The sequence below is a fragment of the Aeromonas sp. QDB25 genome (assembly GCF_027707725.1).
In the GTDB taxonomy this organism is placed as follows: Bacteria; Pseudomonadota; Gammaproteobacteria; order Enterobacterales; family Aeromonadaceae; genus Aeromonas; species Aeromonas caviae.
Window position 1 is genome coordinate 1 of record NZ_JAPCIZ010000009.1, and the last position, 97,286, is coordinate 97,286.

Here is a 97,286-nt window from a genome sequence, read left to right on the forward strand (position 1 = left end):
GAACAACAAGATCAAAGTGATAAAGCGCATGGCATATGGATTTAGGGACTCAGAATACTTTTTTCTGAAAATCAAGGCGGCCTTCCCCGGAAAGCCGCGATGAACCTTTTTTTATCTCCCACCTGCAACCGTCACACTCAGCGGCCGATGGGCTGATATCCCTGCCATTGCGGCCTGAAGGGGCTCCCTTCGGAGTCGGGAACAAGGTGCACGTACAGACCGCTCACCGTCTCCAGCAGCAGGCAGTCGTCCACCTCTTTCAGGTTGTCCTTGTGCTGGTGCCTGATCCCCTTTAGCAAGGATGCGAGCCCCCTGGCTTTTGCTTCCTTTGCATCCTTTGCCACAAAGAAATCGAAGGCATGCAGCTCCGCGAGGGAGTCTGGGTGATAGCCACCCATGTTCACAAAGTAGAGGCGGGGAGCCTCTTTTTCAGGAGGCGTCTCCCGCAGATGCACCGAATAGCCATCCGCCCAGAGCAGCCTGGCGTAACCGTCGATATGCACCTTGTCGGGATCGCCGAACCAGGCCTCCCGCAGTGCAGGCCAGGCCCCCTCGGGGGTCTGCGCCGCCACAAACTGGATGTCGTGGACCTCGATATTGGATTTGCCGGCGTTGCCGCCCAGATAGAACACGAATAGAAACATGTCTGACTCCCTTGTCTCACCCCTGGTCACGCCAGCATCAGGGTGACTTTCACCCCATTGTACAGAACCCCGAACAGTGAAACTGCGAGCAAAAACAAAGATGAAATCAATGCGATATGCTGGCTGTGCCGGGTCGGCATCCAACGCTTCACCAGCAGGACATAGAGACTCAGCACCAGCAGATCGAAGAAGATCCACACCATGGAGAGAGTCAGAATGCTGGTGCCAAAGTGCGGTGTCACCGCGATGAACTGCGGGAAGAAGGCGACGAAGAAGAGAATGTCCTTGGGATTGGCCACGCCGGTCATGAAGCCCTGCGTAAAGCCACCACCTGCAAGGACAGGCGCACCGGACCCGGTATCCCGGCTCACCCCTGCCATCAAACCGCCCACGGCCGCATAACCGATATAGAGTGACCCCGCCCCGCCCAGCAGATAGAGCCACAAGGGTGGCAGAGAGATCACGCCGGCCAGGATCAGGGTCGCCATCAGGATCAGCACCAGGGAGGCCCCATTGGTGCCGAGCAGGGTCATCCAGGCCTGGCGATAACCATGACGAACCGCCGTGCCGGTGACGAGTGCCACGACGGGCCCCGGAGTCAACAACAGGAGCACGACCGACAAGGTGTAGGCCCCCAACAACATCATGTTCATTCCGTCTTTCCTCCTTCGTTGATACCGCCATGTCCGCCTTTAGCCAGGACTGGCATGATGAGTCATGCTCAACCAGCCCAAGGGTTGGCTGCATTATTCAACGGGACTCAGCCCTTGAAAAACGGATAAAACTCCCATTGAATGTGAGTAAAGCTCACATTGATATCGAACGATGACCCTTCCTCCTCTCTACGCGCTGCGTGCGTTTGAAGCCGCGGCCCGGCTCGGCTCCTTCAGCAAGGCGGCAGCCTCCCTGCACGTGACGCCGGGCGCCGTCAGTCGCCATGTCCAGACCCTGGAGGCCTGGTTCGAGTGCGAACTCTTTCACCGTCATGGCCCCAGGGTCGAGGTGACGGAAGCTGGCCGCGCCCTGGCGGAACAGTTGACGGAGGGGTTCCAGAGCCTGGCGATGGCGTGTCAGACCTTTCGCCGCAACGGCCAGGAGCTGCGACTCAAGGCGCCCTCGACCCTGACCATGCGCTGGCTGCTGGATGTGCTCGGCACGTTCCGTGAACATCACCCCACTCCCAGGATCCTGGCCTCAAGCGTCTGGATGGACATAGACGGCGTCGATTTTCACCGCGAGCCCTATGACTGCGCCATCTTGCTGGGGAACGGCCATTTCGGGGATGACACCGAATGTCACCTGCTGTTCGAAGAGTGGCTGATCCCCCTCTGTGCCCCGGCCCTGGTGGAAACCGCCCGCACGGATTTGGCGGCGTGCGAACTGATCCACCCCTCGCCGGATCGCCGTGACTGGCGGCGGTGGCTCAAGGGAACCGCCGCCAGGCCAGGGCTCAATCTGGCCAGTGGCAAGGTGTTCGACACCCTGGAGCAGGGCAACATGGCCGCCATCAGCGGCCACGGCGTCTCGGTCGGGGATCTGCTGCTGAGCCAGGAGGCCATCGCAAACGGGCTGCTGGCACTGCCCTTTCACCAAGCCGTCGCCACCACGGATGGATACTACCTGGTGTGGCCCAGACACAGCACCCGGCGCAAGCATATCGACAGCCTGCGCCGCTGGCTGACCGACGCCGTGCCACACAACAGGCTGGCGCACATTGAATGGGTCGGGTGACATGCCGCAACAGGACACAGGATCCCCCTGACGGGTTGCGAACGCCCATAAAAAAACGCAGGCACGAGGCCTGCGTTTTTCATCGACAATCCCATTACTGGGTCATGGTGAGGCCGTTGCTGTCGGCCCCCAGCCGCAGTGTCTTGCCCGGGATGACCCGACCGCTGAGCAGGGCCTGGGCCAGCGGGTTCTCCACCTTCTGCTGGATCGCCCGCTTGAGGGGGCGCGCCCCGTAGACGGGATCGAACCCGGCATGAACCAGCTTGGTCAGCAGCTCCTCGCTCACCTCCACCTCGAAGCCCTGGGACTCCAGACGGCTCATCAGGCTCTTGAGCTGGATACGGGCGATGGACTTGATGTGCTCCTCACCGAGCGGGTGGAACACCACGGTCTCGTCGATCCGGTTGATGAATTCCGGCCGGAAGCTGCGGGTCAGCACCTCCATCAACATGGCCTTCATCTCGTCGTAATCCTTCTCGGAGTGGTGCTCCTGGATGAGATCCGACCCGAGGTTGGAGGTCATGATGACGACCGTGTTGCGGAAGTCCACGGTACGCCCCTGACCGTCGGTCAGGCGGCCATCGTCCAGCACCTGCAACAGGATGTTGAAGACATCGGGATGCGCCTTCTCCACCTCGTCCAACAGGATCACCGAGTAGGGGCGACGGCGCACCGCCTCGGTGAGATAGCCCCCTTCCTCGTACCCCACGTATCCCGGAGGCGCCCCCACCAGACGGGCCACGCTGTGTTTCTCCATGAACTCGGACATGTCGATCCGCACCATGGCGTCCTGGGTATCGAACAGGAACTCCGCCAGCGCCTTGCACAGCTCGGTCTTGCCCACCCCGGTGGGGCCGAGGAAGAGGAAGGAGCCGATGGGGCGGTTCGGGTCGGACAGCCCGGCACGAGAGCGGCGAATGGCGTTGGAGACTGCGTCCACCGCCTCTTCCTGGCCGATCACCCGGCTGTGCAGCTGATCCTCCATCCGCAGCAGCTTCTCCCGTTCCCCTTCCAGCATGCGGGCCACCGGAATGCCGGTCCAACGGGCCAGGACGTCGGCGATCTCCACGTCGGTGACCCGGTTGCGCAGCAGGCTGGTCTCCTGCATCTCGGCCTGGGTGGCGAGATCCAGCTGTTTCTCCAGCTCCGGGATGCGGCCGTACTGCAACTCGGACATGCGGCCCAAGTCCCCTGCGCGGCGCGCCACCTCGAGATCCTGACGGGCCTGCTCCAGTGCCGCCTTGATGTGCTGAGTCCCGGCGAGGGCAGCCTTCTCGGCCTTCCACACCTCTTCCAGCTCGTTGTATTCCCGCTCTTTTTCCGTCAGCTCCTGATTGAGCAGATCGAGGCGCTTGCGGCTGGCGTCATCGCCCTCCTTCATCAGCGCCTGCTGCTCCAGCTTGAGCTGAATGATGCGCCGCTCGAGCCGGTCCAGGGATTCCGGCTTGGAGTCGATCTGGAGCCGGATGCTGGCCGCCGCCTCGTCGATAAGGTCGATGGCCTTGTCAGGCAGCTGGCGATCCGCGATGTAGCGGTGGGAGAGCTGGGCCGCCGCGACGATGGCGGGGTCGGTGATCTGCACATGGTGGTGCAGCTCGTAGCGCTCCTTCAGGCCACGCAGGATGGCGATGGTGTCCTCCACCGAGGGCTCCTCCACCAGCACCTTCTGGAAACGGCGCTCCAGCGCGGCATCCTTCTCCACGTACTGCCTGTACTCATCGAGGGTGGTGGCCCCGACGCAGTGCAGCTCGCCGCGGGCCAGGGCGGGCTTGAGCATGTTGCCCGCATCCATGGCACCCTCGCCCTTGCCGGCACCGACCATGGTGTGCAGCTCGTCCACGAAGAGGATGACGCTGCCCTCCTCCTTGGCCAGATCGTTCAGAACCGCCTTGAGCCGCTCCTCGAACTCGCCGCGATACTTGGCTCCGGCCACCAGGGCCCCCATGTCGAGCGACAGCACCCGCTTGTTCTTGAGCCCTTCCGGCACTTCGCCATTGATGATGCGCTGGGCCAACCCCTCGACGATGGCGGTCTTGCCGACGCCGGGTGCGCCGATCAGCACCGGGTTGTTCTTGGTGCGGCGTTGCAGCACCTGGATGGTGCGGCGAATCTCGTCATCCCGGCCGATCACCGGGTCGAGCTTGCCGAGTTCGGCCCGCTCGGTGAGATCGATGGTGTACTTCTCCAGCGCCTGGCGATTCTCCTCGGCGTTGGCATCCTCCACCTTCTTGCCGCCACGGACCTTGTCGATGGCTGCCTCGAGTTTTTCCTTGGTCAGCCCCTGGGCACGCAGCAGCTCGCCCAGCGTCCCCTTTTCATCCAGGGCCGCCAGCACGAACAGCTCGGACGAGATGAACTGATCCTTGCGCTGCTGGGCCAGCTTGTCGCAGACGTTGAGCAGGCGGCCGAGGCCGTTGGAGAGCTGTACGTCCCCTTCCACCCCGCTGACGCGGGGCAGGCGATCCAGCTCCTCGCCGAGGCGCGAGCGCAGGGTATTGATGTCGAGCCCGGTCAAGGTGAGCAGAGGACGAATGGATCCGCCGTCCTGATTGAGCAAGGCGCTCATCAGATGGACGGGTTCGATGAATTGGTGGTCACGACCCAGTGCAAGAGACTGGGCATCGGAAATGGCAATCTGGAATTTGCTGGTCAGGCGATCGAGGCGCATTGCACTCCCCCTTCAAGACAGACGCCGCATGCGCGGCAACAACATCGCTTTCTGACAAGGAAGATGTGGTCTTGAAGGGCAATTTCAAGGGGTGGCTGTTTATTTTTTCCTCAATAGTGGTGACCGGGGGAAAACGACCTCGCAATGGCAGCCTGCACCCTGAGCCTGCTCGGCACATGGTCGCGGAGGGCCATCACCAGAGAGTGAGGAGGCGCTTGCGGCCACTCGCGAGCGCCTCTTCGGCTATTTTTCCAGCCACACAAGGGAGGCCATGCGACCCGTCTGTCCATCGCGGCGATAGGAGTAGAAGCGCTCGCTGTCGCTGAAGGTGCAGTATTCGCCGCCATAGATGGCGGTGACGCCGGCGCGGGCGAGGCGCAGTCGGGCCAGCTGGTAGATATCCGCCAGCCATTTCCCTTCGTTGAGGGATGGCACGAATGCAGTCGCCGCTTCCGCCTGCTCCGTCATGAAGGCCTCACGCACTTCGCCACCCACTTCGAACGCGGCGGGACCGATGGCCGGGCCCAGCCAGGCCAGGATCTCGCCAGGCTCGCAGCCCATGGCGGCGATGCTTGCCTCCAATACACCCCCCTGCAGTCCGCGCCAACCGGCATGGGCCGCCGCCACTACGGTGCCTGCCCGATCGCAGAACAGCACCGGCAGGCAGTCGGCAGTCATCACGATGCAGGCCTGCCCCGCCTCATGAGCACAGGCGGCATCGGCATCCGGTACGCGCTCATAACGGTCGCTCACCGGATGGACGGCGATGCCATGTACCTGGTTGAGCCAGTTGAGAGTGCCGGGGATCCCCGCCACCTGCTGCAGCCGGGCGCGGTTGGCCTCGACCCTGGCCGGTTCATCGCCCACATGGGCCCCGAGGTTCAGACCAGCAAAGACCCCTTCGCTGATGCCGCCGTCCCGGGTGGTCGAGAGAGCCCTGACATTGCCCGGTGCGGGCCAGTCGGGTGCGATCCAGTTCATCTGTGGCTCCTTTCGTTCATATGAAAACGGGGCCCCTTGGCTGCAACCAGTCAAGGGGCCCCGCATCAGATCATGGAGGGCAGGTTACGGCAGGAATCGTCGCAAGGCCGCCCCCGGGATCAGTTCCAGACCAGATCGTCCGGATTGGCCAGGGTATCCGCCCGCAGCACTTCCATCAGCGCCACCATGTCCTGCGGCGTGGGGGAGTGCCACTCCATCACTTCACCCGTGATGGGGTGCGCCAGCTTCAGCATGGTGGCGTGCAGCGCCTGACGGTGGAAACCTCGCAGGGCCTCGGTCAGTTCGGGGGTGGCGTTGCGCAGCAGACGCAGACGACCGCCGTAGGCGGGATCCCCCACCAGCGGATGCTTGATGTGGGCCATGTGGACACGGATCTGGTGCGTACGGCCGGTTTCCAGGCGCAACCGCAGACGGGTGTGACCACGGAACTTCTCGTGCACCCGGTAGTGGGTGACGGACTCGCGCCCGTTGGGCACCACAGCCATGTGGGTACGCTGGGTCGGGTGACGACCGATGGGGGCATCGACGGTGCCTCCGGCGGTCATGTGACCGATGGCAATCGCCTCGTACTCACGGGTGATCTGGCGTGCCTGCAGGGCTTCCACCAGGTGGGTCTGGGCGGGAATGGTCTTGGCCACCACCATCAACCCCGTGGTGTCTTTGTCCAGACGGTGCACGATACCGGCACGGGGGACCTCGGCGATGCCGGGGTAGCGGTGCAGCAGGGCGTTGAGCACGGTGCCGTCCGGCGTACCGGCGCCCGGGTGAACCACCAGGCCGGCCGGCTTGTCGATCACCAGGATGTGTTCATCTTCATAAACGATGTTCAGCTCGATGTTCTGGGCATCCCAGCGGGTGTCGTCTGCCAGCTCCACATTCACATGTACCTGCTGCCCGGCCACCACTTTCTCGCGCGGGGTATTGGCAACCTGACCGTCCAGGGTCACTCTGTCCTGTAAAATCCACTCCTTGATGCGGGTCCGGGAGTAGTCGGGAAACAATTCGGCCAGGGCCTGGTCGAGTCGTTGCCCGAATTGGTGATCCTGAAATTCGCCTGTCAGTTCAATATGCTGGCTCATGTATGGTCTCTTGAGCGGGGGTATCAATTCGAAATAATCCGGGTATTCTAGCTTTTCTTTTAGCCAAGCATAACGGATACTTTGCCAATTTCGTGGAAATGGACCGGATGTTGTTGATGGGAAAGAAGTCTCACCTGCTGATGTCGCTCGCCTTGGTCGCTACCCTGATCACTGGCTGTTCCAGCACCAAACCCAAGGTTCCCGACGAACCGCCGGAAGTTCTGTACCAGAAAGCCCGCATCAAACTGGATACCGGCAACTACCTCAATGCCATCGAACTGCTGGAAGCGCTGGACTCTCGTTACCCGTTCGGTGCCTACTCCAACCAGGTTCAGCTCGATCTCATCTATGCCTACTACAAGCAGGATGATACCGCCCAGGCGATCGCCAACATCGACCGTTTTATCCGCCTGAACCCGGCGCACAAGAACATCGATTACGTCTTCTATATGCGCGGCCTGACCAACATGGCGGCGGATTACAACTTCTTCCAGGATTTCCTCGGCATCAATCGGGATGACAAGGACCCCTCCTACGCCCGTCAGGCCTTCCAGGACTTCAAGACCCTGCTGCAGAACTACCCCAACAGCAGCTATGCAGCCGATGCCCGTGCCCGCATGATCGGCCTGAAGAACCGTCTTGCCCGCTATGACCTGGGGGTAGCCGAGTACTACGTCAAGCGTGACGCCCTGATCGCCGCCGCCAACCGCGCCAAGCTGATCGTCGAGACCTATCCCGACACGATGGAAACCGAGAAGGCACTGGAAATCATGGTCAACGCCTATGACACCCTGAAGATGCCGACCCTGGCCCAGCATGCCCGCGAAGTGCTGGCCAAGAACTACCCGGACAACCGTCTCGGTCGCGGCTGAGTAGCGAACGAACAATGAAGAACCGGAGCCACTGGCTCCGGTTTTTTTATGGCCGACGGCGGCACTCCGGGGTCACTGGTGCTTACCCTGCTGCTTGGCCCGCATGATGTTGATGATCTCGATGTCGGTATCCAGCATCCCCTCCCTGGAGAGGCGACCCAGGTTGGCGATGGTCTGGTCCACATCGTCCGAGACGATCCCCTCGCTCTGGGGCACGCGCAGGTTGTTGATGGCCATCAGCGAGGATTTCACCGCCGCCGAGGTGGAGGTGGAGACCTTCATGGAGCAGGCGCTGCCGGCGCCGTCGCAGATGATGCCGGAAACATCCCCAATCATGTTGTTGATGCAGTGGCTGATCTGCTCGAACTGGCCCCCCAGCAGCCAGGTGATGGCGGCCCCCGATCCCATGGCGGCGGTACTGGCGGCACACAGGGCGGAGAGCTTGTTCTGGTAGGCCTTGATGTAGATGGCCACCAGGTGGCTCATCACCAGGGCACGGGCCAGCTGCTCGTCATCGGCCTTGAGGAAGCGGGCGGCGGCGACCACCGGCATGGTGGCGGCAATGCCCTGGTTGCCGGAACCGGAGTTGGACATGGCGGGCAGCATGGCGCCATCCATCCGCGCATCGGAGGCGGCAGACGACAGGCGCATGGCCAGGGTCATCAGATCGTCGGAAAGCAGCTTGCGCTCCACCTGATCGGTGAGGATCTTGCCGATGCGCAGGCCATAGCCCTGCAGCCCTTCGTCCGCCAGCGCCTGGTTCATGGTGGCCGCCTCGCGGATGAAGTCGATCTCGACCAGCGGCACCTCCAGGGCGAAGGCCACGATCTCCTTCAGGGTCATGGTGGGCTTGTCGGCCTTGGCTGGCTGGATCTGCACCCCGGGGGCGCTGTCCTGCACCATCAGCACCTCGCCATCCTTCTCCATCAGCACGATGCGGGTGTGGTCGGTACAGATCACCACCCGGGCGCTGTGCCCCTCCACTTCGGCCAGCACCTCGGCGTAGAGCACGTCGGGCACATCCTTCACATCCACCTCTATGGTGGGCAGCAGCCCCTTGGCCGCCTCGACCTGATCCGGCGTGAGGCTCTTGAGCACCTCCAGCCCGGCATCCGGGTTGCCACCGGTGATGCCGACGGCGGCGGCCACCGGCAGGCCGATCATGCCGGTGCCGGGCACACCGACCCCCATGCCGTTCTTGAACAGATTGCCGCTGACCCAGACGCGGGTGCGGGTCGGTACCTGGCCCAGCAGCTTGCGGCAGTTGGCCGCCGCCAGGGCGACCGACATGGGCTCGGTGCAGCCGAGGGCCGGCACCACTTCACGCTTGAGCAGGGTAATAAAGTCGGTCCATTGTGCGTTCATTGCGATGTGTCTCATGTTCATGACGCCCGCGTGCGGGCTCGTCATTGTTGTTCGGCCAGTTCCGCCTTGTGATTGCGGATATGCAGGTAAACGGTATGGCGGGAGATGCCGAGCAGCTCGGCCACCAGTTGGGCTGCATCCTTGATCTCGAAGATGCCCATGTCGTAGAGCCGGTGCACGATCGCCTTGTTGCGCACGCTGCTGCCCAGCCCGGGATCCCTGTCCACCTTGGCGATCACCTGCGCCACCAGATCATCCACCGAGCTGGCGAAGGTCTCGGTGCCGTGGGCAGGGGGCACTGCGGGCGGGGCAAAGGTGTCGAGCAGGCTGCCAAGGGGCGTGTCCAGGCTGAAATTCACGCACAGCATACCGATGGGTTTGCCCTCGCGGTTGCTGATGGTGATGGACGAAGACTTCAGCAGGGAGCCCTCCCGGGTGCGGGAGAAATAGCTGCTCCACTGGCTGCCGGCGGCACTGTGCAACTTGTCGAGCGCGAAGTCGGTGACCGGCGCTCCCTCCTGGCGGCCGGTAATGTGGCCGTTGGCAATCTTGATGACGGAGGCGTGCAGGCTGTCAAAGGCGTGCAGCACCACCTCGCAACCCGGGCCAAACAGGGCGGACAGCGCCGCCACCGCAGGCTCGAAGCTGGCGATCAGATGGCGCTCTTCATCGGTCAGTGTGCTGGCGTCGCGCAAGGGGGCTACCTCGGTCATGGGGTCATCCGGTCAACGTTGGGTAAGGATATTCGAAGCGGACTCAAATAAAATTGAGCAAATCCGCTTTTTGCGCGGGCATTATGCCCGACTGGTGAGACAACACCACAAAATGTGAGCAAAATCACGACTGAAATGACAAAAAGGCCTCATGAGAGGCCTTCAAGGTGGTTTTTTGGTGCTTTTGCTCAACTTTAATTGAGCCAGGGCTCGCCAGTCAGTCCGGACAGGCAGGCACCACCGCCTGTCTGTTCCCTGCCACGGTCACCCACTCTGGTCATAGAAAAAGGGGGCCGAAGCCCCCTTTTTGTCTCATCCGGTCAACGCTTACAGCGCCTTCAGGATGGCCTCGACGCTGGCCTTGGCATCGCCAAACAGCATCTGGGTGTTCTCCTTGAAGAACAGCGGGTTCTGGACACCGGCGTAGCCAGTGTTCATGGAGCGCTTGAAGCCGATGACATTCTGCGCCTTCCACACTTCCAGCACCGGCATGCCGGCGATGGGGCTGCCCGGATCTTCCATGGCGGCCGGGTTGACGGTGTCGTTGGCACCGATCACCAGCACCACGTCGGTGTCGGCGAAGTCATCGTTGATCTCGTCCATTTCCAGCACGATGTCATAGGGGACTTTCGCTTCCGCCAGCAGCACGTTCATGTGACCAGGCAGACGACCGGCCACCGGGTGGATGCCGAAGCGCACCTTGACGCCGCGATCACGCAGCTTCTGGGTGATCTCGGCCACCGGGTACTGGGCCTGCGCCACCGCCATGCCGTAGCCCGGGGTGATGATGACGGAGCTGGCGTTTTTCAGCATGTCGGCCACGTCTTCGGCGTTGGTCTCGCGGTATTCGCCCAGCTCCTGCTCGGCGGTGGAGGCCACGCCGTCGGAGCCAAAGCCTCCTGCGATCACGGAGATGAAGGAGCGGTTCATCGCCTTGCACATGATGTAGGAGAGGATGGCACCGGAGGAACCCACCAGGGCACCGGTGACGATCAGCAGGTCATTGGAAAGCATGAAGCCCGCCGCCGCCGCCGCCCAACCGGAGTAGGAGTTCAGCATGGAGACCACCACCGGCATGTCCGCACCACCGATGGAGGCGACCAGGTGCCAGCCGAAGGCGAAGGCGATCAGGGTCATCACCAGCAGGGCGAAGGTGGAGCCACCGGCGTTGACGAAGTGGATCATCAGCGCGATGGAGACCACCACGGCCAGCAGGTTCAGCTTGTGGCGGTGCGGCAGCATCAGCGGCTTGGAAGAGATGAGGCCACGCAGCTTGCCGAACGCCACCACGGAACCGGTGAAGGTCACGGCACCGATGAAGACGCCCAGAAACACTTCCACCAGGTGGATGTTCAGCATGGCGCCGGAGAGGTGCTCGACCTGGGCGACGCTTGCCGCCTGCTCGAACGCCGCCCGGGCGGCTGCCAGGGTCGCATCCAGGTTGGAACCGACGGAGACCACCACTTCAGCGGGGGCGGAGGGGTGCAGATCGATGAAGCTGTTGAAGCCCACCAGCACCGCTGCCATGCCCACGAAGCTGTGCAGCACGGCCACCAGCTCGGGCATCTCGGTCATCTCGACCTTGAGGGCCAGACGCACGCCGATGGCGCCACCGATGGCCATGGCCAGGATGATCCAGTGGACGCCACTGGTTTCCGGGTTGAAGACGGTGGCGAGCAGGGCGATGGCCATCCCCGCGATACCGAACAGGTTGCCATGCTTGGCCGTTTCTTGCTTCGACAGTCCCGCGAGACTGAGGATGAAGAGCACGGCGGCAACGATATAGGATGCTGTTACCAGTCCTTGAGACACGTTAAACCCCCTTAATCCTTACGGAACATCTTCAGCATGCGCTGAGTGACGGTGAAGCCACCGAAGATGTTGATACTGGCAATCAGCACGGCGACAAAGGCCAGCACGGTGACCAGGGTCGACCCTTGTCCAATCTGCAACAGCGCACCGACCACGATGATGCCGGAGATGGCATTGGTGACCGACATCAGCGGCGTGTGCAGGGCGTGAGAGACGTTCCACACCACGTAGTAACCGACCACGCAGGCCAGGATGAAGACGGTGAAGTGGGAGAGGAAGGCGGCAGGCGCCACGGCGGCCACCCAACCGAAGGCGGCGATGCCGAGGGCACCGAACACGAACTTCTTGTTGGAGGGCTTGGCCTCTTCCTTCTTGGCGGCCGGTTTGGCGGCAGCGGGTTTCTGCGGGGCGGCAGAGACGGAGATGGCGGGGGGCGGGAAGGTCACTTCACCGGCCTGGACCACCGTCATGTTGCGCTGCACCACGTCTTCGAAGTCGATGGCGACGTTGCCGTCCTTCTCCTTGCACATCAGCTTCATCAGGTTCACCAGGTTGGTGCCGTAGAGCTGGGAGGATTGGGCGGGCAGGCGGCCCGGCAGATCGGTGTAACCGATCACCTTGACGCCGTTGTCAGTGACATGCAGTTCACCCGGTACCGTGTATTCGCAGTTGCCGCCGGCCTGGGCCGCCATGTCCACGATGACGGAGCCCGGCTTCATGCTGTCCACCATTTCCTTGGTGATGAGCTTGGGTGCCGGTTTGCCCGGGATCAGGGCAGTAGTGATGATGATGTCCACTTCCTTGGCCTGCTGGGCGAACAGCTCCATCTCGGCCTTGATGAACTCTTCGCTCATCACCTTGGCGTAACCGTCGCTGGAAGCGCCATCTTCGCCGCCGAAGTCCAGCTTGAGGAATTCCCCACCCATGGACTCGATCTGCTCGGCCACTTCCAGACGGGTATCGAAGGCACGCACGATGGCACCGAGGGAACCGGCGGTCCCGATGGCGGCCAGACCGGCCACACCGGCACCGATGACCAGCACCTTGGCGGGCGGTACTTTACCGGCGGCGGTGATCTGGCCGGTGAAGAAGCGACCGAACTGGTGCGCGGCTTCCACGACGGCGCGATAGCCACCGATGTTGGCCATGGAAGAGAGGGCGTCGAGGGACTGGGCACGGGAGATCCGCGGCACCATGTCCATCGCCATCACATTGATGTTGCGCTCGGAAAGCTTCTTGACCAGCTCGGGGTTCTGGGCGGGCCAGATGAAGCTCACCAGGGTGGCACCATCCTTAATTTGTGCGATTTCGGCCTCGGTCGGCGCGTTGACCTTGAAGACAAGGTCGGCTTGCCAGACGTTCGGTACCACGCTGGCACCGGCAGCCTCGAAGGCGGCATCATCGAAGCTGGCTCGCAGGCCGGCACCGGCCTCGATGGCAACCTCGAAGCCGAGCTTTTTCAGCTGCTCGACAGTGGCCGGGGTCGCTGCGACCCGGGTCTCACCGGCGAGACTCTCTCTCGGTATTCCAATCTGCATGACTATTCCCTGATGGTTAATAAACAATCATCGCCAAGTCTCTCATGTCTGAGGGGACAAGGCATGATCAAAGTGCAGGTCACGGGCCCTTTGTTATGAAAATCAGCAGGCTTCACCTCGACCTCCTGTCACGGTCAGGCCCCCGCTTTTCAGGCGCGAGGGTGATTAGTATCAAATTTTGGAGTTTTATTACAACCACGGCCCCGGGCGGGCGGGTACAGAATTCAGCCCATCCCGGACCATGATTAAAAAAAACAAACCAAATTAGGGGCTTATAACAGCAAAAAGCGCTGAAAAAAGTGATCCAACCAGTCAAAAAAAATGTTTAACCCGGCCTCTACCTTAGCGTTTTTTGTTCTTACGAAATCTGCCGTTGGCTCATCTGATGAGATGAAAAGGGAAAAAGTAACCATTTTGCAACGTTCAGGGGGCCGCGTCCCCGCCTGCTGGCGGGTTCGGGCCCCCTGGTGCAACCGGGCCTTGGGCCCGTTTCAGGCGCGCTCTGCTTACCAGGCCGCCTCATAAATATGCCGGCTCTGGGCCAGGTCGATGTCGCCGTGCTCACCCAGGGCGGTCATGCCGTGCTCTTCGAGCTTGGCCAGCAGGGCGTCGATCCGGGCGTCGGCCACGTAATCCCGCAGCCGGGTCTTGATCCCCATCCGCTCGAAGAAGTCGCGGGTGGCGGCGATGGCACCGTCGATACGCGCCTCGTCACTGCCGCTGCGCAGATCCCAGACCCGCTCGGCGTATTGCAGCAGCTTGGCGCGCTTCTGCTCGCGCTTGGCCTGAAGCAGGGCGGGCAGCACCACCGCCAGGGTCTGGGCGTGGTCCAGACCGTGCAGGGCGGTGATCTCGTGGCCCAGCATGTGGGTGGCCCAGTCCTGGGGTACACCGGCTCCGATCAGGCCGTTCAGTGCCAGGGTGGCACTCCACATGATGTTGGCACGCACGTCGTAGTTTTCCGGCTCCACCAGCGCCTTGGGCCCCTCTTCCGCCAGGGTCAGCAGCAGCCCTTCTGCGAAGCGATCCTGCACCTTGGCATCCACCGGGTAGGTGAGGTACTGCTCCAGGGTGTGGATGAAGGCATCCACCACCCCATTGGCCACCTGACGGGCGGGCAGGGTGTAGGTGAGCACGGGGTCGAGCACGGCGAAGCGCGGCATCACGAAGGGAGAGAAGAAGTGCTGCTTGTCCCCAGTGCTCTTGCGGGTGATGACGGCGCCCATGTTCATCTCGGAACCGGTGGCCGGCAGGGTCAGCACGCTGCCCAGGGGAATGGCGGAGGCCACCTCCCCCCCGACGGTCTCGAGGATGTGCCAGGGATCCCTGGCCGGATCGTAGTGCGCGGCCGCGGCGATGAACTTGGAGCCGTCCAGCACGGAGCCGCCGCCCACTGCCAGCAGGAAGTCGACCTTCTCGGCGCGGGCCAGTTCGACGGCGCCCATCAGGGTCTCGTAGGTGGGGTTGGGCTCGATGCCGCCAAATTCAAACAGGGTCAGGCCGGCCAGCTCGCGGCGGATCTGGTCCAGCAGGCCGCTGCGCACCACGCTGCCACCGCCGTAGGTGACGAGGATGCGGGCGTCGCTGGGGATCTGGCCGCGCAGCTGGGCCACCTGGCCCTTGCCGAACAGCACCTTGGTGGGGGTGTGCAGGATGAAGTTGTTCATGGGATCTCCCGGGGTGGTCGTAGTCGGTAAGGTATGGGTTGCATTTTTCTCTTATAACCCCTTACCATCAAGGGAGCTTTCTGCCGATTTCTTGCCTATTTCTACTGAGCATGGATAAATGAGTACAAATCAGCCCATCGCGGCGACCCACCAGTCCGCCCTCGCCAGCCGGCTCGCCGCCCTGGCACCCCACCCGGGGATCACCGCCGCCCCCGTGCCCGGCGTGCACCTCATCTACACCACGGAGCATCACGACCGCATCCCGGTGCTCTACCGCCCGCGCATGATCATCATCCTGCAGGGGCACAAGGTGGGCTATCTCTCGGACTTCACCTTCCGCTACGACCCCGAGCACTACCTGATGATGACCCTGCCGCTGCCCTGCGAGTGCGAGTGCTTCGCCTCCCCCGAATCCCCTCTGGTGGGGCTCTCGGTGGAGATCGACGTGGCGGCGCTGCAGGCCCTGCTGCTGGAGATGGGGGACGCGGCCCCCGCCCCGGCGGAACCGGGTCGCGGCGTCGTCTCCGTGCCCCTCTCCGAGACCATGCTCTGCGCGGTGGAGCGCCTCATCGACGTGATGGACAAGCCGCTCCACGCCCGGGTGCTGGGGCCCCAGATCGTGCGCGAGATCCTGTTCCACGCCCTGCACGAAGGGGGGGCCCCCGCCCTGCTGGCCATGGCCAGCCGTCACAGCCAGGTGAGCCAGATAGCCCGGGTGCTGCGTATCATGGAGCAGCGCTTTACCGAGAACCTGACGGTGGAGGAGCTGGCCCGGGAGGCGAACATGAGCGTCTCGGCCTTCCACCACCACTTCAAGGCGGCCACCGCCACCTCGCCCCTGCAGTACATCAAGACCCTGCGCCTGCACCGGGCGCGGCTGATGATGCTGCACGACGGCCTCAAGGCCGGGGTGGCGGCGGACAAGGTAGGCTACGAGAGCGGCTCCCAGTTCAGCCGCGAATACAAACGCTTCTTTGGCAACACCCCGAGCGAACACGCGGCACGCTTCCGCTCGGGACAACTGCGTATCGTGGAGGGATGACATGCGCACACTGATCCTGCTCGTTCTGACCCTGCTGGCCACCGCCTGCACCGGCATTCCACCGGGACACCAGGTGGTCAAGCCCTTCCAGCTCGACCGCTACTTGGGCACCTGGTACGAGGTGGCCCGCCTCGATCACGGTTTCGAGCGCGGCCTGAACCGGGTCACCGCCACCTACAGCCTGCGGGATGACGGCGGTGTCAGGGTGATCAACCGGGGGCAGGACGAACAGGGGGAATGGCGCGAGGCCGAGGGGCGCGCCTACTTCGTGGGTGACAGCGACGAGGGGCGCCTCAAGGTGAGCTTCTTCGGCCCCTTCTACGGCAGCTACAACGTGCTGGCGACGGACTATGACCTCTCCCTCGTGAGCAGTTACAACCTCCAGTACCTCTGGATCCTCTCCCGCACGCCCCATCCCCCCAAAGAGAAGGTAGAGGCCCTGGTCGAGCGGGCCCGGGGGCTCGGCTTTGCCACCGACCGGCTGATCTGGGTCAGCCAGGATCCGGCGGGGAACGCCCCATGAGGATCTTCCAGGCCACCCCCGGGGACATTCCCCGGGTCACCCCCCTGTTCGTGGAATACCGGGCGTTCTACCGGCTGCCTGCCCGGCCCGAGGCCGCCGAAGCCTTCCTGCTGGAGCGCTGCACCGCCGGGGAGTCGGTGCTCTTCGTGGCCCAGAGCGAGGCGGGAGAGGTGCTGGGATTTGCCCACCTCTATCCCCTGTTCTGCTCCCTCGCCCTGAAGCCCATCTGGCTGCTGTACGATCTGTTCGTGGCGCCGGCGGCCCGCCAGCAGGGGGTGGCCCAGGCGCTGCTGGCGCGGGCCGATCGCCACGGCCAGGAGACGGGCGCCGCCTTCCTGATGCTGAGCACCGCCACCGACAACCGGCAGGCTCAGGCCCTCTACGAAGGGCACGGCTACCAGCGGGACAATGAGTTCTACAGCTACATCAAGCCTCTCTGAGCCTCTGCCTGCACCCGTTGCAGGGCCAGGACCCGGCATTATTCAGCGGGTGCATGGCGAAATAATATCCATACACAGAATGAATAAAGGCGACCCCGGGGTCGCCTTTGTCACATCCGGGTCGCAGCCTAGAGCCGGAAGCGCCCGATCTCCTGCTCCAGCCGCTCGGTGAGAGACTTGAGCTGGGCCGCCTGGGCGGCCTCTTCGCCGGCCTGGGCCGCCAGCGCCTGGGAGACGTGGCGGATATTCTCGGTGTTGCGGCTGATCTCGCCGGTCACCGAGGTCTGCTCCTCGGCCGCCGCCGCGATCTGGGTCGCCATGTCGCTGATGGCGCCGATGGCCTCGTTGATCCTGCCCAGGCTGAGATTCGCCGCTTCGGCGTCCTCCACGCTGGTGCCCGCCAGCTGGCGACTGGTCTCCATGCCGCCCACCGCCTTGCGGGTGGTCTGCTGCAGCGCCTCGATCATCTGCTGGATCTCGGCGGTGGAGTCGTGGGTGCGCCGCGACAGCACCCGCACCTCGTCCGCCACCACGGCAAAGCCGCGCCCCTGCTCCCCGGCCCGGGCCGCCTCGATGGCGGCGTTCAGGGCCAGCAGGTTGGTCTGCTCGGCGATGCCGCTGATGGTGGCCAGAATGCCGCTGATCTGCTGGGCGTGGCCATCCAGCTCGTGGATGGTCTGGCTGGCGTCGGAGACCTCCCCCGCCAGCCCCGTGATGCTGCGCTGGCTCTGGCCGACCTGGGACTGGCCGGCCACCGCGAGGCGCACCGCATCGCCGGCGGTGTTGGCGGCAAACTCGGCGTTGCCGGCGATCTCCTGGGTGGCGGAGGCCATCTCGGTCACCGCAGTCGCCACCATGACGATCTCGTCCTGCTGCTGGCGCACCCGCTGGCTGCGGGCCTCAGCCCCCGCCGCCTGGGTGCGGGACTGGGCCGCCAGCTCGACGGTGACGTCCCGCAACCGGCTGACGATGCCGTGCAGTCGCGCCACGAACTGGTTGAAGTTCTGGGCCAGCTGCCCCACCTCATCCTGGCTGCGGGTGGCGATCTGCACCGTGAGATCCCCCTCCCCGTGGGCGATGTCGGCGAGCGCCCTGGAGACCCGCCCCAGATCCGCGAACAGGTAGTTGAACATGGCGATGAGCAGGGCACCGAACACCAGCAGCAGCACCAGGGTCAGCCCCACCAGTTGCCACAGCAGGGAGGCGAGCGGCGCCTCCAGCACCTCCTTGTACATCACCATGGCGAGCAGCCAGTCGGTGCCGGGCACGCCTTGCACCGAGAGCAGCACCTCGCGCCCGTTCAGGTTGGCGCCGTGCAGTTCGCCGTCGCGGCTCCACGCATCCAGCGCCGCCCCGGTGAGACCGGGATCCAGCTCCGCCACCTGCTTGAGCGCCAGCTCCTTGTTTGGGTGGCCGACGATGAGGCCGGTGCGGTCGAGCAGCATGGCGTAGCCCTCCCCCTGCACCTTCATGGCCAGCACCTCGTCGATGAGGGCGTCGAGGGAGAGATCCGCCCCGGCCACCCCGATCACCCGGCCCTGGTGGCTCACCGGCTCGGCCAGGGTCACCACCATCTGCTGCATGGTCACGCTGACATAGGGCGGCGTGACGATGAGCTTGCCCGCCTTGTCGGCGTTCTGGTACCAGGGGCGGGCCCTGGGGTCATAGTTGGCGGTGTTGAGGGCGGGATCGTGGCGGGTCATCTCCCCCTGCGCCGAACCAAAATAGGTGAGGCCGAAACCGCCGGAGGTGCGGGTCTGCAGCAGGTGGGGCACCAGGGCCGTGTCGGGGTCGTGCGCAATGACGGCGGCCAGGGCGTCGACCGCGTGCTTGCGATCCGCCAGCCAGTTGCCGATGGCCACCGAGTGGGCGTGGCCGTAGTTGACCGCCTCGCTCTGGATGGCGTCAAGGGTGCGGGATTTGAGGGTGTGGAAGGCGACAATACCGAGCAGGGCTGCCATCAGCAGCACTACCCCCAGGCTGGCCGCGAGCAGCTTGCCGCGCAACGAGAGAGTCATGACAACGAATCCTTGTGGTAGCCGGGGGCCGGGAATACCCCCATCTTGGTAGTTCTATCGGCACAATGATGAACGGTCTTTAGTGAATCCTGATATTTTTTCATCTATCAACAACAGAACGCACTACCAGCAACAGACTGTTCACTATTCCATGCTGACACCCGCAGGCACCACAAGGCCGCCCTAAGGCGGCCATGAGGTCAGGTCGCGGATGACGAACAGCACCACCCGCTGACCTGTCTCTTGAGGGCGGTTTCAGGCGTCTGCAAAGAGGGTTGGCGGGCAGGGTTGAGCATCCATCTGGAACCGAGTTGGTGCTCCCCCTGTTGCCCCCTCTCGGCAACGTGGGCTGTGCTAGATTGGGTATCCCGTTTTCAAGGAGAACCCGCTGCCATGCCACGAAATATCGAGATCAAAGCCCGCATAGCCGGGGTCGATGACCTTACCCCCAAAGCTGCGGCCATCGCCGACAAGGGCCCCGTCGACATCGCCCAGGACGATACCTTCTTTCGCTGTGAATCGGGCCGCTTCAAATTGCGGACGCTCTCCCCGTCGGCAGGCCAGCTCATCTTCTACCGCAGGCCTGATCAACAGGGTCCGAAGGAGAGCTACTACCACATCACGCCAACGAACGAGCCGGACAAGCTGCGGGAAACGCTCACCCTGGCTTGCGGCCAGATTGGCAGAGTGCGAAAACAGCGGACCCTGTTTCTGGTGGGCAGAACCCGGATCCATCTCGACCGGGTTGAAGGGCTGGGTCACTTCCTCGAACTGGAAGTGGTGCTGGAAGATGACGAGCCGCGCGAGGTGGGGATGCAGGAAGCTCACGACATCATGGCGCGTCTCGGTATCGAGCCCTCCCGGTTGATCGAAGGCGCCTATCTGGATCTCCTGCTGCAACGACAACCCTGAGGGATTCACAACAGCGAGGCCGCCCGAAGGCGGCCTCGTACCATCAGGGAGCAGGGTTATGTCACCCGCGCCAGCGCCGTGTTGATCCTCAGGTTGGTCGCCTCCAGCCCCGGCTGCTGGCCGTAGAAGTCGAACGCCAGCTCGACCCCGGGGCGAAACAGCAGGCAGTGGGTGGAGCCGCCGAAGTGGAACATGCCGAGCTGCTCCCCCTTCGCGATCCGCTGCCCCGGCTGCACCGTCACCTCGCAACTCGACACCTCCGCCATGCCCACCGGCACCACGCACATCAGGCCGATCCTGGGGTTGTCCGCCTCGATGAAGATGAGTGCCCGGGTCGCCACCGCGGTGAGGAAGGGCTGGGACTGGTTCGGGGCGCTGGGGTCGGGCCCCGCCGGGCTGTCAAAACCCTGGTGGCGGTTGGCCAGGTAGTAGCTGCCGTTGACCACCTTGACCGAGCGCACCGTGCCGCTCACCGGGCTGTGCCAGCGGTGATAGCTGAGGGCGCAGAGGAAGGCCTGATAGAGGGTGCCTCCCTCGAACGCGGCGGCGCGCGGGTCGAAGTCCAGCAGGTTGTCCAGGGAATAGGGCTGCCCCTTGAGCCAGAAGGCGTCCTGCCGTCTTACCCCGGTCACCACCTGCAGCGGGGCCGACTCGCAGGCGTTGGCGATCACGCTGTCATCGTCCGGGGCCGTCACCGGCCGCACGCCGGGGCAGAAGCGGCGGGTGAAGAAGTCGTCCCAGCTGGCGAAGCCTTCGTATTCCTCTCCCGGCGCGGTGTGGAAGATCCCCTCGAAGCGCTCTGGGGTGGGGTTGTCGCCGGCCCCGAGCGCCCCCTGCGCCACCTTGACCATCTCCCGTTTCGCCACCTCCCCGAGCCAGGGGACGATCAGGGTCTGGCGATCCAGGGGGCTCACCGACTCCGTCAGCACATAACGGGACGCGGGACTTTGCAGGAAGTCGGCCCAGTAACCGAGGATCTTGCGCAGCTGCTGGTTCACCAGCGCGTTGGCAAAGAAGTCATACCCGGCGGCCGTCGCCATGGGCCAGTTAAGCAGGGCATTGATGGGGAATCCGATCAGCCCGGCGGGCTCCTGGGTCTGCACATCTTGATAGGCTTCCGGGGCCGTGGTCATGATGCCGTTGAGCAACTGCAGGAACTCATCGAAGCTGCGCACCTGGACCTGACCGAGCGGCGTGCTGTGCTCATGCTGCCACGCCTCGTCAAACATCCCCTGGGCCTGCTGATGCAGGAGAGGATCCTGCTCCACCAGCGCCTTCAATCCGGCGATCGGGGCCACCAGCGGGCGAGGCTGGCGGGTGACCGCCTGACGCAGCCGCTGTACCCAGCGCGCCACATGGGCCTGATCCCGGGGGACCCAGCCACCGGCATGGGCATGGGGGTGACGCGTATCCACTGCCTTGTTCATCGCTCTCTCCTTGTTGAAGCGCCTTGGGCCCGCCGGATGCGATGCGCCTGAGGGCGCCATCTGGCAGGAAGCAAGGTGTAGCACAGGGGAAAAGCGGCCTCCATTGGCAGAAATGGCAGCGGCGAAGCAGGGAAAAAGAGGCTAACGGAGACGGTGGCAAACGCCGGAAATGCGAAAGGCCAGCTCAATGAGCTGGCCTTTCTGAAAAATGGCAGGGGCGGCAGGACTCGAACCCGCAACCATCGGTTTTGGAGACCGCTGTTCTACCAATTGGAACTACGCCCCTGCAACAAACGAGGCGTAGTATACAAAGCAGAGGTCAAAGGTAAAGGCTTTTTTTCTCACTTTCGATGCGATCGAACAAATGACGAGCAGATCCCCGCAATTCCAACAAGGAGCGGGGGTAAGCTGCTGTATTTGCAGCCCCGACGGGGTAGGAATGGGACACAAATGGGGGTAGGGTGAAACCAGGCTCAGGGAGGCTGCCCATGCTCAATTACCGACTGCTGCAACAGCTTGCGCCCCTCAACTTCCGGGATGAGCGCAAGACGGAAACCCTGGCCGACTATCTGGACAGAGTCTCTCCCCTGGTGCCCTCCATTCCCTCCAATGTGCTCGCCCAGTGGATTTACCGTCATTGGCGCGGTTTTGAATCCAACTGGAGCTTTATCGATCTCGCCAGCCACCAGTTCGAGTGTGAGCACTGGCCCACCGCCCAGATTATCGAGCAGATAGACTCCCGCCACATGGAGGTGATCGATCGCTGGGGCGAGATGCTGCGCAGCAACCGCTACGTGCGCCGCTCCTGGCTCGGCGATGACATGCTGCACCGGGGCACCTGGTCCGAGCCTGTCATCGTCCTCGCCACCGCCCCGGGAGCCTGCTACCCGGACGGTCACCCCCTGCCCCATCCCTACTGCCTGCTGGAGGGGCACCACAGGCTCGGCTACCTGCGCAGCATGGCCGCCGATGGCGCCCCCTTGCAGGCGCAGCACGCACTCTGGATTTGTCGACCCGTTCGCGACACTTAAACGTTTTTCCGGCCAAATCCTGCCTCTGAAATAAATTTTTGACAATTCAAAAACCAGCCCTATAATCGGTGCGGTTTTGAAAAAGGTCGGGACAGGACAATGCCGTTTTTGATGAAAAAAGCAGCCTTGCAGACGGGTGGAGCGCACCAGAGCGGCCCCGTTGTTTCCGGTTCCCGTCCCACAGATCCCCCGTTTTTTTTGAAAAGAGCCCCTGTTTCAGGGGCTTTTTTTTGTGCCGGAAAAACCTTCATTGATGCCAAAGGGAATGCAGACGATGACCAATCCACTCTATAACAAACACGTCATCTCCATCTCGGATCTGACCCGGTCCGACATGGAACTGGTGGTCGCCACCGCACAGCGGTTGAAGGCCGAACCCGACAGCCGCCTGCTGAAAGACAAGCTGGTCGCCAGTTGCTTCTTCGAAGCCTCCACCCGCACCCGTCTCTCCTTCGAGACCGCAGTCCAGCGCCTGGGCGGCAACATCATCGGCTTCGCCGACGGCGGCAACACCAGCGCCAAGAAGGGCGAGACTCTGGCCGACTCCATCAAGATCATCAGCTCCTACACCGATGCGGTGGTGATGCGCCACCCGAAGGAAGGGGCAGCCCGTCTGGCCTCCGAGTTCTCCCGGGTGCCGGTCATCAACGGCGGTGACGGCTCCAACCAGCATCCCACCCAGACCCTGCTCGACCTCTTCTCCATCCACGAGACCCAAGGCAAGCTGGACGGCCTCAACGTCGCCTTCGTCGGTGACCTGAAGTACGGCCGCACCGTCCACTCCCTGGCCCAGGCCCTGAGCCTGTTCAACTGCCGCTTCTTCTTCATCTCCCCGGAGGCGCTGGCCATGCCGGACTACCTCTGCGAGGAGCTGGAAGAGAAGGGCATCCGCTTCAGCGTGTACGAGACCATGGAAGAGGTGATGCCGGAGCTCGACATCCTCTACATGACCCGCGTCCAGAAGGAGCGCTTCGACGAGACCGAGTACAAGCACATGGCCGCCAAGTTCGTGCTGGAGCTGGCGACCCTGGAAGGGGCCAAGCCCACCATGAAGGTCCTCCATCCCCTGCCCCGGGTTGACGAGATCGAGGTCGCCGTCGACAAGACCCCCCACGCCTACTACTTCCAGCAGGCGGAGAACGGGGTCTATGCCCGCCAGGCACTGCTGGCACTGGTACTGAACGAAACCGTCTAAGGGAAAGGGGAACATCATGTCCGAGAAGAACCAACTGCAAGTCGAAGCCATCCGTCACGGCTCCGTCATCGACCACGTCCCCGCCGGCCAGGGCATCAAGATCCTCAAGCTGTTCCAGCTGATCGAGACCCAGGAGCGGATCACCGTCGGCTTCAACCTCAAATCCGGCGCCCTCGGCAAGAAGGATCTCATCAAGATCGAGAACACCCGTCTGACCGAGCAGCAGGCCAACCAGCTCGCCCTGTTCGCCCCCAAGGCGACCGTCAACATCATCGAAGACTTCGTGGTGGTGAAGAAGCACCAGCTGGCGCTGCCGGAGTTCATCGAAGGGGTCTTCCACTGCCCCAACTCCAACTGCATCTCCCACAACGAACCGGTGGAGAGCTACTTCCGGGTGCGCGAGGTGAAAGGGGCGGTGCGGATGAAGTGCAAATACTGCGAGAAGTCCTTCACCCAGGACATCGTCAGCGAACGCTACTGATTTCCTGCCGACAAAGGATATCCATGTGGGCCCCATCGGGCCCATTTTTGAACCCTGTCACATCACTTATTCCCCCTTTGGTTATAATTTGCCATCCCGTAATGGATATACCTCGCTCATCCCCTGCTTGAGTGCTCCTCATTAGTGTTTTTCGCTATGAAAAGCCGGAACGACAGACTGGGCGAGACCGCCATCGCTCATCGCCAAAGGAAGTCGCCATGGTCAACACCCTCAGCCGCCCAGCAGAACCAGAGTCCGACCTGGCCCAGCTCGACGCCTGCCGCCAGATCATCGGCCAGCACTGTTACAGCACCCAGGAGGAGATCCGCCGCGAGCTCTCCGCCCGCGGTTTTGCGGACATCAGCCAGTCCACCATCTCCCGCCTGCTGCGCCGTCTCGGGGTCGCCAAGGCCCAGAACGCCAACGGCAAGAAGGTCTACACCCTGGTGGACGAGCAGCTGGAGCCCGCCGGCAGCACCCGCTCCATCCACGACATGGTGCGCGCCGTGGTCCACAACCAGCAGATGGTGCTGGTGCATACCACCCCGGGGGCCGCTACCGTGGTGGCTCGCCTGCTGGATCGCAACGCCAATCCCGAGATCCTGGGGGCCGTGGCCGGCAACGACGTGGTACTGATCGCCCCGCGCCACATCAGCCGAACCCGCCAGGCTCACGCCGCCGTGGTGCGCACCCTGGAAAACGCCCGCTGACCCCTGCTGGATGCCAGAAGGCGACCCCGGGGTCGCCTTTTTGTTGCCCGCGCGGCAAGGAGCCAGACCACGGGAAAGCCCGGGCGCCCCACCTTGCCAGCCATAAAAAACGGGAGCCCCAGGCTCCCGTTGTTGTCCCTATGTCTGTCGGCATTCATGCCAGCACGGCGCCCAGGCTCAGGCAGAGCACGATCAGCACGGTCAGCATGCCGAGCAGCGGGGCCACCCACTTCAGCCAGCGCACATAGGGCACCTTGGCGATGGCCAGCCCCCCCATGACCACGGCGGAGGTCGGGGTCACCAGGTTCACCAGGCCGGAGGCGGACTGGTAGGCGGTGACCACCAGCTCGCGGCCCACGTTGGCGAAGTCGGCGAGCGGCGCCATGATCGGCATGGTCAGCACCGCCAGACCGGAGGAAGAGGGCACCAGGAAGGAGAGCACCACTTCCAGCACGAACATCACGTTGATGAACACTACGGTGGAGAGGCCGGTCACTATCCCCTCTGCACTGTGCAAGATGGTGTGGGTGATCATGCCGTTGTCCATCACCACCACGATACCGCGGGCGATACCGATGATGAGGGCCACGCCGAGCAGATCGCGGGCACCGTCGATGAAGTTGGAGGTCAGCTCCTCCTCGCTCATGCGGGAGATGACGCCGACGATGATGGCGGCAGCCAGGAAGACGCCGGAGATCTGCGCCATCCACCAGCCCAGCACGGCCACCCCGTAGATCATCACGGCGAAGGCGGCGACGAAGATACCCAGCACGATCTTGCGGGTGGTGGTGAACTCCAGCATCTGGTCGCTCTTGTTGCCGAGGAAGTGGGCACGGTTCTCTTCCCACTTGTCGGCCACCAGGGACTTGCTGGGATCGCTTCGCACCATCTTGGCGTAACGCATCACATAGGCCACGCAGATCAGCCAGCCGGCCACCAGCATGGCGACCCGCAACCAGATGCCGTCGGTGAAGGAGATGCCGGCCGCGTTGGCGGCGATCACGGTGGCGAACGGGTTGATGGTGGAACCGAGAGTACCGATACCGGCTCCCAGCAGCACGGTCGCGGCAGCCACGACAGGGTCGAAGCGGGCGGCCATCATCACCGGCACCAGCAGGGTGTAGAACGGCAGGGACTCTTCCGCCATGCCGTAGATGGTACCCCCTGCGGCGAACAGCGCCATCAGGATGGGGATCATCCACTCTTCACGGCCACGCAGGCGATCGGTGACGCGCTCGATACCGGCATCGATGGCACCTGTCTTGGTCACGATGCCAAGGAAGCCACCGATGATCAGGATGAAGAGGGAGACGTCGATGGCGCCAGCCTCATAGGTGTCGTGGTTGTAGAGACCGTCGATGGGTGCCAGCAGCACGTCGACGATCCCCTGGGGATTGGCATCCACCAGTTTGTAGGTACCGGCCACCGGCACTTCCTTGCCGAGGGCCTCGTTCATGGTCATCTCGTATTTGCCGGCCGGCACTATCCAGCTCAGGGCGGCCACCAGGGCGATCAGCACAAACAGTATCGTGTAGGCTGACGGGAACTTGAATTTGGTCATGGTCCAGCTTCCTTCTGTGGGTGTGGTATCCATGCAGGCTGCGGGTCGTAGGGTTGGAGGTATTATGCCGCTGTCACATGGTTGAAAAGCCGGGGGTCACCCCCCGGCACCACTGACGACGTCAGTCGCCCAGCGTAGCCACCATCACTGCCTTGATGGTGTGCATCCGGTTTTCCGCCTCGTCGAACACGATGCTGTGCTCGGATTCGAACACGTCCTCGGTCACTTCCAGGCCCTTCATGCCATATTTGTCGGCCACTTCCTTGCCCATGGTGGTCTCGTCGTTGTGGAACGCCGGCAGGCAGTGCATGAACTTCACATCCGGGTTCTTGGTCGCGTTGATGACATCCATGTTGACCTGATACGGGGTCATCAGCTTCACCCGTTGATCCCAGGCTTCCTTCGCTTCACCCATGGAGACCCAGACGTCGGTGTAGAGGAAGTCGGCACCCAGCACACCCTCTTTCACGTCTTCGGTCAGGTGGATGCGCGCACCGGTCTCTTCGGCGATGAGGCGGCAGGTGGCAACCAGCTCCTCTTCCGGCCAGAAGGCTTTCGGCGCCACCAGACGGATGTCCATGCCCATCTTGGCGGCACCCACCATCAGGGAGTTGCCCATGTTGTTGCGGGCATCACCCAGGTAGGCGAACTTGATCTGATCCAGACGTTTGCCCTTGCCGTGCTCCAGCATGGTCATGAAGTCCGCCAGGATCTGGGTCGGGTGGAATTCGTTGGTCAGGCCGTTCCAGACCGGCACACCGGCGTGGGCCCCCAGCTCTTCGACGATCTCCTGGCCGTAGCCGCGGTATTCGATGCCGTCATACATGCGGCCCAGCACCCGGGCGGTGTCCTTCATGGACTCCTTGTGACCGATTTGGGAACCGCTCGGGCCGAGGTAGGAGACCTGGGCGCCCTGGTCGAAGGCCGCCACTTCGAACGCACAGCGGGTGCGGGTGGAGGTCTTCTCGAAGATCAGGGCAATGTTCTTGCCGACCAGATGCTTGCGCTCATAGCCACCGTATTTGGCTTTCTTCAGGTCGATGGCCAGATCGATCATGTATTGGATTTCGCGCGGGGTGAAGTCCAGCAGTTTCAGGAAGTTACGGTTACGCAGATTAAAAGCCATGATGAGTTCTCTCTATATTTGTTCAGACCAATTTGGCAGTGTCATTGACTACGCAGTTGTTCAGACCAGAGCCTTGGCTCAGGCATTGACGGTATTGGTGGCGACGATGTTGGTGCCGGCTTCCCCCTTGAGGATGGCGAGGCCATCTTCCAGGGAGCCGATGCCGACCATGCCGCCGGTCGCCTTGACGAATTCACAGGAGGCTTCGACCTTGGGCCCCATGGAGCCGGCATCGAACTTGACCCCGGCCAGCTCGTCCGGGCTGGTGACCCGCAGCGGACGCTGGGTCGGTTTGCCCCAGTCCAGATACACTGCATCGGCGTCGGTCAGGATCAGCAGGGCGTCGGCCTTGATCTGCTTGGCCAGGTAGGCGGCAGACATGTCCTTGTCGATGACGGCCTCGATGCCGGTCAGGCTCTGGCCATCCCAGGTCACCGGGATGCCACCACCACCGGTACAGATGATGAGGTGACCCTGGGCAATCAGGGTTTCGATGGCGTCGCCTTCGACGATGCGCTGGGGCAGCGGGGACGGCACCACGCGGCGGAAGAACTTACCGTCGGCCTTGACCACCCAGTGCTTCTCGGCAGCCAGGGTGCGGGCTTCCGCCTCTTCGTAGACGGGACCGATGAACTTGGTCGGGTTGGCAAACGCCGGATCCTGGGGATCAACCTGCACCTGGGTCAGCAGCGCGGTGACGTTGCGGCTCGGCATCAGGTTCTTCAATTCCTGGATCAGCATGTAGCCGATCATGCCCTGGGACTCGGCACCCAGCACATCCAGGGGATAGGGGGAGACCTTGGTGTAGGCGCTGTTCTGCAGGGCCAGCAGGCCGACTTGCGGGCCGTTGCCGTGCACCAGCACCACGTTGTAATCCTCGGCGATGCGGGCGATGGTCTTGGCGGCGGTGGCGATGTTCTTGCGCTGGATGTCGGCTTCCAGAGGTTCACCGCGGCGGAGCAGGGCATTGCCCCCCAGGGCGACGACGACAGTTGGTTTTTTCATGGGTGTTACTCTCGAGTTCGGGTGTGTGTGGCGCCAGCCTCTGCCGGCGCCACGCCGTCTTGTCAGATGCCGTCACGTTCCATCGGGCAGCTCATGCAGCGGGCGCCGCCGCGACCACGTCCCAGCTCTTCACCCGGGATGGGCAGCACAGTGATGCCGGCCTTGTCGTACTTCTCGTTGGTGTAGGTGTTGCGCTCGTAACCCACCACCACGCCGGGGCGCACGGTCAGCACGTTGTTGGCGTCGTTCCACTGCTCCCGCTCGGCCTCGAAGCTGTCGCCGCCGGTGGTGATGAGCCTGAGCTGATCCACCCCCAGCGCCTTCTCGATGGCGGTCACGAAGTAACCCTCTTCCTTGATGTTCATCCCGGTGGCACCGCCCGGGGTCAGGCTCCAGCAGTTCACATCCTTGCGGATGACTTCCGGATAGACGGAGAAGGTGTCGACATCCATGTGGGTCATGACGGTGTCGAGGTGCATACAGCTGCGGTGTTTCGGCAGCTCCATGGCGATGACCTGCTTGGCCTGACCGTGCTTGAACAGGCTGCGGGCCAGATGCTCCACCCCTTGCGGCGTGGTGCGCTCGGACATGCCGATGAGCACGGCGCCACGGCCGATGACCAGGACGTCGCCCCCTTCGATGGTGGAGTTGTCGTAGTCGCGCTCCTCGTCACCGAAGTACTTGATGAACTCCTGACCGGCAAACTGCGGGTGCCAGCGGTAGATGGCCTTCACGTGGTTGGTCTCGCGACGACGGGCGGCCTTGGCCATGGGGTTGATGGAGACGCCGCCATAGACCCAGCAGGAGGTATCGCGGGTGAAGAGGTGGTTGGGCAGCGGTTCGATGATGAAATCGGTCGGGGCATGCATGCCGACCACCATGTTGACGCCGCTGTAGGGCATCTCGGAGTAGGTGAGGCCGCCGGAGAGGATGCGGGCCAGCTCGCGGTGAGGCATGTCCGCCAGGAAGCAGCGCACGTCGTTGGCCAGGGCAGTGCCGAGGCGATAGTCGGAGACCTGGTGTTGCAGCAGCCAGGCTTTGGCTTCCGGCACGTCCAGGGTTTCCGCCAGCAGATTGGTCAGGAGGAAGACTTCGACATTCTGATCGCGCAGTACCTGAGCGAATTTGTCGTGCTCCTGACCGGCACGTTCCACGGACAGGACGTCGTCAAACAGCAGATCCTGGCAGTTGGAAGGGGTCAGACGCTTCAGACTGAGGTTGGGGCGGTGCAACATGACACGGCGCAACTGGCCAACTTCAGAACCTACATAAAATTTGCTCATGATGATATTCCGTCTAGCAGTGGTCCCTGCGAGTGATTGAATAGATTCCTTCTATTCAGGCTCGTGGCTAAGGCGGGATATTCTTTATGTAGGGTACTCGGCTTGTGTTCTATCCTGCCCTTGCCTTTCGACGCAGAGATTAGGTCTGGCAACTCCACCAAACTTGGACATTGATCACATTCACCCGAGACTGCATAAATTCAGAAGTTAATTTATGATGGAGTTTACATATCTGACATTTCCCTCACCCTCCATCCGGCATAAATACGCAATAAAGCCCCAACATATTCCACAAAGAGCGCAATTTCATTCATCCATGATATCCAGAAATGGATAGCCACTAATAAAAAAATCAAATAAATCATTACATTAAAATCAAAATGCTCATTTTTTGAATAAAGCTCACCCAACTTTGAATTTATCCTCGCTTATCATCCCGTTTGCTCTCACATAAATAATCACCTGCTCCTTTATCGCTGAATAATCCATCTCTTGTCCCAGATCATGGCGGCCCGCCCGGGCCAGATGGCGAGCCTCATCGCCAAGTCGTGTGCACTATCTCTTTTATATGGATATGCATTTTGCACGCATCCTGATGGCGCCTTTTTCATCGACCGGTGTGCAACCGGGATTCAAAGTTTTTTCATTAGTTGAATTTTTTCAGTCACCTTGCGCCGATTTCGGGTTCGCCTTAACTCAAAAAGTGATGCTTGTCACATTCGTTCCCGTCACCAAGGAGATAACCATGAAGATCCCGTCGCTGTTTCTGCTCGTCGCCCTGGTCCTGCCCATGACACCGGCCTTGGTGCATGCCCAGGGAGCCCCCGCCATGCCGCTGGTGGTCTGTCACGTTGACCAGGCACCCCAGATGCTGGTACCCGCCTACCTATGCCAATGGCACGGTGGCAGCCAGCATCCCTGACCCTCTCGCCCAAGGGGAGGCGATCTCCTCTTGGGTCATCCCCGCTTTACCTCCTTTATCTCCTGAATGGGATCCGGACCACGCCACCTGCATCATGCCCGTTGCCCTCCTCCCCCCTAATCTGCGATCGACACTGACCGGCCTCCCCGGATTCTGAACCGCAGTTAAACGCCTTGTGAGACATTCGCCATAGACTGAGTAAGCAAAGTGCCAACAAAATTCTCGCCATAGTCGGAAGATGCGCGTGAAAAAACAGCACAACAGATCATTAAAGCCATGATTTTAAAAAAGATAACTTCATTATCCTTTCTCGGGAAACCAGTTTGAAAAAAACGTTTTTCAGCATGTCATTGTCGCCCTGCGCGAAATCCTTATAGTTACTCCTGCACGGACGCAATGAAGTCGGTCAGGAAGACTGGCTGCCAGGGTTGGGCAAATGGACTCACCACAGGATGTGGTAAAGGACACCTCCCAGGACGGAGAAAGTGCGACGGGAACGGATGACTCGTCAGGCCATGATGGCTAAAGGACACCCCAAAGGATTGGGAAGGGGAAACCTAAAGGAAGAGGTATAGTCAGGGATTGCAGGGAGCAACTTCGTTCAAGGATATGAGCGATAAGACTATCGGGGGCGACGCAAGTCGCCCCCATCTTTTTTTGGGTTTTTTTCACGTCTGCCCGCTGATGGGTTACCCCGGCCACGGCGTTGCTGGCCAGGATGCCCCGGATTCGCCCAGCCGGCGCTATTCCAGCCGGAAGTGCCCCACTATCTCCCGCAGCCTGTCATAGGTGCGCTGCATGGCGTTCGAGCTGTCCACGGTGCGCTCGCCATTCCCCTTGAGCTGGGTGATCACCTCGGCGATGGCACTCATGTTGCGATTGATCTCCTCGGCAACGGCACTCTGCTCCTCCGCGGCCGTGGCGATATGGCTGATGAGATCGTTGATCTCCACCACTTCTCCCGCCATCAGATCCAGCGACGCATTCACCTTGCTGGTGTTTTCCGCCGCATCCTGGCAGCTCTGCCGGGTGTTGCCCATGGCGGCCACCACGGTCTGGGTGCCCCGTTGCAGCCGGGTCAGCATGGTCTGGATCTCGGCAGTGCTCTTCTGGGTGCGTCCCGCCAGAGAGCGCACTTCGTCCGCCACCACCGCAAACCCCCGCCCCTGCTCACCAGCCCGGGCCGCCTCGATGGCGGCGTTGAGGGCCAGCAGGTTGGTCTGCTCTGCGATGCCACCGATGACCCCGAGAATCGAGCCTATCTGCTGCACATCCTGCTGCATGGCTTCGATGGAGTGTGCCGTGGTCTCCACCTCCGTCACCAGCGCAGTGACGCTGGCCATGGCCTGATCCACCACCTGACGCGACTGGTTGGCCAGTTGCTGGCTCTGGCCGGTCAGCTGGGCAGTATTGGCCGCGCTCTCCGATACCGAGACGGCAGTACGGCTCATCTCGTTGATGGCGGTGACCACCTGTTCGGTCTCCCGCACATGCTCCGCCAGCAGGCCCTGGGCTGACCCCGTCTGCCTCGCCAATGCCGATATCCCTTCATTGAGCTGGCCACTCGCTTGTCTCACCTCCCCCATCATGCCCTGCAACTGCTCGATGAAACGGTTGATGCCCGCCGAGATCTGGCCGAGATCATCCTTGCTGGTTACCGTGAGCCGGCGGGTCAGATCCCCATTGCCCTGGGAGAGCTCCTGCACCAGGTCGCGCAGGGAGAGGATGGGTCTATAGGCCAGGTTGAGGGCCACCATGGAGAGGGCCAGTACCAGCGCCGCCACCCCGAGCAGGGCCAGGGTGATCTTGCCGTTGAGCGCCTGGGTCATGGCCCGGATATAGTCGAGATCCACATAACCGGTCAGGGTCCACTCGCTGCCGCGAATATCCAGCTTGTTGGGGCGGCTCTCGCTCTCTCCCTGGGGCTTGCTGCTGTAGAGCACCTGTCCCTGACTGTCGGTGAGGGAGAAGTAACGCCCTTCCCCGCTTACCTTGGTCAGCAGCGTCTTGAACTCGCTCATGTCGAGGTAGTAGAGGTAGGCGGAGTCGGCACCGCGCGGCACTAGGATGGAGATGACGGGTTTGCCGTCCAGCTGCTCCAGCGGGCTGACGGTGATCTGGTTGTTGGCGGCGGGGATCAGCTTGCGCAGGGCGTCAACCCTGGCCTTGTCGTCGATGACCCCGTTCGCGTCGAATGCCATGTCGCCAATGAGCTTGACGATGTTGTGAAAGCCGGTCTCCTGCAGCGCCTTCTTGACGCTGGTCACCCCGAGGTTGAGGTTGGCGGCCAGCAGCACCTTCTGGTTGATGTCACCCGCCAGCTTCTCCCTGACCAGGGTGATCTGCTCGTTGATGTTCTGGGTGGCCTGGGTGCGGATGTAGCCGCTGATGAAGTGGTTGACGCTGAACCAGGCGGTACCGATGGTGACCAGAATGGCGAGCAGCAACAGCACGTTGATTTTGACTTTGAATGCCATGGTATGGGTCCCTCCAAAGAGAAAGGGCCGGGATGACCCGGCCCTCCCTGCCAATGCTTACTTCTTCTTGGCGTACTTCATGGAGTCCAGGGCTACCGCCAGGATGATGATGCCGCCCTTGATGATGAACTGCCAGTAAGGGCTGACACCGATGTAGGTCAAACCATAGTTGATCAGCGTGAAGATAAGTACGCCGGTGATCACACCCGCGACAGTTCCCACACCGCCGGCAAACGAAACGCCCCCCACCACGCAGGCCGCGATGGCATCCAGCTCGTACATGAAGCCGAGGTTGTTGGTGGCACTGCCGATCCGCCCCGCTTCCAGCATGCCGCCGAAGGCGTAGAAGACACCGGCCAGGGCATAGATGACCACCAGGTTGACGGCGACGTTGACGCCGGACACCTTGGCCGCTTCCGGGTTGCCACCGATGGCGAAGATGTTCTTGCCAAAGCGGGTCTTGTTCCACAGCACCCAGACGAAGACGCTGGCGATGGCCGCATAGAAGGTCAGGTACGAGAGTTTGAACCCGCCAATCCGGATGAAGCCCTGCGCAAAGTTGGAGAAGCGAGGATCAAACCCGGCTACAGGGGAAGCCCCCACGGAGTCGAAATAGAGGGAGTTGATGCCGTAGACGATGATCATGGTGCCCAGGGTGGTGATGAAGGGCGTCACGTTCAGGTAGGCGACGATAAGGCCGTTGACCAGACCAATCAGGGCCCCCACCACGCACACCAGGAGGATCACCGCCGGAATGGGCACCTCCCCCAGGGTGGGGAAGACCTTGTTGACGTTGGTCAGGGCCTGCAGCATGGTGGCCGCGATCAGCGCTGCCAGGCCGACCTGGCGACCGGCCGACAGGTCAGTACCCTGGGTGATGATGATGCCCGCCACCCCGAGGGCGATGATGACCCGTACCGAGGACTGGGTCAGGATGTTGCTGAGGTTGGTGAGGCTGAGGAAGGAGGGCTCCTTGATCACGATGATCATGAGCAACACCAGCAACACCACATAGATGCCGTTCTCTTTGAGCGCCTGCATCAGATTGAAATTTTTAGCCGACTCCATAATGTCTTCCTGTCTTTATAGGTACAGAGATGCCAGGCGCAGGATCTCGCTCTGGTCAGTTTCTTTGGTGTTGACGATCCCCGCGACCCGGCCATTGCTCATGACCATGATGCGGTCCGTGATGCCGAGCAGTTCCGGCATTTCGGAGGAGATGATGACGATGCCCTTGTCCTTCTTCGCCAGCTCCAGGATGAGCTGGTAGATCTCGAACTTGGCGCCGACGTCGATACCCCGGGTCGGTTCATCCAGCATCAGGATCTCGGGCTGGGTCAGCAGCCAGCGACCGATGATCACCTTCTGCTGGTTGCCACCTGAGAGGGAGCCGATCTGGGTCTGCTGGGTCGGTGTCTTGACCCGCATGGAGTCGATGACCCACTGGGTATCGCTCTTCATCTTGTTGTCGCTGAGCAGCCCCATGGATCCCTTGTAGTTGTCCATGTTGGCGATCAGGGAGTTGAAGGCGATGTCGAGGCGTGAATAGATCCCGGTGGAGCGGCGCTCCTCGGTCACCAGGGCGAAGCCGTTCTGGATCGCCTCGTGGGCGTTGTGGTTCGCCACCTCTTTGCCGTGCAGCTTGATGGTCCCTTCGCTGCGATCGCGGATGCCGAACAGGGTCTCCACGATGTCGGTGCGCTTGGCCCCCACCAGACCGGCGATGCCGAGGATCTCCCCCTTGTGCAGGTTGAAGGTCACGTCCTTGATGGAAGGCTGGTTCTTGGCCGTCAGGTGCTCGACCTCGAGGATCACCTCTTTGGGCTGGTTGGTTTTTTCCGGGAAGCGCTGGGTGAGCTCGCGGCCGACCATCATGCCGATGATCTGATCCATGGTCATGCCCTTGAGGGGCTGGGTCGCCACCCACTGGCCATCCCGCAATATGGTGATCTCGTCACAGAGCTGGAAGATCTCTTCCATCTTGTGGGAGATGTAGACGATGCCGCACCCCTTCTCCTTGAGCTTGTTGATGATCTTGAAGAGGTGGTTGACCTCTTTCTCGGTCAGGGAGGAGGTGGGTTCGTCCATGATGACGATCTTGGCGTCATAGGAGAATGCCTTGGCAATCTCGATCATCTGCATCTGGGAAACCGACAGGGTGCCGACCTTGACCCTGGGGTCGATGTCGATGTCCAGCTCCTCGAAGATATGCTTGGTGTCCTGATACATCTTGCCGTGGTCGACAAACAGTCCCTTGGTGGGATAGCGGCCGAGCCACATGTTGTCCATCACGGTGCGTTGCAGTACCAGGTTCAGCTCCTGGTGCACCATGGAAACGCCATTCTCCAGCGCCTCTTTGGACGAGGTGAAGTTGATCTCCTGTCCCTTGAAGAAGATCTTGCCCTGATCCTTCTCGTAGATGCCGAACAGGCACTTGAGCAGCGTGGACTTCCCTGCGCCATTCTCGCCCATCAACGCATGCACAGAATGAGGACGGACCCGTAAATTGACATTATCGAGTGCCTTGACGCCAGGAAAGCTCTTACTGACGTCAATCATCTCCAACAGCCATTCTGATTGTTGCCGTGTTGTCATATCAGCCATCACATCTGGTTGAAAAGAGGGCAAGGGGATCTCCCTTGCCCTGAGGGGAGGAATTACTCGAATTGGGACAGGTTGTCTTTGTCTACGCCCACGTAGGCAACGCGGACGACCTTGTTGTCGATCTTCCAGTTGGTGCCTTCACCGGCCGGCTTGCCTTCGGCCAGGTTCTTGGTCAGCTCGAAGGTGGCCTTGGCCTGGTTGGCCGCATCGTTCAGCACGGTACCGGCCATGGCACCGCTCTTGACCATGGCCAGGGCTTCCGGCAGGGCGTCAACACCGAACACCGGGATGGCTGTCTTGCCCTGGGCCTTCAGGGATTCCACTGCGCCCATCGCCATGCCGTCGTTGTTGGCGATGACCACTTCGATCTTGTTGGCGTTCGGACCGGAGATCCAGGCGTCCATCTTGTCCTTGGCCATGGCGGTATCCCACATACCGGTATCCATGTGCAGCTGCTCGGTCTTGATGCCGCCATCGTTCAGAGTCTTGACGACGTAGGTGGTGCGGGCTTCTGCATCCGGGTGGCCAGGCTCACCCTTGAGCAGCACGAACTGGATGACGCCATCCTTGTTCAGATCCCACTCGGGGTGCGCTTTCCAGTGCTTGGCGATCAGCTGGCCCTGGATGATGCCGGACTCCTTGGAGTCGGTGCCAACGTAGTAGGCCTTGTCATAGCTGGCCAGGTCGGCCGCGCTCGGTTCCTTGTTGTAGAAGACCACGGGGATCTCGTCCGCACGGGCTTTCTCAATCACGACAGGGGCCGCCGCCGGGTCAACCAGGTTGATGGCCAGGGCCTTCACGCCCTTGGCCAGCAGCACGTCGATCTGGTCGTTCTGCTTGGACTGGTCGTTCTGGGAGTCGTTCATCAGCAGTTCCACACCCGGGGTGGCCGCCGCTTCTTTCTCGATGGCCTTGCGCACCACGGCCATGAAGTTGTCGTCGTACTTGTAGACGGTGACCCCGATACGGGTATCGGCCTGGGCTTGGGCTCCCGCCATCAGTCCCATCAGCAAGGTGGCAACTGTCGTGAGTTTTTTCATTGTTATGCTCCGATCTCTATCTGTTTTTTGTAGGGAATGCTGTACACCGTTTGAGCTGGCGCCAGCCTAATGTAATCAGTTTGTTGTGAGGCGGTCTGTGATCCTGGCAACAAAATGAAAACGTTTACACTCTGTTACATAGCCGTAATATTGTTAAAAATCAAATAGTTACGTGAGAAACCGCCTTTGAGTCTCGCCATCTCGCGACGGCGGGTCCGGCTAGCTCAGACGGCAGTGCCAGTGATAACGCCCCGGCAACAGCCAGAACTCGGGCCGCACGCTCTGGCTCCAGGAGTCGTCGCCTCCCACCCCCATGTGGAAGCCATCGAGGCACAGGTGCGTGCCCCCCAGGGCCACCAGATCGGTCTGGTGACGGGCTTCGGCCAGCTGCTGCTGACTGTAGCGGCTGACGCTGAAGTGGAAGCGCCCCTCCACCGCCAGATCCCCCAGTTGCAGTGCGCGGGTATCGCAGCGCAGTCCGTTGTCGGTGGGGAAGACATAAGGGGTGTGCAACGCCTCGATGGGCAATTGCCAGCGACCGAGATCGGCTGCGAGCCGGCGATCCGGGTAATTCTCGTGGGGGCCAAGCCCCAGCCAGCTCACCGGGGCACCTTCGGCCGGTTCATCGGCCAGCCAGAGCCGGGCACCGATGCGCGGCAGGGAGGGCATGTCGGCGGCCACCTCCACCTCGATGGCGAGGTGCATGGCGCCCTCCCCGTCCACCCTGTGATGCCAGCGGGTCAGGATCTTCGGTTCGTCACCCACGAAGTAGCCGTGGTGCGCCGTGATGAGACCCAGCTCCGGACTCGCCTCCAGGCCGAGACAGCGGTGCTGCAGATCATTGAGCCCGGCCTCCTGCCAGCGGGCAATCCAGGCGTTGGGATCGGCGTGATCCGCCTCGCTGGTGCCGATATCGTTGTCGAGCGGCGCCCGATAGAAGTGATCGGCGATGGCGTCGCGCAGCCGCTCGCGGCCCTGCTTCTGCCAGCTGACGATGCGACCACTGGCCTTGTCGAGCTGCCACAGGGAATCTGCGGCGCCAAGCACCCAGTGATCGCGCTGCTCGGTCAGGCTGACCGCCGGGCATGCCGACGGCAGCGCCAGGGGCGAGGGCAACAGGCATTGCTGGCGAGCCACCTCGTGACCCGCTCCGGCCCAGGCCGTGGCGGTGGGCTGCACGATGGCGAGATCCAGCCAGACGAGCGCCCCCGGCGCAAAGGCCGGCAGTTGCTCCAGCAGGGTCAGCGTCACGCTCCCCCGGGGAGCCAGCTCGAGCGAGCATTCACCCTGGCTCACCACCACGCCGTCTTCACACAGACGCCACAGCAGGCGTTCGTTGTCCGTCTCGCGGAACAGATATTCGCTGCGGATCTCCACCGTCAGCGGCTGGCGACCCTGCAGGGTAAGAACAAAGGGCTGCTGGGCACGCCGGGCTTCAAACAGGGAGGGATGGGGGGTGCGATCGGGGGACAGCAGGCCGTTGCAGCAGAACTGGCGATCGTTGGGAGTGTCGCCGAAATCGCCACCATAGGCCCAGAAATGGCGGCCATCGTCGGTCTGCTTGTCCAGCCCCTGATCGACCCAATCCCAGACAAACCCACCCTGCAGCCGCGGATGATCGCGAAATGCCTGCCAGTAATGGGCATAGCCCCCCAGGCTGTTGCCCATGGCGTGGGCGTATTCGCACAGGATCAGCGGCCGGGTCTCTTCCGGCAGGCCGATCCACTTGGCCAGCGCCCACTTGGGCACCGCCGGGAAGGGTTGATCCTGGTGGGTACGGGCATACATGGGGCAGATGATGTCGGTGGCCGGGGTGTCGGCCCCGCCCCCTTCGTACTGCACCGGGCGGCTGGGATCCGCCCCCTTCACCCAGCGATACATGGCGTCGTGGGCCGGGCCATAACCTGATTCGTTCCCCAGGGACCAGATGATGATGCAGGGGTGGTTGAAGTCCCGGGCCACCATGCGGGTAACACGCTCCAGGAAGGCGTTGCTCCAGGCGGGATCCCGCGCCAGCCGCCCCATGGGGGTCATGCCGTGGGTCTCCAGGTTCGCCTCGTCCACCACATAGAGGCCGAGCCGGTCGCACAGGCGATAGAGCTCGGGGTGATTGGGATAGTGGGAGCAGCGCACCGCGTTGAAGTTGTGCCGCTTCATCAGCAGCAGATCCTGCTCCATGTCGGCCGGGGTCACCACGTGACCCGTGGCGGGATGGTGTTCATGGCGATTGGCACCACGAATCAGCAGGGGTTGGCCGTTGACCCGCAGCAGGCCGCCACGGATCTCCACCGCCCGAAAGCCCACGTCATGGGCCTCGCTCTCGAGGACGCTTCCTTGCTCGTCCAGCAGGGTCAGGGTCAGGCGATAGAGGTGCGGGGTCTCGGCGCTCCACTTGTGTGGCGCCGTTATCGTCAGCCACAGCTCGGCGCGATCGTCATACACCCCTTTCTCGTCGATGGCCTGGGTGCCGATCCGCTGGCGCAGGGTCGCGACCCGCTCGTCGCCATCATAGAGGTTGGCCTCCACCGACAGACCGGCTCCGTTGGCCGCCTGCAATTCAACCTTGAGGCGGGCATCCCGGTAGCAGGCGTCGAGCTCGGGCGTCACCCGGATATCCATCAGATGACGGGTCGGTTTGTGCAGCAGGCTGACGGAGCGGAAGATGCCGCTCATGCGCCACATGTCCTGATCTTCCAGATAGGAGCCGTCAGACCAGCGCAGCACCAGGACGGCGAGGCGGTTGGCCCCGGCCTGAAGGAAGGGGGTCAGATCGAATTCCGCCGGCAGCCGGCTGTCCTGGGAGTAACCGACCCAGCGGCCGTTGCAGAAGAGGTGAAACGCGCTGTCCACCCCGTCGAAGATGATCCGGGTCTGTCCCTCGGCCAGCCAGTCCGCAGCAACGGTGAACTCGCGGGAGTAGCAACCGGTGGGGTTCTCGGCAGGCACCCGGGGCGGGTCGCAGGGAAAGGGGTACTTGATGTTGGTGTAGATGGGCACATCCGTGACGGGCCGCGCCCCCGGGTAGGCCGCAGCCAGTTGCCAGTTGCCCGGCACCTTGATGGGGCAGGCATCCGGCAGATCCTCCACCAGCCACTGCTCCGGCACCCGCTCCGGGGCCTCGAACCAGGAGAACTGCCACTCGCCGTCCAGCAGCAGGCGGGAAGGTGACAACCCCCCCATCCTGGCTTCCCCTTCACTGCGCCAACTGGACAAGGGGGTATGGGCTGGCAACCGGTTCACGGCGGTGATCCCCTGAGTCTGCCAATCCTGACGGGCCACTATCTCCCTGAGCATGCTTCACTTCTCCCTGCATTCACGCTGAAAACCACTGCAGTGTAGGAGAGTTTTGCCCGGTGATCGGCGATCCCGCTCACACAGATGTAAACGATTACACTCATTTTGTTAAGTAAAACGGAGTAAAAATCGGATAAATCCGGGTAAATGACCCCACGGGGGAAAAAGCGGACCTTCGGAAGGGCAAAAGATGCCCGGGAGTGTGAAACCGGGAGGCAATGGCCGAGCCAGCGGAGCAAGCCATGGCAAAGACCCGACATCGCGCCCCCCTCGCCTCATCAGGTGCTGGAGCGCCTCAACCCGGTTCCGGGCACGCATGCAGCCCGGCCTCTCGAAGGAGTGTGCAGAGGCCACGAGCGCCCCTGCCCGGCGCAGAGAAAAGCCATGGCGAGCGTCTGGCAGGATCTGGCAAGAAGTGAGGCTCGGCAGGCCGGGGGCGAGGGGCTCGTGACAGACGAGCGGGAAGAGCTGGCGAGTTCGGCAGGCAGGGAGCGGGAGGGGACGGTTGTCACTCCTCAGACAGTCCTTTATGGTCTGCGCTAGCCATGCTCTGAGCTATCTATCGTCTGAGCTATCTATCGTCTGAGCTATGGGGGCGCTTTATATGCTGCAGTACGGGTTCGCCAGGTGCAGCGCTTACGCCGACGGGGCGCAAGCGCTGCGATCAGGACCTGACGGGAGCGACCGAATGGCGGTTGATCAGGGTGGGGGTATAGATGCGGCTCTGCACCGATTCGCTCTCCCCTGCGGCAAGTTGCAGCGCCAGCTTGGCCGCCTGGGCCGCCATCAGCTCGATGGGATAGCGCATGGTGGAGAGCTTGGGCCTCAGGTATCTGGCGTAGATGATGTCATCGAAGCCCACCACAGACACCTCTTCCGGCACCTTGAGGCCGTTGTCCGCCAGCACGGAGATGGCCCCTGCCGCCATGGCGTCGTTGTAGGCCACCACCGCCGTGATGGGCAACCCCTTGGCCAGCAGGTTGAGCATGGCGCGCTCACCCCCCTCTTCATTGGGCATGCCGCTCTCCACCAGCTCGGGATCGGCGAAGACCTCCGCCTCCGCCAGGGCATCCTGATAGCCCTGGTGGCGCAACAGCGCATCCTCGATGGCGTGATCCGAGCTCAGGAAGGCGATATGGCGGTGGCCGAGATCCAGCAGATGACGGGTGGCGGTCGCCGCACCCTGGCGGTTGTTGAGAGCGATGCAGCGCCCCCTCAGACTCGGAATGTCGCGGTTGATCAGCACCATGCCGGGGGCACGCAGGGCGTAGTCGACCAGCTCCTCGTCGCCGAGCGCCTTGCTGTGCACCACCAGTGCCTCGCAGCGTTTGCCGATGAGCAGCTCGATGGCCTCCCGCTCCTGCTGGGCGCGGTGAAAACCATTACCCATCAACAGGTGCAAGCCCTGCTCCACCGCCACCGCCGCGACCCCTTTGACCAGGGCGCCGAAGAAGGGATCCGCCACGTCCCCCACCACCACTCCCATGGTGTCACAGGTCTGGCTGACCAGGGCCCGCGCGTTGGCATTGGGGGTATAGCCCAGCTCGGCCATGGCCTTCAGCACCACCTCGCGGGAGGCGGCACTGGCCTTGGGTGAGTTGTTCATCACCCGTGAAACCGTTGCCACTGACACATTGGCCAAACGGGCGACATCCTTGATGGTGCTCATGCTGTTTTCACTTATTTCACGCTGCAACTGACCGCATTATACCGTTCAATGTCACTGATAACAGGGGGAAAAATCAGAACTTGCCACATTGGTCGATGAAAACAAGTGTAATCGTTTACAAATATTTGTTAAGCAGCTCACAGTTTGCCCGTCAGCCCCTCGGCTAGACTCCTGCTCAGGCTTTCCTGATGCGAGGAGTTGAGGGTGGAACAACGGATGAAAGTACTGGTCACCGGCGGTTGCGGCTACATCGGCAGCCACACCTGTCTGGCCTTGCAGGCCGCAAGCATGGAGCCCGTGGTGGTGGACAACCTCTGCAACAGCAAGGCGAGCGTCCTGACCCGTGTCGCCGCCATCAGCGGGCACGAGCCCCGCTTCTACGAGGGGGACATCCGTGACCCGGCCCTGCTGGATCGCATCTTCAGCGAGCAGCACATCGACGCCGTGATCCACTTCGCCGCCCTCAAGGCGGTCGGCGAGTCGACCCGCATCCCGCTGGACTACTACGAGAACAACCTGAACGGCACCCTGGTATTGCTGCAGGCGATGAAACGGGCCGGGGTACGCAATCTGGTGTTCAGCTCGTCGGCCACCGTCTACGGCGACCCCGCCAGCACCCCGATCCGGGAAGATTTCCCCCGCAGCGCCACCAACCCCTACGGCCGATCCAAGCTGATCATCGAGGAGATCCTCGAGGATCTGCAGCGAGCCGAGCCCCACTGGAGCATGACCCTGCTGCGCTATTTCAACCCCGTCGGCGCCCACGAGTCCGGCACTCTGGGGGAGGATCCCCAGGGCATCCCCAACAATCTGATGCCGTTTTTGACCCAGGTCGCCATCGGCCGGCGCGACTGCCTCTCGGTCTTTGGTAACGATTACCCAACCATCGACGGCACCGGGGTGCGCGACTACATCCATGTGATGGATCTCGCCGAAGGGCACGTCAAGGCTCTGGAACACTGCGCCGGACGGGGCGGTGTCCACGCCTACAACCTGGGCACGGGCCAGGGCCAGAGCGTGTTGCAGATGGTCGCGGCGTTAGAGGCCGCCTGCGGTCGGCCCCTTCCCTACCGGATCGAGCCACGGCGCCCCGGCGACATCGCCGAGTGCTGGGCCGATCCCGCCAAGGCCGCTCGGGAACTGGACTGGCACGCCAGCCGGGATCTCGCCGCCATGTGCGCCGACAGCTGGCGCTGGCAGTCCGCCAACCCCAATGGTTACGAGGCGTAGGCCCTGGCCTGCGCCTTCGGATGTATTCAACTCACACACTGGAGTGATGATGTTCAACCCCGTTGATCACCCCCACCGCCGCTTCAACCCGCTCACCGGCCAGTACGTGCTGGTCTCCCCTCACAGGGCCAAGCGCCCCTGGCAAGGCCAGGTCGAGAAGGTGAGCCTGGCGCCGAGCCAGGCCCATGATCCCGACTGCTTCCTCTGTGCGGGCAACACCCGGGTGACCGGCGATATCAACCCCGACTATCAGGGCACCTTCGTCTTTACCAACGACTTCGCCGCCCTGATGCAGGACACCCCGGCCGCTGACGCGGCGCCGGATCCCCTGCTGAAGCTGGAAGCCGCCCGGGGCACCAGCCGGGTCATCTGCTTCTCGCCGGATCACGGCAAGACCCTGCCCGAGCTGCCCCTGCCCGCCATCGAAGGGGTGATCACCACCTGGATGGACCAGGTGGCCGAGCTCTCTGACCAGTGGGAATGGGTCCAAGTCTTTGAAAACAAGGGCGCCGTCATGGGCTGCTCCAACCCGCACCCTCACGGCCAGCTCTGGGGCAGCGACTTCCTGCCCAACGAGATTGCCCGGGAAGAGGCGCACCAGCGCGCCTGGCTGGCCGAACACGGCCGCCCCCTGCTGCTGGACTATGTGGAGCGGGAGCTGGCGGATCGCTCCCGCATCGTGGTGGAGACCGCCCACTGGCTGGCGGTGGTGCCCTTCTGGGCGGCCTGGCCGTTCGAGACCCTGCTGCTGCCCAAGGCCCATGTCCCCTCCATGCTGGATCTCACCCGGGAACAGCAACAGGACCTGGCCATCGCGCTCAAGGAGCTCACCAGCCGCTACGACAACCTGTTCCAGTGCAGCTTCCCCTACTCCATGGGCTGGCACTTCGCCCCGCCCCGTTCCGACTGCCCCGAGGCGTGGCAACTGCACGCCCACTTCTATCCGCCCCTGCTGCGCTCCGCCACGGTGCGCAAATTCATGGTGGGCTTCGAGATGCTGGCCGAAACCCAGCGCGATCTCACCCCGGAACAGGCGGCGGAACGGCTGCGCGCCCTCAGTCCCATCCACTACAACGACCAGAACCAGTCCAACGAGGAGGCCCTATGACCCCGAGCCAGCGCGTCAGCGCCGTGTTTGCCGAGCAGTTTGAGCAACAACCCGACCTGCTGGTACGGGCTCCAGGCCGCGTCAACCTCATCGGCGAGCACACCGACTACAACGACGGCTTCGTGCTGCCCTGCGCCATCGACTACGAGACCTGCGTCGCCATCGGCCTGCGCGGCGACAACCTGGTCGAAGTGATCGCCGCCGACTACGACAACCAGCGCGACCGGTTCAGTCTCGATCAACCCATCGATCACCACCCCAGCCAGCGCTGGAGCGACTACATCCGCGGCGTGGTGAAACACCTGCAGGCACGGGGCCACGCCCTGCGCGGCCTCAATCTGGTGGTCTCCGGCAACGTGCCCCAGGGGACGGGTCTCTCCTCCTCCGCCTCCCTGGAGGTGGCCATCGGCCAGGCCTTCAAGGAGGCCCAGGGGCTGGCCATCAGCCAGGCGGAAATCGCCCTCAACGGCCAGCAGGCGGAGAACCAGTTCGTCGGCTGCAACTGCGGCATCATGGATCAGATGATCTCCGCGAGCGGCAAGCAGGATCACGCCCTGCTGCTCGATTGCCGTTCCCTGGAGACCCGGCTCATCCCCATGCCGACCGATCTGGCGGTGCTCATCGTCAACTCCAACGTGCGCCGCGGCCTGGTGGACAGCGAATACAACACCCGTCGCCAGCAGTGCGAAACCGCCGCCCGTCACTACGGGGTCAAGGCCCTGCGGGATCTTGACCTGGCCACGCTGGAAGCGGGCAAGGACGGTCTGGACGAAGCCTGCTATCGCCGTGCCCGCCACGTGGTCGGCGAGAACGCCCGCACTCTGGCGGCGGCCGATGCGCTGGCACAGGGCGATCTGGTGCGCCTCGGCGAGCTGATGGGCCAGTCCCACGCCGCCATGCGCGATGACTTCGAGATCACCGTGCCCCCCATCGACGGCCTGGTGGAGATCATCAAGGCCCGGCTCGGCAGCGAAGGCGGTGTGCGCATGACCGGCGGCGGTTTTGGTGGCTGCGTGGTCGCCCTGCTGCGCCCCGAGAAGGTGGCCGAGGTGATCGCCGTGGTGGAGGCGGAATACCCGGCCCGCTTCGGCCTCAAGGCGGACTGCTACGTCTGCCGTGCCAGCGCAGGGGCCGGCAGACTGTAACGCACGCCTGACAACGGGTGACGCCCCCTGCCCGGCACTCGCGACGCCGGCAGGGGGCGACGGGATCACGACGGGGAACCGCAAACCATGATGAGATTCGAGCTGGAAAACGAGGAGGGACTGCGGCTGCGCGGTCTCACATACGGGGCCACCCTCACCTCCCTCACCCTGCCGGTGGCGGGAGAGCGGCGGGAGGTGTTGCTGGGCTGCGCCGACGAGGCCTACCTCACCCAGCAGGTATGGCTGGGGGCCGTGGCGGGGCGCTTTGCCAACCGCATCGGCGGCGCCCGCCTTGAGCGGGAAGGCCAGTGCTGGACGCTGGACGCCAACCAGGGGGCCAACTGCCTGCACGGCGGGCGCGACGGGTTCCATCGCCGCACCTGGCAGATCAAGGAGCAGGAGGCGGACAGGGTCAAGCTGGCGCTCCTCTCCCGGGCGGGGGATCAGGGCTTTCCCGGCAATCTGAGGGTGAGCCTGGAGTATCGGCTGGAGCAGTGCGATCTGGTGGTCGACTTCTGCGCCAGCACGGATGCCCCCAGCCCGGTCAGCCTCACCAGCCACGCCTACTTCAACCTGGATGGCGGTGGCGACATCCGCCACCACACCATCAGCCTCGACGCCGACCGCTACCTGCCCACGGATGACCAGAGCCTGCCGCTGGCCATCGCCCCGGTGGAAGGCCCCTTCGATCTGCGCGCCCCCCGCCCCATCGGCCAGGCGTGGCTGGACCACCCCCAGCAGCAGTTGGCCAAGGGGTACGATCATGCATTTCTGCTCAACAATAGCGATTTTGAGCCTGTTGATGAGCCGTTTGATGGATCCAATCAGCCATGGGCCGCCCGGGTGATCTCGGGGGATGGCAAGCTGACGATGGCGGTCTACACCAACCAGCCCTCCCTGCAGTTCTACAGCGGCAACTGGCTGGCCGGCACACCGGATCGTCAGGGCCGACCCTACCGGGATTACGACGGCTTCTGCCTGGAGGCCCAGCAATTGCCCGACAGCCCGAACCGGCCCGCCCTCGGCGATCCCTGGTTGCTGCCGGGGCAGCGTTATCGCCACCAGACCCGTTATCGCTTTATTCCTGCCCCCTGACAGCCCCGCTCGGGCAGACGAAGGGGCCCGGGCGCGCCGCCACGTCATGGCGGCCCCGATGGCACCGCCGAATCAGCCGGGGTGAGGCCGGCCGCAGGGCCCGCCGCTCCTCATTGCACACCAGCCAAGGAACCGCACCGTGATGGATGACAACTACTTCGCCGCCCCCGACCGCTACCAGCGCCAGTCCTACCGACCGGCGGGCCGCCACGGCCTGCGCCTGCCCGGCATCGGTCTGGGCCTTTGGCACAACTTCGGCGCCGGGAGCGATCCCGCCACCGCGAAGGCCATGGTGCACCAGGCGTTCGATCTGGGGATCACCCACTTCGATCTCGCCAACAACTACGGGCCGCCGCCGGGATCTGCCGAATTGACCTTCGGCACGCTGCTCAAGAGGAGCCTGGCTCCCTATCGGGACGAGCTCATCATCGCCAGCAAGGCGGGCTACGTGATGTGGGACGGCCCTTACGGCGATGGCGGCAGCGCCAAGTACCTCTTCGCCAGCCTGCACCAGAGCCTGCGCCGTCTGGGCCTCGACTACGTGGACATCTTCTATCACCACAGGCCGGATCCCCGCACCCCGCTCGAGGAGACCTGCCAGGCCCTGGCCCTGATGGTGCGCCAGGGCAAGGCGCTCTACATCGGCCTCTCCAACTACCCGGCACCGCTCGCGGCCAAGGCTGCCGCTCGGCTGGCGGAGCTCGGCACCCCCTGCCTGGTCAACCAGCTCAAATACTCCCTGTTCCAGCGCGATATTGAGCCCGACACCCTGCCGGCCTGCCGGGAGCACGGCATGGGGGTGGTCGCCTTCTCGCCCCTGGCGGGGGGGCTGCTGAGCGATCGCTACCTGGCGGGCATTCCCGCGGATTCCCGCGCCGCCAGTGCCAGCCCCTTCCTCACGGCGGACCAGATCACCAAGGAGAAGCTCGCCACCGTCCGCGCCCTGCATGCACTGGCCCTGCAACGGGGTCAGTCCCTGTCGCAACTCGCACTGCAATGGGTGCTGCGCGACCCCGTGGTGAGCTGCGCCCTGATTGGCGCCAGCCATCCCCAACAGATAACGAGCGCCGTCGACGCCCTGGGGCAGCCCCCCCTGGACGATGATCTTCAACAGAAAATCCTGTCCATACTGGCCTGACAGCACAAAGAGATCATAAAGCAGATGTCAACAGGCGTGACTAACCTGTCAGAACGTGACGGGGCAGTCATGGCTTCTGACAGCATGCGGCAAGCCGCGCCCTGCATGGTCCGCCAGCGCCCTTTCCCGGCCGGAACAGGGCGCTGAAATCCCCAATATTCACTGGTTGCCCGCGCGATTTTCCGCCATCATTGGCCGCCCCGACCCGTTCGGGGTTGATTTTATCCAGACCCCATAACCAAGAGATCTGCACCATGACCGAATCCTACGCCCTGTTCGTCGCCTTTGTGCTGGGCATAGTGGAAGGCCTGACCGAGTTCCTCCCCGTCTCCTCCACCGGCCACATGATCATCGTCGGCCACCTCCTCGGGTTTGAAGGACCCAAGGCCGCCACCTTCGAGGTGGTGATCCAGCTCGGCTCCATCCTGGCAGTGGTCGTCATGTTCTGGCGCCGCCTGTTCGGACTCATCGGCATTCACTTCGGTCAGAAACCGACCCCGGGCCACGCGACCCTCTCCCTGGTGCATGTCATCCTCGGCATGCTGCCTGCCGTGGTCGTCGGGCTGGCTATCCACAGCTGGATCAAGGCCAATCTGTTCGGGCCGGAAACCGTGATGTATGCCCTGGTGGCCGGTGGCATCCTGCTCATCATCGCCGAAAAGTTCCGCCCCGCCGTGACCGCGGAGACCCTGGACGACATCAGCTACAAGCAGGCCTTCGGCATCGGCCTGTTCCAGTGCCTGGCACTCTGGCCCGGTTTCTCCCGCTCCGGTGCCACCATCAGTGGCGGCATGCTGATGGGCATCAGCCGCCACGCGGCAGCGGAATTCTCCTTCATCATGGCGGTGCCCATGATGATCGCGGCCAGCGGCCTGGATCTCTACAAGAGCCGCGATTTCCTCTCCATGGCGGACTTCCCCATGTTTGCGGTGGGCTTCGTCACCGCCTTCGTGGTGGCCATGGTCGCCATCAAGACCTTCCTGGCGCTGATCCGTCGTCTCGACTTCATCCCGTTCGCCATCTACCGCTTCCTGCTGGCCTTCGTCGTCTACCTGGTCTTCGTGGCCTGATGGGCTTCGCCGCCAAGCAACAAAAAAGGGACCCGAGGGTCCCTTTTTTCATGCCTTGATACCGCCTCAATCGCGCGGCAGCCCACGATCACCGGGCAGCCGTGACCCAACTCAATAGAGGTGCTGGCTGATGCCGTTGAGCAGCCGTGACAACCCCTTGGTGAACTGCACGGGGGCATCCTGCACCGTGTAACAGAGGCAGCCGTCCGGGGTACGGGGGCTGTGGGCGTGGCTGGCATCGCGCCAGATGAAATCCCCCGCCTGATAGCGGGTGTCGCCATCCTCGATGGTGCCCGCCAGCAGCAGGGTCAGCTCATATCCCTTGTGGGTGTGCTCCGGGATCCGGCCCCCCGCCTCGATGTGGAGCAGGTTGGCCCGCGCCCCCATCTCGTCCAGGGGCAGGCTGACCTGACGGATGGCCCCGAGATGACGCCACCTGGGGGCATGATGCCGTGCCAATGCCCTCGGCAGCCGGTAACTGTGACCCGCCACCCTGAGCTCTGGCCTCGGGCTCTCGGGAAGGGCGAGCGCCGCCTCCGTCGCCACCGGCTGTTGCAGTATGCCCGCCAGCATGGCATCGAATCCGGCGGGCAGCGCCTCGTCCGGCGCGTCAGGGGCGAGATGCTGGCACGCCAGCGCCTCTTCAAATTCCTTCACCCGGGCGGCGCACTCGGGGCAGAACTCGCAATGGGCGGAGACACCGACGGCCAGCGGCAGAGGCAGCTCGTCGGCAGCGAAGGCGCGCAGCATGGGTTCAGTCGGATGGGTCTTAATCATGGCCTTGCTCCACTTGTTCCTTCAGTTTCTGTAGTGCCAGCCGCAGCCGGGACTTGATGGTGCCAAGAGGCACGCCGAGCCGGTCGGCCAGCTCCTGCTGGGAGAGCTCCTGCAGGTAGATGCCGCGCACCACCTGCTGCTGCGGCTCCGGCAACGTGGCGACATAGTGGGCCATCTGGCGGGTCAGCACCGCGTCTTCACCGCCGCTCAGGTGCTCCTCTTCGGCCCGGAACTCCAGCAGCGGCCAGATCTCCTCGGCGCAGAGCTCCTCCTTGCTGGCGCGGCGGCGGCGCAGCATGTCAAAGCTCTGGTTGCGCATCACTGTGTAGATCCAGGTGGTGGCGGCGCCCTTGTCGGGGTGATAGAGCCGGGCCTTCTGCCAGACCAGCAGCATGGTCTCCTGCACCAGTTCCATGGCGTTGGCTTCGCTGCCGAGGTGGCGCAGCCCGTAGCTGCGGATGCGCGGCGCGAAGTGGTGGAACAGGGTGGCGAAGGCAGCCTTGTCGGCACGCTCGGCCACCCGGACCAGCAAAGATGTGAGGTCGCCGTCTGGGTTGTCCATGGGGGGCGATGTCCTGCGTGGAGCCGATTGTGGTTGGCCAGTATATGCCATTGCGCCATCCCTCGCGTGTGGTGTTCACCCCCAATACGGTGAGCGAGGAAAAAGGATCACCGGGAAGGGGAATTCAATGGCTCGCGACCAGCAGACCGCTCAGCAGGGAGAGGGTGGGCTGGTTGTCCTTGGCCGCCACCAGCCACTGTTTTTGCTCCACCGGGATGGGCAGCACCTCCAGCCAGCGCTGGGCGACCCAGCTCGCATCCTCCCAGTCCGGCTCCGGATAGAGGGCCGCGTACTCCGGATAGTCGTTGAACACGTCCTGCAACGCCTTGGCCAGGGAGTGCTGATCCGCCTGGAGCCTGCCGCTCTGCCAGGGGGGCAGGGGCTCCACCTCGCCGACCCGCAGACCGTCCTCTTCCTGCCAGAGATCCGTGATACGCACCCGCTCCACCCCGAGCACCGTGATGCCGAGCAAACCATCGGGCAGCAGATCGAAATCGATGATGCGCACCCGAGTGGCGATGGGGTACATGTTGCGCAGCGCGTCGGGCTGGCGGGGGTCCAGCATGCAGAGCGCGAACTCCCGCTCCCGGGACTCGGCGATCATGCGCTGGTATCTGGGCTCGAAGATGCGCAGCGGCATGATGCCGCCCGGCAGCAGGTGAGCGGAGAGTGGAAACAGTACCAGCGTCATGGGAATCATCCTCCAACGGCGTCCTCAAAGGATACGACCGCCACGGGAAGCGGGATCATTCAGATCGAATCGGTATAAATAACCCTGTCATAATCAGGGGAAAATAGCCTGGACAAGCCGTTTCGTTATGCAGTAGAAATGGATAACCACCACTTACCCAAATCAATATCCTGCAATGTGGTGGAAAACGCAGTGAAATATCCGCCACGCCCACGGGTGCGGGCCGTTCCTATAGTTTTCTCGGCCCGATGCGGGTAAAATTCACGCCCTTATCCAGTCAGTCACTTTTCGACGCGCAACCTCGGTGGTCAGTTATGAAAGAGCATATTCATCATCTACTTGAACAAACGGTAGCCAATCTCAAGTCCGCAGGCGCCCTGCCCGCCGACCTGGAAGCCCGGGTGCAAGTAGACCGATGCAAGGAGAAGGCTCACGGCGACCTGGCCACCAACCTGGCCATGCTGCTGGCCAAACCGGCCCGCAAGAATCCCCGCGAGCTGGCCGCTGCCATCATCGAGCACCTGCCTGCCTCCGATCTGATCGCCAAGGTCGAGATCGCCGGCCCCGGCTTCATCAACTTCTTCTTCGACCCGAGCTGGCTGGCCGGTCAGGTGGAAGCCATGGTGACCTCCGACAACGCCAACGTGAAGCTGCCAGCGCCGCAGACCGTGGTGGTGGACTACTCCGCCCCCAACGTGGCCAAGGAGATGGCGGTGCACCACATCCGCTCCACCGTGCTCGGTGACGTGGCCGCCCGCGCCCTCGAATTCCTGGGCCACAAGGTGGTGCGTGCCAACCACATCGGCGACTGGGGCACCCAGTTCGGCATGCTGATCGCCTATCTGGAGAAGATGGCCAACGAGCACGCCTCCGACATGGAGCTCAAGGACCTGGAAGCCTTCTACACCCAGGCCAAGCGTCACTACGACGAAGACGAAGCCTTCGCCGAGCGCGCCCGCAACTACGTGGTGAAACTGCAAGGTGGCGATGAGTACTGCCGCACCATGTGGAAGAAGCTGGTCGACATGACCATGGAGCAGAACCAGCGCAACTACGACCGTCTGAACATCTCCCTGTCCAACAAGGACATCATGGGCGAGTCCATGTACAACGACATGCTGCCGCAGATCGTTGCCGACCTGAAAGCCAAGGGGCTGGCAGTCGAGAGCGAAGGGGCCACCGTGGTCTTCCTGGACGAGTTCAAGAACAAGGATGGCGAGCCCATGGGCGTCATCATCCAGAAGAGCGACGGCGGTTTCCTCTACACCACCACCGACATCGCCTGCGCCAAATACCGTTACGAAAACCTGGGCGCCGACCGGGTCATGTACTTCATCGACTCCCGTCAGCACCAGCACCTGATGCAGGCCTGGACCATCACCCGCAAGGCGGGCTATGTGCCGGAATCCGTGCCCCTCGAGCACCACGCCTTCGGCATGATGCTGGGCAAGGACGGCCGTCCCTACAAGACCCGCTCCGGCGGCACCGTCAAGCTGGTTGACCTGCTGAACGAAGCGGAAGAGCGCGCCAGCGCCCTGCTGGAGAGCCGCAACAGCGACCTCTCTGCCGAAGAGAAGGCCCAGGTGGTGCACGCCATCGCCATGGGCGCGGTCAAGTATGCGGATCTCTCCAAGAACCGCACCACCGACTACATCTTCGACTGGGATCTGATGCTCTCCTTTGAAGGCAACACGGCGCCGTACCTGCAATACGCCTACACCCGTATCCAGTCCATCTTCCGCAAGGCCGGCGTCGATGCCGATACCCTGAGCGGCAAGGTGGTCCTGAGCGAAGACGCCGAAGAGACCCTGGCCCAGAAGCTGATCCAGTTCTCCGACGCGGTCAACGGCGTGGCGGACAAAGGGATGCCGCACCTGCTCTGTACCTATCTGTACGAGCTCTCCGGCAACTTCATGACCTTCTACGAAGCCTGCCCGATCAACAAGGACGGCGTGGACGAGGCGACCCGCCAGAGCCGTCTGCTGCTGTGCGCCGCCACCGCCAAGGTGCTCAATCTGGGCCTGGGCGTGCTGGGCATCCACACCCTGGAGCGCATGTAATAGATGGCGACCCGGGATTACGTCGGCAACAGCCCGAGACGACGGGCGGGTGGCCGTAACATCAAGAAAGCGGCCCCTCGCCGCTTTCCTGTTATCCCGGCACTGCTGGCCGGGGCCCTGGTCGTCGGTTTCGGCGCCTTCCTCTACCTCATCAACGGCAAGGGCGCCGATGCCCCCACCATCGAAGAGCAGGTGAAGGCCAACAAACCCAAGGCACAGGGCAATACCCTGCCCCAGGAAAAGTGGAGCTACATCGAGCGGCTGGAGAACAAGCAGGTGGACATCATAGAGCCGCCGCCCCAGCCGGGCGTGCTGCCGCCCCCGCCTGCCGAGACCATGACCCTGCAACCGGAGAAGCTGCCCAAGCCGGTCGCGACCGACATTCCCCAGCCGGGAACCCCCATCGGTCAGGTACAGCCCTACAAGCCGCAACCGGTGCAACCGGCCAAGCCGGCCACCGGTGCCCCGGTCGCCAGCGCCCGGGAGCAGGTGATCGACCAGAAGGCCGAGCGTGAGCGGATGGAGCGGGAGATCCGCGCCGAACTGGAGCGGGAGCGTGCCGAGGCCGCCAGGGCCAAGGCGGCGACCCAGACTACCCAGACCGCAGCCGCCGACGGCGGTCGCTACATGATGCAGTGTGCCGCCCTGCGCTCCCAGGATTCCGCAGAATCCCTCAAGGCGCGCATCGCCTTCACCGCCGGGCTCTCCTCCAGCCTGCAGGTGGTGAACGGGGCCGGTGGCGCCGTCTACAAGGTGATGGTGGGCCCCTTCAACGGCAAGGCCGCGGCCGACGCGGCCAACCGCAAGCTGCAGGGCTCGGGCATCAGCGGCTGCATCCCCAAGAAGGGGTGATCGCCGCGTTCATGCACAGGGCCGGGTGGCAACACCCGGCCCTGTTTCTTTTGGCGCCATCCCGCGCCCACCCGATCCCTCCCCCGCGATCCGTGCTCGGCACAGGCTTGAAAAGCCGTTTTGCCATCCCCATCTTTTCCTCCATGCACAGTCAGGCCGTCATTCGGCTCAAGCGAGGTAAGTAAAGTGACTACCATAGTTTCAGTTCGCCGCAACGGTCAGGTCGTCATCGGTGGCGATGGCCAGGTTTCTCTTGGCAACACCGTCATGAAGGGCAACGCCCGCAAGGTTCATCGCCTCTACAACGGCAAGGTACTGGCTGGTTTCGCCGGCGGCACCGCCGACGCCTTCACCCTGCTCGAGCGCTTCGAAGCCAAACTGCAGGCCCATCAGGGCAACCTGGAGCGCGCCGCCGTGGCGCTGGCCAAGGACTGGCGCACCGATCGCGCCCTGCGCCGCCTCGAAGCGCTGCTGGCCGTCGCCGACGAGCACAAATCCTTCATCATCACCGGCAACGGTGACGTGGTGCAGCCGGAGCACGATCTCATCGCCATCGGCAGCGGCGGCAACTTCGCCCAGTCCGCCGCTATCGCCCTGCTGGAGAACACCGAGCTCGACGCCAAGAGCATTGTCGAGAAGTCCCTCAAGATTGCGGGCGACATCTGCGTCTTCACCAACGGCAACCACACCATCGAAGTGCTGGATTATTCAGCTAAATAAGTCGGCGAAATAGGGCCGCCAAATAAGGCCGCCTTGCCAGACGCCCCATTTTCCAAGGGGTGGGCCCTGCCCGCCCCGGATACAGGAACGCCATCATGTCCGAGATGACCCCGAGAGAAATCGTCCACGAGCTGGACAGACACATCATTGGTCAGGCCGACGCCAAGCGCGCGGTCGCCGTCGCCCTGCGCAACCGCTGGCGCCGGATGCAGCTCTCCGAGGAGATGCGCCACGAGGTGACCCCGAAGAACATCCTGATGATCGGCCCGACCGGCGTCGGCAAGACCGAGATCGCCCGTCGCCTGGCCAAGCTGGCCAACGCCCCCTTCATCAAGGTGGAAGCGACCAAGTTCACCGAAGTGGGCTATGTGGGCAAGGAAGTGGACAGCATCATCCGCGATCTGACCGATGTCGCCATCAAGCTGGTGCGCGAGACCGAGATGGAGAAGATGAAATACCGCGCCGAGGAAGCCGCCGAAGAGCGCATCCTCGACGCCCTGCTGCCCAACCCGCGCAACAGCTGGGGTGAGGAAGAGAAAGCCGACAACTCCAACACCCGCCAGATTTTCCGCAAGAAACTGCGGGAAGGTCAGCTGGATGACAAGGAGATCGAGCTGGATCTGGCCGCCTCCCCCATGGGTGTCGAAATCATGACCCCGCCGGGCATGGAAGAGATGGCCAACCAGTTGCAGGGGCTGTTCCAGAACCTGGGCCAGAACCAGAAGAAGAAGCGCAAGATCAAGGTCAAGGAGGCCATGAAGGCGCTGATCGAAGAGGAAGCGGCCCGCCTGGTCAACCCGGAAGAGCTGAAGCAGAAGGCCATCGCCTCCGTCGAGAACAATGGCATCGTCTTCCTCGACGAGATCGACAAGATCTGCAAGCGCGGCGAGAGCTCGGGCCCGGACGTTTCCCGTGAAGGGGTTCAGCGCGACCTGCTGCCGCTGGTCGAGGGCTGCACCGTCAACACCAAGCACGGCATGGTCAAGACCGATCACATCCTGTTTGTCGCCTCCGGTGCCTTCCAGATCGCCAAGCCGTCCGACCTCATCCCCGAGCTGCAGGGTCGTCTGCCGATCCGGGTCGAGCTGACCGCCCTGACCACCGAAGACTTCGAGCGCATCCTGACCGAGCCGAACGCCTCCCTGACCGATCAGTACAAGGCGCTGATGGCCACCGAAGGGGTCAACATCGAGTTCACCCAGGATGGCATCCGCCGTCTGGCCGAAGCGGCCTGGCAGGTCAACGAGCGCACCGAGAACATCGGCGCCCGTCGTCTGCACACCGTGATGGAGCGGCTGATGGAAGACATCTCCTATGACGCCTCCGAGAAGTCAGGCGAGACCTTCGTCATCAACACCGACTACGTCAACGCCCACCTCGGCAAGCTGATTGAAGACGAGGATCTGAGCCGCTTCATTCTGTAACAGGTTGATCGATAACGAGGAGCTGAGCGGTTTACTATCCTGCTCAACCCCATAGCAAGACGCCTCCCCTGTGGAGGCGTCTTCGTTTTCAGCGTTCTCCCGACTCGCAGCCGTCCCGGGCCACATCACCCTGCACGGCACGCTCCTCCCTTCCCGCCAGCCAGAGCGCACTCATCAGCAGCAAGGCCGTCAGGGCGAAGGTGACCCGGGTGGCAAACGCCAGCTCGTCCGCCGTCGCGAGGGCGAGATCGGGCCGCCCTACCAGGGCGGCGAACAGGCCCCCCAGCCCCGCCGCCCCCGTGAGCTGGCCCAGGTTGCGCGACAGGGTCAGCAGCCCGGCAACGGCGCCACGGCTCGCTCCCTCCACCTCCCCCACCACGGCGCTGTTGTTGGCGGTCTGGAACAGGGCATAACCGGCGGTGAGCAGCAGGATGGGCAGCAGGTAGCCGAGAGGCCCGAGCGCCCTGTCCAGCAGGGCCAGCAAGACGGCGGCCACCACCATGAGTCCCAGGCCGAGGCGCACCACAGGGGTCGCCCCCACCCTGTCCACCAGCCAGCCAGCAGGCATGCCGGACAGCGCCGCCAGCAGCGGGCCCATGGAGATCATCAGCCCCACCGTCCCCATGTCGAGGGCAAAGGCGCCGTGCAGGTAGAAAGGACCGATCAGCAGCGTCGCCACCATGACGCTGGCCACCAGCGCACTGGCGATGATCCCGCCTCTTTGCCTGGACGCCCCCAGCAACGCCAGGGGCAGCAGGGGGCGACGGGCGCCCGAGTCGGCACGTACGAAGAGCGCCATGGCGACGAGCGCCCCTATCCCCGGCCAGGCTCCGAGCGGGCTGCCCCGGGTCAGTGCCAGCCCGTAGCAGAGCAGCGCCGTCACCAGCAGCAACAGACTGGTGAGCGGGAGGCTTCCCTCGGCAGAGTTCGCCTCATCCCGGGGCAGATCGCGCCAGGCACACCCCAGCGCCAGCAACGCCAGGGGGAGCAGCAGCAGGAAGGGTGCCTGCCAGCCAAATCCGCCGATCAACAGGCCGCCGAAGGAGGGGCCGAGCGCCGTGCCGCAGGCCGACAGGGTGCCGAGCAATCCCATGCTCCAGCCCCGTCGGGCTGGCGGCACCAGCTCTCCTGCCATGGCCAGCGAGAGCACCAGCATGCAGGCCGCACCCGCCCCTTGCAAGGTGCGAGCGGCAATGAGCCAGCCAATGGAAGGGGCCAGGGCGCACAGCAGGGAAGCCAGCGCAAAGACCCCGGTCCCCCAGAGCAGCAGGCGACGCCGCCCCAGACGATCGCCGAGCCGGCCCGCCACCACCGTCAGACTGGTGATCCCAAGCAGGTAGGCCACCAGCACCCATTGCAGGCTGGCGAAGGGCACGCCGAAGTCCTGCCCCAGGGCAGGCAGCACCAGGTTGGCCATGCTGCCCGCCAGCATGGGCAGCAGGGTGGTGAGCCCGAGCCCCGCGAGACCAAGACGGCGCGTCACGGGAGGGTAAACAAGAAGTGGTGTGGACATGGCAGTCTCTCCGGCAAGTGATGATGCACTCAGGCTAGCGGGGGAGATAACAAGGCGGAAGACGCACGGATTGCAGCTTATAGTTGCACCAGACGCCATATGAAGAGACGGCAACTCGCGTATCATGAAGGAGTCGGCCCGTCAGGCGCCGCCTGCGAGGAGACGACCATGACCCCGGATTTCAACCTGCTGATCACCCTGGATGCCCTGCTGGAAGAGGGCAGTGTGGCGGGCGCTGCCAAACGGCTAGGCCTGAGTGCTTCCGCCATGAGCCGGGCCCTGGCAAGGCTGCGGGAGACCACGGGGGATCCGCTGCTCGTGCGGGCGGGACGCGGCCTGATCCCCACCCCCCGGGCGCAGATCCTGCGGGATGAGGTCGCCCGCCTGGTTCAGGAGACCCGGGCCGTGCTGCGCCCCCAGCAGGAAGTAGACCCGGCGAGCCTGGAGCGCACCTTCCGCCTGCGATCCAGCGACGGCTTCGTGGAGGCGGTAGGCCCCGCCCTGCTGGCGCGCCTTGCCGTCGAGGCCCCAGGGGTGCGGCTGCACTTTCTGGCCAAACCCGACAAGGAGAGCGGCCCCCTGCGCCGTGGCGAGCTGGACTTCGAGACCGGAGTCATCGGCGCCACCACGGCCCCCGAGCTGCGCACCCAGGCCCTGTTCCAGGACCACTTCGTCGCCGTGGTGCACCCGGACCACCCCCTCTGCGACGGCACCCTGACCGTGGCGCGCTATGCCGCCGCACGCCACGTGCTGGTCTCCCGCCGGGGCCAGCCTCACAGCCCCATCGACGAGATCCTCGCAGGCCAGGGGAGGCGGCGCACCATCACCACCCTGGTCCCCGGGTTTGCGACGGCGCTGGCCCTGGTCAGGGAGAGCAATCTGGTGGCGACGGTGCCGCACCTGCACTGCGCCAGCCTGCTCGGCGATCTGGTCACCCTGCCCCTGCCCTTCGCTCTGCCAGGGATCCGGGTCGCCCTGCTCTGGCACCCCAGTCAGGATGCCGATCCGGGCCACCGCTGGCTGCGCGCCCTGATACGGGACACCTGCGCCCGGCCCCCCTATCACACCGGGGCCACCGACACCCCCTGATCCGGGTCAGGCAGCTCCCGGCTCCATCACAGGCCCCTTGTGGCCCGGGCGCCCGCACCCGGGACCTGAAGCGCCTGTCACCACCCCGTCACACCGACATGCCTGTGGCTTGGGCACAAGTGGTGGATCCTTCCCCCTGCCGGACGGGGATCACAGCCCCTCAGAGCGGGGCGGATCACATTGCGGGCAAAAAGATCCTGCCGCCCGCTTCCGCATTTTTTATACGGTCGTATAATTGCGTACAAAATGCATACACCAGGAGCGCCAGCCAGATGCACCCCCCCCGTCAGAAACTGCTCGATACCGGCCTCGCCATCGCCACCGAGAAAGGGCTGCGCGGCCTGACGGTGCGCGAGCTGGCGGCGGCGGCCGAGGTGAACCTCGGCTCCTTCGTCTACCACTTCGGCAACCGCGACGCCTTTATCGACGAGTTGGTGGAGCTCTGGTACGCCCCCCTCTATGACGAGCTCAAGGCCGTGGCAGCCAAAGGCTCCTACCCCTCTGCCATCGCCATGTTCGAGGCCACCATGGAGGCGCTGATCGGGCTGGTGGCGCGCCAGCGCGGCTTCATTAACCACCTGTTTGGCGATGCCCTGGCGGGTGAAGGGGCGGCCCAGCGCTTTCTGCTCAGTCTGCCGCGCCGTCACCCCCTGCTGCTGATCGAGCAGGTACGGATGGCACAGGCGGAAGGGTCGCTGGTCGCGGGTCACCCGCTCCAGCTGATGATCTTCATCATGGGGTCGGTCGGCCTGCCGCTGGTGATCGCCGGCAGCGGTCGCCAGCTCGGCTGGCTGCCCGAACAGGCCGCCCCCTTTCTCAGCCAGATAGACAACCCCGAGGCCGCCAGACAACGGCTGGTATGGGCCCTGCGCGGCCTGCGCCCCACCGACATGAAAGAAGGAGAAACGGCATGAAACAACGCATCGCGATGCTAGCTCTGCTGCTGGCCGTTCTCGGTGGTGACCTCTGGCTGCAGAGCCATCCTCAAGGAGAAGCAGCATGAAACAACGCATTGCAATCGTGGCCCTGCTGCTAACTGTTATCGGTGGCTACCTCTGGTGGCAGGGGCGCCCGGCCGACGGCTCCATCCTCTACGGCAACGTCGATATTCGCGACGTCAATCTGGCCTTTCGGGTCGGCGGCCGCGTCGATCAGGTGCTGGTAGACGAGGGGGATAGGGTAAAAACCGGTCAACTGCTGGCCCGCCTCGATCCGGTTCCCCTCACCCACAGCCGCGACAGCGCCCGCGCCAATCTGGCGGCGCTCACTGCTGCCAACGCCTTGATCCACAAAGGCTATCGCAGCGAAGAGACCGACCGGGCCCGGGCCGCACTGGCCGCCGCCGAAGCCGCCGCGCTGGAGGCCGACCAGCAGTGGCGCCGCCAGAGCGCATTGGCCGCCACCGGCGCTATCTCCCGCGGTCAGCTCGATACTGCCCGCTCCCAGCGGGATCAGACCCAGGCGCAGGTGCGCTCGGCCCGCGAACAGCTCGCCCAGCTCGAAACCGGCTACCGCCCGGAAGAGATTGCCCAGTCCGATGCCCAGCTGGAAGGGGCCAAAGCGGCGCTCGCCAGTGCCGAGCTGGCGCTGGCGGATGCCAGCCTGACCGCCCCCAGCGACGGCATCATCATCAGCCGCGCCATCGAGAACGGCAGCATGGTGCAGAGCGGAGCGACCGCCTTCAACCTCTCCCTGACCGCGCCGGTCTGGGTGCGCGCCTATGTGGAGGAGCCCTGGCTCGGCCACTTCCCGAGCGGCGCCAAGGTGACCCTCACCACCGACTCGCGGCCGGATCAGCCCTATCACGGAGTAGTGGGATTTGTCTCGCCCACCGCCGAGTTCACTCCGAAATCGGTGGAAACGCCGGATCTTCGCACCCACCTCGTCTACCGGCTGCGCATCGTGGTACAGGATCCCGACCCGGCCCTGCGCCAAGGGATGCCGGTCACCGTCAGGCTGGTCCCATGAGCTGCGCCATCTCCCTCGAGGGGCTCACCAAACGCTTTGGCGATCGGGTCGCCCTCAACGCCATCTCGGCCACCATTCCGGCTGGCGGCATCACCGGACTGGTCGGCCCCGACGGCGCGGGCAAGAGCACTTTGCTGCGCCTGCTGGCCGGTCTGCTGATCCCCGAAGCGGGCACCATCCGGGTGCTGGGGCTGGATCCGGTGAGCGAGGGAGACCTGCTGCGCCAGCACCTCGGCTACATGCCCCAGCAGTTCGGCCTCTACGAGGATCTCAGCGTGCTGGAGAACCTCACCCTCTACGCTGACTTGCGCGGCGTACTGGAGCCCGAACGCACGCCCACCTTCGCGCGGCTGCTCGCCTTCACCGATCTCGCCCGCTTCACCGCAAGGCCGGCAGGCAAGCTCTCTGGCGGGATGAAACAGAAGCTCGGGCTGGCCTGCGCCCTGCTCGGCACCCCGGATGTGCTGCTGCTCGACGAGCCGGGGGTCGGGGTCGATCCCATCTCTCGCCGCGCCCTCTGGCAGATGGTGCGCGAGCTGGCAAAAGGGGGGATGACGGTGCTCTGGAGTACCGCCTATCTCGATGAGGCGGAGCTGTGCGACCACGTGCTGCTGATGGCAGATGGCGAGGTGCGCACCAGCGGCACGCCAGCCGATCTGATGGGGGCCATGGCCAGCCGCTGCTGGCTGCTGGAGGCGGGGCAGCTGGATGGCCGCGAGCGACGCGCCCTGCTGCGCCGGGCACTGGCTCACCCGTCGGTGATGGATGGTGCGGTGGCGGGGGAGCGGGTTCGCCTGCTGCTGCACCCGGGCATGATGCCCCCACCGCTGGCGGAGCTGCAACTGACCAACGGCGCCTTTCAACCGGCCCAGCCCCGGCTGGAGGATGCCTTTATCGACCTGCTGGGGGGCAGCCCCGGCGGGGAGTCGAGTCTGGCAGCCGGGATGCGGGAAGCCGAACTGCCGCAGGGGGTCTCCCCCGAGGCGGTGATCGAGGCGCGCCACCTCACCAAGCGCTTCGGCGATTTTGCCGCCACCGATGATGTCAGCTTTGCGGTGCGCCGCGGCGAGATCTTCGGCCTGCTCGGCCCCAACGGGGCGGGCAAGTCCACCACCTTCAAGATGGAGTGCGGCCTGCTGCGCCCGAGCGAGGGACAGGCGCTGGTAACCGGTATCGATCTGGCTCACAGCCCCTCGGCAGCGCGCCAGCGCCTCGGCTACATGGCGCAGAAGTTCTCCCTCTACAAGCAGCTTACCGTGGCCCAGAACCTCTCCTTCTTCGCCGGTATCTACGGCCTGTTCGGCCGCCACCAGCAGACGCGGATCGACGCCATGGTGACTGCCTTTGCCCTCGCCCCCTGGCTCGATCAGAAGGCGGAATCCCTGCCCCTCGGCCTGCGCCAGCGCTTGTCGCTGGCCTGCGCCCTGCTGCACGAGCCGCCGCTGCTGTTCCTCGACGAGCCCACCTCCGGGGTCGATCCGGTGACCCGGCGCGAGTTCTGGTCGCACATCAACGCGCTGGCCGACCACGGCGTCACCGTGCTGGTCACCACCCACTTTATGGATGAGGCGGAGTATTGCGACCGCATTGCCCTCATCTATCGCGGCAAGCTGCTGGCGCTCGGCACCCCGGACGATCTCAAGGGGCTGGCCGCCAAAGAGGCGGCGACCTCTTTGCCAACCGGCTCCTTGCCGACCTGTTCTTTGCCAACAATGGAAGAGGCCTTTATCACCCTGGTCGAGCGGGCCAGCGAGGAGGACGCATGAGCATCAACCGTCGGCGACTGCTGGCCCTCTGCCGCAAGGAGACGCTGCAAATCGTCCGTGACCCGAGCAGCATCCTCATCGCCTTCATCATGCCGGTGGTACTGCTGGTGGTGATGGGTTACGCCATCAATCTGGATGTGGACCACCTGCGCCTCGGCATCTGGCGGGCCGACAGCGGTGCCCCGGCGGTGCGGCTGGAACAGGCCCTGCGCGGCTCTACCGCGCTGGAGATCCACAGCGGGCCGAGCAAGGAGTCCCTGCTCGCCAGTCTGGCCCGTGGCGAGATCCGCGGCCTGCTGGTGATCGATGACGGCTTCTCCCGCGCCATGGCCGGTCAGGGCAATGGTACGCCGCAGGCACTGCTGCTGACCGATGGCTCCGAGCCCAACACCGCCAACTTCGTCACCAACTATGTGCAGGGGATCTGGCAGGGGTGGCTCGCTGGCGAGGGGGTCGCCATGCCGGTGTCGATAGAGAGCCGCGCCTGGTTCAACCCGGCACTGGTGAGCCGCAACTTTCTGGTGCCGGGCTCCATTGCGGTGGTAATGACCATCATAGGGGCCCTGCTCACCTCGCTGGTGGTGGCGCGGGAGTGGGAGCGCGGCACCATGGAGGCGCTGCTCGCCACCCCGGTCACCAAGGGGGAGCTGCTGCTCTCCAAGCTGTTGCCCTACTATGGCCTCGGCATCATCGCCATGCTGCTCTGCCTGCTCTTCTCGGTGGCGGTGATGGGCGTGCCGTGGCGCGGCTCCCTGCTGCTGCTCTTTCTGGTCACCAGCGTCTTTCTCGGCAGCGCCCTCGGGCTCGGGCTGTTCCTCTCCACCGTGATGCGCAGCCAGTTCAACGCCGCGCAGGCAGCGCTGATCGCCGCGTTTCTGCCCGCGGTGATGCTGTCGGGCTTCGTGTTCGAAATCGCCAGCATGCCGCCTTGGCTTCGGGCCATCACCCACCTCATTCCGGCCCGCTACTTCGCCAGCTCCCTGCAGACCCTCTATCAGGCGGGTAGCGTCTTCTCGATCCTGCTGGTCAACGGTTTCTGTCTGCTGCTGCTGGCCGGTTTCTGGCTGGCCCTGACCGCCCGCAAGACGCGGCGCACTCTGGAGTAACCCATGCTGATCCGACTCTGGTGGCTGATCCGAAAAGAGCTGCAGGCCCTGATGGGCAATACCCAGGGGCGCTTTCTGCTCATCATGCCGGTGCTGCTGCAAACCGCCCTCTTCCCGTTCGCCGCCACTCTGGAGGTGACCGGCAACACGCTGGCCATCTACAACCAGGATGGCGGGGCCCAGAGCCGCGAGCTGCTGGAGCGCCTCACCCATATGCCCGCCTTTACCACCATCATCCCGGTGCAGGGCGAGGCGGGCATGACCGAGGCCATCACCGGGCAGCAGGCACTGCTCGGGCTGATTATTCCGGGGGATTTCTCGCGTCGGCTGGCGCGGGGCGAACCGGCCAGGGTGCAGCTGATTATCGATGGCCGCCGCTCCAACGGCGGTCAGGTGGCGGCTGGCTACATCAGTCAGGTGATCGCCCGCTGGCAAAGTGAGGGCAAGGGGCAACCCGAGCTGGCAGTCCGCAACCTCTACAACCCCAACGTCGAATTCCACTGGCATATCCTGCCGGCGCTGGTGGCCATCATCACCACCACCGGCTGCCTGATTGTCACCGCCCTCTCGGTCGCGCGGGAGCGGGAAGAAGGCACCTTCGATCAGCTGCTGGTCTCTCCCCTCACCGCAGGCTGGATCATGGCGGGCAAGGCGGTGCCCGGCATCATGGTGGCGGTGGGGCAAGGGTGCATAGTCGCGCTGGCCGCCCGTTTTGTCTTTCACCTCCCCTTTGCCGGCAGCCTCAGCCTGCTGATGGCGGGCATGGTCTGCTACGGGCTGGCACTGGCCGGGATCGGGCTCTTCATCTCGTCGTTCTGCTCGACCCAGCAGCAGGCCTTTCTCGGGGTCTTCTCCTTCACCGTCCCGGCGGTGATCCTCTCGGGCTACATCTCGCCGGTGGAGAACATGCCCCAGGTGTTCCAGTGGCTGGCGGCCATCGACCCCCTCACCCACTTCATCGTGCTGCTCAAGGGGGTCTTCCTCAAGGGGTTCGACTGGTCGGCCGCCTGGCCCCTGCTCTGGCCGCTGCTCGCCATCGCCGGCGTCACCCTGTCGCTGGCGCTCGCCATGTTCCGCCGCCATATCGCCTGACGCGCCACCTTGTTCAGCTGATGCCGGTCTCGCCCAGTGCGAGACCGGCCTTTTTCCGACATAAGTTTTCACTCCCCGGCAGTTGGTAAACCGAGCTTTCCCTCCACCATCCCTCACCCCGAGCCAGCCCAGAAATCATTAACTGGTATACCTATTTTTGTATAGTGTTGAATTTTCTCGAATTACCCCTGAGGAGATATATAAATAGACACTTGATTTGCATCAATCGCCCACCCCTGCCGACTGGGTAGCCTAGCCCCAGAATGATGTTTTATTACTCCAAACTTGAGGCAACTATGAGCAAAGTCAGACTGGTCGTTGTGGGCAACGGCATGGTGGGGCACCGCTTCATTGAAGAGCTGATCGAGCGGGCCGATCCGGGCCGCTACGAGATCACCGTCTTCGGTGCAGAACCCCGTCCCGCCTACGATCGCGTCCATCTCTCCTCCTACTTCTCCCATCACACCAGCGAAGATCTCTCCCTCGTCAAACCCGGCTTCTACGACAAGCACGGCATCCGCCTGCTGCTCGGCGAAGCGGTGAAAAAAATCGACAGGGCCAACCGCGAAGTGCACTCCAACAAGGGCACTGTGGTCGGGTACGACAAGCTGGTGCTGGCCACCGGCTCCTACCCCTGGGTGCCGCCCATTGCGGGCAGCCAGCACCACGAGTGCTTCGTCTATCGCACCATCGAGGATCTGAAAGCCATCCGCAGCGCCGCCAAGAGCGGCAAGAGCGGGGTGGTGATCGGGGGCGGCCTGCTTGGCCTCGAAGCCGCCGGCGCCCTCAAGGCGCTGGGTCTCGAAACCCACGTGGTGGAATTTGCCCCTGTGCTGATGGCCGAGCAGCTCGACGGTCAGGGCGGCCAGCTGCTGCGCCGCAAGATTGAATCCATGGGCGTGCAGGTACACACCAGCAAGAGCACCAGCGAGATCCTGATGCATGGCGGTGAGCAGGCGAAACACCGCCTCGCCTTTGCCGATGGCAGCCAGCTGGAAGTGGACGTGGTGGTCTTCTCCACCGGCATTCGCCCGCAAGATACCCTCGGCCGTTACGGTGATCTCGCCATCGCCGAGCGCGGCGGCATCGTCATCGACGATCACTGCCTCACCTCAGACCCCGACATCTATGCCATCGGCGAGTGCGCCGCCTGGCAGGGCCGCTTCTTCGGGCTGGTGGCACCGGGCTACAAGATGGCCCAGATCACCGTCGACCACCTGCTCGGCGGCGACAGCCGTTTTGAGGGGGCAGACATGAGCGCCAAGCTCAAGCTGCTCGGCGTCTCCGTCGGCTCCATCGGCGATGCTCACGGCCGCACCCCGGGCAGCCACAGCTATGTGTTCCAGGACGATCAGGCCGGCGTCTACAAGAAGATCGTGGTGAGCGAGGACAACAGCCGATTGCTCGGCGCCGTGCTGGTGGGTGACGTGGAAGATTACGGCAACCTGCTGCAGATGATGCTCAATGCCCTGCCGCTGCCGAGCCACCCGGACACCCTGATCCTGCCTGCCTACGCAGGTGCCAAGCCGACGCTGGGGGTGGATGCCCTGCCGGAGAGCGCCCAGATCTGCTCCTGCTTCGACGTCTCCAAGGGCGACATCGCCAAGGCGGTGGCCGAAGGTCACACCACGCTGGCCGCCATCAAGCAGCACACCAAGGCCGGTACCGGCTGCGGCGGCTGCGTGCCGCTCATCAGTCAGGTGCTCAACGCCGAACTGGTGAAGCAGGGCATCGAGGTCAACAACCACCTCTGCGCCCACTTCCCCCACTCCCGTCAAGAGCTGTTCCATCTGGTCAAGGTGGAGGGGATCAAGAGCTTCGACGAGCTGCTGGCCAAGCACGGTCAGGGCTATGGCTGCGAGGTGTGCAAACCGACCGTCGGCTCCATCCTCGCCTCCTGCTGGAACGAGCATGTGCTGAGCCCGCGCAACATCCCGTTGCAGGACACCAACGACATCTTCCTCGGCAACATGCAAAAAGACGGCAGCTACTCCGTCATCCCGCGCATGGCCGGCGGCGAAGTGACCCCGGAAGGGCTGCTGGCAGTGGCCGAAGTGGCCCGCGACTACAAGCTCTACACCAAGATCACCGGCGCCCAGCGCATCGGTCTGTTCGGAGCCCAGAAGGATGATCTGCCCGCCATCTGGCGCAAGCTGCTGGCGGCCGGATTCGAGACCGGTCAGGCCTACGCCAAGGCGCTGCGCATGGCCAAGACCTGCGTCGGCAGCACCTGGTGCCGCTTCGGCGTACAGGACAGCGTCGGCCTCGGGGTCTTCCTCGAGAACCGCTACAAGGGCATTCGCACCCCCCACAAGATGAAGTTCGGCGTCTCCGGCTGCACCCGCGAGTGTGCGGAGGCCCAGGGCAAGGATGTCGGCATCATCGCCACCGACGCGGGCTGGAACCTCTATGTGGGTGGCAACGGCGGCATGAAGCCGCGCCACGCCGACCTGCTGGCGTCTGACCTCGACCGAGAGACCCTCATCAAGCTGATCGACCGTTTCATGATGTTCTACGTCACCAGCGCCGACAAACTGCAGCGCACCTCGGTCTGGCTCGGCAACCTGGAAGGGGGCGTCGACTACCTGCGCGAGGTGATCGTCGATGACAAGCTGGGACTGGCCGAGACGCTGGAACGCGATATCCAGACCCTCATCGACAGCTACGAGTGCGAATGGTCGCGCACCCTCAACGAAGAGGAAGCGCTCAAGCGTTTCAGCCACTTCATCAACAGCGACAAGCGCGATCCGGACGTTCAGTTCGTCAGCGAACGCGACCAGCATCGACCGGCGACCCCGGCCGAGCGCATCCCCGTCTACCAGATCGAGGTGGAAACCAAATGATGAAATTTGCCTGCCAACTCAACAACATCCTGTCGGGCTGCATGGACGTTTGCGCCCAGCTCGATAGCCAGTCCATCCAACTTGAGGTGGAGATTAAGCGATGAAACTTGCCTGCCAACTCAACGACATCCTGCCGGGCACCGGCGTCTGCGCTCTGATCGAGGGTCGTCAGATCGCTCTGTTCCGCCCGAGCGCGGCGGCCGAGGTGTTCGCCATCGACAACCGGGATCCCTTCTTCGCCGCCAACGTGCTGTCGCGGGGCCTGATTTGCGAACACGACGGCGAGCTCTGGGTGGCCAGCCCGCTCAAGAAGCAGCGCTTTCGCCTGAGCGACGGCCACTGTTTCGACAACCCTGAGATGTCGGTGCAGAGCTACCCCGTTGAAGTGCGCGACCAGCAGGTCTGGGTCGCCGTCTAACACCAGACCCCACCCCGGCCCTCCCCTTCACAGGGGAGGGAGCAAAAAGCCCCTCCCCCTTGACAAGGGGGAGGCAGGGAGGGGGTTAAAAAACAGTCAGGGCTGCCCGCGGGCGGCCCTCTTGAAGGAAACAAAGATGTATACCGAAACCATCAACAAGTGCGCCGCCAACGCGGCCCGCATCAACCGCTTCGAGCGCAGCGACAAGCTCGGCTTCTGGCTCAGCTCCGCCATGGCGGGGGCCTATGTGGGCCTTGGCATCATCCTCATCTTCACCCTCGGCAATCTGGTGGATCCCGCCATCCGGCCGCTGGTGATGGGGGCCACCTTCGGCATCGCCCTGACCTTAGTTGTCATCGCCGGCTCCGAGCTGTTTACCGGCCACACCATGTTCCTCACCTTCGGGGTGAAGACCGGCAAAATCACCATGGCCGACCTGCTGCGTATCCTGCCGCAGACCTGGGCGGGCAACCTGATTGGCTCCATCCTGGTGGCGCTGATCTACTCCTACGGCGGCAGCCTGCTGCCGGACGCGGGCAGTCTGGCCCACAAGGTGGCGCTGGCCAAGACCCAGGCACCGGCGCTGACCCTGTTTATGAAGGGGATCCTCTGCAACTGGCTGGTCTGCCTCGCCATCTGGATGGCGCTGCGCACCGAGGGTGCCGCCAAGTTCATCGCCATCTGGTGGTGCCTGCTCGCCTTCATCGCCTCCGGCTACGAGCACTCGGTCGCCAACATGACCCTGTTCGCCCTCTCCTGGTTTGGCGCCCACTCGGAGGCCTACACCCTGAGCGGCATCGGCCACAACCTGCTGTGGGTGACCCTGGGCAACACCGTCTCCGGTGCCCTCTTCATGGGCCTCGGCTACTGGTATGCCACCCCCAAGGCTGAGCGCCCGGTCGCGGTGAGCGACGCCACCACCACTGCCAGCCAGACCCAAACCGCCTGATCAGGAGGCCCCATGGACTACTTGCCCATCTTTTGCCGACTCGACAACAAACCCGTGCTGCTGGTCGGCGGCGGCGAGGTAGCACAGCGCAAGGCGCGCCTGCTGCTGGATGCCGGTGCCCACCTCACCGTGGTCGCGCCCGAGCTCGACCCCGAGCTGACGGAGCTGGCTGCCAACGGCAGCATCGAGTGGCTCGCCGGTGAATTTGCATCGGAACAACTGGCGGGCAAGTGGCTGGTGGTAGCCGCCACCGATCGGCGCGAGGTGAATGCCCTGGTCTACCAGAGCGCCAATATGGCGCGGATCTTTGCCAACGTGGTGGATGACCCGAAACGCTCCAGCTTCATCATGCCGTCGATCATCGATCGCTCGCCCCTGATGGTGGCCATCTCCTCCGGTGGCAAGGCGCCGGTGCTGGCCCGCTTGCTGCGGGAAAAACTCGAGGCCCTGCTGCCGCAACATCTGGGGGCCGTGGCGACCTTCGCCGGCAGCTTGCGGGATCGGGTCAAGGCCCGCTTCGCCTCCATGGGCGAGCGGCGTCGCTTCTGGGAGCGGCTGCTCGGAGCCGACCGGCTCGGTCAGGCGCTGGCCCGCGGTGATAGTGCCTCTGCCAATCAGCTGGCCGACAGCCTGTTTGCCGACGAGAGCCAGAGCGCTGGCGAAGTGGTGCTGGTGGGAGCCGGCCCCGGCGATCCGGGCCTGCTCACCCTGCACGCCCTGCGCCAGATGCAGCAGGCGGACGTGGTGGTCTATGACCGACTGGTCTCCGACGAGGTGATGGCGCTGGTGCGCCGCGATGCCAAGCGCATCTTCGTCGGCAAGCAGGCGGGAAACCACTGCGTGCCGCAGGAGGGGATCAACCAGCTCTTGCTGGAGGAGGCAAAGAAGGGGCAACGGATAGTGCGGCTGAAGGGGGGCGACCCCTTCATCTTCGGCCGTGGCGGCGAGGAGCTGGAGACGCTGGTCGGCACTGGCATCGGTTTTCAGGTGGTGCCGGGAATCACGGCGGCCAGCGGCTGCGCGGCCTACGCCGGTATTCCGCTGACCCACCGCGATCACGCCCAGAGCGTCCGTTTCGTCACCGCCCACGGCAAGGGGGGCGCCCGGGATCTCGACTGGCCGCTGCTGGCCAAGGACAAACAGACGCTGGTGTTCTATATGGGACTCTCCTCCTGCGCCACCATCCGCGAACAGTTGCTGACCCACGGCAAGGGGGGCGACACCCCGGTGGCGCTGATTGAGCGTGGCACCCAGCCAAGCCAGCGGGTCATTCGCGGTACCCTCGATCAGTTGCCCGCGCTGGCGGTGGGCGTCGAGAGCCCGGCCCTCATCATGGTGGGATCTGTTGTGACCCTGGCGGACCAGCTTGCCTGGTTCGGGCAAGGAGGCGCCGCCGACGCGGCCCTGGCCTCGGCCTGATCGCTGCATCTATTCCAACGCCACCCTCGGGTGGCGTTTCTTTTTCTGCATTTACTGTCATAACCTCTTGTTTTGAGTCTGGTATCCTATGGGGACTGTCCGCCGGATCACCGAATTCAGGAATTCTGCTTCATGTCCCTCCCCCCCAAGAACAGCGCCAAACAGCGTGAACACGACAGAGCCCGCATCCTCACGCTGCTGCTGGCCGATGACGCCCTCACCGAGAGCCTGCTCGACCCGCAAGGGGAGCAGGACGCAGAGCTTCGGGACCAGACCAGCGAGCTGACCCGGCTGGTCAACAGCCTGCCCGCCGCCGATATCGCCGATGCGCTGGAGTCCCTGCCGCCGGACGAGCGCCACGTGCTGTGGCAGCAGGTGGATGCAGACAAGCACGGCCAGATCCTGGTGGAAGCGTCGGAGACGGTGTGGGACAGCCTCATCAGCGGCATGAGCGACAAGGAGCTGCTGCACGCCCTGAGCACCCTCGACATCGACGACCAGATCTACCTGGGCCAGCACCTGCCCCGCAACCTGATGGGGCGGCTGCTCACCTCCATGGCGCCGGTGGACAGGGACAAGGTGCGGGAGGTGATCCGCTACGGCAAGCACACGGTCGGCGCCATGATGGACTTCGAGCTCATCACGGTGCGGCCCGATGTGACCCTGGCCACCGTCCAGCGCTATCTGCGCCTACGCGGCCAGATCCCCGAGAACACCGACAAGCTGTTCGTCACCGATCGGCGCAACCGGCTGCAGGGGGAGCTGCCCCTCACCGCCGTGCTGCTGCACAAGCCCGAAACCCTGGTGAGCGACGCGATGGAGAAGGATCCGGTCACCTTCGATCCGGAAGACAACGACGAGGCCGCCGCCCGCACCTTCGAGCGGGACGACCTGGTCTCCGCCGCCGTGGTGGATGCCAGGGGCAAGCTGATGGGACGGCTCACCGTCGCCGAGGTGGTGGACCTGGTCTATGAGGAGAGCGACACCGACCTGCGCCGGATGGGGGGGATCAGCGAGGAAGAAGACGTGTTCGCCCCCGTCTCCAAGGCGGTCAAGACCCGCTGGGCCTGGCTTGCCATCAACCTCTGCACCGCCTTCGTGGCATCGCGGGTGATCGGCCTGTTCGAGCACACCATCTCCCAGCTGGTGGCACTGGCGGCCCTGATGCCCATCGTCGCCGGGATCGGCGGCAACACCGGCAACCAGACCATCACCATGATAGTGCGGGCGCTGGCGCTGCAGCACATCCAGACAGGCAACGTCTCCTTCCTGCTGTGGCGCGAGCTGGGGGTGGCCCTGATCAACGGCCTGGTGTGGGGCGGCATCATGGGCATCGCCACCTTCCTGCTCTATCAGGATGCGGCGCTGGGGGGCGTGATGACGCTCGCCATGATCCTCAACCTGCTGGTGGCGGCGCTGATGGGGGTCATCATCCCCATGACCATGAGCCGGCTGGGACGCGACCCGGCGGTGGGGGCCAGCGTGATGATCACCGCCATCACCGACACCGGCGGCTTCTTCATCTTCCTGGGGCTGGCGACCCTGTTCCTGCTCTAGAGCCCGAGGCTGACCGCCTGCGGCTCCTGCCATGACGCGGGGCAGCTTTCGCGCAAAAACGGCATTTCCCGCCACTGGGCAAGGAATAGTCGTTGAAATGCCAACCCCACTCCTTATACTGGATCCACCTGTTTCCAGCGGTGGATCTGACACAATGGAATACAACACTTCAGAACTGTGCGACATCTATCAGGACATGGTGGATGTACTCGAACCCATGCTCTGCTCCTTCGGCGGCCGCGCCTCTTTCGGCGGCGTCATCACCACGGTCAAGTGCTTCGAATCGAACGGTCTTATCCGTGAACTGGTCAAGGAGAACGGCGTTGGTCGCGTGCTGTTGATCGACGGCGGTGGCTCCATGCGACGTGCCCTGATCGACAGCGAGATCGCCACCACGGCGGCGGAAAATGAGTGGGAAGGGATCGTCTGCTACGGTTGCGTCCGTGAGGTCGATATCCTGGAAGATCTCGACATCGGCATTCAGGCCCTGGCGGCCATTCCGGTGGGCGCCGACAGCAAGGATATCGGGGAAACCGATCTGCCTGTCAACTTCGGCGGCGTTACCTTCCTGCCGGATGACCACCTCTATGCCGATACCACAGGGGTGATCCTCTCCCCCGATGCCCTCGACATCGAGTAAATAGCGCTGAGTGAAAATGGGAGCCCTGGCTCCCATTTTTTATGCCCGCTGATGGCGGAAAAGACGCAAAAAAAGAGGGCCAGTAAACTACTGGCCCCTTAACTGGAAGCAATGTGAGCAATGTCGTGCCTTCACAAGAAGTCCATCACGTTGGAACAAATGAAGTCTTTCCCGGAAAACAAGGTAACAATAATCATTCTCATTTAACTGTGCAAGCCTTATTTGCGAAGATCGCAAAAAAATTGACCACCCATGGGGGTGGTCAATCTCATCAGGCTTGTCGCGTAGCAGCTTGCAGGCCAGCCAATCCGGCCTCCCCCACCAGCTTGCGGCTGAGATAGCGCAGCAGCACACCGTAGAGCGGCACAAACAACCCCAGACTTATCAGCAACTTGAATACGTAATCCACGGTCGCGATCTCGACCCAGTGCTCGGCCATGAAGGGATCCGTGCTGCGCCAGAAGGCGATGCTGAAGAAGGCGATGGTATCCACCAGATTGCCGAACAGGGTGGAGGCCGCCGGTGCCACCCACCAGGCTTTCAGCAGGCGCAGGCGGTTGAACACCACCACATCCATGAGCTGGCCCACCAGATAGGCCATAAAGCTGGCTAACGCGATCCGGGCAACAAAGAGATTGAACTCTGCCAGATTGCCCACCCCCTGGAAGCTCCCTTCGAAGAAGAGTACCGAGAGCACGTAGGATACGGTCAATGCCGGCAGCATCACGGTCTGGATGATCTTGCGCGCCAGGCCTGCGCCGAAAATCCGCACCGTCAGATCGGTGGCCAGGAAAATGAACGGGAAGCTGAAGGCACCCCAGGTGGTGTGGAAGCCAAAGATGGTGATCGGCAGCTGCACCAGGTAGTTGCTGCTGGCAATGATCAGGATGTGGAACAACGAGAGACGCATCAGTGCCGTCTGGTACTGAGCCGGAGTCAGGTTCATATTGTGACCTTTTTGGTTAATGGGGTTAGGGAACCCATATCGCCACCATGGCGATAATCAAGGGGCGAGATTATACGCCCCAAAATTGATAGTTCAATCTTTATGCGGTTATCTCAAGGGATTGACTCGCATCGCACGCCAAGCTCACTCCCGGGACTGCCGAGCCAGCCAGAGCAGCGCCTCCGCGTCGTCCGGCTGCACCGCCGCCAGCCAGCAGCCGCTGTAATGTTCGTACTCGAGCCGAAAGCAGCTGCCTTCAAACTCCAGCAGCCAGCTGTGGCGATCCGCCCCCCACTCCCGCTCGAGTGCCGCCAGCTCCCACTCCTGCAACAGGGCCTCTGCCAGAGTCGGGAAGCTGTCCCAGTCAAGGCCCGGGCAGGTCAGCATCACCACCCCGGCTTCCCTGTCTATCTGCGTGATACGCCAGTTCATCTGCGGCTCCTCAACTGCTGCACGAGAGCTCGCCCCCGCAATACCAGCCCGGATGCGGGGTGGCGAGATCCTCGTATTCGGGTTGGTCATCATAGGGGTGCTGCAGGGCCACAAACAGCCGCTCGAACGGCGCCATGTCGCCCCGTTCAGCCGCCTCTATCACCTGCTGGGCCAGGGCGTTGCGCAGCACATACTTGGGATTGACCGCATCCATCTGCCCCTTACGCACGCCATCCTCGCTCCCTTCCCGGGCGAGGCGTGCCCGATAGGCCTCAAGCCACCCCTGCCAGACGGCAGGATCGGGCAGCAAGGCCAGCAGGCGGGCGGGCCAGTCACCCTGAGCGGTCAATTCCCCCAGCCGTCGCAGGAAGAGGTGGTAATCCACCTTGTGCGCCGCCAGCAGCCGGAACAACTCGCGGAACAGCGCCGGATCGTCGTCTTCCCACACCGCCAGCCCCAGCTTGGCGCGCATCAGCTCGGAGTAGTGCAACATCAGCTGGTGCTCGTACTGGGCCAGGGCCGACGCGAGCGCGTCGCCATCCACATGGCCGGCCAGCGCCTGCGCCAGCTTCTGCAGGTTCCAGTATCCGACCGCAGGCTGCTGATCCAGCGCATAGCGGCCGTCCGGATCCGAGTGGTTGCAGACGAAGTCCGGCACATAGGCATCGATGAAACCATAGGGGCCGTAATCCAAGGTCAACCCGAGCAGGGACATGTTGTCGGTGTTCATCACCCCGTGACAGAACCCCGCCGCCTGCCACTTGGCGATGAGCCGCGCGGTGCGGCGCACTACTTCGGCAAACAGCTCGGCGCCATCGGCCAGCTCGGGGAAGTGGTAACGCCGCGCATAGTCGATGAGGGCGGGGATCTTCTCCCCCTGCCCGCTCCAGGCGAAATACTCGAAGTGACCGAAGCGCAGATGGCTCGGCGCGGTGCGCAGCACGGTCGCCCCGCTCTCCACCAGCTCCCGGTAGACAGGCTCGTCACTGCCCAGCAGCACCAGAGCCCGGGTGGTGGGAATGCCGAGGGCATGCAGCGCCTCGGAAGCCAGGTACTCGCGAATGCTGGATCGCAGCACGGCACGGCCGTCGCCGAAGCGGGAGAATGGCGTCTTGCCCGCCCCTTTGAGGTGCAGGTCCCAACGGCACCCATCCGGCGCCAGCTGCTCCCCCAGCAGCAGGGCGCGGCCATCCCCGAGACGCGGGCTGTAGCCGCCGAACTGGTGGCCCGCATAGACCTGAGCCACCGGCTGCATGCCCGGCAGGGGCTGCCCCTGGCCGCAACAGGCGAGCCACTGCGCCTCGCTCACCTCCCCGAGCCCCAGCTCCCCAAGCAGCGCACGGTTCAGATGCAGCAATCTGGGGCCATGCAGCGGCTGCGGGGCAACGGGCTCGCAAGCCCAGGGGAGTTCGGTGGCAAAAGTGTTGATCAACTTCATGGTGATGAGGGTTGTCCCTGCGTATGCTCGTGTCACTCTTTATACCGCCGTCGGCTCGTCGAGGCTAACAGGCGATCACGATTATTCATTTCAAGGAGAAGACGATGCAAAAGTGGGTCTATACCCTGCCCCTGCTGGCGCTTGCCTGGGGCCATCAGGCCAAGGCGGCCGACATAGACGAAGGCAAGGCCAAATCCGTGGTCTGTGCCGCCTGTCATGGCGCGGATGGCAAGGCGAGCGTCCCGACCTACCCCCACCTCGCGGGCCAGAACCAGGCCTATTTGCTCAAGCAGATGAAGGCGTTCAAGGAGGGTTCCCGTACCGAGCCACTGATGGTTCCCTTCATGGCGATGCTGACCGAGGCGGACATGGAGAATCTGGCGGCCTATTACGCCAACCTCAAATAATGCATGGCGCCGACCAACGGGCGCCTTTCCACTGTTTGTTGTGCCAGCCTACCGGCCTGGGCCTGCTGCGGTCGATGACAAGGTCTACCAGGGCCGACCCTACCGGCGGCAGTAGTCGATGATCAGGTCCATAAATGCCTCACCGAAGCGCTCCAGCTTGCGGTGACCGACACCGTTGACCGCTAGCATTTCCTCCTCGGTCATCGGCATGAGCTGCGCCATCTCCACCAGAGTCGCATCGTTGAACACCACGTAGGGCGGCACCTCTTCATCCTCGGCGATCTGCTTGCGCAGGGCGCGCAGCTCCTTGAACAGCCGCTTGTCATAATTGGCGTTGTCGAGCAGGCCGTTGCGCTTCTCCTTGCGGCTGGAGATGGGCTGCAGGCGGGGTACCGCCAATTCCAGCTTCACCTCGCCGCGCAGCACGGGGCGGGCCGCTTCGGTCAACTGCAACACCAGATTGCGGGTGATGTTCTGGGTCAGCAATCCCTTGTGGATCAGCTGGCGGATGACGCTCATCCAGTATTCGTGGCTCTGATCCTTGCCGATGCCGTAGGTCGAGAGCTTGTCGTGACCGTGATCCTTGATGCGCTGGTTCAGCGACCCGCGCAGCACCTCCACCACATAACCCACCCCGAAATTCTGTCCCACCCGCCAGACACAGGAGAGCGCCTTCTGGGCATCTTCGGTGCCGTCATAACTCTGGGGTGGATCGAGGCAGATGTCGCAGTTGCCGCACGGCTTGTCGTTGTACTCGCCGAAGTAGTTGAGCAGCACCTGACGGCGGCAGGTCTGCGCCTCGGCAAAGGCCGCCATCACGTTGAGCTTGTACTGCTCCACCTGCAGCTGCTGGGGGTTTTCGATGTTGTCGAGCAGCCGGCGCACCCGCCCGATGTCGGCGGGATCGTAGAGCAGCAGCGCCTCGGCCGGAGTGCCGTCACGCCCGGCACGGCCGGTTTCCTGATAGTAGGATTCGATGTTCTTCGGGATGTCGTAGTGCACCACGAAGCGCACGTTGGGCTTGTCGATGCCCATGCCAAACGCCACCGTCGCCACCACGATCTCGATGTCATCCTTGAGGAAGGCCTCCTGGGTCTGCTGACGCAGCTCCAGCGGCAGACCGGCATGATAGGGTGCCGCCTTGCAGCCGTGACGGGAGAGCCGCTCGGCCACCTCCTCCACCCGATTGCGGCTGGAGCAGTAGACGATGCCGCAGTTGCCCTTCTGGCTCTGCACGTAGCGCAGCAGCTGCTCCGCTGCCTTGAACTTCTCCACCAGGCTGTAGCGGATATTGGGCCGATCGAAGCTGGCGGTGTGGATGAAGGGATCGTTCAGTTCCAGCCGGTGCAGCATGTCGCTGCGGGTCGCCTCGTCGGCGGTGGCGGTGAGCGCTACCACCGGCACCTGGGGGAACCACTGCTTGAGCCGTCCCAGCGCCGCGTATTCCGGCCGAAAATCGTGCCCCCACTGGGAGACGCAGTGCGCCTCGTCGATGGCGAACAGGCCGAGGGGCAACTCCGCCAACCGGTCCATGAACTCGTGCTGCAGCAAACGCTCGGGGGAAACATAAACCAGCTTGATCTCGCCTCGGCGCATGGCGGCAAAGTTCTGGATCATCTCCTCCCGGCTCAGGGCCGAGTTGATGTAGACCGCCGCCACGCCGTTGGCACGCAGGGTGTCGACCTGATCCTTCATCAGCGAGATGAGGGGGGAGACCACCACCCCGAGCCCGGGTCGCAGCAGCGCCGGGATCTGGTAGCAAAGCGACTTGCCGCCGCCGGTGGGCTTGAGCACCAGGGCATCGCGCCCCGCCACTATCTGCTCGATGATCTCGAGCTGGCCCGGCCGAAACTGCTGATAGCCAAACACCGCCTGCAACAGGGCAAGGGGATTCTCTGGCTGAGGGTCAGGCAGGGTTTCGGCAATGACGGTCATGGGCTCTCCTTTGGGGTCGCCATTCTAAAGCAGCCGCCGCCCACAATAAACCTGCCATTGCGAGTGTTAAGGAAGTGTTGCAGACTGGCTGGAGTTTTTACTCGGCTTTGATGACAGGGCGGACTCAAGGAATGAAACAGATGCTCAAGAAGATGGCGCTCAGTGGCATAGCCAACCTGTTCGCCGAAAAAATGCCCTTCAACAAGCTGATCGGCATGCAAGTCACCCACTACGACTTCGACAAGGTGGAGCTGCGCATCAAGATGGAACAGAAGCTCATCGGCAACCCTTTCCACAACATACTGCACGGCGGGGTCACCGCCAGCCTGCTCGATGTGGCGGGCGGCATGATAGTCGCCGCCTCCTGCATCGACGAGTTGGAGGACTTCTCCCCCAGCTATCTCAAGGAGCGCTTCTCGCGACTTGGCACCATCGATCTGCGGGTGGACTATCTTCGTCCCGGTCGCGGCAACGAGTTCATCGCCACCGCCCACATCATCCGGGCAGGCAGCAAGGTCGCAGTCGCCCGCATGGAGCTGCACAACGAAGAGGGCACTCACATCGCCTTCGGCACGGGCACCTACCTCGTCGGCTAATGGTTTTTATTACATAAAAAGTGCGCTTCTAAGCTGATTTTAATCATTAGAATTCTTACCCCCTCCTCCGCTCAGGGTCCATACTGAAAGTCGGGATTCTGTGCAGAGGGAGGATTGCAGACGATGAGCGCGATACTGGCTACCCAACCATCCAGAGCCTTGCTGACACGACTTGAGGCCATGCGCGAAGAAGTGCAGACCCCAGAGTGCCGTCACTGGTTGGAACAGGAGCTGGAGGGGTATTCTCTCTGTTCACCCCTGCCCTGGTATCGCATCATTGCCTGTCGGCAACGCGGTCACTTCCTGAATCTGAAGACGGGAAAATATCTGACTTGCCATATCGGCAGCCAAACGCTAAGCCAACGCGACCTGGCCCAAGTTCAGTTCATCTATGCCCGTGAACCCGCCGCCCACTATTTACTGCGTCACGATTCCCATATCGAGCCCTGGCCGGAATCGCTGCTGGAAGCGTATCGAGAGCAGCTGATCCCTGGTCATCTCTGCCTGCAAGCCTGGCATGAGCCCGTGTCTTCGCTGCGTTTACAACTGATGGAGGGAATAGCACATTTCATTAGTGAGTACCCCAAGCATGCGGCCCTGCAAACCCAACACGGTTTCAAGGCATTGCGGCATCAACACTGGCATATCTGAATGAGCGCCTGGGGCGCAAGGAGGGCACCATCGACAAGACCCATAACGAGATTGTCACAATCTAGAGTGCCGGAGTCAGGATCAGACTCCACCAGTGGGGCCACCGAGCGGTGGCCCTTTTAGTTGGGCAAATGAGGGGGATCGGAGCAGGAGCAGCAATCGGCAATGGAAATGTCAGCTTTGCTTCAACAGACTAAATGCGAAAAGGCCGCTCATTGAGCGGCCTTTTCAAATGTGGTCGGTGTGAGAGGATTCGAACCTCCGACCCCTTCGTCCCGAACGAAGTGCGCTACCAAGCTGCGCTACACACCGATGTCTGCGGGGCGAGAATTTACCGAAAGCCCCGACCCGACACAAGCCTTTTTTTGCATTCACTCTAAAAAAATGGCTTTACGCTCAATAATTCAGCGAGTCGCAGCAAAAATCGCCACAAGGTATCTTTCCGCCTGCCTTCAGTCCTGTCGAGGCAACCTGAACTCGGTCGGCCCCAGCAAACGCCGGCTCCAATCCGCCACCACACCATGTTCAAGCCAATGGGCCGCATGCTGGCGCCAGTTGGGAGAGAGCGCCGGGTTCTCCAGCAGCAGTTGCAGATCTTCCTCATTGCGGGCCTGGTTGAACAGGATGTCGGCGGTGCGCTTCACCGTCAGCTCAGGGTAGGGTCTGTCCACCAGTGTCAGCTCCCCCTGCGGATCCACCCTTCCCTCTTCCAGCACCCGCAGCAGCCAGCCACAGCGACCACTCAGCTGCATCACCTGGGAGAGCTGGCCATAGCCAAAGCGCTGGTTGAGCTTGAAACAGGGGGATCTGGGCTGGCTTATCTGGATCAGCGCCTCTCCAAGTCGATAAACATCGCCGATGCAGGCCTGCGCCTCCGTCAGCCCCGAACCAGAGAGATTCTCGCCAAAGGCGGCAGGCTGCCAGGGTGTGCGTGGTACAGGCAGTCCCAGCGCGGTTTGCCAGGTTTTCCACCAGGCGTAGTGCTCCGCAGGGTAATGGTGCAGGGCCCGATCCGGGCCGCCATGATGGCGTCTGTCGCTCTGCTCATCCCCGCGAAGGCCGAGGAAATCGCACCACAGAGGGGCGTTGGCAGGCTGCTTGTGGATGGCACTGATGAGGCCGGGGGCCTGCTCTGGGTTCAGTTCGGCGCTCTGGCCGATGAAGAGGGAGATCCGCATTCCATTCTCCTGACGGATGGGGGAATGCGGATCTTATCACGGGGCAAGTCAGGCAACTGCCTGCATCTGGGTGGTCATGGCGATTTCGGCACGGCGGCGTTTCTCCGCCCGGGCCATCAGATACCAGCTACCGAAGGTGAACAGGGATACCGACAGCAGGATCAGACTCGCGATAGCGTTGATCTCGGGCTTCACGCCGAGACGCACCGCCGAGAACACCTCCATCGGCAAGGTGGTCGAACCCGGGCCGGAGACGAAGCTCGCCAGCACCAGATCATCCAGCGACAGGGCGAACGACATCATGCCACCCGCCGCCAGCGACGGGGCGATCATCGGGATGGTGATCAGGAAGAACACCTTCCAGGGCTTGGCTCCCAGGTCCATGGCCGCCTCCTCGATGGAGAGATCCAGCTCCCGCAGCCGCGCCGACACCACTATCGCCACATAGGCGGTACAGAAGGTGGTATGTGCTATCCAGATGGTCAGCATGCCCCGCTCCGCGGGCCAACCCACCAGCTGGGCCATGGCCACGAACAGCAGCAGCAGGGAGAGACCGGTGATCACCTCGGGCATCACCAGCGGCGCCGTCACCATGCCGCCGAACAGGGTCCGGCCACGGAAGTGAGGGATCCGGGTCAGCACGAAGGCCGCCACTGTCCCCAGCGCCACCGCCGCGATGGCGGTGTAGAAGGCGATCTCCAGGGAGCGGAACACGGACCCGATCAACTGTTTGTTGTCGAGCAGGCCGAAGTACCACTTGAGCGACCAGCCTCCCCACACCGTCACCAGCTTGGAGGCGTTGAAGGAGTAGATGACCATGATGATCATGGGCAGGTAGATGAACAGCAGCCCCAGCCACAGCATCAGCTTGGCAAAACCGAAACGTCTCATGCCTTGCCCTCCAGCTCTTTGGCCTGGTTGCGGTTGAACAGGATGATGGGAATGATCAGCACCGCCAGCATCACCACCGCCAGGGCGGAGGCCACCGGCCAGTCACGGTTGTTGAAGAACTCCTGCCACAACACCTTGCCGATCATCAGGGTCTCCGGACCACCCAGCATCTCGGGGATGACGAACTCGCCCACCACCGGGATGAAGACCAGCATGCAACCGGCGATGATGCCGTTCTTGGAGAGTGGCACCGTGATCTGCCAGAACCGGGTCAGGTTGCGGGCACCCAGATCGGAGGCCGCCTCCAGCAGGCTCTGGTCGTGCTTGACCAGGTTGGCATAAAGCGGCAGCACCATGAACGGCAGGTAGGAGTAAACGATGCCGATATAGACCGCCAGGTTGGTATTGAGGATCTGCAGCGGTTCGTCGATCACCCCGATGCCCAGCAGGACGCTGTTGAGCAGGCCGTTGTTGCTGAGGATCCCCATCCAGGCGTAGACCCGGATCAGGATCGCCGTCCAGGTCGGCATCATGATGAGCAGCAGCAGAACGGTCTGGGTCTCCTTGTTGGCCCGCGAAATGGCGTAAGCCATGGGATAACCGATCAACAGGCAGAGCAGGGTGCTGACCAGGGCTATCTTGAGGGACCCCAGATAAGCCGCGATGTAGAGCTCATCCTCCTGCAGCAGCAGGTAGTTGCCCAGGTTGAGCAGTATGGTGAGCTGATTGTCTGCCCAGCTCACCACGTCCGTGTAGGGCGGGATGGCCACGTCCGCTTCGGCGAAGCTGATCTTCACGACGATGATGAAGGGCAGCAGGAAGAAGAGGAACAGCCAGAAGAAGGGGATGCCGATGACCAGCTGCCGCCCTCCCACCTGTTTGAGTCGTCTCAATGCCTTCATGATTGCAGCACCACGCCGCTGTCATCTTCCCAGTAGAGGAACACCTGGTCATCCCAGGTCGGCCGTTTGCCGTGGCGTTCGGCATTGGCGATGAAAGCCTGAACGATTTTGCCCGAGGGCAACTGGATGTGATACACGGAATGGCCGCCCAGATAGGCGATGTCATAAACCTCGCCCTTGGTCCAGTTGAAGTCCGGATGCTCGATCTCTTCCGGCTTTTGCAGGCTCATCAGCAGTTTTTCCGGACGCAGGGCATAGGTGACCTTCTTGTTCTCCGCCCGGGAGCTGATGCCGTGACCCACATAGATGGGCTGCTCCAGATCCGCACAGGCGATGATGGCGTGGTCCTGCTCATCCTCCACCAGCAGGCCGTCAAACAGGTTGACGTTGCCGATGAACTCGCACACCAGCCGGCTGGCCGGGGTTTCGTAGATGTCCATCGGGCTGCCGATCTGCTCGATGCAACCCAGGTGCATGATGGCGATCCGCTCGGCCATGGTCATGGCTTCTTCCTGATCGTGGGTCACCATGACGCAGGTCACGCCGACCCGCTCGATGATCTCGACCAGCTCGAGCTGCATGGTGGAGCGCAGCTTCTTGTCGAGCGCCCCCATGGGCTCGTCCAGCAGCAGCAGCTTGGGACGCTTGGCCAGGGAACGGGCCAGGGCCACCCGCTGACGCTGACCACCGGAGAGCTGGTGCGGCTTGCGGCGGGCGTACTGGGTCATCTGCACCAGCTTGAGCATCTCTTCCACCCGGGCATCGATCTCCGCCTTGGGCAGGCCATCCTGCTTGAGGCCGAAGGCGATGTTCTGGGCCACCGTCATGTGGGGGAACAGGGCGTAGGACTGGAACATCATGTTGATGGGGCGTTCATAGGGCGGCATGTCGGTAATGTCGACGCCGTCGAGGAACAGCCGTCCTTCCGTGGGTCGCTCGAACCCGGCCAGCATCCGCAGCAAGGTGGACTTGCCGGAGCCGGACCCACCCAGCAGGGCGAAGATCTCGCCCTTGTGGATGTTGAGAGACACGTTGTCGACCGCCAGCGTTTCGTCGAACTGCTTGCTTACCCTGTCTATTTTGACCAGCACTTCTTTACGCTGCTGGCTGCCCTCGAGGGCTTTCTTGTAGGCACTGGAGGCTATCGCCATTACCAAACTCCCAAAGGTGATTCCGGCCTGGGCCGATCCATCAATACAATCTGGCGCCCCGGGATGGGCGCCAAGGTTAGGTTCCGGATTTGATCTTGGTCCAACTCCGGGTGATCAGGCGCTGCACCGAGCGGGGATGTGCTTCCTGCACATACAGACGCTCAAGCACCGCCTGGGGGGGATAGACAGACTCATCCTCGCGAACGGCCTTGTCCATGAACTCTCCCGCCTTGATGTTCGGGTTCGCGTAACCCACATAGTCGCTCACCTTGGCGATGACCTGCGGTTCGAGAATGTAGTTGATCAGGGCGTGAGCCTCTTTCACGTTGGTGGCATCGGCCGGGATCGCCATCATGTCGAACCAAAGATTGCCACCCTCCTTGGGGATGCTGTAGGCAATCTTGATCCCCTTGCCCGCCTCCTCGGCCCGGGACGCCGCCTGCAGGATGTCGCCGGAGAAACCCGCCGCCACGCAGATGTTGCCGTTGGCGAGGTCACCTATGTACTTGGAGGAGTGGAAGTAGGCCACATAGGGGCGCACCTTGAGCAGCTGCTCTTCGGCCCGCTTGATGTCCGCCGGCTCATGGCCGTTGGGGTTAAGCCCCAGGTAGTTGAGGGCCGCCGGGATCATCTCGTCCGCCGAATCGAGGAAGGCTACGCCGCACTGGGAGAGCTTCTTCATGTTTTCCGGCTCGAAAATGGTCGCCCAGGAGTCAATCTTGTCGACACCCAGCACTTCCTTGATTTTCTCGACGTTGTAACCGATGCCGTTGGTGCCCCAGAGGTAGGGCACGGCGTACTGATGGCCCGGATCCACCTTCTCGAGCTGCTTGAGCAGCAAGGGGTCCAGGTTGCTCAGGTTTGGCAGCAGGGTGAGGTCCAGCTTCTGGAAAGCCCCCGCCTTGATCTGCTTGGCCAGGAAATTGTTGGAGGGCACGACCAGATCGTAGCCGGTGCGTCCGGTCAGCAGCTTGCCTTCCAGCGTCTCGTTGGAGTCAAACACGTCGTAGACGGTCTTGATCCCGGTCTTCTGCTGAAAGTCACTGAGGGTGGTCTCGCCGATATAATCGGACCAGTTGTAAAAATGAACCACAGGGGCTGCCTGGGTCAGATTTGCAAACCCCAGGGTCAGGGCCAGCGTTGCCATCTTGGTCATGTGCACTTATCAGTCCTCATTTGTGTGATTTTGCCAGTCGCGCATCCATACGCGCCGTCCAACCTGTCGGGTGGTCACCACCCTCCCGGCCGAACTGCGGACCGGGAGGGGTACTCGTCACTCTTACTTGCCTGACTTGATCTTGGTCCAGCTGCGGGTCATCAGACGCTGCACCTTGGCCGGCAGATCCGGGAAGGTGTAGATCTTCTTGAGGGTATCCGGCGTCGGGTAGATACCCGGGTCGGTACGGATCGCCTCGTCCACCAGCGGCGTGGCCGCCTTGTTGCCGTTCGGGAACTGCACCACGTTGGTAATGTTCGCGATCACGTCCGGCTTCATCAGGTAATTGATGAAGGTGTGGGCCGCCTCGACGTTCTTGGCATCCGCCGGGATGGCGATCATGTCGAAGAAGCTGCCTGCCCCCTCTTTCGGAATGGTGTAAGTCAGGCTGACACCGTTCTTGGCCTCGGCGGCACGCGCCTTGGACTGCTGCAGGTCACCGGAGTAACCCACTGCCACGCACAGGTTGCCGTTGGCCAGATCCGAAATGTACTTGGAGGAGTGGAAATAGGCGGTATAGGGACGGATGGAGAGGAACAGCTCCTCTGCCTTCTTCAGTTCATCCGGCTTCTGGCTGTCCGGCTTGAAGCCCAGGTATTGCAGGGCGGCCGGCAGCATTTCGGTCGGCGAGTCGAGGAAGGAGACACCGCACTCCTTCAGCTTGGCCATGTTCTCCGGCTTGAACACCAGATCCCAGGAGTTGACCGGCGCATCGGCCCCCAGCACGGCCTTCACCTTCTCGGCGTTGTAGGCATAGCCGATGGTGCCCCACAGGTAAGGGATGGAGTATTGGTTGCCCGGATCGCTCGGTTCGAGCGCCTTGAGCAGGTCGACGTCCAGGTTCTGCCAGTTGGAGAGTTTGGACTTGTCCAGCTTCTGGAAGACACCTGCCTTGATCTGCTTGGCAAGGAAGGGGTTGGACGGTACGACGATGTCATAGCCCGACTTGCCTGCCAGCAACTTGGCTTCCAGCACTTCGTTGCTGTCGAACACGTCGTAGACCACTTTGATGCCCGTCTCCTTCTGGAAGTTTTCCAGCGTATCCGGCGCGATATAGTCGCTCCAGTTGTAGACGTGCAGCACCTTCTCGTCGGCCATCGCCCCGGTACTCATCATGACCAGCGCCACGGAAGCAGCCATCATTCCCTTTTTAAAAGACATAGTCCTTGTCTCCTAAGCAAATTGTATGCGTAAGCCAACCTGCCCGGTTCCCGCCTATTCCCGCAGCTTTGCAGCCGTCAGGTCCAGACTGAGCCTGGCCAGTTTGACCAATTCATCCACCTGTTCCTCGGTGATCACCAAGGGGGGCGATATGATCATGGTATCGCCGACAGCCCTCATCACCAAGCCATTGTTAAAACAGAACTCCCGACAGGTCATCCCGGCATGGAGCTCGGCCGGGAAGCGACGTTTCGTCTGCTTGTCCTGCACTATTTCCAGCGCGGCGACCAGGCCTTTTCCACGGGTTTCCCCCACCAGCGGATGGTCCGCCAGCTCAGCCCAGCGGCGCTGCAAATAGGGGCCGATACTATCATGAACTCGCTTAACTATGCTCTCCCTTTGCATAAGCTGGATGTTGGCAATGGCCACGGCGCAGGCGACAGGATGGCCGGAATAGGTGAAGCCATGGTTGAACTCCCCCCCCTCTTCCACCAGCACCCTGGCTACCCTGTCCCCCACCATCACGGCGCCCATCGGCAGATAGCCGGAGGTAATGCCCTTGGCCAGGCACATGAGATCGGGTTTGATGCCAAAACCTTCACTGGCAAACCAGTGGCCGGTGCGGCCAAAGCCGCAGATCACCTCGTCTGTGATGAGCAGGATGCCGTACTGGTCGCAGATGCGCTGGATCTCGGGCCAGTAGCTCTCGGGCGGAATGATGACCCCCCCCGCACCCTGGATAGGCTCGCCGATGAAGGCGGCTACCTTGTCCACCCCCAGTGCCAGGATCTTCTCTTCCAGCTGGCGGGCACGGGCCAGACCGAACTCGTGGGCGCTCATGCCCTCTCCCTCACCGAAGTGATAGGGCTGGTCGATGTGGACTATGCCCGGAATGGGCAAGCCGCCCTGGGCGTGCATCCCCTTCATGCCCCCCAGACTGGCCCCCGCCACGGTGGAGCCGTGATAGGCGTTGTGGCGGCTGATGATCACCTGCTTGTCAGGTTGTCCCTTGCTGGCCCAGTAGTGGCGCACCATGCGCAGCACGGTGTCGTTGCACTCGGAACCCGAGCCGGTGAAGAAGACGTGGTTGAGGTGGGAAGGGGTGATCTCGGCCAGCAGGGTGGCCAGCTCGGCAGCAGGGGGGTGGCTGGTCTGGAAGAAGAGGTTGTAGTAGGGCAGTTGCTGCATCTGGCGAGTGGCGGCATCCACCAGCTCCTGACGGCCGTAGCCCATGTTGACGCACCACAGACCCGCCATTCCGTCCAGAATGCGCTTGCCTTCGGAGTCTTCCAGATAGACGCCTTCGGCCTTGGTGATGATGCGACTGCCCTTCTTGTTCAGGGCCTGAAAATCGGTAAACGGATGCAGATGATGGCTGGCTTCCAGTTGCTGCCACTCACGGGTGGTGTGCTGCATTGCTTGCTCCTCGGTTCCTTCGATTCGGCGAATCTTGTCGCCATTCATGAGGGCACGGGTGGCCTGCCCGGTCACTGCCATTCACGGGGCTGGCGCTCTCTTGCCTGCTCGATGCCTTTCCATGGGGCGAACATCGTCGCCAGTTGATTGCAGGTGACCCCCTCTCCATTGCGGGAGCGGGCCTCACCTATACTCGGTGCCTTCCGGGTCGCGGGCGCTCCCGCCAGACGGGCCTTCGGCCCCTTGCTTGCGATATGACGGGGAGAGGCCTCGCCTCCCCCGGGGACAGATCAGACGTTCAGCAGCAGGAATTCCCGTTCCCAGCGGCTGATCACGCCGAAGTAGGTCTCGTACTCCTTGCGTTTGACGGCCACGAAGGCGCGGATGAAGCGCTCCCCCAGCATGTCCTTGATGGGTTCACACTGCTCCAGGTGGCTCAGCGATTCCTCCAGCGAGCGGGGCAGGCTGTAGGGCAGGTCATAGGCACTCGCCTTCATCTCCTGCATGGGTTCCAGCTTCTCCAGCATGCCGAGGTAGCCGCAGGCCAGGGTGGCGGCCAGGGCCAGATACGGGTTGGCATCGGCCCCGGCGAAGCGGTTCTCGACCCGGCGTGCGCTCGGTTCGGAGAAGGGGACCCGCAGGCCGCAGGTGCGGTTTTCCACCCCCCACTGCACGTTGCGCGGCGCACTCTCGCCAAAGGTGAGGCGGCGGTAGGAGTTGACGTTCGGCGCCAGCAGGGCGGTCACTGCCGGGGTGTATTTCTGCAGGCCGGCGATGAAATGCATGAACAGATCGGAGTTGCCCCCTTCGCTGGTACCAAACAGGTTGTTGCCATCCATGTCTTCCAGGCTCTGGTGGATGTGCATGGCGGAACCCGGTTCGTTGCTCATGGGCTTGGCCATGAAGGTGGCATAGATGCCGTGACGATGGGCGGCCTCGCGCATGGTGCGCTTGAACAGAAACACCTGGTCGGCGAGATCGATGGCGTCCCCGTGCAGGAAGTTGATCTCCATCTGGGCGGCGCCGGATTCGTGGATCAGGGTGTCCACCTCCAGCTCCTGGGCCTCGCAATAGTCGTACATGTCCTCGAAGATGGGGTCGAATTCGTTCACCGCATCGATGCTGAACGACTGGCGGGCCGTTTCCGGGCGGCCGTTGCGGCCCACCGGCGGCACCAGCGGATAGTCGGGATCTTCGTTGCGGGTCACCAGGTAGAACTCCAGCTCCGGCGCCACCACCGGCTTCCAGCCCTGCTTCTCGTAGAATGACAGAACCCGGCGCAGCACGGAGCGGGGAGCGATGTCGATGAGCTTGCCGTTGACGTCAAAGCAGTCGTGGATCACCTGGGCGGTGGGCTCCAGCGCCCAGGGTACGAAACGAATGGTGTTGGGATCGGGATAGAGCTGCATGTCCCGCTCCAGCGGGTCTATCATGCTGTCGTCATCCGGGTACTCGCCGGTCACCGTCTGAGTGAAAATGACCTCGGGCAGCCGCATGCCCCCCTCGCGCAGAAACTTGTTGGCTGGAATGATCTTGCCTCGGGCATTGCCGGTGAAATCCGGAAACAGGCACTCCACTTCCGTGATGCGATTGCTCTCCATCCAGCCCTTGATACTGTCCATGTTAAACCCCGACATTACGGTTGCCATTGTCAAGGGTGTCTAATATAAGGAACACCCTTGTTAAGAAAATGTAATCGACCACACCATAAAAGCCCGTGATAAAGGCCTTTGTCAAGCAGCGGTGTTTAAAAAACTATAAACAACGGCCTGTATAATGACCATCGCGGCACCAAATACTAAACACTTTGTGTCACGATCAGCCCACTGCAAGCTCGATGCCAACGGCGGCGGGATCTCGTTCGATACTCAGTCAGACCCTGTCGGAGAAGGCCCATTTCTTTGCAAGGGCGCACACTCCTTATCCAATTTCCTTTGCATGTCTGCATTTTTTTGGTACAAGGCCCGCCCTGATTTGCACTCTCCTGCATGGATTTGGTGCAAAACGGGATACAAGGGCTTGGTCTGACGACAGACAGCCCCCATCAATGGGTAACATTGGGAAACTGACTGGTAGCAAACCGTATGTGTGATTTCATGACAGAAGACCAACTGACCTTCTACAAAGGCCAGATCGAGCGACAAATTCTTGAGCTCGAAGAACGTCTCAACTCCCAGGCCAGCCAGGCTATCGCCACCGATACCAACGAGATGGCGGATGAAATTGACCGTGCCAGTGTCGAGGAGGCCCGTCGCCTGGAGCTGAACCGCATCGAGCACGACAAGTTGCACCTGCGCAAGCTGAAAGGGGCGTTGAAGCGGATCAATGAAGGGGATTTCGGCTATTGCGAATCCTGTGGCGACGAGATCTCTCTCAAGCGGCTGCAGGCCCGTCCCGAGTCCCGCTTCTGTGTTGAATGCCAGAGCACCAAGGAATTCAACGACACTCACGTGTTCCGTCGCGTCGCCTGATGCGGCGAACAAGCCCGGCCTCGGTACGAGCCGGGCACAGGGCAGGCCCTGCCCGAAGATGACGCGGCCGGGTCATCCCCGGCCCCTTTCACAGCAAGAGCGTGACAACTTCTGTTAGACTCCGGGCAAGTCCCGGATCCTACAGGAGATCAAAGCGTGAAATGGCTCATCAGGCTGTGCTTGTGCCTGCCATTGCTGGCACAAGCACAGACGCTCACCGTCAAGGTCCCCAGCCGACCGATCAACGATCTCGACAACGAATACCAGCTCAAGCTGCTGGAACTGGCGCTCAACCACGCCGGGCAGCCCTACAAGCTGGAGCGGGTCGACCTCAATCTCAACCAGTACAGCCTCCAGCAGGCGCTTGCCAAGGGCAAGGTCATCAATGTGTTCTGGATGGGTACCTCCAGCGCGCTGGAATCCTCCCTCACCGCAGTGCCAATCCCGCTGTTTCGTGGCCTGGAAGGGCTGCGCCTCTCCTTCATCCACGCTGATGCCCAGGAGCGGTTCAACCAGATCAACACCCTGGCAGACCTCAAGAAACTGAAAGCCGCACAGGGGGTGGGCTGGGCCGACAACAAGATCCTGGAACTGGCAGGCATTCCCACCTATGCCGGGCGCTACAGCAACCTGTTTCGCCTGATGAATGACGGCGACAAGCTGGACTTCTTCCCCCGTGGTCTGGTGGAAATCTTCGCCGAACGCAGCGAGCTGGCGGCACAATATCCCAACCTGGTGATCGATCAGCACCTGCTGATCCGCTACCCCTTCGCCGAGTTCTTCTTCGTCAGCCCGGAGTCGCCGAAGCTGGCCAAGGCGATCCAGACCGGCCTCGAGCGTGCCTATGCCGACGGCAGCTTCATGGCGTTCTTTCGGGAGAACCCCAAGATCCGCGAGGCCCTGGCCAGCGCCAATCTGGAGCAGAGAGTCACCATCGCCCTGCCCAATCCCGACATGACACCCCTGCTCAAAAGCATTCCGGCCCAATATTGGGAGTATCCACCGTCGCAGGAGTAAACGGACACGATATCCGGCGTTGAGAATATCCACCGCTGCGAGCATGAACGGACACGGTATCCCGGCATTGGGAATATCCGCCGCCGGGAGCGTGATCAGCCGCGGGTCATCCCATCCGGTGGGCGCAGCCCGCCGCAGACGCACAGGAACGCGAGGTCGCCCGGCCTCAATACGCGCACCAGGGAGGTGCCATGAAACGACTGGATGACTGGTTTCGCGACTACGGCCAGAGCCATCAACACCCCGTCAATGTGGCCATCCACAAGGTGGCGGTGCCAGGCATCTACCTCTGCATCCTGGCACTGCTCTGGTGCCTGCCCGCCGGTCCCCTGCCAGCGTCCCTCAACTGGGCGGGGCTGGCGGCCATCCCGGTGCTGGTCTTCTACCTGCGGCTGTCGTTGACGATCTTTACGGGGATGACGGCCCTGACCGCCCTGGGACTGGCCTTCTGCCACGTCTGGCAGGGGCCGCTGCTGTGGCCTGCCCTCATCGGGTTCGTGCTGTTCTGGATAGCCCAGTTCGTCGGTCACCATATCGAGGGGAAACGCCCCTCCTTTCTCACCGACCTGCAATTTCTGCTGGTAGGCCCCGCCTGGGTGCTGGCCAGCCTCTATCGTCGTTTGGGCATCCCTTTCTGAGGGAGGCCAACAGGAGAGACCATGAGACATCTTCAGACCCTTGCTCGCCCCCTGCCCCTGCTGCTGGGGGCACTGATGGCCGGCCCGGTGCTGGCCGACAAGGCAGATCCCGTCGGCGAGGTGAGCACCGCTTTCAAGCTGCTCGGCCCCAACCACAAGATCCTGGTGGAGGCGTTCGACGACCCGAAAATCGCCGGTGTCGCCTGCTATCTGGCCCGCCCCAAGACCGGCGGCGTCAAGGGTGGCCTTGGGCTGGCGGAAGATCCCTCCCACGCCTCCCTCTCCTGCCACCAGATCGGCCCCATCACCCTGCCCGCCAAGCTGAAGGCGGGGGAAGAGGTGTTCGATGTCAGCACCTCGCTGGTGTTCAAGGAGCAGAAGGTGGTGCGTTTTTACGACGAGAAGCGCAATGCCCTTGTCTATCTGACTTACAGCACCAAGTTGGTGGATGGTTCGTACAAGAGTGCAGTGAGTGCCGTCCCCATCATGCCCTGGGGTTGAAACAGCACCACTTATCCCGTGATGACGGCCACTATTTGTTGTAATTTAACCACATCATTATCTACGGAGAGCGCACCATGAGAGTCGCCGTTTTCAGTACCAAGAGCTACGACAAGGAACATTTCCACCAGGCCAACACCCAGTACGGTTTCGATCTGGAGTTCTTCGACGTGCGGCTGGAGGCCAAGACGGCCCGTCTGGCCCACGGCTTCCCCGTGGTCTGCCTGTTCGTCAACGATGATGCCGACCGCGAAGTGCTGACCGAGCTGGCGCAGTACGGCACCAGGGTCATCGCCCTGCGCTGTGCCGGTTACAACAACGTGGATCTGGCCGCTGCCAAGGAGCTGGGACTCAAGGTGGTGCGGGTGCCTGCCTACTCCCCCGAGGCCGTTGCCGAACATGCGGTGGGCCTGATGATGACCCTCAACCGCCGCATCCATAAGGCGTATCAGCGCACCCGGGACGCCAACTTCTCCCTGGAGGGGCTGGTGGGCTTCAACATGCATGGCCGCACCGCCGGCATCATAGGCACCGGCAAGATCGGCATTGCCACCTTGCGCATCCTCAAGGGGTTCGGCATGCGCCTGCTGGTGAGCGATCCCTATCCGAACCAGGCGGCCATCGATCTGGGCGCCGAGTACGTGGATCTCGACACCCTATTCCGTCAGTCCGATGTCATCAGCCTGCACTGCCCCCTGTTCAAGGAGAATTATCACCTGCTGAACAAGGAGGCCTTCGCCAAGATGAAGGACGGGGTGATGATCATCAACACCAGCCGGGGCGGCCTGCTCGACTCCAACGCCGCCATCGAGGCCCTCAAGACTGCCCGCATCGGCGCCCTGGGGCTGGACGTCTATGAGGAGGAGGAAGACCTCTTCTTCGAGGACAAGTCCAACGAGGTGATCACCGACGACGTCTTCCGCCGCCTGTCTGCCTGTCACAACGTGCTGTTCACCGGTCACCAGGCCTTCCTGACCCGGGAGGCGCTGCACGCCATCGCCGACACCACCCTCAGCAACATCCAGGCCATCGAGAGCCAGGGCCGCTCTGACAACGAAGTGGAGTGATCCCTGAGGCGTTGTCGCCACGCCATTGATCCCGCCGCCGGGTTGTGAGACCCGGCGGCATCGGGTAGGCTACCAGCCCTTTTTTGTACAGGAGTCTGGCCAGCATGTTCATCGGATTTGATTACGGTACCTCCAACTGTGCCGTCGCCGTGATGGAACAGGGCAGCCCCAGGCTGCTGACCCTCTCCGGTTCCCATTACCTTCCCTCCACCCTGCACGCCCCCCACCGGGACGCCATCGCCGGCCTCCTGGCCGAAGGGCTGGCCCCCGTCCAGCAGAGCGAATACCTCAAGCTGCGCGGTCCCGTGGTGACCCGTGCCCAGGCGGTGCGCCGCCAGATGCGCGAAGAGGGACTCATCGACGAGCTGAGCTTCGGCGGTGCGGCGCTGGCGCGCTATCTCGAAGAGCCGGACGAGGGCTACTACATCAAGTCCCCCAAATCCTTTCTCGGTGCCTATGGCCTCAAGGCTCCCCAGATCGCCCTGTTCGAGGACATCGTCTGCGCCATGATGCTGCACGTGCGCCGGGAGGCGGAGCAGCAGACGGGCAGCACCATCCGCCAGGCGGTGATCGGCCGACCGGTCAACTTCCAGGGACTGGCGGGGGAAGAGAGCAACCGCCAGGCCATCGCCATCCTGAGGGAGGCGGCACGCCTCGCCGGGTTCGAGCGGGTGGAGTTCCTCTATGAGCCGGTGGCCGCCGGCTTCGAGTTCGAAGCGCGCCTCACCGAGGATGCAGTGGTGCTGGTGGTGGACATCGGGGGCGGGACCACCGACTGCTCCGTGCTGCGCATGGGCCCGAGCCACCGTGACCAGCTGGATCGCAGCGGCGATCTGCTCGGTCACAGCGGCCAGCGCATCGGGGGCAACGACTTCGACATCCGCCTGACCGTGGAGGGCATGATGCCGCTGCTCGGCATGCACGAGACCCTCAAGACCGGCAAGCCGCTGCCCCATCCCCTGTTCTGGGACGCCGCCGCCATCAATGACGTCAGTGCCCAGAGCCGTTTCTACAGCCTGGATACCGCCCGCCAGTTGCAGGATCTCCAGCTCGACAGCCAGCCCGGCAGCAAGCTCCCTCGCCTCGCCAGCCTGCGGGCCCACAAGCTGAGCCATCAACTGGTGTGGCGCGCCGAGCAGGGCAAGATCGCCCTCTCCGACCACGAGCACAATCACCAGACCCTGAACGAGCTGGAAAAAGGGCTGGAGGCGGCACTCACCCGCCCCCAGCTGGCCAGTGCTTCCGCCCCCTTGCTGGAGAAGATTGGCGAGCTGATGGACGAGGCTATCCTGGCGGCAGGCGTGCAGCCTGACCGGGTCTTCGTCACCGGCGGCAGTGCCCGCTCCCCCCTCATCAAGGCCTTCATCCAGCAGAAACTGCCCAAGGTACCGCTGGAGGGGGGTGATGACTTCGGTTCGGTGGCCTCGGGCCTCGCCCGCTATGCCGAGCGCCTGTTTGCGGACTGAGACGGCCAGGGGAGCCATGGGCAACCGGTAGACAGGTTCGCTCGGGGCGGGTGTTGCCATTTGCCGACACCCCCTCTTCCCCCGGGGCGACAGAAGCGGTCGGGCTCCTCCCCCCTCGCCCTGCCGCCCGGGCCCGGGGACGGGTATGCTTGTCATACCCACCACCGGAGCCCCTTCAATGCCCAGATACCTGCTACTGCTGCTCGCCCTGCTTCTGCTCAGCGCCTGCAGCAGTGCTCCCCGCTTTGCCTCGCAAGACCTGCAACACCATCACTGGGTGCTCGATCGGCTGGATGGCCAGGCCATCGCCAGCCGCCGCAGCAATCCCCCCGACATCGAGATCGGTGAACACTTCACCGTCAACGGCATCGCCGGTTGCAACCGCTACTTCGGCCAGGGTCACCTCAAGGGGAACAAGCTCTGGGTCACCAGCCTCGGCAGCACCGCCATGGCCTGCCCCCCCGAACTCGATCTGATAGAGCAGGCCGTGCTCGCCACCCTGACGGAGGGGGCCACACTGAGCGGTTCCACCCAGACCCTGATCCTCCAGGGAAAACGGCACCGTTTGGAATACAGGCTGCAAGACTGGGTGTACTAGGGCTCACAAAACCGCTCGCCAGCAGGAACAACTGGCCAGGCTGTGGCACAATATGAGGCATTGTTAGCAATGGAGGCTGCCTCAGCCATGTCGATGGATCGCCTGTTTGGCAAGATCAAGCAACTGCCCACAATTCCGAAACTGCTGCACGAGCTGATGCAGAGTTTCAACGACGAGAATGCCCGCATCGACGAGATCGCGGCCAAGATCGCCATGGACCAGGTGATCAGCGTCAAGGTACTGCGGATGGCCAACTCCGCCGCCCTGCGCCGTGGCAATGAAATCACCTCCATCGAACAGGCGGTGATCCGCCTCGGTTTCAACCGCCTGCGCTCCGTGGTGGTCGCCTCCGGCATCATCAGCAGCTTCAAGGCCCCCCCCGGCTTTGACAAGCTCCACTTCTGGACCCAGACCTTCCAGGTCGCCACCATTGCCCGCACCCTGGCACAGCAGACCACCTCGGTGGATCCCGAGACCGCCTTCACCTGCGCCCTCATTCACAACATCGGCGAGCTGCTGATCCAGAGCACCCTGCCGGAAGAGGCGGGGCTCATCAATCTGGCCATCGAGAAAGGCAGCAGCCGGGTCGATGCCCAGCGGGAGATGCTGGGTTACGACTATGCCCAGCTCGGCGCAGAGCTGGCGCGGCGCTGGAACCTGTCTCCCGCCTTCGTGGATGCCATCGCCCAGCAGCTCGACCCCCTCTCCCACGATCCGGTCAGCAAGGAGGCCGTGCTCATCCGGCTCGCCGTCTTCGTCTCCTTCGCCTGGCAGGCCGGCGTACCGGCCCAGGCCATCATCGCCCGTTTCCCCAGAACCCTGGCTGACCAGCTGGGGCTGGATCCCGCCAGCCTGGCGGATCAGCTGGAGCAGCTGCACGAACAGGGCAACGCCCTGGCCGATTTGCTGACCCAGTAGATGTACAACGGCCGATCAGCAGGAGCCGGATCCCCGTCTCATTCTGGCGGAACAGCTCGAACAGCTGCACGAGCAGGGCAACGCCCTTGCCGATTTGCTGACCCAATAGCGTCACGGCAGACCGCCCAGCCAAGCCGGAAGCACCGTCTCATTCTGGCCGGTCGTCACATACACACGCCCATGGACGGGATAAGATGGCCTGCGCCCATCCCCCATTCCTGAGCCTCTCTGACACAGTAGATACCATGACCCATCCCTTCCTGTTTCACCCCCAGGCGGCACCCTGGTTCAAAGAGAGTGCCGACACCCTGCAGCTCACCCTGTTCAGCGAGCTGGACGCCCCCATCCGCGAGGTGTGGCTGCGCCACGAGCCGGACAACGAGGAGTATCTGGTCGCCATGACGCCGGTCGCCACCCGGGACAGGCTTCAGGTCTGGCAGGTCGAACTGCCGCTGGCCAGGGGGCAGGAGATCCACCTCTACTGCTTCAAGTGCCTCACCGACGAGGAGCAGTGGTGGCTGCACGGGGCAGGCGTCAGCGCCGCCATGCCGCCGCGGGAGCAGCATTTCCGCTTCAACAGCCATCACCAGCCCCCGGCCTGGGTGCAGGATCAGGTGTTCTACCAGATCTTCCCCGACCGCTTCTGCAACGGCGACCCGTCGCTGAGCGTCAAGCATCACGAGTACGAGTACAGGGGCAAGGCGGTCATCAGCAAGGCCTGGGGCGAGCCGGTCAGCCGCCACGAAGAGGGGCACGGCGCCTGTGAATTCTACGGCGGGGATCTGGCGGGCATCGACGCCAAGCTGCACTACCTGCAATCCCTGGGGGTGACGGCGCTCTACCTCAACCCCATCTTCGATTCGCCGAGCAACCACAAGTACGACACTCAGGACTACTTCAAGGTGGATGCGCACCTCGGTACCAATGCCCAGTTTGCCGAGCTGACCCGCAACCTGCACCAGCGCGGCATGAGGATCATCCTGGATGCGGTGGTCAACCACACCTCCACCGAGCACCCCTGGTTCTGCCCGCCGCTGGGCGCCCAGAGCAACCCGGATTCCCCCTGGCGCAGCTTCTACACCTTCGATCAGGAAGGGGATTATGTTAGCTGGAAAGGGATCCGCAGCCTGCCCAAGCTGGATTTCTCAAGTGAACAGGTGCAGGACGCCGTTTATCGGGCAGACAACGCCATTCTGCGCTACTGGATGCGCGCCCCCTACCAGATCGATGGCTGGCGCTTCGACGTCATCCACATGCTGGGGGAGCGGGGCACTGCCGAGGGCAATCGCGGCCATGTGCGCGCCATTCGCGGCGCGGTGAAGCAGGAGAATCCGGACGCCTACGTCCTCGGCGAGCACTTCTTCGAAGCGAGCCAGTGGCTGCAGGGGGATCAGGAGGACGGCGCCATGAACTACTACGGCTTCGCCCACCCCATCCGCGCCTTCCTGGCGGGGCAGGACATCGCCTATCACCCCATCAAGATCAGCGCCACCGAGCTGGATCACTGGCTCAAGCTGGCGCGGGCCCATATTCCGTTCAAGAACCAGCTTGCCCAGTTCAACCTGCTGGACAGCCACGACACCGCCCGCTTCCTGCACCTGCTGGGAGAAGACAAGCAGCGGATGCGACTCGCCGCCACCCTGCTCATCACCTACATCGGCGTGCCCTCCATCTACTACGGCGACGAGGTGGGGCTCTCCGGCGGCAACGACCCGGACTGCCGCCGCTGCTTCCCCTGGGATACCACCGACTGGGATCACGTGCTGCACGACCACTATCGCCGCCTGATCCAGCTGCGCCGCCAGCGCCCGGCCCTGCGTCGGGGAGACATCCAGACCCTCTACGCCGGCCCTCACAGCTATGTGTTCGCCCGTACCCTGCAAAGCGATCAGGTGGTGGTCGCCTGCAACCGCCACCCCACGGAGCCGCGCACCATCAGCCTGCCCCTGTGGCAGACCGCCAGCCCCGCCAGCCGCTTCACCGACGCCTTCAACGGCGACAAGTTCGAAGTGGTGCAGGGGGAGGTGCAGCTCACCATCCCGGCCAACTCCGCCAGGGTACTGCTGTCGAGCTGACCTGAGAGAGGATCAAGTAGATTGTATGGAGATGGTATTCACCTGACAGTTGCCCACAAAAGGGAGTGGTCATACGGCTTCAAACCGGATAACAAAACGGTACCCCTACCGTGTTATCCGGAGTCACCGTAT

The 97,286-nt window shown here is 63.1% G+C and carries 84 protein-coding genes and 2 tRNA genes; 46 read left to right on the forward strand and 40 right to left on the reverse strand.

Annotated features, from left to right (window positions below; genetic code table 11):
* The coding region (locus PG883_RS04800) for a transposase (protein WP_164882044.1) at positions 1 to 103 on the forward strand (103 nt) is incomplete at its 5' end.
* A 34-nt stretch (positions 104 to 137) separates the two neighbouring features.
* Here the strand turns inward: PG883_RS04800 and PG883_RS04805 are convergent.
* Together PG883_RS04805 and PG883_RS04810 are read right to left on the reverse strand one after the other, a co-directional pair.
* Positions 138 to 644: a DUF1543 domain-containing protein gene (locus PG883_RS04805; RefSeq protein WP_134997198.1), complete on the reverse strand. Its 507-nt coding sequence runs from the start codon at positions 642 to 644 to the stop codon at positions 138 to 140.
* A 26-nt stretch (positions 645 to 670) separates the two neighbouring features.
* On the reverse strand, positions 671 to 1,297 hold the full coding sequence (locus PG883_RS04810) for a LysE family translocator (protein WP_134997199.1): 627 nt from the start codon (positions 1,295 to 1,297) through the stop codon (positions 671 to 673).
* Positions 1,298 to 1,469: 172 nt separating this feature from the next.
* On the opposite strand from PG883_RS04810, the gene PG883_RS04815 reads away from it, so the two are divergent.
* Positions 1,470 to 2,375, forward strand: coding sequence for a LysR substrate-binding domain-containing protein (locus PG883_RS04815; protein ID WP_270807004.1), 906 nt, complete (start codon positions 1,470 to 1,472; stop codon positions 2,373 to 2,375).
* Between the two features lie 94 nt (positions 2,376 to 2,469).
* Here PG883_RS04815 and clpB read toward each other — a convergent pair whose 3' ends face one another.
* The 3 genes from clpB to rluD all read right to left on the reverse strand — a co-directional run bounded on the left by clpB (position 2,470) and on the right by rluD (position 7,124).
* Positions 2,470 to 5,043 carry an ATP-dependent chaperone ClpB gene (clpB, locus tag PG883_RS04820; RefSeq protein WP_270807005.1) on the reverse strand — a complete coding sequence of 858 codons (2,574 nt, stop codon included), beginning with the start codon at positions 5,041 to 5,043 and terminating at the stop codon, positions 2,470 to 2,472.
* Between the two features lie 243 nt (positions 5,044 to 5,286).
* Positions 5,287 to 6,024, reverse strand: a complete 738-nt coding sequence (gene pgeF, locus PG883_RS04825; protein ID WP_270807006.1) for a peptidoglycan editing factor PgeF — start codon at positions 6,022 to 6,024, stop codon at positions 5,287 to 5,289.
* 119 nt (positions 6,025 to 6,143) lie between these two features.
* Positions 6,144 to 7,124, reverse strand: a complete 981-nt coding sequence (gene rluD / locus PG883_RS04830) for a 23S rRNA pseudouridine(1911/1915/1917) synthase RluD (RefSeq protein WP_010675991.1) — start codon at positions 7,122 to 7,124, stop codon at positions 6,144 to 6,146.
* 116 nt (positions 7,125 to 7,240) lie between these two features.
* On the opposite strand from rluD, the gene PG883_RS04835 reads away from it, so the two are divergent.
* On the forward strand, positions 7,241 to 7,996 hold the full coding sequence (locus PG883_RS04835) for an outer membrane protein assembly factor BamD (RefSeq protein WP_029314864.1): 756 nt from the start codon (positions 7,241 to 7,243) through the stop codon (positions 7,994 to 7,996).
* Between the two features lie 72 nt (positions 7,997 to 8,068).
* Here the strand turns inward: PG883_RS04835 and PG883_RS04840 are convergent, their stop codons facing one another.
* From PG883_RS04840 to yqhD, 5 genes are all read right to left on the reverse strand, one after another.
* Positions 8,069 to 9,376, reverse strand: coding sequence for an L-cysteine desulfidase family protein (locus tag PG883_RS04840; RefSeq protein WP_052816202.1), 1,308 nt, complete (start codon positions 9,374 to 9,376; stop codon positions 8,069 to 8,071).
* Between the two features lie 26 nt (positions 9,377 to 9,402).
* Positions 9,403 to 10,074 carry a helix-turn-helix transcriptional regulator gene (locus tag PG883_RS04845; protein ID WP_041211936.1) on the reverse strand — a complete coding sequence of 224 codons (672 nt, stop codon included), beginning with the start codon at positions 10,072 to 10,074 and terminating at the stop codon, positions 9,403 to 9,405.
* A 327-nt stretch (positions 10,075 to 10,401) separates the two neighbouring features.
* Complete coding sequence (gene pntB, locus PG883_RS04850) at positions 10,402 to 11,886, reverse strand: Re/Si-specific NAD(P)(+) transhydrogenase subunit beta (protein WP_010675995.1); 1,485 nt, start codon at positions 11,884 to 11,886, stop codon at positions 10,402 to 10,404.
* Between the two features lie 11 nt (positions 11,887 to 11,897).
* On the reverse strand, positions 11,898 to 13,424 hold the full coding sequence (locus tag PG883_RS04855; RefSeq protein ID WP_010675996.1) for a Re/Si-specific NAD(P)(+) transhydrogenase subunit alpha: 1,527 nt from the start codon (positions 13,422 to 13,424) through the stop codon (positions 11,898 to 11,900).
* Between the two features lie 506 nt (positions 13,425 to 13,930).
* The gene (gene yqhD, locus PG883_RS04860; RefSeq protein ID WP_041214265.1) at positions 13,931 to 15,091 is read right to left on the reverse strand and encodes an alcohol dehydrogenase; all 1,161 of its coding nucleotides are present in this window, start codon (positions 15,089 to 15,091) and stop codon (positions 13,931 to 13,933) included.
* A gap of 118 nt (positions 15,092 to 15,209) precedes the next feature.
* Between yqhD and PG883_RS04865 the strand changes: the two genes are divergently transcribed.
* Genes PG883_RS04865 through PG883_RS04875 form a run of 3 tightly spaced genes read left to right on the forward strand, consistent with a single transcriptional unit; the run spans position 15,210 to position 17,096 of the window.
* Positions 15,210 to 16,133 (forward strand): AraC family transcriptional regulator, encoded by a 924-nt coding sequence (locus PG883_RS04865; protein ID WP_010675998.1) that lies wholly within the window; start codon positions 15,210 to 15,212, stop codon positions 16,131 to 16,133.
* 1 nt (position 16,134) lies between these two features.
* Entirely contained in the window at positions 16,135 to 16,656 is a 522-nt protein-coding gene (locus PG883_RS04870) for a lipocalin family protein (RefSeq protein ID WP_039039627.1), read from the forward strand.
* Complete coding sequence (locus PG883_RS04875; RefSeq protein WP_042015636.1) at positions 16,653 to 17,096, forward strand: GNAT family N-acetyltransferase; 444 nt, start codon at positions 16,653 to 16,655, stop codon at positions 17,094 to 17,096. Before PG883_RS04870 ends, PG883_RS04875 begins: the two co-directional genes overlap by 4 nt.
* Before the next feature lie 128 nt (positions 17,097 to 17,224).
* Here PG883_RS04875 and PG883_RS04880 read toward each other — a convergent pair whose 3' ends face one another.
* Complete coding sequence (locus tag PG883_RS04880; RefSeq protein ID WP_200164622.1) at positions 17,225 to 19,114, reverse strand: methyl-accepting chemotaxis protein; 1,890 nt, start codon at positions 19,112 to 19,114, stop codon at positions 17,225 to 17,227.
* Between the two features lie 393 nt (positions 19,115 to 19,507).
* Here PG883_RS04880 and PG883_RS04885 point away from each other — a divergent pair, with 393 nt between their 5' ends.
* Positions 19,508 to 20,026 carry a class IV adenylate cyclase gene (locus tag PG883_RS04885; protein ID WP_200164621.1) on the forward strand — a complete coding sequence of 173 codons (519 nt, stop codon included), beginning with the start codon at positions 19,508 to 19,510 and terminating at the stop codon, positions 20,024 to 20,026.
* Between the two features lie 56 nt (positions 20,027 to 20,082).
* Here PG883_RS04885 and PG883_RS04890 read toward each other — a convergent pair whose 3' ends face one another.
* Positions 20,083 to 21,453, reverse strand: coding sequence for a phosphatidylserine decarboxylase family protein (locus PG883_RS04890; protein ID WP_270807007.1), 1,371 nt, complete (start codon positions 21,451 to 21,453; stop codon positions 20,083 to 20,085).
* A 209-nt stretch (positions 21,454 to 21,662) separates the two neighbouring features.
* Positions 21,663 to 21,739, reverse strand: a tRNA-Trp gene (locus tag PG883_RS04895).
* Between the two features lie 202 nt (positions 21,740 to 21,941).
* On the opposite strand from PG883_RS04895, the gene PG883_RS04900 reads away from it, so the two are divergent.
* The 4 genes from PG883_RS04900 (at position 21,942) to PG883_RS04915 (ending at position 24,870) form a co-directional block, all read left to right on the forward strand.
* Positions 21,942 to 22,484 carry a hypothetical protein gene (locus PG883_RS04900; RefSeq protein ID WP_219596405.1) on the forward strand — a complete coding sequence of 181 codons (543 nt, stop codon included), beginning with the start codon at positions 21,942 to 21,944 and terminating at the stop codon, positions 22,482 to 22,484.
* Positions 22,485 to 22,758: 274 nt separating this feature from the next.
* The gene (pyrB, locus tag PG883_RS04905; RefSeq protein WP_270807008.1) at positions 22,759 to 23,679 is read left to right on the forward strand and encodes an aspartate carbamoyltransferase; all 921 of its coding nucleotides are present in this window, start codon (positions 22,759 to 22,761) and stop codon (positions 23,677 to 23,679) included.
* Positions 23,680 to 23,695: 16 nt separating this feature from the next.
* A complete protein-coding gene (gene pyrI / locus PG883_RS04910) occupies positions 23,696 to 24,160 on the forward strand; it encodes an aspartate carbamoyltransferase regulatory subunit (RefSeq protein ID WP_010676006.1) in 465 nt (154 codons plus the stop codon).
* A gap of 218 nt (positions 24,161 to 24,378) precedes the next feature.
* Positions 24,379 to 24,870 (forward strand): arginine repressor, encoded by a 492-nt coding sequence (locus tag PG883_RS04915; RefSeq protein ID WP_039039633.1) that lies wholly within the window; start codon positions 24,379 to 24,381, stop codon positions 24,868 to 24,870.
* Positions 24,871 to 25,024: 154 nt separating this feature from the next.
* On the opposite strand, the gene PG883_RS04920 is transcribed toward PG883_RS04915, so the two are convergent.
* From PG883_RS04920 to arcA, 4 genes are all read right to left on the reverse strand, one after another.
* Positions 25,025 to 26,431: a YfcC family protein gene (locus tag PG883_RS04920; RefSeq protein WP_041214260.1), complete on the reverse strand. Its 1,407-nt coding sequence runs from the start codon at positions 26,429 to 26,431 to the stop codon at positions 25,025 to 25,027.
* Positions 26,432 to 26,552: 121 nt separating this feature from the next.
* A complete protein-coding gene (argF, locus tag PG883_RS04925; protein ID WP_010676009.1) occupies positions 26,553 to 27,557 on the reverse strand; it encodes an ornithine carbamoyltransferase in 1,005 nt (334 codons plus the stop codon).
* Positions 27,558 to 27,635: 78 nt separating this feature from the next.
* On the reverse strand, positions 27,636 to 28,562 hold the full coding sequence (gene arcC / locus PG883_RS04930) for a carbamate kinase (RefSeq protein ID WP_039039634.1): 927 nt from the start codon (positions 28,560 to 28,562) through the stop codon (positions 27,636 to 27,638).
* A 62-nt stretch (positions 28,563 to 28,624) separates the two neighbouring features.
* Complete coding sequence (gene arcA, locus PG883_RS04935) at positions 28,625 to 29,845, reverse strand: arginine deiminase (protein ID WP_010676011.1); 1,221 nt, start codon at positions 29,843 to 29,845, stop codon at positions 28,625 to 28,627.
* A gap of 745 nt (positions 29,846 to 30,590) precedes the next feature.
* Here arcA and PG883_RS04940 point away from each other — a divergent pair.
* Positions 30,591 to 30,767, forward strand: coding sequence for a hypothetical protein (locus PG883_RS04940; RefSeq protein WP_134997205.1), 177 nt, complete (start codon positions 30,591 to 30,593; stop codon positions 30,765 to 30,767).
* A gap of 743 nt (positions 30,768 to 31,510) precedes the next feature.
* Here the strand turns inward: PG883_RS04940 and PG883_RS04945 are convergent.
* The 6 genes from PG883_RS04945 to PG883_RS04970 all read right to left on the reverse strand — a co-directional run bounded on the left by PG883_RS04945 (position 31,511) and on the right by PG883_RS04970 (position 41,851).
* On the reverse strand, positions 31,511 to 33,244 hold the full coding sequence (locus PG883_RS04945; protein ID WP_010676013.1) for a methyl-accepting chemotaxis protein: 1,734 nt from the start codon (positions 33,242 to 33,244) through the stop codon (positions 31,511 to 31,513).
* A 57-nt stretch (positions 33,245 to 33,301) separates the two neighbouring features.
* Positions 33,302 to 34,312: a galactose/methyl galactoside ABC transporter permease MglC gene (gene mglC, locus PG883_RS04950; RefSeq protein ID WP_010676014.1), complete on the reverse strand. Its 1,011-nt coding sequence runs from the start codon at positions 34,310 to 34,312 to the stop codon at positions 33,302 to 33,304.
* Between the two features lie 15 nt (positions 34,313 to 34,327).
* Positions 34,328 to 35,848: a galactose/methyl galactoside ABC transporter ATP-binding protein MglA gene (mglA, locus tag PG883_RS04955; protein ID WP_010676015.1), complete on the reverse strand. Its 1,521-nt coding sequence runs from the start codon at positions 35,846 to 35,848 to the stop codon at positions 34,328 to 34,330.
* A gap of 53 nt (positions 35,849 to 35,901) precedes the next feature.
* Complete coding sequence (gene mglB, locus PG883_RS04960; RefSeq protein ID WP_010676016.1) at positions 35,902 to 36,888, reverse strand: galactose/glucose ABC transporter substrate-binding protein MglB; 987 nt, start codon at positions 36,886 to 36,888, stop codon at positions 35,902 to 35,904.
* Between the two features lie 219 nt (positions 36,889 to 37,107).
* A complete protein-coding gene (locus PG883_RS04965; RefSeq protein ID WP_270807009.1) occupies positions 37,108 to 40,182 on the reverse strand; it encodes a beta-galactosidase in 3,075 nt (1,024 codons plus the stop codon).
* Positions 40,183 to 40,846: 664 nt separating this feature from the next.
* A complete protein-coding gene (locus tag PG883_RS04970) occupies positions 40,847 to 41,851 on the reverse strand; it encodes a substrate-binding domain-containing protein (RefSeq protein WP_010676018.1) in 1,005 nt (334 codons plus the stop codon).
* 216 nt (positions 41,852 to 42,067) lie between these two features.
* Between PG883_RS04970 and galE the strand changes: the two genes are divergently transcribed.
* The 6 genes from galE to bacA all read left to right on the forward strand — a co-directional run bounded on the left by galE (position 42,068) and on the right by bacA (position 48,637).
* Complete coding sequence (galE, locus tag PG883_RS04975; RefSeq protein WP_270807010.1) at positions 42,068 to 43,081, forward strand: UDP-glucose 4-epimerase GalE; 1,014 nt, start codon at positions 42,068 to 42,070, stop codon at positions 43,079 to 43,081.
* Positions 43,082 to 43,130: 49 nt separating this feature from the next.
* Positions 43,131 to 44,189, forward strand: a complete 1,059-nt coding sequence (locus PG883_RS04980; protein WP_039039638.1) for a UDP-glucose--hexose-1-phosphate uridylyltransferase — start codon at positions 43,131 to 43,133, stop codon at positions 44,187 to 44,189.
* Positions 44,186 to 45,334, forward strand: coding sequence for a galactokinase (gene galK, locus PG883_RS04985; RefSeq protein WP_270807011.1), 1,149 nt, complete (start codon positions 44,186 to 44,188; stop codon positions 45,332 to 45,334). Before PG883_RS04980 ends, galK begins: the two co-directional genes overlap by 4 nt.
* A 27-nt stretch (positions 45,335 to 45,361) precedes the next feature.
* Positions 45,362 to 46,429, forward strand: coding sequence for a galactose-1-epimerase (gene galM, locus PG883_RS04990; protein WP_270807020.1), 1,068 nt, complete (start codon positions 45,362 to 45,364; stop codon positions 46,427 to 46,429).
* Positions 46,430 to 46,571: 142 nt separating this feature from the next.
* A complete protein-coding gene (locus PG883_RS04995; RefSeq protein WP_270807021.1) occupies positions 46,572 to 47,567 on the forward strand; it encodes an aldo/keto reductase in 996 nt (331 codons plus the stop codon).
* A gap of 254 nt (positions 47,568 to 47,821) precedes the next feature.
* A complete protein-coding gene (gene bacA / locus PG883_RS05000) occupies positions 47,822 to 48,637 on the forward strand; it encodes an undecaprenyl-diphosphate phosphatase (protein ID WP_010676024.1) in 816 nt (271 codons plus the stop codon).
* Positions 48,638 to 48,748: 111 nt separating this feature from the next.
* On the opposite strand, the gene PG883_RS05005 is transcribed toward bacA, so the two are convergent.
* The 3 genes from PG883_RS05005 to PG883_RS05015 all read right to left on the reverse strand — a co-directional run bounded on the left by PG883_RS05005 (position 48,749) and on the right by PG883_RS05015 (position 50,667).
* Positions 48,749 to 49,414, reverse strand: coding sequence for a ChrR family anti-sigma-E factor (locus tag PG883_RS05005; protein WP_010676025.1), 666 nt, complete (start codon positions 49,412 to 49,414; stop codon positions 48,749 to 48,751).
* The gene (locus PG883_RS05010) at positions 49,407 to 49,976 is read right to left on the reverse strand and encodes a sigma-70 family RNA polymerase sigma factor (protein WP_010676026.1); all 570 of its coding nucleotides are present in this window, start codon (positions 49,974 to 49,976) and stop codon (positions 49,407 to 49,409) included. The genes PG883_RS05005 and PG883_RS05010 overlap by 8 nt, the downstream gene beginning before the upstream one ends.
* 124 nt (positions 49,977 to 50,100) lie before the next feature.
* Positions 50,101 to 50,667: an LON peptidase substrate-binding domain-containing protein gene (locus PG883_RS05015; protein WP_010676027.1), complete on the reverse strand. Its 567-nt coding sequence runs from the start codon at positions 50,665 to 50,667 to the stop codon at positions 50,101 to 50,103.
* 314 nt (positions 50,668 to 50,981) lie between these two features.
* Between PG883_RS05015 and argS the strand changes: the two genes are divergently transcribed.
* The 4 genes from argS to hslU all read left to right on the forward strand — a co-directional run bounded on the left by argS (position 50,982) and on the right by hslU (position 55,723).
* Positions 50,982 to 52,727, forward strand: coding sequence for an arginine--tRNA ligase (argS, locus tag PG883_RS05020; RefSeq protein WP_270807012.1), 1,746 nt, complete (start codon positions 50,982 to 50,984; stop codon positions 52,725 to 52,727).
* Positions 52,728 to 52,730: 3 nt separating this feature from the next.
* Entirely contained in the window at positions 52,731 to 53,579 is an 849-nt protein-coding gene (locus PG883_RS05025) for an SPOR domain-containing protein (RefSeq protein WP_182956295.1), read from the forward strand.
* 186 nt (positions 53,580 to 53,765) lie between these two features.
* Entirely contained in the window at positions 53,766 to 54,299 is a 534-nt protein-coding gene (hslV, locus tag PG883_RS05030; protein ID WP_005306539.1) for an ATP-dependent protease subunit HslV, read from the forward strand.
* A gap of 95 nt (positions 54,300 to 54,394) precedes the next feature.
* Positions 54,395 to 55,723 (forward strand): HslU--HslV peptidase ATPase subunit, encoded by a 1,329-nt coding sequence (gene hslU, locus PG883_RS05035; protein WP_010676031.1) that lies wholly within the window; start codon positions 54,395 to 54,397, stop codon positions 55,721 to 55,723.
* Between the two features lie 88 nt (positions 55,724 to 55,811).
* Here hslU and PG883_RS05040 read toward each other — a convergent pair whose 3' ends face one another.
* Complete coding sequence (locus PG883_RS05040; protein WP_270807013.1) at positions 55,812 to 57,236, reverse strand: MFS transporter; 1,425 nt, start codon at positions 57,234 to 57,236, stop codon at positions 55,812 to 55,814.
* Between the two features lie 168 nt (positions 57,237 to 57,404).
* On the opposite strand from PG883_RS05040, the gene PG883_RS05045 reads away from it, so the two are divergent.
* The 12 genes from PG883_RS05045 to rraA all read left to right on the forward strand — a co-directional run bounded on the left by PG883_RS05045 (position 57,405) and on the right by rraA (position 72,083).
* The gene (locus PG883_RS05045) at positions 57,405 to 58,325 is read left to right on the forward strand and encodes a LysR family transcriptional regulator (protein WP_270807014.1); all 921 of its coding nucleotides are present in this window, start codon (positions 57,405 to 57,407) and stop codon (positions 58,323 to 58,325) included.
* A 272-nt stretch (positions 58,326 to 58,597) separates the two neighbouring features.
* Positions 58,598 to 59,239, forward strand: coding sequence for a TetR/AcrR family transcriptional regulator (locus tag PG883_RS05050; RefSeq protein WP_270807015.1), 642 nt, complete (start codon positions 58,598 to 58,600; stop codon positions 59,237 to 59,239).
* A gap of 85 nt (positions 59,240 to 59,324) precedes the next feature.
* Positions 59,325 to 60,293, forward strand: a complete 969-nt coding sequence (hlyD, locus tag PG883_RS05055; protein ID WP_201996848.1) for a secretion protein HlyD — start codon at positions 59,325 to 59,327, stop codon at positions 60,291 to 60,293.
* A complete protein-coding gene (locus PG883_RS05060) occupies positions 60,290 to 62,059 on the forward strand; it encodes an ATP-binding cassette domain-containing protein (protein WP_270807016.1) in 1,770 nt (589 codons plus the stop codon). The genes hlyD and PG883_RS05060 overlap by 4 nt, the downstream gene beginning before the upstream one ends.
* Positions 62,056 to 63,165: an ABC transporter permease gene (locus PG883_RS05065; protein WP_270807017.1), complete on the forward strand. Its 1,110-nt coding sequence runs from the start codon at positions 62,056 to 62,058 to the stop codon at positions 63,163 to 63,165. The genes PG883_RS05060 and PG883_RS05065 overlap by 4 nt, the downstream gene beginning before the upstream one ends.
* 3 nt (positions 63,166 to 63,168) lie before the next feature.
* Positions 63,169 to 64,257 carry an ABC transporter permease gene (locus PG883_RS05070; protein ID WP_102948952.1) on the forward strand — a complete coding sequence of 363 codons (1,089 nt, stop codon included), beginning with the start codon at positions 63,169 to 63,171 and terminating at the stop codon, positions 64,255 to 64,257.
* A gap of 296 nt (positions 64,258 to 64,553) precedes the next feature.
* Positions 64,554 to 67,100, forward strand: coding sequence for a nitrite reductase large subunit NirB (gene nirB, locus PG883_RS05075; RefSeq protein ID WP_042864761.1), 2,547 nt, complete (start codon positions 64,554 to 64,556; stop codon positions 67,098 to 67,100).
* Positions 67,101 to 67,200: 100 nt separating this feature from the next.
* Entirely contained in the window at positions 67,201 to 67,518 is a 318-nt protein-coding gene (gene nirD / locus PG883_RS05080) for a nitrite reductase small subunit NirD (RefSeq protein ID WP_029314869.1), read from the forward strand.
* 136 nt (positions 67,519 to 67,654) lie between these two features.
* A complete protein-coding gene (nirC, locus tag PG883_RS05085) occupies positions 67,655 to 68,467 on the forward strand; it encodes a nitrite transporter NirC (RefSeq protein WP_049636064.1) in 813 nt (270 codons plus the stop codon).
* Between the two features lie 12 nt (positions 68,468 to 68,479).
* Positions 68,480 to 69,886, forward strand: coding sequence for a siroheme synthase CysG (gene cysG, locus PG883_RS05090; RefSeq protein ID WP_049636065.1), 1,407 nt, complete (start codon positions 68,480 to 68,482; stop codon positions 69,884 to 69,886).
* Between the two features lie 132 nt (positions 69,887 to 70,018).
* Positions 70,019 to 71,443, forward strand: coding sequence for a magnesium transporter (gene mgtE, locus PG883_RS05095; RefSeq protein WP_045522860.1), 1,425 nt, complete (start codon positions 70,019 to 70,021; stop codon positions 71,441 to 71,443).
* A gap of 154 nt (positions 71,444 to 71,597) precedes the next feature.
* A complete protein-coding gene (rraA, locus tag PG883_RS05100; RefSeq protein ID WP_010676045.1) occupies positions 71,598 to 72,083 on the forward strand; it encodes a ribonuclease E activity regulator RraA in 486 nt (161 codons plus the stop codon).
* A 271-nt stretch (positions 72,084 to 72,354) separates the two neighbouring features.
* On the opposite strand, the gene PG883_RS05105 is transcribed toward rraA, so the two are convergent.
* The 3 genes from PG883_RS05105 to PG883_RS05115 all read right to left on the reverse strand — a co-directional run bounded on the left by PG883_RS05105 (position 72,355) and on the right by PG883_RS05115 (position 74,899).
* Positions 72,355 to 73,029, reverse strand: a complete 675-nt coding sequence (locus PG883_RS05105; RefSeq protein ID WP_171864742.1) for a 7-cyano-7-deazaguanine/7-aminomethyl-7-deazaguanine transporter — start codon at positions 73,027 to 73,029, stop codon at positions 72,355 to 72,357.
* Between the two features lie 144 nt (positions 73,030 to 73,173).
* Entirely contained in the window at positions 73,174 to 73,461 is a 288-nt protein-coding gene (locus PG883_RS05110; RefSeq protein ID WP_041214245.1) for a DUF3630 family protein, read from the reverse strand.
* Between the two features lie 10 nt (positions 73,462 to 73,471).
* Positions 73,472 to 74,899 (reverse strand): protein adenylyltransferase SelO, encoded by a 1,428-nt coding sequence (locus tag PG883_RS05115; RefSeq protein ID WP_053288006.1) that lies wholly within the window; start codon positions 74,897 to 74,899, stop codon positions 73,472 to 73,474.
* A 104-nt stretch (positions 74,900 to 75,003) separates the two neighbouring features.
* Here PG883_RS05115 and PG883_RS05120 point away from each other — a divergent pair, with 104 nt between their 5' ends.
* Positions 75,004 to 75,306 carry a c-type cytochrome gene (locus PG883_RS05120; RefSeq protein WP_053288005.1) on the forward strand — a complete coding sequence of 101 codons (303 nt, stop codon included), beginning with the start codon at positions 75,004 to 75,006 and terminating at the stop codon, positions 75,304 to 75,306.
* A 99-nt stretch (positions 75,307 to 75,405) separates the two neighbouring features.
* Here PG883_RS05120 and recQ read toward each other — a convergent pair whose 3' ends face one another.
* Complete coding sequence (recQ, locus tag PG883_RS05125; RefSeq protein ID WP_109111938.1) at positions 75,406 to 77,241, reverse strand: ATP-dependent DNA helicase RecQ; 1,836 nt, start codon at positions 77,239 to 77,241, stop codon at positions 75,406 to 75,408.
* Positions 77,242 to 77,372: 131 nt separating this feature from the next.
* On the opposite strand from recQ, the gene PG883_RS05130 reads away from it, so the two are divergent.
* Both PG883_RS05130 and PG883_RS05135 read left to right on the forward strand, forming a co-directional pair.
* Entirely contained in the window at positions 77,373 to 77,837 is a 465-nt protein-coding gene (locus tag PG883_RS05130; protein ID WP_039039661.1) for a thioesterase family protein, read from the forward strand.
* Positions 77,838 to 77,960: 123 nt separating this feature from the next.
* A complete protein-coding gene (locus PG883_RS05135; RefSeq protein WP_043153443.1) occupies positions 77,961 to 78,488 on the forward strand; it encodes an AbiTii domain-containing protein in 528 nt (175 codons plus the stop codon).
* A gap of 235 nt (positions 78,489 to 78,723) precedes the next feature.
* Here PG883_RS05135 and PG883_RS05140 read toward each other — a convergent pair.
* The 9 genes from PG883_RS05140 to PG883_RS05180 all read right to left on the reverse strand — a co-directional run bounded on the left by PG883_RS05140 (position 78,724) and on the right by PG883_RS05180 (position 88,025).
* Positions 78,724 to 78,800, reverse strand: a tRNA-Pro gene (locus PG883_RS05140).
* 140 nt (positions 78,801 to 78,940) lie between these two features.
* Positions 78,941 to 79,666: an MOSC domain-containing protein gene (locus PG883_RS05145; RefSeq protein ID WP_043153442.1), complete on the reverse strand. Its 726-nt coding sequence runs from the start codon at positions 79,664 to 79,666 to the stop codon at positions 78,941 to 78,943.
* A gap of 48 nt (positions 79,667 to 79,714) precedes the next feature.
* Entirely contained in the window at positions 79,715 to 80,557 is an 843-nt protein-coding gene (locus PG883_RS05150; RefSeq protein ID WP_010676054.1) for an ABC transporter permease subunit, read from the reverse strand.
* Positions 80,554 to 81,459 (reverse strand): ABC transporter permease subunit, encoded by a 906-nt coding sequence (locus tag PG883_RS05155; RefSeq protein WP_010676055.1) that lies wholly within the window; start codon positions 81,457 to 81,459, stop codon positions 80,554 to 80,556. Before PG883_RS05155 ends, PG883_RS05150 begins: the two co-directional genes overlap by 4 nt.
* The gene (potA, locus tag PG883_RS05160) at positions 81,456 to 82,610 is read right to left on the reverse strand and encodes a polyamine ABC transporter ATP-binding protein (RefSeq protein ID WP_010676056.1); all 1,155 of its coding nucleotides are present in this window, start codon (positions 82,608 to 82,610) and stop codon (positions 81,456 to 81,458) included. Before potA ends, PG883_RS05155 begins: the two co-directional genes overlap by 4 nt.
* Positions 82,611 to 82,686: 76 nt before the next feature.
* Entirely contained in the window at positions 82,687 to 83,766 is a 1,080-nt protein-coding gene (locus PG883_RS05165) for a polyamine ABC transporter substrate-binding protein (protein WP_280520771.1), read from the reverse strand.
* 123 nt (positions 83,767 to 83,889) lie between these two features.
* On the reverse strand, positions 83,890 to 84,987 hold the full coding sequence (locus PG883_RS05170) for a polyamine ABC transporter substrate-binding protein (protein WP_041214238.1): 1,098 nt from the start codon (positions 84,985 to 84,987) through the stop codon (positions 83,890 to 83,892).
* 54 nt (positions 84,988 to 85,041) lie between these two features.
* On the reverse strand, positions 85,042 to 86,403 hold the full coding sequence (locus PG883_RS05175) for an aspartate aminotransferase family protein (RefSeq protein WP_270807019.1): 1,362 nt from the start codon (positions 86,401 to 86,403) through the stop codon (positions 85,042 to 85,044).
* Between the two features lie 290 nt (positions 86,404 to 86,693).
* Positions 86,694 to 88,025, reverse strand: coding sequence for a glutamine synthetase family protein (locus PG883_RS05180; RefSeq protein ID WP_010676060.1), 1,332 nt, complete (start codon positions 88,023 to 88,025; stop codon positions 86,694 to 86,696).
* A gap of 462 nt (positions 88,026 to 88,487) precedes the next feature.
* On the opposite strand from PG883_RS05180, the gene PG883_RS05185 reads away from it, so the two are divergent.
* The 9 genes from PG883_RS05185 to malZ all read left to right on the forward strand — a co-directional run bounded on the left by PG883_RS05185 (position 88,488) and on the right by malZ (position 97,154).
* Positions 88,488 to 88,874, forward strand: coding sequence for a TraR/DksA family transcriptional regulator (locus PG883_RS05185; protein ID WP_010676061.1), 387 nt, complete (start codon positions 88,488 to 88,490; stop codon positions 88,872 to 88,874).
* A 156-nt stretch (positions 88,875 to 89,030) separates the two neighbouring features.
* Complete coding sequence (locus tag PG883_RS05190) at positions 89,031 to 89,891, forward strand: hypothetical protein (RefSeq protein WP_010676062.1); 861 nt, start codon at positions 89,031 to 89,033, stop codon at positions 89,889 to 89,891.
* A gap of 191 nt (positions 89,892 to 90,082) precedes the next feature.
* Entirely contained in the window at positions 90,083 to 90,529 is a 447-nt protein-coding gene (locus PG883_RS05195) for an Mpo1 family 2-hydroxy fatty acid dioxygenase (RefSeq protein WP_010676063.1), read from the forward strand.
* 21 nt (positions 90,530 to 90,550) lie between these two features.
* Positions 90,551 to 91,030: a CreA family protein gene (locus PG883_RS05200; RefSeq protein ID WP_010676064.1), complete on the forward strand. Its 480-nt coding sequence runs from the start codon at positions 90,551 to 90,553 to the stop codon at positions 91,028 to 91,030.
* A 77-nt stretch (positions 91,031 to 91,107) separates the two neighbouring features.
* The gene (locus PG883_RS05205; protein WP_202040174.1) at positions 91,108 to 92,097 is read left to right on the forward strand and encodes a 2-hydroxyacid dehydrogenase; all 990 of its coding nucleotides are present in this window, start codon (positions 91,108 to 91,110) and stop codon (positions 92,095 to 92,097) included.
* 104 nt (positions 92,098 to 92,201) lie between these two features.
* Positions 92,202 to 93,563 carry a molecular chaperone gene (gene yegD, locus PG883_RS05210; protein ID WP_039039669.1) on the forward strand — a complete coding sequence of 454 codons (1,362 nt, stop codon included), beginning with the start codon at positions 92,202 to 92,204 and terminating at the stop codon, positions 93,561 to 93,563.
* Between the two features lie 178 nt (positions 93,564 to 93,741).
* On the forward strand, positions 93,742 to 94,161 hold the full coding sequence (locus PG883_RS05215) for an META domain-containing protein (RefSeq protein WP_010676067.1): 420 nt from the start codon (positions 93,742 to 93,744) through the stop codon (positions 94,159 to 94,161).
* A gap of 69 nt (positions 94,162 to 94,230) precedes the next feature.
* Entirely contained in the window at positions 94,231 to 95,079 is an 849-nt protein-coding gene (locus PG883_RS05220) for an HDOD domain-containing protein (RefSeq protein ID WP_039039670.1), read from the forward strand.
* 245 nt (positions 95,080 to 95,324) lie between these two features.
* Positions 95,325 to 97,154 (forward strand): maltodextrin glucosidase, encoded by a 1,830-nt coding sequence (malZ, locus tag PG883_RS05225; protein ID WP_029314873.1) that lies wholly within the window; start codon positions 95,325 to 95,327, stop codon positions 97,152 to 97,154.
* Positions 97,155 to 97,286 lie beyond the last annotated feature (132 nt).

Coding starts and splice junctions, on each gene's coding strand:
- PG883_RS05175 (WP_270807019.1), bottom strand. CDS start 86,403: ATGCAGCACACCACCCGTGAGTGGCAGCAACTGGAAGCCAGCCATCAT.
- pgeF (WP_270807006.1), bottom strand. CDS start 6,024: ATGAACTGGATCGCACCCGACTGGCCCGCACCGGGCAATGTCAGGGCT.
- PG883_RS05180 (WP_010676060.1), bottom strand. CDS start 88,025: ATGGACAGTATCAAGGGCTGGATGGAGAGCAATCGCATCACGGAAGTG.
- PG883_RS04940 (WP_134997205.1), top strand. CDS start 30,591: ATGAAGATCCCGTCGCTGTTTCTGCTCGTCGCCCTGGTCCTGCCCATG.
- PG883_RS05115 (WP_053288006.1), bottom strand. CDS start 74,899: ATGAAGTTGATCAACACTTTTGCCACCGAACTCCCCTGGGCTTGCGAG.
- PG883_RS04965 (WP_270807009.1), bottom strand. CDS start 40,182: ATGCTCAGGGAGATAGTGGCCCGTCAGGATTGGCAGACTCAGGGGATC.
- hslU (WP_010676031.1), top strand. CDS start 54,395: ATGTCCGAGATGACCCCGAGAGAAATCGTCCACGAGCTGGACAGACAC.
- yqhD (WP_041214265.1), bottom strand. CDS start 15,091: ATGAACAACTTCATCCTGCACACCCCCACCAAGGTGCTGTTCGGCAAG.
- PG883_RS05165 (WP_280520771.1), bottom strand. CDS start 83,766: ATGACCAAGATGGCAACGCTGGCCCTGACCCTGGGGTTTGCAAATCTG.
- PG883_RS04980 (WP_039039638.1), top strand. CDS start 43,131: ATGTTCAACCCCGTTGATCACCCCCACCGCCGCTTCAACCCGCTCACC.
- PG883_RS05205 (WP_202040174.1), top strand. CDS start 91,108: ATGAGAGTCGCCGTTTTCAGTACCAAGAGCTACGACAAGGAACATTTC.
- PG883_RS05045 (WP_270807014.1), top strand. CDS start 57,405: ATGACCCCGGATTTCAACCTGCTGATCACCCTGGATGCCCTGCTGGAA.
- PG883_RS04995 (WP_270807021.1), top strand. CDS start 46,572: ATGGATGACAACTACTTCGCCGCCCCCGACCGCTACCAGCGCCAGTCC.
- PG883_RS04915 (WP_039039633.1), top strand. CDS start 24,379: ATGGTCAACACCCTCAGCCGCCCAGCAGAACCAGAGTCCGACCTGGCC.
- PG883_RS04840 (WP_052816202.1), bottom strand. CDS start 9,376: ATGAGACACATCGCAATGAACGCACAATGGACCGACTTTATTACCCTG.
- PG883_RS04970 (WP_010676018.1), bottom strand. CDS start 41,851: ATGAGCACCATCAAGGATGTCGCCCGTTTGGCCAATGTGTCAGTGGCA.
- PG883_RS05025 (WP_182956295.1), top strand. CDS start 52,731: ATGGCGACCCGGGATTACGTCGGCAACAGCCCGAGACGACGGGCGGGT.
- PG883_RS05060 (WP_270807016.1), top strand. CDS start 60,290: ATGAGCTGCGCCATCTCCCTCGAGGGGCTCACCAAACGCTTTGGCGAT.
- arcA (WP_010676011.1), bottom strand. CDS start 29,845: ATGAGCAAATTTTATGTAGGTTCTGAAGTTGGCCAGTTGCGCCGTGTC.
- PG883_RS05070 (WP_102948952.1), top strand. CDS start 63,169: ATGCTGATCCGACTCTGGTGGCTGATCCGAAAAGAGCTGCAGGCCCTG.
- PG883_RS05145 (WP_043153442.1), bottom strand. CDS start 79,666: ATGCGGATCTCCCTCTTCATCGGCCAGAGCGCCGAACTGAACCCAGAG.
- rraA (WP_010676045.1), top strand. CDS start 71,598: ATGGAATACAACACTTCAGAACTGTGCGACATCTATCAGGACATGGTG.
- PG883_RS05200 (WP_010676064.1), top strand. CDS start 90,551: ATGAGACATCTTCAGACCCTTGCTCGCCCCCTGCCCCTGCTGCTGGGG.
- PG883_RS04880 (WP_200164622.1), bottom strand. CDS start 19,114: ATGACTCTCTCGTTGCGCGGCAAGCTGCTCGCGGCCAGCCTGGGGGTA.
- malZ (WP_029314873.1), top strand. CDS start 95,325: ATGACCCATCCCTTCCTGTTTCACCCCCAGGCGGCACCCTGGTTCAAA.
- PG883_RS04805 (WP_134997198.1), bottom strand. CDS start 644: ATGTTTCTATTCGTGTTCTATCTGGGCGGCAACGCCGGCAAATCCAAT.
- nirD (WP_029314869.1), top strand. CDS start 67,201: ATGAAACTTGCCTGCCAACTCAACGACATCCTGCCGGGCACCGGCGTC.
- PG883_RS04875 (WP_042015636.1), top strand. CDS start 16,653: ATGAGGATCTTCCAGGCCACCCCCGGGGACATTCCCCGGGTCACCCCC.
- galK (WP_270807011.1), top strand. CDS start 44,186: ATGACCCCGAGCCAGCGCGTCAGCGCCGTGTTTGCCGAGCAGTTTGAG.
- bacA (WP_010676024.1), top strand. CDS start 47,822: ATGACCGAATCCTACGCCCTGTTCGTCGCCTTTGTGCTGGGCATAGTG.
- PG883_RS04890 (WP_270807007.1), bottom strand. CDS start 21,453: ATGAACAAGGCAGTGGATACGCGTCACCCCCATGCCCATGCCGGTGGC.
- nirC (WP_049636064.1), top strand. CDS start 67,655: ATGTATACCGAAACCATCAACAAGTGCGCCGCCAACGCGGCCCGCATC.
- pyrI (WP_010676006.1), top strand. CDS start 23,696: ATGTCCGAGAAGAACCAACTGCAAGTCGAAGCCATCCGTCACGGCTCC.
- PG883_RS05130 (WP_039039661.1), top strand. CDS start 77,373: ATGAAACAGATGCTCAAGAAGATGGCGCTCAGTGGCATAGCCAACCTG.
- arcC (WP_039039634.1), bottom strand. CDS start 28,562: ATGAAAAAACCAACTGTCGTCGTCGCCCTGGGGGGCAATGCCCTGCTC.
- PG883_RS05015 (WP_010676027.1), bottom strand. CDS start 50,667: ATGACGCTGGTACTGTTTCCACTCTCCGCTCACCTGCTGCCGGGCGGC.
- hlyD (WP_201996848.1), top strand. CDS start 59,325: ATGAAACAACGCATTGCAATCGTGGCCCTGCTGCTAACTGTTATCGGT.
- PG883_RS04885 (WP_200164621.1), top strand. CDS start 19,508: ATGCCACGAAATATCGAGATCAAAGCCCGCATAGCCGGGGTCGATGAC.
- PG883_RS04945 (WP_010676013.1), bottom strand. CDS start 33,244: ATGGCATTCAAAGTCAAAATCAACGTGCTGTTGCTGCTCGCCATTCTG.
- galE (WP_270807010.1), top strand. CDS start 42,068: ATGAAAGTACTGGTCACCGGCGGTTGCGGCTACATCGGCAGCCACACC.
- PG883_RS05040 (WP_270807013.1), bottom strand. CDS start 57,236: ATGTCCACACCACTTCTTGTTTACCCTCCCGTGACGCGCCGTCTTGGT.
- PG883_RS05150 (WP_010676054.1), bottom strand. CDS start 80,557: ATGAGACGTTTCGGTTTTGCCAAGCTGATGCTGTGGCTGGGGCTGCTG.
- PG883_RS04845 (WP_041211936.1), bottom strand. CDS start 10,074: ATGACCGAGGTAGCCCCCTTGCGCGACGCCAGCACACTGACCGATGAA.
- mglA (WP_010676015.1), bottom strand. CDS start 35,848: ATGGCTGATATGACAACACGGCAACAATCAGAATGGCTGTTGGAGATG.
- PG883_RS05050 (WP_270807015.1), top strand. CDS start 58,598: ATGCACCCCCCCCGTCAGAAACTGCTCGATACCGGCCTCGCCATCGCC.
- PG883_RS05135 (WP_043153443.1), top strand. CDS start 77,961: ATGAGCGCGATACTGGCTACCCAACCATCCAGAGCCTTGCTGACACGA.
- potA (WP_010676056.1), bottom strand. CDS start 82,610: ATGGCGATAGCCTCCAGTGCCTACAAGAAAGCCCTCGAGGGCAGCCAG.
- PG883_RS04920 (WP_041214260.1), bottom strand. CDS start 26,431: ATGACCAAATTCAAGTTCCCGTCAGCCTACACGATACTGTTTGTGCTG.
- PG883_RS05110 (WP_041214245.1), bottom strand. CDS start 73,461: ATGAACTGGCGTATCACGCAGATAGACAGGGAAGCCGGGGTGGTGATG.
- argS (WP_270807012.1), top strand. CDS start 50,982: ATGAAAGAGCATATTCATCATCTACTTGAACAAACGGTAGCCAATCTC.
- PG883_RS05120 (WP_053288005.1), top strand. CDS start 75,004: ATGCAAAAGTGGGTCTATACCCTGCCCCTGCTGGCGCTTGCCTGGGGC.
- pyrB (WP_270807008.1), top strand. CDS start 22,759: ATGACCAATCCACTCTATAACAAACACGTCATCTCCATCTCGGATCTG.
- mglC (WP_010676014.1), bottom strand. CDS start 34,312: ATGGAGTCGGCTAAAAATTTCAATCTGATGCAGGCGCTCAAAGAGAAC.
- PG883_RS04855 (WP_010675996.1), bottom strand. CDS start 13,424: ATGCAGATTGGAATACCGAGAGAGAGTCTCGCCGGTGAGACCCGGGTC.
- cysG (WP_049636065.1), top strand. CDS start 68,480: ATGGACTACTTGCCCATCTTTTGCCGACTCGACAACAAACCCGTGCTG.
- PG883_RS04815 (WP_270807004.1), top strand. CDS start 1,470: ATGACCCTTCCTCCTCTCTACGCGCTGCGTGCGTTTGAAGCCGCGGCC.
- PG883_RS05195 (WP_010676063.1), top strand. CDS start 90,083: ATGAAACGACTGGATGACTGGTTTCGCGACTACGGCCAGAGCCATCAA.
- mglB (WP_010676016.1), bottom strand. CDS start 36,888: ATGAAAAAACTCACGACAGTTGCCACCTTGCTGATGGGACTGATGGCG.
- PG883_RS04900 (WP_219596405.1), top strand. CDS start 21,942: ATGCTCAATTACCGACTGCTGCAACAGCTTGCGCCCCTCAACTTCCGG.
- PG883_RS05215 (WP_010676067.1), top strand. CDS start 93,742: ATGCCCAGATACCTGCTACTGCTGCTCGCCCTGCTTCTGCTCAGCGCC.
- PG883_RS05065 (WP_270807017.1), top strand. CDS start 62,056: ATGAGCATCAACCGTCGGCGACTGCTGGCCCTCTGCCGCAAGGAGACG.
- PG883_RS05010 (WP_010676026.1), bottom strand. CDS start 49,976: ATGGACAACCCAGACGGCGACCTCACATCTTTGCTGGTCCGGGTGGCC.
- PG883_RS05105 (WP_171864742.1), bottom strand. CDS start 73,029: ATGAACCTGACTCCGGCTCAGTACCAGACGGCACTGATGCGTCTCTCG.
- PG883_RS05220 (WP_039039670.1), top strand. CDS start 94,231: ATGGAGGCTGCCTCAGCCATGTCGATGGATCGCCTGTTTGGCAAGATC.
- PG883_RS05005 (WP_010676025.1), bottom strand. CDS start 49,414: ATGATTAAGACCCATCCGACTGAACCCATGCTGCGCGCCTTCGCTGCC.
- recQ (WP_109111938.1), bottom strand. CDS start 77,241: ATGACCGTCATTGCCGAAACCCTGCCTGACCCTCAGCCAGAGAATCCC.
- argF (WP_010676009.1), bottom strand. CDS start 27,557: ATGGCTTTTAATCTGCGTAACCGTAACTTCCTGAAACTGCTGGACTTC.
- PG883_RS05170 (WP_041214238.1), bottom strand. CDS start 84,987: ATGTCTTTTAAAAAGGGAATGATGGCTGCTTCCGTGGCGCTGGTCATG.
- PG883_RS05155 (WP_010676055.1), bottom strand. CDS start 81,459: ATGAAGGCATTGAGACGACTCAAACAGGTGGGAGGGCGGCAGCTGGTC.
- rluD (WP_010675991.1), bottom strand. CDS start 7,124: ATGAGCCAGCATATTGAACTGACAGGCGAATTTCAGGATCACCAATTC.
- PG883_RS04865 (WP_010675998.1), top strand. CDS start 15,210: ATGAGTACAAATCAGCCCATCGCGGCGACCCACCAGTCCGCCCTCGCC.
- PG883_RS04810 (WP_134997199.1), bottom strand. CDS start 1,297: ATGAACATGATGTTGTTGGGGGCCTACACCTTGTCGGTCGTGCTCCTG.
- yegD (WP_039039669.1), top strand. CDS start 92,202: ATGTTCATCGGATTTGATTACGGTACCTCCAACTGTGCCGTCGCCGTG.
- nirB (WP_042864761.1), top strand. CDS start 64,554: ATGAGCAAAGTCAGACTGGTCGTTGTGGGCAACGGCATGGTGGGGCAC.
- PG883_RS05185 (WP_010676061.1), top strand. CDS start 88,488: ATGTGTGATTTCATGACAGAAGACCAACTGACCTTCTACAAAGGCCAG.
- PG883_RS04870 (WP_039039627.1), top strand. CDS start 16,135: ATGCGCACACTGATCCTGCTCGTTCTGACCCTGCTGGCCACCGCCTGC.
- clpB (WP_270807005.1), bottom strand. CDS start 5,043: ATGCGCCTCGATCGCCTGACCAGCAAATTCCAGATTGCCATTTCCGAT.
- mgtE (WP_045522860.1), top strand. CDS start 70,019: ATGTCCCTCCCCCCCAAGAACAGCGCCAAACAGCGTGAACACGACAGA.
- PG883_RS04835 (WP_029314864.1), top strand. CDS start 7,241: ATGGGAAAGAAGTCTCACCTGCTGATGTCGCTCGCCTTGGTCGCTACC.